The 86,174-nt window shown below is 72.9% G+C and carries 64 protein-coding genes and 4 pseudogenes; 34 read left to right on the top strand and 34 right to left on the bottom strand.

What is annotated here, in order from left to right; translation table 11 throughout:
* Nucleotides 1-217, top strand: a pseudogene (locus AB1460_RS09860) (FadR family transcriptional regulator); the annotation flags it as partial.
* Between the two features lie 99 nt (nt 218-316).
* On the opposite strand, the gene AB1460_RS09855 reads toward AB1460_RS09860, so the two are convergent.
* Nucleotides 317-1,228 (bottom strand): PaaX family transcriptional regulator C-terminal domain-containing protein, encoded by a 912-nt coding sequence (locus tag AB1460_RS09855; protein WP_368960490.1) that lies wholly within the window; start codon nt 1,226-1,228, stop codon nt 317-319.
* Nucleotides 1,229-1,433: 205 nt separating this feature from the next.
* Here AB1460_RS09855 and gltX point away from each other — a divergent pair, with 205 nt between their 5' ends.
* Together gltX and AB1460_RS09845 are read left to right on the top strand one after the other, a co-directional pair.
* Nucleotides 1,434-2,906: a glutamate--tRNA ligase gene (gltX, locus tag AB1460_RS09850; protein WP_368960489.1), complete on the top strand. Its 1,473-nt coding sequence runs from the start codon at nt 1,434-1,436 to the stop codon at nt 2,904-2,906.
* A 344-nt stretch (nt 2,907-3,250) separates the two neighbouring features.
* Nucleotides 3,251-4,456: a LacI family DNA-binding transcriptional regulator gene (locus AB1460_RS09845; RefSeq protein ID WP_368960488.1), complete on the top strand. Its 1,206-nt coding sequence runs from the start codon at nt 3,251-3,253 to the stop codon at nt 4,454-4,456.
* Between the two features lie 402 nt (nt 4,457-4,858).
* Here the strand turns inward: AB1460_RS09845 and AB1460_RS09840 are convergent.
* Nucleotides 4,859-5,173, bottom strand: a pseudogene (locus tag AB1460_RS09840) (helix-turn-helix domain-containing protein); the annotation flags it as partial.
* A 329-nt stretch (nt 5,174-5,502) separates the two neighbouring features.
* Between AB1460_RS09840 and AB1460_RS09835 the strand changes: the two are divergent.
* On the top strand, nt 5,503-8,085 hold the full coding sequence (locus AB1460_RS09835; protein ID WP_368960487.1) for an MMPL family transporter: 2,583 nt from the start codon (nt 5,503-5,505) through the stop codon (nt 8,083-8,085).
* Nucleotides 8,086-8,106: 21 nt separating this feature from the next.
* On the opposite strand, the gene AB1460_RS09830 is transcribed toward AB1460_RS09835, so the two are convergent.
* The gene (locus AB1460_RS09830; protein WP_420497231.1) at nt 8,107-10,617 is read right to left on the bottom strand and encodes a heavy metal translocating P-type ATPase; all 2,511 of its coding nucleotides are present in this window, start codon (nt 10,615-10,617) and stop codon (nt 8,107-8,109) included.
* 105 nt (nt 10,618-10,722) lie between these two features.
* Nucleotides 10,723-11,826, bottom strand: coding sequence for a hypothetical protein (locus AB1460_RS09825; protein ID WP_368960484.1), 1,104 nt, complete (start codon nt 11,824-11,826; stop codon nt 10,723-10,725).
* A 561-nt stretch (nt 11,827-12,387) separates the two neighbouring features.
* On the opposite strand from AB1460_RS09825, the gene AB1460_RS09820 reads away from it, so the two are divergent.
* From AB1460_RS09820 to AB1460_RS09810, 3 genes are all read left to right on the top strand, one after another.
* A complete protein-coding gene (locus tag AB1460_RS09820; RefSeq protein ID WP_026311493.1) occupies nt 12,388-13,110 on the top strand; it encodes a Crp/Fnr family transcriptional regulator in 723 nt (240 codons plus the stop codon).
* Nucleotides 13,111-13,273: 163 nt separating this feature from the next.
* Complete coding sequence (locus tag AB1460_RS09815; RefSeq protein ID WP_368960482.1) at nt 13,274-14,053, top strand: FadR/GntR family transcriptional regulator; 780 nt, start codon at nt 13,274-13,276, stop codon at nt 14,051-14,053.
* Between the two features lie 83 nt (nt 14,054-14,136).
* A complete protein-coding gene (locus AB1460_RS09810) occupies nt 14,137-15,078 on the top strand; it encodes an LLM class F420-dependent oxidoreductase (protein ID WP_368960481.1) in 942 nt (313 codons plus the stop codon).
* 149 nt (nt 15,079-15,227) lie between these two features.
* Here AB1460_RS09810 and AB1460_RS09805 read toward each other — a convergent pair whose 3' ends face one another.
* From AB1460_RS09805 to AB1460_RS09795, 3 genes are all read right to left on the bottom strand, one after another.
* The gene (locus AB1460_RS09805) at nt 15,228-16,202 is read right to left on the bottom strand and encodes a UDP-glucuronic acid decarboxylase family protein (RefSeq protein WP_368960480.1); all 975 of its coding nucleotides are present in this window, start codon (nt 16,200-16,202) and stop codon (nt 15,228-15,230) included.
* A 100-nt stretch (nt 16,203-16,302) separates the two neighbouring features.
* Nucleotides 16,303-17,538, bottom strand: coding sequence for a glycosyltransferase family 4 protein (locus AB1460_RS09800; protein WP_368960479.1), 1,236 nt, complete (start codon nt 17,536-17,538; stop codon nt 16,303-16,305).
* A gap of 562 nt (nt 17,539-18,100) precedes the next feature.
* On the bottom strand, nt 18,101-18,787 hold the full coding sequence (locus AB1460_RS09795) for a class I SAM-dependent methyltransferase (protein ID WP_368960477.1): 687 nt from the start codon (nt 18,785-18,787) through the stop codon (nt 18,101-18,103).
* A gap of 138 nt (nt 18,788-18,925) precedes the next feature.
* Between AB1460_RS09795 and AB1460_RS09790 the strand changes: the two genes are divergently transcribed.
* Nucleotides 18,926-19,579: a helix-turn-helix domain-containing protein gene (locus AB1460_RS09790; RefSeq protein WP_368960476.1), complete on the top strand. Its 654-nt coding sequence runs from the start codon at nt 18,926-18,928 to the stop codon at nt 19,577-19,579.
* Here AB1460_RS09790 and AB1460_RS09785 read toward each other — a convergent pair.
* Nucleotides 19,543-21,396, bottom strand: a complete 1,854-nt coding sequence (locus AB1460_RS09785; protein WP_368960475.1) for an ABC transporter ATP-binding protein — start codon at nt 21,394-21,396, stop codon at nt 19,543-19,545. The two genes, AB1460_RS09790 and AB1460_RS09785, sit on opposite strands and share 37 nt — an antisense overlap.
* A 51-nt stretch (nt 21,397-21,447) precedes the next feature.
* A complete protein-coding gene (locus tag AB1460_RS09780; protein WP_368960473.1) occupies nt 21,448-23,994 on the bottom strand; it encodes an alpha/beta fold hydrolase in 2,547 nt (848 codons plus the stop codon).
* A 295-nt stretch (nt 23,995-24,289) separates the two neighbouring features.
* On the opposite strand from AB1460_RS09780, the gene AB1460_RS09775 reads away from it, so the two are divergent.
* The 3 genes from AB1460_RS09775 to AB1460_RS09765 are packed head-to-tail and all read left to right on the top strand — an operon-like array spanning nt 24,290 to nt 27,194.
* Nucleotides 24,290-25,342 carry a 3-dehydroquinate synthase gene (locus AB1460_RS09775; RefSeq protein WP_368960472.1) on the top strand — a complete coding sequence of 351 codons (1,053 nt, stop codon included), beginning with the start codon at nt 24,290-24,292 and terminating at the stop codon, nt 25,340-25,342.
* The gene (locus tag AB1460_RS09770) at nt 25,339-26,178 is read left to right on the top strand and encodes a shikimate dehydrogenase family protein (protein WP_368960471.1); all 840 of its coding nucleotides are present in this window, start codon (nt 25,339-25,341) and stop codon (nt 26,176-26,178) included. Before AB1460_RS09775 ends, AB1460_RS09770 begins: the two co-directional genes overlap by 4 nt.
* Before the next feature lie 11 nt (nt 26,179-26,189).
* Complete coding sequence (locus AB1460_RS09765; RefSeq protein WP_368960470.1) at nt 26,190-27,194, top strand: ROK family protein; 1,005 nt, start codon at nt 26,190-26,192, stop codon at nt 27,192-27,194.
* Between the two features lie 25 nt (nt 27,195-27,219).
* Here AB1460_RS09765 and AB1460_RS09760 read toward each other — a convergent pair whose 3' ends face one another.
* From AB1460_RS09760 to AB1460_RS09750, 3 genes are read right to left on the bottom strand one after another with little or no spacing between them, the layout of a single operon-like run.
* Nucleotides 27,220-27,870, bottom strand: a complete 651-nt coding sequence (locus tag AB1460_RS09760) for an HAD-IA family hydrolase (RefSeq protein WP_368960469.1) — start codon at nt 27,868-27,870, stop codon at nt 27,220-27,222.
* Nucleotides 27,871-27,914: 44 nt separating this feature from the next.
* On the bottom strand, nt 27,915-29,090 hold the full coding sequence (locus AB1460_RS09755) for a Gfo/Idh/MocA family protein (protein WP_368960467.1): 1,176 nt from the start codon (nt 29,088-29,090) through the stop codon (nt 27,915-27,917).
* An 11-nt stretch (nt 29,091-29,101) separates the two neighbouring features.
* Entirely contained in the window at nt 29,102-30,268 is a 1,167-nt protein-coding gene (locus tag AB1460_RS09750; RefSeq protein ID WP_368960465.1) for a DegT/DnrJ/EryC1/StrS family aminotransferase, read from the bottom strand.
* Nucleotides 30,269-30,620: 352 nt separating this feature from the next.
* On the opposite strand from AB1460_RS09750, the gene AB1460_RS09745 reads away from it, so the two are divergent.
* Together AB1460_RS09745 and AB1460_RS09740 are read left to right on the top strand one after the other, a co-directional pair.
* Nucleotides 30,621-31,058, top strand: a complete 438-nt coding sequence (locus AB1460_RS09745; protein ID WP_368960464.1) for a type II 3-dehydroquinate dehydratase — start codon at nt 30,621-30,623, stop codon at nt 31,056-31,058.
* 625 nt (nt 31,059-31,683) lie between these two features.
* Nucleotides 31,684-33,594: a DUF6461 domain-containing protein gene (locus tag AB1460_RS09740; protein WP_368960462.1), complete on the top strand. Its 1,911-nt coding sequence runs from the start codon at nt 31,684-31,686 to the stop codon at nt 33,592-33,594.
* Nucleotides 33,595-33,691: 97 nt separating this feature from the next.
* On the opposite strand, the gene AB1460_RS09735 is transcribed toward AB1460_RS09740, so the two are convergent.
* Both AB1460_RS09735 and AB1460_RS09730 read right to left on the bottom strand, forming a co-directional pair.
* Nucleotides 33,692-35,545, bottom strand: a complete 1,854-nt coding sequence (locus AB1460_RS09735) for an MFS transporter (RefSeq protein ID WP_420497230.1) — start codon at nt 35,543-35,545, stop codon at nt 33,692-33,694.
* A complete protein-coding gene (locus AB1460_RS09730; RefSeq protein WP_368960459.1) occupies nt 35,545-36,039 on the bottom strand; it encodes a MarR family winged helix-turn-helix transcriptional regulator in 495 nt (164 codons plus the stop codon). Before AB1460_RS09730 ends, AB1460_RS09735 begins: the two co-directional genes overlap by 1 nt.
* 171 nt (nt 36,040-36,210) lie before the next feature.
* Here AB1460_RS09730 and AB1460_RS09725 point away from each other — a divergent pair, with 171 nt between their 5' ends.
* Nucleotides 36,211-36,885: an alpha/beta fold hydrolase gene (locus tag AB1460_RS09725; RefSeq protein WP_368960458.1), complete on the top strand. Its 675-nt coding sequence runs from the start codon at nt 36,211-36,213 to the stop codon at nt 36,883-36,885.
* A 61-nt stretch (nt 36,886-36,946) separates the two neighbouring features.
* On the opposite strand, the gene AB1460_RS09720 is transcribed toward AB1460_RS09725, so the two are convergent.
* Both AB1460_RS09720 and AB1460_RS09715 read right to left on the bottom strand, forming a co-directional pair.
* Nucleotides 36,947-38,260 (bottom strand): DUF2252 domain-containing protein, encoded by a 1,314-nt coding sequence (locus AB1460_RS09720; protein ID WP_368960495.1) that lies wholly within the window; start codon nt 38,258-38,260, stop codon nt 36,947-36,949.
* A 138-nt stretch (nt 38,261-38,398) separates the two neighbouring features.
* A pseudogene (locus AB1460_RS09715) lies at nt 38,399-39,583 on the bottom strand (helix-turn-helix transcriptional regulator); the annotation flags it as partial.
* A gap of 7 nt (nt 39,584-39,590) precedes the next feature.
* Here AB1460_RS09715 and AB1460_RS09710 point away from each other — a divergent pair.
* The 4 genes from AB1460_RS09710 (at nt 39,591) to AB1460_RS38340 (ending at nt 45,594) form a co-directional block, all read left to right on the top strand.
* Nucleotides 39,591-40,001: a VOC family protein gene (locus AB1460_RS09710; protein WP_368960494.1), complete on the top strand. Its 411-nt coding sequence runs from the start codon at nt 39,591-39,593 to the stop codon at nt 39,999-40,001.
* A gap of 420 nt (nt 40,002-40,421) precedes the next feature.
* Nucleotides 40,422-41,348, top strand: coding sequence for an alpha/beta fold hydrolase (locus AB1460_RS09705; protein ID WP_368960457.1), 927 nt, complete (start codon nt 40,422-40,424; stop codon nt 41,346-41,348).
* 119 nt (nt 41,349-41,467) lie between these two features.
* On the top strand, nt 41,468-45,208 hold the full coding sequence (metH, locus tag AB1460_RS09700) for a methionine synthase (protein WP_368960456.1): 3,741 nt from the start codon (nt 41,468-41,470) through the stop codon (nt 45,206-45,208).
* Nucleotides 45,209-45,258: 50 nt separating this feature from the next.
* On the top strand, nt 45,259-45,594 hold the full coding sequence (locus AB1460_RS38340) for a DNA polymerase ligase N-terminal domain-containing protein (protein WP_420497229.1): 336 nt from the start codon (nt 45,259-45,261) through the stop codon (nt 45,592-45,594).
* Here AB1460_RS38340 and AB1460_RS09690 read toward each other — a convergent pair.
* The 8 genes from AB1460_RS09690 to AB1460_RS09655 all read right to left on the bottom strand — a co-directional run bounded on the left by AB1460_RS09690 (nt 45,546) and on the right by AB1460_RS09655 (nt 53,068).
* Nucleotides 45,546-45,830 (bottom strand): EthD family reductase, encoded by a 285-nt coding sequence (locus tag AB1460_RS09690; RefSeq protein WP_368960455.1) that lies wholly within the window; start codon nt 45,828-45,830, stop codon nt 45,546-45,548. The genes AB1460_RS38340 and AB1460_RS09690 overlap by 49 nt on opposite strands.
* A gap of 116 nt (nt 45,831-45,946) precedes the next feature.
* Entirely contained in the window at nt 45,947-46,840 is an 894-nt protein-coding gene (locus tag AB1460_RS09685) for an adenylate cyclase (RefSeq protein ID WP_368960453.1), read from the bottom strand.
* A gap of 134 nt (nt 46,841-46,974) precedes the next feature.
* Entirely contained in the window at nt 46,975-47,169 is a 195-nt protein-coding gene (locus AB1460_RS09680; protein ID WP_026310819.1) for a ferredoxin, read from the bottom strand.
* A 131-nt stretch (nt 47,170-47,300) separates the two neighbouring features.
* Nucleotides 47,301-48,134 carry a TauD/TfdA dioxygenase family protein gene (locus AB1460_RS09675; RefSeq protein ID WP_368960451.1) on the bottom strand — a complete coding sequence of 278 codons (834 nt, stop codon included), beginning with the start codon at nt 48,132-48,134 and terminating at the stop codon, nt 47,301-47,303.
* A 7-nt stretch (nt 48,135-48,141) separates the two neighbouring features.
* The gene (locus tag AB1460_RS09670; RefSeq protein WP_368960449.1) at nt 48,142-48,714 is read right to left on the bottom strand and encodes a carboxymuconolactone decarboxylase family protein; all 573 of its coding nucleotides are present in this window, start codon (nt 48,712-48,714) and stop codon (nt 48,142-48,144) included.
* 790 nt (nt 48,715-49,504) lie between these two features.
* Nucleotides 49,505-50,803 carry an acyl-CoA dehydrogenase family protein gene (locus tag AB1460_RS09665; protein WP_368960448.1) on the bottom strand — a complete coding sequence of 433 codons (1,299 nt, stop codon included), beginning with the start codon at nt 50,801-50,803 and terminating at the stop codon, nt 49,505-49,507.
* Nucleotides 50,800-51,939 (bottom strand): acyl-CoA dehydrogenase family protein, encoded by a 1,140-nt coding sequence (locus AB1460_RS09660; protein WP_368960447.1) that lies wholly within the window; start codon nt 51,937-51,939, stop codon nt 50,800-50,802. Before AB1460_RS09660 ends, AB1460_RS09665 begins: the two co-directional genes overlap by 4 nt.
* 226 nt (nt 51,940-52,165) lie before the next feature.
* Entirely contained in the window at nt 52,166-53,068 is a 903-nt protein-coding gene (locus AB1460_RS09655) for a hypothetical protein (RefSeq protein ID WP_368960446.1), read from the bottom strand.
* 189 nt (nt 53,069-53,257) lie between these two features.
* Between AB1460_RS09655 and AB1460_RS09650 the strand changes: the two genes are divergently transcribed.
* The 3 genes from AB1460_RS09650 to AB1460_RS09640 all read left to right on the top strand — a co-directional run bounded on the left by AB1460_RS09650 (nt 53,258) and on the right by AB1460_RS09640 (nt 56,056).
* Nucleotides 53,258-53,941 (top strand): enoyl-CoA hydratase-related protein, encoded by a 684-nt coding sequence (locus AB1460_RS09650; protein ID WP_368960445.1) that lies wholly within the window; start codon nt 53,258-53,260, stop codon nt 53,939-53,941.
* Complete coding sequence (locus tag AB1460_RS09645) at nt 53,938-54,738, top strand: alpha/beta fold hydrolase (RefSeq protein ID WP_368960444.1); 801 nt, start codon at nt 53,938-53,940, stop codon at nt 54,736-54,738. The genes AB1460_RS09650 and AB1460_RS09645 overlap by 4 nt, the downstream gene beginning before the upstream one ends.
* Before the next feature lie 151 nt (nt 54,739-54,889).
* Nucleotides 54,890-56,056: an acyl-CoA dehydrogenase family protein gene (locus tag AB1460_RS09640; protein ID WP_018636026.1), complete on the top strand. Its 1,167-nt coding sequence runs from the start codon at nt 54,890-54,892 to the stop codon at nt 56,054-56,056.
* Nucleotides 56,057-56,150: 94 nt separating this feature from the next.
* On the opposite strand, the gene AB1460_RS09635 is transcribed toward AB1460_RS09640, so the two are convergent.
* The 3 genes from AB1460_RS09635 to AB1460_RS09625 form a co-directional block, all read right to left on the bottom strand.
* A complete protein-coding gene (locus tag AB1460_RS09635) occupies nt 56,151-56,990 on the bottom strand; it encodes an alpha/beta fold hydrolase (protein ID WP_368960443.1) in 840 nt (279 codons plus the stop codon).
* A 74-nt stretch (nt 56,991-57,064) separates the two neighbouring features.
* Nucleotides 57,065-57,517, bottom strand: coding sequence for a deaminase (locus AB1460_RS09630; RefSeq protein ID WP_368960442.1), 453 nt, complete (start codon nt 57,515-57,517; stop codon nt 57,065-57,067).
* A 220-nt stretch (nt 57,518-57,737) separates the two neighbouring features.
* On the bottom strand, nt 57,738-59,330 hold the full coding sequence (locus AB1460_RS09625; protein WP_368960440.1) for a WS/DGAT domain-containing protein: 1,593 nt from the start codon (nt 59,328-59,330) through the stop codon (nt 57,738-57,740).
* 1,250 nt (nt 59,331-60,580) lie between these two features.
* On the opposite strand from AB1460_RS09625, the gene AB1460_RS09620 reads away from it, so the two are divergent.
* From AB1460_RS09620 to AB1460_RS09595, 6 genes are all read left to right on the top strand, one after another.
* Complete coding sequence (locus AB1460_RS09620) at nt 60,581-61,831, top strand: thiamine pyrophosphate-dependent enzyme (protein ID WP_368960438.1); 1,251 nt, start codon at nt 60,581-60,583, stop codon at nt 61,829-61,831.
* A 203-nt stretch (nt 61,832-62,034) separates the two neighbouring features.
* A complete protein-coding gene (locus AB1460_RS09615) occupies nt 62,035-62,994 on the top strand; it encodes an alpha-ketoacid dehydrogenase subunit beta (RefSeq protein WP_368960493.1) in 960 nt (319 codons plus the stop codon).
* 4 nt (nt 62,995-62,998) lie between these two features.
* Complete coding sequence (locus AB1460_RS09610; protein WP_368960437.1) at nt 62,999-64,495, top strand: dihydrolipoamide acetyltransferase family protein; 1,497 nt, start codon at nt 62,999-63,001, stop codon at nt 64,493-64,495.
* Between the two features lie 170 nt (nt 64,496-64,665).
* Nucleotides 64,666-65,613: a prephenate dehydratase gene (gene pheA / locus AB1460_RS09605; RefSeq protein WP_368960492.1), complete on the top strand. Its 948-nt coding sequence runs from the start codon at nt 64,666-64,668 to the stop codon at nt 65,611-65,613.
* Nucleotides 65,614-65,699: 86 nt separating this feature from the next.
* On the top strand, nt 65,700-66,479 hold the full coding sequence (locus AB1460_RS09600) for a pentapeptide repeat-containing protein (RefSeq protein ID WP_368960435.1): 780 nt from the start codon (nt 65,700-65,702) through the stop codon (nt 66,477-66,479).
* Between the two features lie 199 nt (nt 66,480-66,678).
* Nucleotides 66,679-66,903, top strand: a complete 225-nt coding sequence (locus AB1460_RS09595) for a hypothetical protein (RefSeq protein ID WP_071083279.1) — start codon at nt 66,679-66,681, stop codon at nt 66,901-66,903.
* Between the two features lie 23 nt (nt 66,904-66,926).
* Here AB1460_RS09595 and AB1460_RS09590 read toward each other — a convergent pair whose 3' ends face one another.
* The 4 genes from AB1460_RS09590 to dnaK are packed head-to-tail and all read right to left on the bottom strand — an operon-like array spanning nt 66,927 to nt 70,663.
* A complete protein-coding gene (locus tag AB1460_RS09590; RefSeq protein WP_368960433.1) occupies nt 66,927-67,307 on the bottom strand; it encodes a chaperone modulator CbpM in 381 nt (126 codons plus the stop codon).
* Nucleotides 67,304-68,320: a DnaJ C-terminal domain-containing protein gene (locus tag AB1460_RS09585; RefSeq protein ID WP_368960431.1), complete on the bottom strand. Its 1,017-nt coding sequence runs from the start codon at nt 68,318-68,320 to the stop codon at nt 67,304-67,306. Before AB1460_RS09585 ends, AB1460_RS09590 begins: the two co-directional genes overlap by 4 nt.
* Nucleotides 68,317-68,811, bottom strand: a complete 495-nt coding sequence (locus AB1460_RS09580) for a nucleotide exchange factor GrpE (RefSeq protein WP_368960429.1) — start codon at nt 68,809-68,811, stop codon at nt 68,317-68,319. The genes AB1460_RS09585 and AB1460_RS09580 overlap by 4 nt, the downstream gene beginning before the upstream one ends.
* Nucleotides 68,804-70,663: a molecular chaperone DnaK gene (gene dnaK / locus AB1460_RS09575; RefSeq protein ID WP_368960428.1), complete on the bottom strand. Its 1,860-nt coding sequence runs from the start codon at nt 70,661-70,663 to the stop codon at nt 68,804-68,806. The genes AB1460_RS09580 and dnaK overlap by 8 nt, the downstream gene beginning before the upstream one ends.
* Before the next feature lie 312 nt (nt 70,664-70,975).
* Here dnaK and AB1460_RS09570 point away from each other — a divergent pair, with 312 nt between their 5' ends.
* From AB1460_RS09570 to AB1460_RS09555, 4 genes are all read left to right on the top strand, one after another.
* Nucleotides 70,976-71,488 carry an Hsp20/alpha crystallin family protein gene (locus AB1460_RS09570; protein WP_368960426.1) on the top strand — a complete coding sequence of 171 codons (513 nt, stop codon included), beginning with the start codon at nt 70,976-70,978 and terminating at the stop codon, nt 71,486-71,488.
* A 132-nt stretch (nt 71,489-71,620) separates the two neighbouring features.
* A complete protein-coding gene (locus tag AB1460_RS09565) occupies nt 71,621-72,964 on the top strand; it encodes a phosphoribosyltransferase family protein (protein ID WP_368960424.1) in 1,344 nt (447 codons plus the stop codon).
* 126 nt (nt 72,965-73,090) lie between these two features.
* Nucleotides 73,091-74,323 (top strand): DegT/DnrJ/EryC1/StrS family aminotransferase, encoded by a 1,233-nt coding sequence (locus AB1460_RS09560; RefSeq protein ID WP_368960422.1) that lies wholly within the window; start codon nt 73,091-73,093, stop codon nt 74,321-74,323.
* 110 nt (nt 74,324-74,433) lie between these two features.
* Nucleotides 74,434-75,723 (top strand): amidohydrolase family protein, encoded by a 1,290-nt coding sequence (locus tag AB1460_RS09555; protein ID WP_368960420.1) that lies wholly within the window; start codon nt 74,434-74,436, stop codon nt 75,721-75,723.
* A gap of 143 nt (nt 75,724-75,866) precedes the next feature.
* Here the strand turns inward: AB1460_RS09555 and AB1460_RS09550 are convergent, their stop codons facing one another.
* Both AB1460_RS09550 and AB1460_RS09545 read right to left on the bottom strand, forming a co-directional pair.
* Nucleotides 75,867-76,379, bottom strand: a complete 513-nt coding sequence (locus AB1460_RS09550) for a hypothetical protein (protein ID WP_368960419.1) — start codon at nt 76,377-76,379, stop codon at nt 75,867-75,869.
* 235 nt (nt 76,380-76,614) lie between these two features.
* Nucleotides 76,615-80,850: a molybdopterin-dependent oxidoreductase gene (locus AB1460_RS09545; RefSeq protein ID WP_420497228.1), complete on the bottom strand. Its 4,236-nt coding sequence runs from the start codon at nt 80,848-80,850 to the stop codon at nt 76,615-76,617.
* A gap of 480 nt (nt 80,851-81,330) precedes the next feature.
* Between AB1460_RS09545 and AB1460_RS09540 the strand changes: the two genes are divergently transcribed.
* Nucleotides 81,331-82,824 (top strand): MFS transporter, encoded by a 1,494-nt coding sequence (locus AB1460_RS09540; RefSeq protein WP_368960415.1) that lies wholly within the window; start codon nt 81,331-81,333, stop codon nt 82,822-82,824.
* On the opposite strand, the gene AB1460_RS09535 is transcribed toward AB1460_RS09540, so the two are convergent.
* On the bottom strand, nt 82,792-84,810 hold the full coding sequence (locus tag AB1460_RS09535; RefSeq protein WP_368960414.1) for a BTAD domain-containing putative transcriptional regulator: 2,019 nt from the start codon (nt 84,808-84,810) through the stop codon (nt 82,792-82,794). The two genes, AB1460_RS09540 and AB1460_RS09535, sit on opposite strands and share 33 nt — an antisense overlap.
* Before the next feature lie 104 nt (nt 84,811-84,914).
* Between AB1460_RS09535 and AB1460_RS09530 the strand changes: the two genes are divergently transcribed.
* Together AB1460_RS09530 and AB1460_RS09525 are read left to right on the top strand one after the other, a co-directional pair.
* Nucleotides 84,915-85,799: an alpha/beta fold hydrolase gene (locus tag AB1460_RS09530; protein WP_368960413.1), complete on the top strand. Its 885-nt coding sequence runs from the start codon at nt 84,915-84,917 to the stop codon at nt 85,797-85,799.
* A gap of 185 nt (nt 85,800-85,984) precedes the next feature.
* A pseudogene (locus AB1460_RS09525) lies at nt 85,985-86,174 on the top strand (hypothetical protein); the annotation flags it as partial.

Genomic DNA, 86,174 nt, shown 5'->3' with positions numbered 1-86,174 from the left:
CCACGACCACACCCACCTCCTCGACCTCATCGCCCACCACGACCCCGACGCCGCCGAAAAACACTGGCGCACCCACATCGCCACCACACCCACCCAGCCCCCGAGCGCGGTCCTGGACCTGCTCGGGCTGCCACCGGAGATCGCCGGTCGGGCAGGGCAGGGCAGGGCGGCGGTCGCCAGGTCATCGGTGCCCCTGCCACGGGGCGCGTCAGGCTGAGCGCACCGGCACCGGCACCGGCACCGAGAAGGATCTCGGCGATGCCGTCATCGGTCGGCAGACGCACCAGTCGGGGCGGACCCAGCCGGTCAGCGGCAACTAGCCGACCGTGGTGTGGAGCCGGACGAGATCGGCAAGGTCCGGCGAGACGACGGCGAGCAGGTCCCGGACCCGCGTCACCGCCGGCGCAGCCAGGCCGTCATAGATCTCGGCGAAGACGGTCCGGGCCTCCCTACGAGGCCAGCGACCGGGAAGAAGATCGATCGGCAGGTCCGGGTCGAGGCTCGGGAAACGCGCCCAGGACTCGAGCACCGCGGTCCGCGCGGCCAGCGCCTCCGCTCCCTGGACGTCCCCATGACGCACCCGTTCGAGCAACGGGGCGTAGGTACTGACGAAGTCCTCGTAGGTGTGCTGGAGCTCGCTGAGGTCCCAGGCGGCCATCGGCGGGCGCGGGTCGGTACGCCTCGCCTCGGAGGTGGTGATCAGAACCGTGGAAGCACTCACACCCAGCTCGGCGAAGACCCGCCGGGCCGCCTCCCCGACCAGCCGGGGCGTCACCCACATCCCGTCGTAGAGCGGGGCGAAGCCCAACCAGCGCAGCCGCGCCCGCACCGCGTGGCGGACGTCGCGCTGCCCCTCCGGGATGGAGAAGGCCGCCACGGTCCAGCGCCCGTCCCACGGTTCGTGCCGGAGACCGAAGCCGAAGGTGCGGTTCAGGGACTCCCGGACGGCGAGCGAGGCCTCGGCCGTCAGCCCGTAATAGGTGTTCCGGCCGATCCGGGACGGTTCCAGGAGGCCACGCCGGGACAGCCGGCTCAGTGCGGCCCGCGCACCCACGGTGCTGACGTCGAAGTCCGCGAGGAGGCTGACCAGCACGACGGAGGGGATGTGCTCGCGGCACCCGGCCCAGTAGTCACCGAGCAGGGTCGTCAGCAGATGCTGTGGCTGGGCACCGACCTGCACCCGGGGCAGGTCGACGATATCGGCGGGCGCCGGGAGCGCCGAATTCACCCCCGGAGCCCGAGGTCTCGACTCACGGACAGTGGAGCGACGGCCACGACCGGGATCACGGTCGCGACCGGCCAGCCGAGCGGGCGCTGTCACGCCATCTGATTTTACGAGCCGCTGGCGCCGTTCCACGCCACTGGTCCGGATCTCCTGTGGTCCCGGTGACGTCGGTCGGCCCGGACCCGGTCGACCTGTACGCTCGGCGACCATGAGCTCTGGACGGGTGCGGGTGCGATTCGCGCCGTCGCCGACCGGCATGTTCCATGTGGGCGGCGCACGGTCGGCGCTGTTCAACTGGCTGGTGGCCCGCGGCTCCGGCGGCGACTTCGTGCTCCGCGTCGAGGACACCGACGCGTCCCGTAACCGCCCGGAGTGGACCGCCGGCATCATCAGCGCGTTGGACTGGCTGGGTATCAGCCCAGGCGGCTACGAGGGCCCGCTGTTCCAGTCGGAGCGGGCCGAACGGCATCGCGAGGCCGCCGCCGGCCTGTTCACCGCGGGGCAGGCCTACCACTGCGACTGCACCCGTGACCTGCTCGCCGAGCGGACCGGGAACGCGCAGCGCGGCTACGACGGCTTCTGCCGGGACCGCGGGCTCGGCCCGGGCCCGGGCCGGGCGCTGCGCTTCCGCACACCCGACGAGGGCACGACCGTGGTCGTCGACGTGATCCGCGGCACGCCGGAGTTCCCGAACGACACCATCGAGGACTTCGTCATCGCCCGCGCGGACGGATCCGCGGTCTTCCTGCTCGCCAACGTGGTCGACGATCTCGACATGGGCATCACCCACGTCATCCGCGGCGAGGAGCACCTGCCCAACACGCCGAAGCAGCAGTTGCTGTGGGCAGCGCTCGGCGCCACCCCGCCGGTGTGGGCGCACGTCCCGGTCATCGTCAACGAGAAGCGGCAGAAGCTGTCGAAGCGGCGCGACAAGGTCGCGCTGGAGTCCTACCGCGCCGAGGGGTACCTCTCGGCGGCAATGAAGAACTACCTGATGCTCCTCGGCTGGGCGCCGCCCGGCGACGAGGAGATCGTGCCCTTCGCCACGATCGAGAGCACGTTCCGGCTCGAGGACGTGAAGCCCTCCCCGGCGTTCTTCGACGAGAAGAAGCTCCGGGCCTTCAACGGCGAGTACATCAGGGCAATGAGCGTCGAGGAGTTCATGGCCGCCTGCGAGCCCTGGCTGACGCCGGCGGCGGGTGTGGGCCAGGGCGGGAGCCAGGGCGGGGGCGAGCACGAGATCGCGCCGCCGCCGTGGCCGGCCGAGGGCTTCTCCCGGGAGGTCTTCGCCGCTCTCGCTCCGCTGGCGCAGACCCGGGTGTCGGTGCTGTCAGAGATCGTCCCCATGGTCGACTTCGCCTTCCTTCCCGCGGTGTCGATCGACGAGGCCTCGTGGACGAAGGCGATGAAGGGCCCGGCCCGGGAGCTGCTGCGTGACGTCGCCGCAGGCTACGAGAGCGTGGCCTGGGACGAGGACTCACTGCGCGAGGCGCTCGTGAAGATCGGCGAGGGCTACGGCCTCAAGCTCGGCAAGGCGCAGGCGCCTGTCCGGGTTGCCGTCACCGGTCGTGGTGTCGGTCTTCCGCTGTTCGAGTCGATGACCGTTCTCGGCCGGGAGAAGACCCTCGCCCGGCTGCGCCAGGCCGTCGACCGGCTCGGAACGGCCGTGAGCACGGCCTGATCGCCAGCGCCCGCGGCGGCGGACGCACGGGACCGGGCCTGTGGCCCGGGCCGTGGTTGGGACGGACCACGACCCGGGCCGGGAACCCGTCGGAGGGTGGGGGCTACCTCCGTCGGGTGGACTGGGGGCTCTCTCACTGCGGCCTTTCCACCCCATCAACACAGGCCTAAGCGATCCTTAAGAGCACGTCAAAAGTCCCTTGGAGTTCCCGGCAGTCACCCCCCGCGTTCCTTGCGGGTTAGCAGCGTGACCGACGCGACCTCCCGGGCGGGCGACATCGACCTTTAATGGAGGTGATGTCTACCGACCGCTACATCGAGCGCGTTACGTCCCGAGAAGCGGCGGTGAAGCGGCCCGCCACGATCCGCGAGGTCGCGGCACTTGCCGGCGTCAGCGTTTCCACGGTCAGCAACGCCCTGGCCGGTCGGCGGTCGGTCAGCGGCGAGTCCAGCGCCCGGGTGCGGGCCGCGGCCCACCGGCTCGGCTACCGGCCGGGCAGCGGGGCACACACGCCCCGCACACCGACCCGCCACGCGGTCGGGCTGGTAGTCCCGGACGCGCAGAACCCGTTCTTCGCCCAGATCGCCCATGGCGTCGAGACGGTGGCGCAGTCCCTGGGCTGGGCCGTCTTTCTGGCGAGCGCCAACCTGGACGACGCCCGCGAGGCCGACTACCTGGACCGCATGGCGGGCGCCGCCGACGGCGTGCTCGTCTGTTCGACCTCCGGCCACACCGACCAGGTCCAGCACATGATCGACAGTGGGATAGCGGTCGTCGCGTGTGACGAGCGGCTGGCCGTGGCCGGCGCCGGCGGGGTCTTCTCGGACGACCTCGCCGCCGGTCGGCTCGCTGCGGCGCACCTCCTCGCCCGCGGGGCACGCCGCATCGCGATGATCTGCGGCCCGGAGCACCTGACGACCGCCCGCGCCCGGCGCACCGGTTTCCGGGCCGAACTGCAGGCCGGTGGACGCTCGATGCCTCCCTGGCGGTCCCTCGCCAGCGACTACACACTCGACGGCGGGCGCTGGGCGACGGATCAGATCCTCGCCTCCGACCCGCGGGTCGACGCGATCTTCTGCACCAACGATCTCCAGGCGGTCGGTGCCGCGCAGGCGCTGCGCCAGGCCGGGCGGGAGGTGCCCGGGGGGGTGATGCTGATCGGCGTCGACGGCATCGCCTGGGGCGAGCTCACCGAGCCGTCGCTCACGTCGGTGGCGCGCCACCCGCACCGGCTGGGCGCCGAGGCAGCACGCCTGCTGATCCAGATGGTGAGCGGCGAGGCGGACGCCCGGGAGACGGTGCTACCCGTCTCGCTCGTCGAGCGGGACAGCACTCGCAGCGGCGTCCTCGCCGGCGGCACCGAAACCGGGGACGGCGCCGGGAACCGTGGCAGCGGCGGCGAGGGGGGCGGACGGAGTCCGGGAGGCAGCGGGAGTCCGGGAGACGACGCCGGGACCAGCGGCGACCGGAGCGACGTCCAGGGCTCGGGCGGCGTCGGAAGCCTGCGCGTGCCGGGGTGCGATGCCAGGGTGATGCGGGGACCGGCCTGAGCCCGCCGACGGCCGCCGGGCGCGGATGAGCCGCTGGGAGCAGTCCACGAGATGGCGGCGGAACTGCTCGTCGTCCAGCGCTGTCACCCGCGGATCGATCCCCGCGCCACGTAATCCGGTCAGCAGCATGCCGGCCGCCATCACCGACCCCACGTCAGGTGTGGGGCCGGCGAGCACGGCGACGAGGCGCTCGGCCAGGGCGGGGTACCCGGAGCGCTCCCGCAGGATCGCGGCACAGGTCGGGTCCCCGTGCATGAGCCCGTAGAGGCGCCGGTTACCGATCACCAGGTCGGCCAGGCCGCGGATCACCGCGTCGACCTGGGCGGACCGTGACCGCTTGCTCTCCGCGAGGGCAGCGACCTCGGCGAGGTGGTCGAGCGCGGGCCGGACCACGGCGAGCACGATCTCGTCCTTGCTCTTGAAGTGGTGATAAACAGCCGCCTTGGTGACACCCGCCGCGTCCGCGATCATCTGCAGTGAGGTGGCGCTCACGCCCCGCTGCGCGAACAGGTCCAGTGCCGTGGCGCTCAGCTTGAGCCTGCCGGCGCCTGTGCCCACCCGGCGGTCCACCAGTTCGACCGTCACGATCTTCTTCTCCCGTCCCGGCCCGCGAACACCCCACAGCGGCCCGAAACGGCCGTTACGGAGACCGATCCCGCACGTCACGGGCCTGTCAGATCGGGATCGGCGGGCCCATTGTGGCCCAGCACCCGCCATTTCGGGGCCACTCCGGGCGACAGCTGCCCTCGCCGGACCAGTCATGGTCCGGGCCGGGCGTTGTCCCGCTGGGACGAGTTGGCCCCACGCCGGGACGAGAGCCACCCGTGGAGGTTCCGCCAGCGACGGACAAAACATCATCTATCGGATGAAATCCGGCAACGACGCCGCAGGGTGCGCATCGTGGGCGGGCGATCGCAGAGTGGTCCCGCAAAGTCACCATCGGGCACCGCCGAACAGTCAGGGAACGGGCCGACTCCGAGGGGCTGGGCGCACGTCCGCGTGAAATCCGCGACGACGGCGGGCAACACCCCGCAAGGAGACAGCTTGTGCGCACCGTTCTGTACCGCCTCGGCCGGTCCTGCCACCGGCATGGCCGGGCCGTCCTGGGGCTGTGGCTGGCCTTCCTCGTGCTGGCCGGCACCGGTGCCGTGTGGACATCCGGGTCGGTCGACGGTGTCCTCCACCTTCGTCCCGGCCACTCCGCGGGCGCCGCGCTCACCGGGCCCGCACTGCCCGGAACGGGGTCGGCGCAGGCTGCGGATCTCATCCGCCAACGCCGGTCGGCCTCCGATGCCGTCGCCCAGGCCGGGGACGCGGCGACCGCGTCGTTCGTCCTGCGCCTGGGTGCCCGCGGCGATGACGGGGCGACTCTCGCCGACCCGCGCCACCGGGCCGCGGTAGACCGCACTCTGACCGAGTTGCGCGAGATCCCACAGGTAACGCGGGTGGGTGACCCCCTCGGTGACGCCGTCCCCGGCGACACCCGCCAGGCAGCCAGGAGCGGGCTGGCCGGCGAGAGCGGGCTGGCCGGTGACGGCCGATCCGCGTACGCGCTGGTCACGTTCAGTGTGACAAGTCCGGACCTGGCCACCGGAACGCGTGATGCGCTGATCGCGGCGGCCCGGCCGGCACGTGATGCCGGGATCACCGTCGACATCACGGGGCCGGCGGCCGAGCAGTGGTCCCAGCCGCCCAGTGCCGTGCTCACCGGACTCCTCGCCCTGGCCGTCGTTCTCGCCGTCGTTCTCGCCGTCGCGGCCGCGTCGGCAGCCACCTCCGGTTCGACGGCCGCCCTCGCCCTGCTCCCGGCCGTGGGGGCTGCCCTGCTCGCAGGCCTGGTCAGCGTCGTGGTCGGCGGCTTCGCCGCGCGGCAGGCGGTCGTCTGGGCGGGTTTCGACATCGCCGCCGTGGCACCGGCGCTGGCGGTCGGGCTCGTCACCACGCTCGGGTTCACGGTGCTCGTCACCGTCAGGTTCCGGCAGGAGGTCGCGTCCGGGCACCGGGGCGCGGAGGCGGCCGGGCACACGCTGCGGACCACCGGGGCGGATGTTGCCGTCGCCGGCCTGATCATGATGATCACGCCCGTCACGCTGGCCGTCACCCGCGTGCCGATGCTGACGGTGCTGGGCCTGGCGACAGCCGGGAGCGTCGCCCTCGCGGTCTGCGTCGCTCTCACGCTGCCGATCGCCGTGCTCGGCGCGGTCCGGGTGAACGACACAGGCGGCGAACCCGCGGCTGCCCCGAGCGGCACGCGAGGCGAACCAGAGACACCGCGACCGCAGGGGACACGAGGATCGCAGGGGACACGAGGATCGCAGAGCACGCGAGGGCCACAGGGGACGCGAAGGCCACAGGGGGCGCGGACGGTCACGTGGCGGCCGGTCCGGGCGCTGCTCCTCGGCCTGGCTGTGCTCGGCGTGGTCGCCCTGCCGGTGGCCGACCTGCGGCCGGGGCCCCTCGACCACAGCATCACCGCCGCCTCGGACGGGATCCTCCGAGGCGCTGGAGATCAGCTGAGCATGGTCTTCGGCCCCGGGTTCACCGGCCCGCTCCTCCTGGTGATCGACACCGCCGGCGCACCGGACCCTGAGCGCGCGGTCCAGCAGATCCGCGGGACGGTCGGGGGCATGCGCGACGTCGCGCTCGCGACCGAACCCCGCCTCGGGGACGATCTGGCGACTGTCACCGTGGTCCCGCTCTCCGGGCCGGGCGATCCGGCGACGGCGGAGCTGCTGCGCGACATCCGCGGCCGCGCCGCGGGCCTCGCGGCCACCACGGGGGCCCGGCTCACGGTCGGCGGCCGGACGGCGATCGACATCGACGTCGCCCAGCGGCTGACCGACACCCTGCCGCTCTGTCTCGCCCTCGCCGTCGGGCTGACGGCCGCCGCGCTCGCCCTGGCGCTGCGCGGCCTGCCGGCGGCCCTGGCGGTCACGCTCGGCTCCCTGTTCAGCCTCGTCGGGACGTCCGGCGCCGCCGTCGCGCTCCTCCAGTGGGGCTGGCTCGCCGGCCCGCTCGGGATCGGGCGGCAGGGACCGGTCGCCGCGGTCCTCCCGGTGGTGGCGGTCGGGCTCCTGGTCGGCCTCACGGCCGGACATGGTGTCTTCATGGTGTCCCGGATGCGGGAGACAGTCGCCCGGGCGGCGGACCCACGCACGGCGGTCACCATCGGCTACCGGGAGGGCGCGCCGACCGCCGCTGCCGTCACGGCGGTCGCGGTCGTCGTCCTCACCGCGCTGGCCCTGCCGGCCGATCCGCTGCTGCGTCCGGTCGGCATCCTGCTGGCGTTCGGGCTGCTGCTGGATGTCGGTGTGGTCCGCCTGGTGCTCCTGCCGGCCGCGTTGCGGCTGCTCGGGAGGTCCGCCTGGTGGCTGCCGACCACCGCCGCGATGCGGCCCCGCACCGGTCGGGCCGGTCGGGCCGGAACATCACCACCCGTCGCCGCGCAGCTTCCGCAGACCCCGCCGCTCGCGGCACCGGACGCCGCGGCACCGGACGCCGCCTCGCCCGCCAGCAGTGCGAACAGCCCCGAGCCCGCGCCGGACGAGTCCGGCGCAGCTGGCTCCGCGGCCGCATCAGGCCCGCCGGCGACGCCCGAGGACCAGCCGGGTGAGCTCGTCCACCACTGACCGGTGCCGCCATCGCGGCGGTCAGGCGTCCCGGCGTGAGGTGAAGCGGCGCAGACGCAGGCTGTTCCCCACGACGAACAGCGAGCTGGCCGCCATCGCGGCACCGGCCAGCATCGGATTCAGCAGGCCGGCGGCGGCGAGGGGAAGTGCCGCGACGTTGTAGGCGAACGCCCAGAACAGGTTGCCCTGGATGGTGCCGAGGGTCCGCCGGGCGAGCCGGATGGCGTCGACGGCGGCCAGCAGGTCGCCGCTGACCAGCGTCAGGTCGCTGGCCTCGATCGCGACGTCCGTGCCTGTGCCCATCGCGAGCCCCAGGTCGGCCTGGGCGAGCGCGGCGGCGTCGTTCACCCCGTCGCCGACCATCGCGACGACCCGGTTGGCGGCCTGCAGCTGCCGCACGACCTCGATCTTGCCTTCGGGCAGCACCTCGGCGATCACATCATCGGCGGCGATCCCGACCTCGGCGGCGACGTTCGCCGCCACGGTCGCGTTGTCGCCGGTCAGCAGGACCGGGCGCAGCCCCAGCCCACGGAGCTCGCGGATGGCGGCGGCGGACGTCGGCTTCACCGCGTCAGCAATGGTCAGCACTCCCCGGGCCCGCCCGTCCCAGGACACCGCGACGGCGGTGCGCCCGGCGGCCTCGGCGTCCCGGGCGATCTCGGCCAGTGCGGTCGGCAGCGGCTGCGAGCAGCTGCTGAGCAGCCTCGGGCGGCCGACCAGCACCGCGTGCCCGTCCACGACCCCGCGGACCCCCAGCCCCTCCCGGTTCGCGAACTGCGCGACGGTGGGCAGCTCCTCGGCGGAACGGGCGGCGGCCCCCGCGGCGGCCCGGCTGATCGCACGCGCGACCGGGTGTTCGGAGGCGCTCTCCAGCGCGCCGGCGAGCCGCAGCACCTCGTCGCGGTCCTCCCCCGGCGCGGCGGCGACGTCCTGCAGCGTCATCTCGCCGGTGGTGACCGTTCCGGTCTTGTCCAGGAGGATCGTGTCGGCCCGCAGCGTGGATTCCAGCACCTCCGGCCCGCGGATGAGCACGCCCAGCTGGGCGCCCCGCCCGGTGCCGACCATGAGCGCGGTGGGAGTCGCCAGGCCGAGCGCGCAGGGGCAGGCGATGATCAGCACCGCGACCGCGGCGGTGAACGCGAAGGTGAGCCCGTCTCCCCTGCCCAGCCAGTAGCCGAAGGCGGCGATCGCGATGGCGATCACGACCGGGACGAAGACCCCGGCGACCCGGTCCGCGAGCCGCTGCACCGGCGCCTTGCCGGTCTGCGCCTCCTCGACGAGCCGGCCGATCCGGGCGAGCTGCGTGTCGGCCCCGACCCGGGTGGCCCGGACGACGAGCCGCCCGCCGGCGTTCAGGGTGGCACCCGTCACCGCGTCCCCGGGACCGACCTCCACCGGCACGGACTCGCCGGTCAGCATCGAGGCGTCGACCGCCGAGGCACCTTCGACGACCACACCATCGGTGGCGATCTTCTCGCCGGGACGGACCACGAACAGATCGCCGACGTCGAGCTGGTCGACGTCCACCCGGATCTCCCTGCCGTCGGAGAGAACCGCGACGTCACGCGCGCCGAGGGTGAGCAGCGCACGCAGGGCCGAGCCGGCGCGCCGCTTCGCCCGCGCCTCCAGATACCGGCCGGCCAGAATGAAGGTGGTGACCCCGGCCGCCACCTCCAGGTAGATGTTGTCGCCCCCTCCCCCGCGGGTCACGGTGAGACTGAACCCGTGGGTCATTCCGGGCTCGCCCGCGTCACCGAGGAACAGCGCGTACAACGACCAGCCGAAGGCGGCGAGCGTGCCGGTCGAGACGAGCGTGTCCATGGTCGCGGCGCCGTGCCGCAGGTTCATCCAGGCCGCGCGGTGGAACGGCCAGGCGCCCCAGAGCACCACCGGCGCGGCCAGCGCGAGCGAGAGCCACTGCCAGTAGTCGAACTGCAGGGCCGGGACCATCGCCAGCAGGACGACCGGAACGGTGAGCGTGGCGACCGCCACCAGCCTGTCCCGCAGTGCTCGCACCCGGGCCGCGCCCGCGGTGTCCCCGTCGTCCGGGTCCCTGTCGTCCGGCTCGGGCACGGAAGCCGGCACCAGCTCCGGACCGGGCATCGGCCGCGGGGCCGGGGCCGGGGCCGGACCTGCTGCGGCCGGGCCGCGGCCCTCGCCGGGGCTGCCGGTCCCGCCCGACGGCTCGCGGTCGCCGTGGACGGCGCGGTCGCCCTGGACGGGGCGGTCGGCACGGTCGGCCGCGGAGCTCGCGGCACCGGGCGGCAGAACCTGCACGGCGGGTGTGGCCGGCACGGCGGGTGTGGCCGGCGGGGCCTGCGGGGCCGGGCGCACGGACGCCCGCGCGACGGCGGGCGGCGGTACGGCAGCCGTGTAGCCCGCGGCCCTGACCTGGGCGACCAGGTGCTCGGTCGGCAGCGTGACCGGGAAGCTGATCTTCGCTTTCTCGGTCGCGTAGTTGACCGTCGCAGTCACACCGTTGATCTTGTTCAGCGTCCGTTCGACGCGAGCCGCACAGGATGCACAGGTCATCCCACCGATCACCAGGTCGACCTCACGTCGTTCGGTGGCCGTTGGGCTCATCGGATCTCCCACAGGAACATGGTTGGCGGGACGGGAACGGTCAGCGGGACACGATCAGTGCGTGTGTTGCGGCGGGCGCGTCCCGACCGGGCCGGGCGTGGAGACGCCGCCACCCTCGGCCACCGTCAGGGTGAACTCGGCCGTGCGTACCTGCCCCGCATGCCTGAAGTCGAGGAACAGCCGGTAGGAACCGGCGGACGGAAAACGCGTCGCGAACGACAGAGCGGAGTCGCCGTCCTCGTCGCCATCGCCGGCGGCGGCACTGGTCGCCGCGGCCCCCGCAGGCCCCGCGCTCGCGGTGGCGGTGGCGGTGGCCGTGGCGGTGGCCGTGGCGGTGGCCGTGGCGGTGCGCGGGCGGGTCCGGGTGTGCGGGTGAGCGTGCAGGTAGGCCAGGTCTCCCTCGCGGAGCACCACCAGGTGACCGAGCGCCCCGAGATACTCCTCCAGGTCGGTGACGGGCCGTCCGTTGCGGGCCACGACGAAGGCCAGCTCGCTCCCCTCCCGCCGGTCGGCTTCCCCACTCATGGTCACGGTGTACCCGCCGGCGACGGTCGCGGTGGTCGACGGCGCGGGAAGCGCTGTGGGCGCCAGGTTGCCTCCCACGGTCACGTCGGCGCCGAGAGTCACGGACGCCGGCGCGCCGTCAGGGGTGTCGGATGCGTGGTCCCCGCCACCGGACACCGCCGGGACGAAGTCCGCGAAGACCCGGTACACCCCCGGGGCGGCCAGCCGAAGCGGGACGCTCCAGGTTCCGGCGGCGTCCCGGGTCGGGTGCAGGTGCTGGTAGCCGGTCAGGTCACGCCGGACGACGATCAGATGCAGGTCGGCTTCGTGGGCGCGGGTGTAGGCGGTGAGCGGCCGTCCGTCCGGGCCGATGATGCGGAACGTGTACGCACGGGAGCGCCCGGCGGGCCAGGTCAGCTCGTCGGGGTCGAAGGTGTAGCCGCCCTCCGAGATCGCCAGTCCGCCTGGCCTGAGGGCGTCGAGCATGCCGTCCGCCCCGCCGCCCGCCGCCCCACCGGCCGCGGCGGAGATCTCGTGGCCGTCCGTGCCGCCCGAGCGGTCCCCGTCCTGGGACGGTCCGATCGTCGTCCCGACGACATAGGAGACACCGAAGAGCACAGCCAGCGCGAGACCGAATCCACCGACTCGGGTCATAGCGTTCATCGTCCGTCCCTTCGCGCGGGCTAGCGAACAACTCGTCCGTACCGTGCGTACCCCTGGGGGGTATCAGTCCACGATACGGCACCGGCGGCGGCTCCCCTCTCCCACCTTCGGACGGCGTCACCCGGGCGTGCCTGCGCCGCGGCACTCTCCCCGCGGCGCGCTCCACCGACAGCTCCGGACAGCGGCCCTCCGACAGCTCCGGGCAGAGACAGCCCCAGGCCGAGAGCCCTCTCGAGGCCGGTCCGACACGGCGTCCGCGGGATGCCCGGACGGTGGTCCCGCGCAGGTCAGACGCAGGTCAGACACAGGCCGGAGGGAGGTCCGGAGGCAGGTCGGACGAGGAAGCGACGCAGGTCGGCGGGGATCCGCGCGCAGCCGGCGCCCCTTCGGCACACCTCCGGAGCGGGCCGTACCCGGACCCCGAACCAGGGAAAACCGGCCGGGCGGCTGTCCAACTCGGTACTAACACAGGACGGTCAGCCGGCCGCGAACCACAATAGGAACCTCGAACCTTCCGGGTACGGATGCCCGGGGTGAAAGGAGGGCATTCCTTTGGTTGAGGATTCTCGGCCCTTTCCGCCGGGCAGCCTGCCTGCTCGCCTGAACCCGGCGTTGCGCCAGCAACTGCTCTCCCTCGGGGGGATACGGCACTACCCGCACGGCGAGATGCTGATGCGGGAGGCCGAGCCGTACGGAGAGGTCATCCTGATTCTGGACGGCTTCGTGAAGATCACCGCGAACGGCGAGGAGAACAGGCTCGCCTTCCTCGTCATCCGGTCCCGGGGGGACGTGCTCGGCGAGATCAGCGCGATGGAGCAGGACACCCACACCGGGACCGCCACGGCGGCCGGGCCCGTCGTCGGCCGGGCGATGAGCGCGGCGGCCTTCCGCGGCTTCCTCGAGCAGAACCCGCCGGCCGCCTTCGCTGTCGCGGAGATGGTCGCGAACAAGCTGCGCAACTCGATCCGTCGCCGGGTCGAGCACGTCGACGGCTCGGTCCGCGGCCGGCTCGCCCGGGTCCTCATCGAGCTGGCCACGCTGTGGGGGCGCCCGGCCGCGCGCGGTGTGCAGCTGGCGGTGGGGCTGAGCCAGCCCGAGCTCGCCGCCCTGGTCGCCGCGGACGAGCGATCGGTGAACCGGGCACTGGCCGAACTGCGGAACATGCAGGTGGTTGATGTCGGATACCGGCGGGTCATCGTCCTGGACCTCGAAGGTCTGGAGCGGGTCGCATTCGGCAACCAGGACAGGCCGGACGGATCCGGCGGTCGACCCTGAGGTGAACATTTCGTGCACAGCGGCGCTGATATCTTGTGGAACCGGCTGCGGACCCGCAGCCGGTGGGGGGAAACGGACGACATGCCCGCGCGACCAGGCATCAACACACCGGCGGTGGCGGCCGCCATCGCCGTCCCCGACATGACCCGGCTCGCCGGCTGACATGACGCGTCACGCCGGTGGGCGAAACGCACGGACGTCCGAGGTTGTCGCGGAATCGATCCGCGCGCGGGTCGCCAGCGGCGAGTTGAAGGCCGGCGACCGTTTCCCGACCGAGGACGAGCTGATGGCCGTCTTCGGCATCGCCCGCGCGACCCTGCGCGAGGCCCTGCGCATCCTGGAGACCGAGGGGCTGGTCACCGTGCTGCGGGGGCGACACGGCGGGCCGCAGGTCACCAGCCCCTCCCTGGACCACCTGGCCAGGATGTTCGCCCTGCACCTGCAGATGGACGGTGTGAGCGCGCGGGACCTTCACACCGCCCGCGAGATCGTGGAACAACCGCTGGTGGCCGCCTTCACCCGAACCAGATCCGCGCCGGCGCTGGCCGAGCTCCGCACCGCCGTCGAGGCCGCCGCGGCCGCCGCCGAGGCGGGTGACGGCCCCGGGTTCGGCCGGGCGTCCGGTGCGCTGTACTCGACTGTCACCACGCAGAGCCCGAACCAGTCGCTGGGCGTCCTCGCCCGGCTCCTCCACCAGGTCGCCGCCTGCTGTCAGCAGACGGCCGGGCGGCCGCTCGACGTGCCGGAGCAGCGGCACGCCGTGGGGTACTACCGCCGTTTCCACCAGCTCACCGAGGCCGGCGACGTCGCGGGAGCATGCGCGCACTGGCAGTCGTGGATGATTCACACCGGCGGTACCTCGCCCCCCCGCGCCGCCGGCCAGGAGCTGCCCGTGACCAGGTGCGCCGCGGCCCACGGCCCGGTCGCGGCCGGGTGCCACTGATCGCCGCTGATCGCTGATCGCCGCAGGTCACCGATCGCAGCTGTCCGGTCGACCACGGAGCCGGGCTTTGCCAGGGTGGCGGTATGGATCTGCGCATCTTCGTCGAGCCCCAGCAGGGTGCGTCCTACGCGCACCAGCTCGCCGTCGCCCAGGCGGCCGAACGCCTGGGCTTCGGTGCCTTCTTCCGGTCGGACCACTACCTGCGGATCGGCTCGGGCAGTCCGCTCCCGGGCCCGACCGACGCCTGGACCACCCTCGCCGCGATCGGCCGGGAAACCACGACGATCCGGTTGGGCACGTTGGTGACGAGCGCGACGTTCCGTCTCCCCGGGCCGCTGGCGCTCACCGTGGCGCAGGCCGACGAGATGAGTGGCGGCCGGGTGGAGCTGGGAATCGGCGCCGGCTGGTACGCGCCCGAACACGAGGCCTACGGCATCCCGTTCCCGCCGGTACGCGAACGCTTCGACCGGCTGGCCGAACAGCTGGCGATCATCGAGGGGCTGTGGCGGACGCCCGTCGGCGACACCTTCACCCACCACGGCCAGCACTACACGCTGACAGACAGCCCGGGACTGCCGAAACCAGTGCAGGACCCGCATCCGCCGATCATCATCGGTGGCTCCGGACGGCGGCGGACGCCGGAGCTCGCCGCGCGCCACGCCGCCGAGTTCAACCTGCCCTTCGCCACGCCGGCGCAGGCCGCGGCCCAGTTCGAGGTGGTACGGGAGGCCGCTGCCGCCGCCGGGCGCGACCCCGCCGGCCTGATCTGCTCGGTGGCACTCACTCTCTGTTGCGGCCGGGACGAGGCGGAGGTCAGGCGGCGCGCCGATCGCGGCGGGGACATGAGCAACCTCGACACACTGCGGGATCGGGGCCTGGCCGGCTCCCCTGCCGAGGTGCTGGACCGGCTCGCCGCCTACGGACCGGACGGCGCCGGCGCCAGCCGGGTCTACCTGCAGATCCTCGACATGACGGATCTCGACCACCTGGCCCTCGTCGCCGAGGAGGTGCTTCCGCACCTGTGAGCCGGCGCCGGCCCGCTCCATGCCCCTGACCATCACAGCAGGTCAGGGGCGTAGAGCGGGCCCAGGGCACGGATTCAGGGCACACGGGACTCAGGGCCCGGGCTTCGGGCCCAGGCTTCGGGCCCAGGCTTCGGGCTCAGGCTTCGGGCTCAGGCCCCGGGTGTGGCTGTCCCGGCCCCGGCCACCGGCCTGGCGGAAAGTTCGGCCGCGAACCATTCGATGGTGCGGAGCAGCCCGTCGCGCACCTCGATCGTCGGCTCCCAGTCGAGCTGCTGCCGGGCGCGGGTGATGTCCGGCCGCCGCACCATCGGGTCGTCGCCGGGCCGCGGCACGAAGGTGATCGGCACCTCGGCACCCACCAGCTCGACCACGAGCCGCGCGGTGTCGATGATCGTCATCTCGTGCGGGTTACCGAGGTTCACCGGGCCGGGAAGCCCGCTGCGCAGCATCCGCAGGATGCCCTCGACGAGGTCGTCGACGTAGCAGACGGACCGGGTCTGCATCCCGTCGCCGGCCACGGTGACCGGCTCACCGCGCAGTGCCTGCGAGACGAAGGCGGGAATGGCGCGCCCGTCGTCGGTACGCATCCGCGGGCCGTAGGTGTTGAAGATCCGGATGATGGCGGTGTCGATGCCGTGCCGGTTCCGGTAGGCGGTCGTCAACGCCTCGGCGTAACGCTTGGCCTCGTCGTACATGCTGCGCGGGCCGATCGGGTTCACGTGCCCCCAGTACGACTCCTCCTGGGGGTGTACCAGCGGGTCGCCGTAGACCTCCGAGGTCGACGCGAGCAGGAAGCGCGCGCCCTTGCTCCGCGCAAGATCGAGGGTGTTGAGGGTGCCGTGCGCGCCGGCCTTCAACGTCTCGATGGGGTATCGCGCATAGTCGAGCGGCGATGCCGGCGACGCGAACTGGAGGATCGCATCCACCGCCCCCGGCACCGTGACCTGCTCGGATACGTCCTGCTCGATCAGATCGAATCCGGGCTGGTCGAGCAGATGCTCGACATTGCTCCTCCGCCCGGTGAGGAAGCTGTCGACACAGACGACCTCCTCGCCCTCTCCGAGCAGCCGATCACACAGATGGCTACCGAGAAAGCCCGCGCCTCCCGCGACAACGACACGCATAGCTGAAACCCCCAGCACTGTCAGCTCAACACATTCCGAATGGCGCGACCGTCTGCCACCGGCCCCCAGGTCAGGCGCGGCTAACAGGGTAACGGGTCGGCTAGCGCCGCCCCTTGCCGGCGCCGTGGATCTGATGCCGCGCGATCGCTTTGAGGTAGACCTCCTCACGGCGTGCGGCGATCAGAGCCGGGTCGAGTTCCGTGGTTCCTTCCCGGCCCCGGAGCCCCACCGTGGCCGCGTGTGCCGGATCCGTCAGAAACGGTTCCAGCGCATCGGCCATCGCGTCCGGGTTCTCCGGCGGGACCACGGCCCCGCCCTTCCACCGGTCGACCCAGGTGGCGACCCCGGTCGTCGCCGTGGCGACAACCGGCCGCGCGGCCGCCATTCCTTCCAGGCCGGCGATCGAGAAGCTTTCGAAGCGGCTCGGCACCACCACCGCCCGGGCCTCCCCGTAACGGCCGGGTAGCTCGGTCCGCGACACGTGCCCGTCGAACCGCACCGGGACCCCGAGGTCGGCGGCCCGGCGCTCCAGCCAGGTCCCGGTCTCGACGCCGTCGATCCGCCCGGACGACTGCCCGACGAAGATCAGCTTCGCGTCCACGCCTCGCGTCTGCAGTCTGGCCGCGGCGTCGATCAGCACGTCGAGGCCCTTGCGCCACTCCAGCCGGCCGACGACCACCAGATCCCGGCCTGTGTGCTCCGCCGTGGGCACATCCGCGAAGGGCCCGTTGTCGAACGGATAGGGAATCACGTCCACGTCGGTGTCCGGCCGCAGCCAGTCGAGTTCGCGCAACCTGTCGACAAGCAGCTGGGACGGCGAGGTCCGCACGTCGGCCCGCAGCGCCGAGAACCGGTCGATCCGATCGGCGAACTCACCCTTGCGAGTCAGTTCGGGATCACGCATCCGCACGTCCATCATCGTGGGAGTGTGAAGATGGATCACGAGTGCAGTACGGCGCCCGAGCGCGGTGAACAGGCCCCGCGTCTCACCGTCCTGGGTCTCGATGACATCCGGCCTGATCCCGATCCGGCGCAGCCAGAAACCGTAGGACAGGGCCAGTGACACCCGCAGGGTCAGCGAATCACGCGGATGATCCCGCCCGGTGATCAGTTTTCCCGCCGGCCCCAGGTAACGGCTGAGTGGGGCCCGAAACAGCGGACGGCGGTAAACGTGGACACCATCGAACACCTCGTCACGCACGTCTCGGCCCTGCGTGCACAGCACATGAACCTCGTGCCCGCGCCTTGCCAGCGCGTGCGCAATGTCATGGGTGTACACGCCAGCACCGTCCCAGATGACGGGTGGGTACTGCTCGCACAGGAAAGCGATCCGCATGCACAACTCCAGGCGACCGTCAGCCTTCTAACTCCGGGCGGCCCATAGTAGTACCGATGCCCGCACCACGAACCACAGACCCAGGCAATGACGCACACACGGAACCCTTACGTCAGGGCACAATTCTGCTACTCCGCTGTAGAAGCTTGTAAGACGTTCGCAAGAATCTGCGGCGCTCATTCTGCGCACCCGGGGGAACGCACCCTTAGCAACGCCCCGGACAAGCCCTGGGATCCCGCAAAACGTCCTTGACCGTCGAATGATCCGCGTCCGCGGTCGCTGACTCACCGCGGCTCCGCCCGACCCGGATCATTCCCGGGAGCGACCTCCCGACCGCGACCGGGCCCGTCCACTGTCGCCATCGCGACACCCCGGCACCACCGACACAGCGCCCCGCACCTTCGGGTCAGGCACGACCGCTCGCCGCCGACGCCGGGGGCCCGGACCGGCCGCCGCCGGGCCGCCGCAGCCAGCGACTCGGCGGCGGCAGCTCGGCGGTGACAGCTCCGCGGCGACAGCTCGGCGGCGACAGCTCGGCGGTGACATCCGCGGGTCCGCCGTCCTAGCGCCGGGAGCGGCCGGAGTAGACGGCGAAGCGCCAGACCTTGACGGCGCAGTCGACGGAGGCGAAACCGACCTCCCGCAACCAACCCAGCTGATCATCCAGCGGAGAGCACTGGTCATGGGCCATGCGCACGAGCGCCCCGGCCCACTCCTCGTCGTCCGAGCCGGCCTGCCGCGCCCACTGCTCGTGCATCCGTTCGTACCTCGCGGTCGCGTGGTCATCCGGACCGGTCACCTGCTCAAGATTCACGAACAGACCACCGGGGACGAGCGCGAGCCGGATGCGGCGGAACAGATCACGCTTGGCGCCGTCACCAAGATGGTGGATCGCCAGCGCTGACACCACGGCGTCGAACGGCCCGACCGGCAGCGGATCGGTGAGGTCGGCGACCGTGACTGATGCCACGCTCTCGCCGAGCCGCGCCACCGCACCGTCGATCATCGGCCGCGCGCCGTCCATCAGGTGCAGCCGCGCGCCGGGAACCGCGCTGCGCACGGCGGCCGACAGCAGGCCCGTTCCCGCACCCAGATCAAGGACCTCCGGGTGGGGCTCGCCGAGCTCGCCGACCAGATCAGCCACCGCCCCGTAGAGCAGATCGAAGGCGGGAACCAGCCGCCGACGCGGCGCGTCGTAGGTTTCCGGATCCCAGATCGTCTCACCATATGAGACAGCTATCTCATCCATTGGTCCAGCATAGGACGAGCAGATCGCCCGGTACAGCGGGTGCGCCCACCGGGCCCCTGATCCCGCCCGCGTCCGGCGGGCAGGCGGCCCGCGCCTCGCGGACTTGACAGCCAGTTCGGTTGGACCGGAAATGGAGGTGTGACCGATGATCGACAGGACGGGGAGGTCGACCCGGTCCTCGAGGTCGACCCGGTCCTCGCCACCGTGGGCCCACGACTGCGCGCGCTGCGGAAGGGCCGCGGCACCACGCTCCCGGAGCTGTCGCAGGCGACCGGGATCTCGGTCAGCACCCTGTCCCGGATGGAGTCCGGCCAGCGCCGCGTCACCCTCGAGATGCTGGTCAAGCTCGCGCGGGTCTACCGGCTTCCGATAGATGATCTCGTGGGGATGCCACAGCACGCGGGTCCTCGGGCCCTGCCACGCCCGATCGAACGCGCCGGGATGGCCTTCATCCCCCTTGCCCGGCGTCCGGGCGGGCTGCAGGCGTTCAAGATGATCGTTCCCGCCCGGCGGCCGGTGTGCACGGCGGAGCAGCGGTCCCACGAGGGATACGCGTGGATCTATGTGCTGTCCGGGCGCCTCCGGCTGGCGCTGGGTGAGCACGATATGACGCTGGCCGCCGGCGAGGTCGCAGAGTTCGACACCCATGTTCCGCATGCGTTCACCAACACCGGGTCGGTGCCGACGGAGGCGATCAGCATTTTCGGACCGCAGGGTGAGCGGCTCCAGGTACGCGCCCGTCCAGCGGGTGCGAGTTATCCGGTAGTGACCGGTCCATACAGCTGCGCGTAGGTACCGCCGTCGGCGAGCAGATCATTGTGGGTGCCGTTCTCGATGATCCGGCCGCGATCCATCACGTAGATCCGGTCGGCATCGATGACGGTGGAAAGCCGGTGCGCGATCACCAGGCAGGTCCGGCCGACGGAAAGGCGGTCCAGCGCAGCACGGACGACGGCTTCGGAGATGCTGTCGAGTGCCGAGGTCGCCTCGTCCAGGATGAGAACCTGCGGTGACTGGAGGAGAACGCGGGCGATCGCGAGACGCTGGCGTTCACCCCCGGACAATCGGTAGCCGCGGGCCCCGACGCGGGTCTCGAGACCTTCCGGCAGGCGGTCGAGCAGCGCGGAGAGATGGGCGGCGTCGAGCGCTTCCCGCAGCTCGTCGTCGGTGGCGTCGAGTCGGCCGTACCGAAGGTTGGCCGCAATGGTGTCGTGAAACAGATGGGGATCCTGCGGAACGACGCCGACCGCCGTATGCAGCTCGGCGGAGGCAATGTCGTCGAGGGCCAGACCGCTGAGACGAATCGTGCCGCGCTGAGGCCGGTGAACACCGCTGGCAAGGTAGGCGAGGGTCGTCTTGCCCGCACCACTCGACCCGACGACCGCGGTGGTCGTGCCCGGGGCGACGCGCAGGGTGATCCCGCGTAGGTCCCAGCTGTCGTCGCCGGTCGCCGCGCGGTCGGTCGTGCGGTCGTAGGAGAACCAGACGTCCTCGAAGACGAGGTCGAGGGCCTGGCCCGCGGGCAGACCGCCGCCCGGGGGCACGCGTTCGCGCGCCCGGGCGTACGCCTCGTCGACCGGCAGATCAAGCAGGGCGAAGACCCGGCGGAAGGACGCACCGGCGGAGGAGAGCTCGGACCTGAGCTCGACCGCGGACGCCAGCGGACCGAAGGACACCAGCAGGGCGCCACCGAGCGCGGCGACGGTCCCGAGCGTGGTGCGTTCGGTGGAGACCAGCCACGCACCGACGGTGACGACGACGATCATCGTCAGGACGACGCCGAGGTTCACCACCAGGCGCACCCGGGAGGTCAGCCCTGCCTGCTCACGGGCGGCGGCCAGCAGGCCGGCGCCGGCGGCGTCGAACCGGGTGCACTCGTGGTCCGCCCGGTCGAACAGCCGGACATGCAGGGCGCCCGACACGGAGGAGGTGTCAGCCACCTGGGCCATGAGCTGCCCGTCGAGTTCACGTTGACGCTGGGACAGTCCGGCGAGGCGCCGCCGGCCGACCTTCATGATTCCAAGGGTGATCGGGGCGAGGAGCAGCACCACGAGGCTCAGCCGCCAGTCGAGGACGAAGACGACCGTCAGACCGACGGCGATGTCCGCGACGCGGCAGATCACGGCCTGGACGATCGCCGAGATCGCGTACTGCGCCGTGATCACGTCGGTGGACATCACCGTCATGACCTCGCCCTGCTGGCTCCGTGGGAAGAAGCCGAACGGGAGCCGCTGGATGCGTGCGTTCGCGGCCTGCCGCATGCGCACGGTGATCACGGCGCCGAGCCGGGCGATGAGCGCCATCCGGGTCGACAGCACTGCCGCTTCGAACACCAGCAGGGCGCCGAGCAGCGCGACCGGAAGGACGAGATCGCGGAGCCGGCCGGTCGGGAGGGAGTCGTCGATGAGGTGGCGCAGCAGGAACGGGCCCGCGGCGACCGCCAGGGATCCGACGATCGACAGGCCGACCAGGGCGGCGACGGACCGCCCCTGGTCGGCGAAGAACTGCAGGCTACGTGCCGCCTCGTCGACCCCGGTCAGCTTCGCGACCGCCCGCGCGTGCAGGCGGGTCACCCGGGAGGACAGGACGGACCCACGCGACGAGACCACGGCGGAAGACACTATGCGGCCGGTCGGACCGCGGCGCACCGCCCCTGGGCGTCACCGGGCCATCACCTCGTCCAGCCGGGCACGCAGGTCCGCCGCGAGGGTACCGACATGCGGCTCGTTGAGCATCGAATGGTGCTCGCCGGGCACGGTGACGACGGTCGCCTCGCCGGTCAGGTGGTCGGTCCAGCCGTCCCGGGCCGGGTCGGTGTTGTCCTCGGCCAGGTAGAGCAGCGACCGGCCGGCGTAGGGGCGCACCCGATAGGACTGGGCGATGAGCCGGGACTGGTCGAAGAAGGTGTCGAACTGGGTCAGGCCCGGGTAGCGGACCAGGCCGGCCAGCGGCAGCCGTGCCGCCTTGCGCAGTTTGGTCAGGGTGGGCACCGGGAGACGTCGCTCCACCGTTCGGGCCGGGGCGCCGCCCGGCACCGGCTGTCCCGCCTGCGCGGATCGGGGCAGCTTGCTGTCGAGCAGGGTCAGCAGCGCCACCTCCTCCCCGGCGTCGACGAGCAGATGCGCCATCTCCAGGGCGACCAGACCGCCGAACGAGAACCCGGCGATGTGATACGGCCCGGTGGGCTGGATCAGGCGCAGCACCGCCAGGTGGCGGCGGGCGTGGCGCTCGACGCTCCAGTCCGGGAGTGCCCGGTTCTCCAGGCCCTGTGCCTGGAAGCCGTAGCAGGGCAGGTCGGAGCCGAGCAGGCGGGAGAGCGCGACGAAGTTGATGGCCAGTCCGCCGGCCCCCGCGACGCAGAACAGCGGCGGCCTCGTGCCGTCGGCCGCGAGGGGGACGCAGGTCGGGTGGGTCGGGATGTCACGGTGAGCTCGTGCCACCCGCGCGGCGAGCGTCGCGATGGTCGGCGCCTCCGCCAGCACCGACGTCGGCAGGCGTACGCCGAGGCGGGCGCCGATCTCGCTGAGCAGCTGCTGGGCGAGGAGCGAGTCTCCGCCGAGTTCGACGAAGTCGTCGTCGAGGTAGACCTCGTCGACCTTGAGTACCTGCGCGAACAGGTCCCGGACCACAAGCTCCCAGTGACTGCGACCCGTCGGGAGCCGGCCTGGCGCCCGCGGGGGCACCGGCGGCAGCGCGGTGCGGTCCACCTTGCCGCGCTCGTTGCGCGGGAGCTCGTCGAGCAGCACCACCGAGGCGGGAACCATGTAGGCGGGCAGTTTCGCCCGCAGCAGCGCCCGGACGGTCACGGCCGCCGAGGTGACGGCGCTCGTGCAGACGACGTAGGCGATCAGCCGCGCGGGCTGGTCCTCCGGTCGTTCCGCGACGACGACGGCCTCGACAATGTCCGGTGAGGTGAGCAGGACGGCCTCGATCTCCGCCGGCTCCACCAGATATCCGCGAATCTTGACGGCTGCGTCGGCGCGTCCGAGTAGTTCGATACATCCGTCGGGACGTCGACGGGCCAGATCACCGGCGCGGTACGTCACCCCGGTATCGGAGTTGTCTGAATTCGGGTTGCCCGCCGCCGGGAGAAAACGCAGCGCAGTCGTCTGCGGGGCGTTCCAGTACCCGCCGGAAAGATACCTGGACGTCACTGCCATCTCGCCGGTGACACCGTCAGGAACAGGATTGCCATGGTCGTCGACGATGGTGATGGTCTTGCCACGGACGGCCCACCCGGCCGGAAGCGGACCGGCGGGAAGGGCGTCGTCGGCACGCACCGGGAAGAAGGCGAGAGACGCTGTCTCGGTGGATCCCGACCAGTTGTAGAACGTGCAGGTTCTCGGGAGAATCTCCCGGAGGGCGGTCACGTCACGGCCGTAGACCGCTTCGCCGGAGCTGGTGACCGCTCGCAGGCTGATCGGGGCCTGGCCGGGCTGTGCGGCGCCGACGAGCGCCCGGATGAGGGCCGGTGTCAGATGCAGAGTGGTGATCCCGCGCTCGGCGAGCCAGCCGGGAACAACCTCGATCCCGCGTGCGCGCGGGTCGAGGACGTGCAGTGTCGCGCCGGAGAGCAGCCCCCAGAACATCACCGTGATACCGGCGGCGAAGGCGACCGGCAGGATCAGGGCCATCTGGTCGGTGGCGTTGACACCGACCTGGTCGAGGCCCGATTCGAGCTCGTGGACGACGGTCTGGTGGCGCCAGATCACGCCCTTGGGGACGCCGGTGGACCCGGAGCTGAACACCACGAAGGCAGGGTCGGCGGGCAGCGTGTGCCAGCCGGGCAGCGCGGCGTCCGGTACCCGGTCGCCGGCCACCGGGGCGTCGCCGGCCCGGCCCGCGGCATCGATGATCACAGCGTTGATCCGGGTGGAGCGCGCCGGGTCGTCGGCGGCGGCGAGCAGTTCCCGGTGCGGCTCGTCCGTCACGCAGACCGCGACGTCCGCCAGCTGCAGGATCTGGCCCAGTCGGGCGGCCGGCAGCATCGGGTCGAGCGGAACGAACGGTCGACCGGCCTTGAGCGCGCCGAGCATGGCGATGATCGCGGCGGCGCCCTGGTCCAGCAGGATGCCGACGTTTCCCTCCGCGCCGCCGTCGTCGGCGGAAGCGGCGAGAGAACGGGCCAGCGCGGAAGAGCGCCAGTCCAGTTCAGCATAGGTCAGCACCAGCATTTCATCGCGCACCGCGATACTGCTGGCACGCATGGTGACAATTCTCGAGAACTGACCCACGATCGTGCGACCGCGCTGCGCGAGATCTGTCGCCGGCAGGACCAACGGTTGCGTACCAACCATGTTTTTGACCCCAGCCCCCTCTGCTCCGTTCACGGTAATTCGGAGCCGTTGCCGATAGTACGGCCCGGATACACCCACTCCCGCCCACCCGTGCCATCCACAACCCGAGCCGTGCACCCTATTCCTGAATAGTCATCAGGGGTGCACACGGTTACCGGACACCAGGATCACCATCTATCATGAGACACACACCGGAAGGACAACAATGGCGGAGTCAGTCACGGCGCATCGGGTGTGGGTCGACCTCGGTGAGCGCGGTTACCCGGTCGACGTGGGGCCGGGTGCCCGGCACCTGCTGCCGGCGGCGGTTGCGCGGGTCGGTGCGGCACGGGTCGCGATTGTCTCGGCGCGGCCCGCGGAGGACGCGGTGCCCGACCCCGGGGTCCCGGCCGTGCGGATCACCGCCCGCGACGGCGAGCGCGACAAGACCCTGGCCAACGTCGGGAACCTGTGCGAACAGTTCGCGGCCTTCGGCCTCACCCGGTCGGACGCGGTGGTGTCCTGCGGAGGCGGGACGACGACCGATGTCGTCGGCCTCGCCGCGGCGCTCTACCACCGCGGGATCGCGGTGATCCATCTGCCGACCTCCCTGCTGGCCCAGGTGGACGCCAGCGTCGGCGGCAAGACCGCCGTGAACCTCCCGGCCGGCAAGAACCTGGTGGGCGCCTACTGGCAGCCGAGCGCGGTGCTGTGCGACACCGACTACCTGCGGACGCTGCCCGCCCGCGAGTGGACCAACGGCTACGGCGAGATCGCGCGGGCGCACTTCATCGGCGCGGGTGACCTGCGCGGTCTGCCTGTCGAGGAGCAGATAGCCCGCAGCGTCGCGCTCAAGGCGTCGGTGGTCGCCCGCGACGAGCGCGACTCCGGGCTCCGCCACATCCTGAACTACGGGCACACCCTCGGCCATGCCCTGGAGATCGCGACCGGCTTCGGGATGCGCCACGGCGAAGGTGTGGCGGTCGGGACGGTGTTCGCGGGCCGGCTCGCGGCACGGCTGGGCCTGATCGACGAGACTCGGGCCGCCGAGCACCACGAGGTGGTCGCGCACTACGGGCTGCCGACCGCGCTTCCCGCCGGCGTGGACGACGGCGAGCTCGTGTCGATCATGCGGCGGGACAAGAAGTCCACGAGCACATCGACGACCACCGGGCTGGCCTTCGTCCTGGACTCGTCGGACGGGCCCCGGCTGGTGCCGGACGTCCCGGCGGACCTGGTGGCCTCGACGCTCGCCGCGATGGACCGGAGCGCGCTGTGACGACATCCGACACCCTCGGGACGCGGCCGGCGGCGCGACCGCGGGAGATCAGCGGCACGACACGGCTGTACGTCGTCGTCGGCGACCCGGTCGACCAGGTGCAGGCGCCGCGGCTGGTCAACCCGGTCTTCGCCGAGGCGGGGCTGGACGCGGTGCTCGTCCCGGTACACGCGCGGCCGGCCGACTTCCCGGCCGTGCTGACGGGGCTGCGTTCCATCGCCAACCTGGACGGGATCCTGATCACGATCCCGCACAAGGTGGCCGCGGCCCACCTGGCCGACCTCCGCTCCCCCGCCGCTGCGATCAGTGGCAGCGCGAACGCGCTGCGGCGGGAGCCCGACGGGCGCTGGCTGGCCGACAACTTCGACGGTGCGGGCTTCGTCCGCGGCATGCTCCGCGCGGGCCATCGGATCGCCGGCAGCGAGATCCGGCTGGTCGGGGCGGGCGGTGCCGGCAGTGCCATCGCGGTGGCGCTGCTCGACGCCGGCTGCGCGCGGCTGACCGTGCACGATCCGGACCAGGCCCGGCTCGCCGACCTGCTGCGCCGGTTGGACGCCCACTGGCCCGGAAGGGCGACGCCGCGGGACGGTCAGGGCCCGGTCGACGTGGTCGTGAACGCCACCCCGCTCGGGCTGCGCCCCCAGGACCCGCTGCCGTTCGACCCGACGGACCTGCCGGACGGGTGCGTCGTCGCCGACATCATCATGAAACCGGCGCGGACGCGGCTGCTGCAGGCGGCCCAGGGGCGGGGCCTGCCTACCCATCCGGGCATCCACATGCTGGCCGAGCAGGTCGACCTGTACCGGGCGTTCTTCGGCCTGCCGGGTGCGCGGTGACGGCCCCGCGGGTGACCGGCCGACTCGGCATCGACGTGGGCGGCACCAAGGTGGCGCTGCGGCTGGAGACGACGGACCGGGAGACGACGAACCAGGAAGCAACGAGCCCGGAAGCGACGAGCCCGGAGGCGGGTGGGCCCTCGCGCGAGGCGGTGTTCCGCTGGTCGGTCGGCGCTCCGGCCGAGACCGACCTGCGTGATCTCGGCGCGGGCGTCCGGGCCCTGTGCGACGGGTGGGACGGGCAGGTGACCGCGATCGGCGTGGCGATGCCCGCGACGGTCGACTCCGACGGGCGGGTCACCACCTGGCCGAGCCGGCCGTCCTGGGCGGGCCTGCAGCTCGGGCAGGCCCTGCGGGATCTCGTGCCGGGAGCGCAGGTCGCGCTGGCCGACGACGGTGACCTGGCCGCGCTGGCCGAGGCGCACCATGCCGGTGCCGCGAACCTGGTCTACCTGGGTGTCGGCACCGGCATCGGCGGCGGGATCGTCCTCGACGGCCGGCTCTGCCCGGGGCCGGGGCGCGGCTCCTGCGAGATCGGCCATCTGGTCATCGCCCTGGACGGGCCGCTGTGCCGGTGTGGACGCCGCGGCTGCCTGCAGGCCCTCGCGTCCGGACCCGCCACCCTGCACCGGGCGACCCACCTGCGCGCGCACCCCGCGGGCGCCGCGGGCGCCGCGGATGTGGAGGTGACCTACCCGCAGCTGCAGGCCGGCTGGGAGAGCGGTGAAAGCTGGGCCCAGGAGGCCGTCGGGGCCACGGCGCAGGCGCTGGCGGGCGCCATCACCGGCCTGACCGAGCTGGTGCGGCCCGATCTGGCGGTGGTCGGCGGCGGATTCGCGGACGGGCTGGCCGGTTTCGTCGACGCCGTGGCGGCCCGGACGGAGGCGATGGCCCGGCCGGGCCATCCCGCGGTGTCCGTCCGGGCGTCGCAGGGCGGTCTGTCGTCGCTGACGGGCGCGGTGCTGCTGGCCCGCGACCTGGACGAGCCGGACGAGCCGGACGAGCCGGGCCGCTGAGCGGCGGCGGAACCCGTTTCGGCGGTCAGACCGTCAGGTACGGCTGCTCCGCGAGGAGGCCGAGGAGCTGCGTCGGGGACCAGATCACCCAGTCGGGTGCCGCTGCCAGCAGCTCGGACTCGTCGACCTGCCCCCACACGGCGGCGACGGCCCGCACGCCGGCCCCGCGGGCGCTCTGGATGTCGGTGACGGCGTCGCCGATCATCATCGCGTCCGCGGGATCCGCGCCCAGGGTTTCCAGCGCAAGCTGGATGATGTCCGGCGCCGGTTTGGGCCGGGCGACCTCGTCGGAGCCGATAACCCGTTCGAAGCAGTCGAGGATGCCCAGCTGTGCCAGCAGGTCACGGGCCCGCGGTCCGCTCTTGCCGGTCGCGACGGCGAGCCGGATCCCCCGGTCGAGGAGGCCGGTCAGCAGCTCGCGGACCCCGTCGAACAACAGGACCTGGGGAGCGAGCCGGTAGCTCTCCCGGACGAAGGGGCCTTCCATCTCCAGCGGGAGGCCCATGATCCGCATGATGTCCGGGAAGTACCGGCCGAGATGCCGGTTGTACTCCTCGAACGGAGCGGGTCCCGGGCCCACGACCTCCGCGTAGGCACGCGTGAAGGCCTCCCGCATCACGGCGTGACTGTCGACGATCACACCGTCGAGGTCGAAAACGATTGCTGTGGTGCCCATCGGCTCCCCCCATGCTTGGCGTGGCAGCGCTGCCCACCGGTGTGTCAGGACGCGGCGGGCAGCAGCGCCGACGTGGTCGTATGCGCCGGAACGGTGGACTGCGCCAGTCCGGCCGACTCGTAGATCTTTTCGATGGCGGCGATGGTCGACCTCGCCTGCCCGACCGCGGCACCGCGCCGGGCCGGATCGGCGAGCTGCGCCGGAAGCTCGTCGAGCTGGCGGCGATACTCGGCACCGATCGGTTCGGTGGGGACGTCCACGCTGGTGGTGGTGCCGTTCTTCGTCCAGGTCAGCGTCGACCACGGGTGGCGGTTGGGGCTGAAGCCGAAGGTGCAGCGCAGCTCCGCGGAGCCGGCGCTCCCCTCGACCCGCACCACCGTGCCGTCGAGCGGCTCGTGGGATGCCCAGCTGGCCCGCAGCGCCACGGACACTCCGGTGCCACTGACGAGAAACGCCCGGACCGTGTCCTCGACGTTGCCGCCGGACCGGGAGCCGGCAGCGTCGTCGGGGTGGCGCCAGGAGGCGCTCCACGCGGCGTCGGCGACGAAGTCGCCGGAGACCGTGCCCACCGCGTGGACGAATCCGTCGGTCCCCACGAGGGGGGCGGCGACGTCGAGCAGGTGCCAGCCGAGGTCGAGAAGCGCCCCCCCGCCGGCGAGGTCGCGCCGGGTGAACCAGCCGCCGGCATCGGGCACGCCACGGGCGCGCACCCAGGAGACATCGACGTGCCGGATGGTGCCGAGCTGCTCGGCGATGCCGTACAACGCGCGGACGTCGGCCCGGAAGCGGGCGGCGCTGCCGGCCAGGAGCACCGCTCCCCCCGCCAGCTCGGCGGCGGCCAGGGTCTCCGCCTCGGCGGTGCGCAGACAGACCGGCTTCTCCACGAACACCGGCACCCCCGCCGCGAGCAGGCCGGCGGCGACCGGGCTGTGCAGGTGGTTCGGGACGGCGACGACGGCGAGGTCGACCGCCGAACGGCTCAGCTCCGCGGGATGGGCGAGCACGTCGACGCCAACGCCGGCACCGGCACCGGCCGCGGGCTCGGCGGCCACCTCGGCCCGGGTTCCCGGGTCGGGGTCGACCAGGGCCACCACCTCGAACGCGGGATGGTCGCGCAGCCGGGGCAGCCAGATCGACCGCCCGGCCCACCCGAGCCCGACCACCGCGACCCGGACGGTGCCCTCCACCGCGGACGTCCCGGCCACGGACGTCCCGGCCACGGGCGTGCTGCTCACACGCCGGCCAGGGTCTCGGCCAGGATCTCGGCAATGGTGTGCATCTGCGCCTCGGTGCCGAGCAGGGTGCGGTGGTGCAGCCAGATCCCGTCCGCGCTGAGCGCCTCGACGTTCGGGCAGCGGGCGGCGAGCTGGTCGACGGTCGCGTCCGGGGCGCCGGTCTCCCAGAAGCCGTCCGACCGGTAGATGGCGCGGAACGCGGCGAAGGCCGGCAGGCCGCGTTCGATCAGGGCGTCCACGAGGGCGTTGCGCCGCTCCTCGCCGACGCCGGGCAGCCGGAACATCGCCATGTAGTGCGAGTTGCGGTCGCAGCGCGGGTCGCGGCCCTGCGGCACGACCCCGGGGATCTGCGCGAGCAGCTCGGCGAGCACCGGCCAGCGCTGCTCGCGGGTGTCGATCTGCCCGCCGAGCCGGGCGAGCTGGGCGCGCAGCACCGAGGCGGTGAACTCGTTCATCCGGAAGTTCGAGCCGGACGTCTGGTGCAGGTAACGGCGGTCGGTGCGCGGACGGCCGCAGCTGTGCCGCAGGAACGCCTGCTCGTACTGCTCCGCGTCGGGGAAGGTGACCGCGCCGCCCTCACCGGCGGTCATCAGCTTGCCGTTCTGGAAGCTGAACGCCGCGATACTGCCGTGCTCGCCAACCCGGCGGCCTGCCCAGCTGGTGCCGTGGGCGTGGGCGGCGTCCTGGATGAGCGGAACGCCGGCGTTCGCGGCGATCTTGCCGAGGGCGTCCATGTCGGAGAAGTGGCCGGCCATGTGCACCGGCATGATCGCTCTGGTCCGAGAGGTGATCGCGGCCTCGACGGCCGCCGGGTCGATGCAGTAGGTCTCCAGGTCCACGTCGACGGGCACCGCGACCGCGCCGAGCCGCTGCGCGGCCTGGGACGACGAGATGAAGGTGAAGCCGGGAACGATCACCTCGGTGCCGGGGCCGACGCCGAGCACCTGCAGCGCGAGCTCCAGGGCGTGCGTACCGTTCGTCACCGCCAGAGCGTGATCCGCTCCGTGGTACTCCGCGAACTCCCGCTCGAACGAGTCGACCTCGGTGCCCCCCATCCGCCACCACTGGCCCTGGTCGAGCGCACGGATGAGCCCGGCTCGCTCCGCGTCGTCGAACTGGGGCCAGGCCGGGAACTCGGGTGCCGTCCGCCGACTGTCACTCATACAGGTCACCTCTCAGAGATGGGTACGGAAGGCTGGGCGTGGCCAGCGAGATGCCGCCGGCCCGCCGGCCGTGCCCGGCAGGTGCAAATCACGGGCACGACAGGCAGGGAATCTATACAAGAACCACGGACAAGCGAACAGGTGCACCAGGAGACGTAATACTCCCGAGGGGGAGCATCACCGGCGCTGTCACGATGCCGACACCACGGATGGCGATCACCATCGGGGTTAGGACGGACTGCGACCAGGTGGATACGATCGGCCGGCACCGGGCCCCCCACCTGGAGAACCCGCGGGCCTTGCTATAAACACCGTGCCCAGACAACATGCCACACACTTGTAGAGGTTCACTGTGAGCAGCCTGCTTCTCCTGAACGGACCGAACCTGGGGATTCTCGGCCGGCGCCAGCCCGAGATCTACGGGACGGCGACTCTCGCCGACATCGAGGCGGCGGTCGCGAAGCGGGTCGCTGACCGGGGCTGGCAGGTCGTGGCGGTCCAGCGCGAGTCCGAGGGCGAGCTGATCCACGCCATTCAGGACAACTACGACACGGTCGGCGCGATCGTGAACCCGGGCGCGTTGATGATCGCCGGCTGGAGCCTGCGGGACGCCCTGGCGAACTACCCGCGCCCGTGGATCGAGGTCCACCTGTCGAACGTGTGGGCCCGAGAGGCGTTCCGGCACGAGTCGGTGGTCTCGCCGCTGGCCGCCGGAGTGATTGCCGGCCTCGGCCCGCTCGGGTACGAGCTGGCCGCCGAGGCCCTCGTGCGGACCGTGCCCGCTTCCTGACGGCACGGCCTCGGCCGCGGTCGCTTCCCGTCATGCCGGTCAGGCCTCCTCTGACCGGCCCGGACGTGTCGCCGGGCGCGCCCTGGGCACCGGCGGGGCGCACTACGGCGGGCGGGAGGCGTCCGGCAGCCCGCGTCCACCGTGGGCCCGGCACGGCGCTCGCCCGGGAGGACCGGCCGGTGCGTGACGGGCGGTAGGCGGCGGGAGCGAGGCGGACGGCAGGGCGGCGGAGCGGCGGAGCGGGCGGCAGGGCGGCGGAGCCAGAGCCCCACCGGCGGAGCGCAACTACCCGAGCCGCCCGGCGGATGCCGCGTGCGGGCGGGCGGCACGATGGTGACACGGCTGTGCGGGCGTCGCCTCGGGGTCACCCGCCGGGTCGGTCACCGCCCGGTACCGCGGTGGCCGGGCACAACCGGCCAGATCGTCATCTCCGCCTCCCGACGGTCCGCCGGTGAAACAGCGGCCGCCTCCCGGGATAGCATTGCCGTACCGCGACCGCCGCTGTCAGAAAATCCGGCCGCACCGGCGCGGGGGTTCCGTCCGCACGAATGTGTGTTGACGGATCGTCACGCCGCCGAAGAGCGGATCGCGACCAAATCACAGGCCCTTCAGTACAGTTTCGCAAGTGTTTCGATCGGACCTGGAAAGCCGTCAGATTTCCCTCCCTGAGCCGACCGTCGAACTGCCGGCGGGCCTCCTGGATCCGCTCGCGAACGTCGTCGCGGAGGTATTTTCACAGCTGGTGGCGCGCATTCCGCCGACCCCCGCCGCCGAGCTCGGCCGGATCAGCGCGGCGGAGCGGCCGGTGGTTCGGCCGGGCGCTCCGGTCCTCACCGCGCTGCGGTCGGTCGGCCCACGTCTGCCGGAGCGGGTCCTTGGCGCGCTCGAGCTGGTCGTCGACGAGATCCCGCTGCACGCGCCGCGTGGCCTCACCCGCAGCCTCACCGACCCGTCGGCGTCCGGGCCGGTGCGGGCGGCCGCGGGTACCTCGCGGGTCCTCGCGGCGCCCGCCGACGAGCCCGAGGCGGTCGACGCCGTCGCGCGGCTGGACCGGGTCAGCCCCGGCGCCTGCCACCTTGTCCTGGCCTACCTACGCGCGCTGGCCGACCATCCCGTCACCGGCCCGCTGCTGGTCGTGGACGACCGCGTGTTCGAGGTGGACGACAGCAGTGGCGCCGAGCCGCCGGACGCGCCTGCTGACGAGGCGACGCTGGCCGCCCGCCATGGCGCCGCCCACCTGGCTCTTGCGGTGGCGGTGACCACCGCTGTCCTGCGCGAGCTGGACCCGCCGGCGCTGGGCGCCGAGGCGCCGGTCGTCGTCGGTGTCGCGCTGGGCTCCGCCGCGCTCGTCCTGGGCGGCCGCCCGATGCCGGATGCCTACCCGGCCGCCCTGCTGCTGCGCCGCCGCGCGGACTACCGGCTGCCCCGCCACGCCGCCGGCTGCGTGCCGGTCACCGGGCACACCTTCGCCCTCGTCGAGGACACCGGCGGGCCTGACAGCTCCCACTCCGCCGGGACCGGGGCGGGAGCGGGAGCCGGGGCGCCCGACTTCGCCCGCAACGGGCTGGTGGACGTCGCCGCCGGCGGTGTGTGCGTCCGGACCGGCGTCGGGACCGGCCGGGTGGCGGTGTCCCTGAAGGTGCTCGCGGCGCCGCCCGGCCCGCCGCCGCCCGCCGAGGCAGCGGCCTGGGACGAGATCGTCGACGTCAGCTGGACCGCCGCCGCCGGCGCCGCCTCCGTGATCGGCGGCGCGACCAGGCGGGAGGACGCGCCGCCCGACGCCCGTTCCCTTTACCACCAGACACCCCCGTGGCCCGGGGACTACCGGCTGCGGGTGTGTGCCCGCGGCCGCGACGGCGCCGGCGAGGACGAGACCTACGAGCTGGTGGTCTGGGGCGCCGGGCCGGAACCGGAGACAGTCCACCGGCGCAGCGACCAGCTGGGACACCGGCTGCGCGGAGAGGCGCCGCCGCCGGTCGCCTCCCAGCCGGAGGCCCGCTACCGCTGGGTGCGCCGGCGCAGCGAGTTCCGCGAGGCCGCGACGTTCACCGTCGTGGTCGGGGCGGCACCCGCCGACGTCGTGCGGTGCTTCGACGCCGACCCGGACGTCCCCTGCTCACTCGCGCGGTTGCGGGCCGACGGCCGCACCGACCCCTGCCTTCTCGTTCTCCCCCTTGCCGGTGACGACCGGGCGGTCCTCGCGGTGGAGGCCGGCGGCAGCCAGGGATCGCGGCACGCCGTGCTCTCGTCGTTGTCCCGGCATGGGCTGGCCGCCAGCATGTTCTGGAACCTGAACGCCCTCACCCGGCTCTCGCTGGCCCAGCACGGCGACGTCCTCGCCGCGTTCGAGCCGGGCCCGGACCCCGTCCCCGACGTGGTTCTCCCGCTCCTGCGCGACCTGGACCTGACCGGCGCGACGGACCGGGTGGCGAAGGGCCTGGTGGTCGTCGAACGGTTCACCGGTCACACCGTGCTGCCCGAGCACCTCGAGCAGATGGTCGCCAACGACGTCGTCTACCTGATCAACGAACCCTGAGAGACCGGCGCGCGCGCCCACGCCCACCACACACGCTGCGCCCGCCCCGCGTCCCGGCCCTCAGCCGCAGCGGGGCGGCCGCAGTCAGCATCAGCGGTCACGGCAGGCTGGCCGGCGGGGAGCCGCCGTCGGGCGTGGTGGGCTGATCGGCCGGCGGGATGCTGGCCCGCGGGATGCCGGCCGGCGGGATGTCGGCCGGCGGGATGTCGGCCGGCGAGAGGCCGGCGGCGACGGCCCGGGCGGGGTGCGGCTGGTGCGCGCCGCGCAGCGCGGAGGCCGCCGCGGCGATCACGGCCAGTGCCGCGGCAACACCGAACACGACGATCAGACCGGTGTGGAACGGCTCGGAGATCAGGTGCGGGAAGAACTCGCGTCCGGTGATCGCCGCACGGTGCTCGGGAGCGAGGGCGTCCAGTGAGCCGGCGGCGGAGAGCAGGTGCTCCACCGGGTTGAGGCCGAGCACCGCGGCGAACAGCGAAGCCACCGGTGGGATGGCGCCGACCTGGTCGGCGACGGTGCCGGGAACGCCCTCGGCGGCGAGCCCCGTCGCGAAGGCGCCTGGCAGGCTGCCCGCCAGACCGGCGATCATGAGTGAGAAGAAGACCCCGATCGACAGCGCACTGCCGGCGTTCTGGAACGTCGCCCGCATGCCCGAGCCGACCCCGCGCACGGACGCCGGGACACTGCTCATGATGGACGCCGAGTTCGGCGCCGCGAACATCCCGGCGCCGATGCCGTTGACCGCGATCAGCAGGCCGAAGGCCCAGTAGGAGAAGTCGACCGGGAGCAGCATGAGCCCGACGAAGCTGGCCGCGAACACCAGCGATCCGTAGGTGGACAGCCCCCGGGCGCCGAACCGGTCGGAGAGGAAGCCCGAGAGCGGGCCGGCGACGAGCACACCGGCGGTCAGGGGGAGCAGGTAGATCCCGGCCCAGAACGGGGTGTCCTCGAAGTCGTAGCCGTGCAGGGGCAGCCAGATGCCCTGCAGCCAGATGATCAGAACGAACTGCAGCCCGCCGCGGGCGATCGAGACGGCCAGCCCGGCGATGTTCCCGGCGGTGAACGCCCGGATCCGGAACAGGGCGAGCTCGAACATCGGCGACTCGGCCCGTCTCTCGGCGGCGACGAACGCGACGAGCAGCACGGTGCCGCCGGTGAGCAGGGCGATCACCGTGGGGTTGGTCCAGCCCATGGTGTGCCCACGGTAGGGCTGCAGCCCCTCGGTCACGGCGACCAGCACAGCCCCGAGCCCGCCGGCGAAGGTGATGTTGCCCCACCAGTCGAAGCGCCCCCGTTTCGGCCGCTCGCGGCGCGGCGGCTCGCGCAGCCGGCGGTAGGCCCAGATGGTGCCGAACACGCCGACCGGGACGTTCACCCAGAACACGGCCCGCCAGTCCCAGACGGCCAGCACGCCGCCGGCTACCAGGCCGATGAACTGCCCGGCGAGCGCGGCGACCTGGTTGATGCCGAGTGCGAGGCCGCGCTGGTCGGCGGGGAAGACGTCGGTCAGGATCGCGGCGGAGTTGGCCGCGAGCATGGAGCCGCCGAGGGCCTGCAGCACCCGCCAGCCGATCAGCCACATCGCCGCGGAGCCGCCGCGGAACGGATCGAAGGACAGCAGGATCGAGGCGACAGTGAAGACCACGAAGCCGGCGTTGTAGATCCGGACCCGGCCGAAGATGTCCCCCAGCCGCCCCAGCGGGACGACGAGGACCGCCTGCACCAGGCGGTATCCCATGATCATCCAGAGCAGGTAGCTGACGTTGCCGGGTGCGAGCGGATCCAGGTCGATACCGAGGAAGATCGGCGGCAGCGCGATCAGGACGATCGACCCGTCGAGCGCGGACATGAACACCGCGGCGGTCGTGTTCGCCAGGACGACCCACTTGTACCTGCCGCCGACGGCCGCGACCGGGGTACCCACAGGACCGCTGCCTGGTGGCCGCGCCATCAGATGCTGTGCGCCAGTCGTTCGAGCAGGGGCGCCGCCGCTTTCAGACAGGCCCGCTCGGCATCGCTGAAACTCTCGGCGAGTGCCCGCGCCAACTGCTCGCTGCGGGCGTTGCGCCGCTCCCGCAGCGCCTCCCGGCCGGCCGCCGCCACCGACAGGATGACCCGGCGCCCGTCATCCGGGTCAGGCCGGCGCTCGATGAGACCTCGCTCCTCCAGCCCGCTCAGGGTGGCCCCCATCGACTGCGGGCTGATCGCATCCTGTTTCGCGAGCGCCGCGGCCGTCGCCGGCCCGCCGCGCTCGAGCCGGATGAGAGCCGCGGTCTCGCCCACCGTCAGTTCACCGGCCGGCTGGACCAGACGCAGCTTGCGCAACAGCAGGCTGAGACTCAGCCGCAGCTCCGCGGCGATCTCGAGCGTCTCGCCGGCGTCACCCGGCGCCGAGAGGCCGCCGGCCCGATCGGCGGGCGAGCCCGCGCCGTCGGCCTCCGCCATCCGCCCCTCCACCACATCGCCAACCTAACCTTATAAGTCCAGGCTGGCCAGCACGGGCTTCCGGGATCGACCCAGCGGACGCGGCCGTCACAGGAACACCGCGGACACGAGGGCGCGGCGGCGCGGCGCAAACAGCGCGCGAGTCGTCAGTCCGGGCTTACGGTTCGACGTATGGCTGACACTCCCCCGGTGGTCCTGGTCCACGGCCTCGCCTCGTCGAGCGAGCACGGCTGGCGCTCGTCCGGCTGGGTCGATCTGCTGCAGGAGGCCGGCCGTGAGGTGATCCTCATCGACCTGCCCGGTCACGGCGGCTCCCGCCGCGACACCGACCCGGCGGCCTACCCGGACGTCGCGGCGGAGGTCGCCGAGGCGTTCGCGGGCCGTGGCCCCGTCGACGCGGTCGGTTTCTCCGCCGGCGCCCACCTGCTGCTGGAGTGCGCGGTGCGCGGGCTGGCGCCCTTCCAGCGGCTGGCCCTGCTCGGCATCGGCCCGCGCCTGCTCGACTACCGCCCGGCGGAGCGGCCGACCTTCACCCCGGGTGCGGACGACGGCACCAACGTCCTGGTCCGCATGATCCACGGGCTGGCCCGGCGGGCCGGCAACGACATCGACGCCGTGCTGGCGTTCGCCCGGCGGCCGATCCGTCAGCTCACCGCCGCCGACATGGCCGCGGTGACCTGCGAGGTCCTGCTCGTCACCGGTGAGCGCGACGAGGCCGGCTCCCCCGAGGAGCTCGCCGCGCTGCTCCCCAAGGCGACCGGGCGGGCAATCGAGGGCGCCGACCACTACTCCGTCCAGGCGAACACCCGGGCGATGAACGCCGTCCTCGACTTCCTCGGCATCTGACCTCAGCCGGGACGCCCGCCGGACGCGTCATCCACCGGCGCCCTCGCGGCCGGCCCCGCCGTCAGTCGACGTCGATGATCTGCCCGTTGCGGAACATGTCGACGAACAGGGCGTGGTCGTGGTGCACCTGGGCGCCGTAGCTGTGGGCGAACTCGACGAGGGATGCGGTGAAACCCTTCGGGTCCGCCGAGATCACCTCGTGGATGGCGGCCTCGGTGGAGAAGCTGACGAGGTCGTGTTCGCTCTCGTCGTCGGCGACGGCGTGCATCCGCGCGGTCGAGCGGCCCAGGTCGGCGACCAGCTCCAGCATCTGGTCCCGCTCGTTCACCTCGGACCAGTCCAGGTCCTGGGCGTACGGCGACACCTCGGCGACGAGCTGGCCGACCCCGTCGATCTCGGTGTACCCGAGCCAGGTGTCACTGTCCGCCTGCAGCGCGCGCTGGGACAGCGCCGTGCGGTGCCCCTGGTGGCGGAAGTAGCCGGCGATCCGCTCGTCGCCGACGAACCGGCTGACCGCCGGGACCTGGCCCTGCTTCATGTACAGCACGACGTCGTTGTCCAGCGCCTCCGTCTGCCCCTCGACGAGCAGGCTGTAGGACGGCAGCCCCGCGCTGCCGATGCCGACGCCGCGCCGCAGCACGACGTCCTTGACGGTCAGTGACACCGGCCGGGTACGCCGCCCCGGCGGAACCGTCGCCAGGTAGCGGTCGAAGGCGGCCAGGACCTTCCCGCGGGTCTCGTCGTCGACCGCGCTGGCCCCGCCGCCCCGGGTGAACCGTCGGTCGTAGTCCTCGACCACGGTGAGCTCGTCGAGCAGTCCGACCCGGGTGGCGCGCCGCGCCTGCTGCAGGAAGGCGTGCACCACCCCCGAGGTGGACGTCCGCGTCAGCAGGTCGGCGGACGAGCCGCCCTCGGCGAGGTCGCGGATCTTCTCCCGGTAGGCGCCGACGCAGGCCTCGACCAGGTCGGTGATGACGGCGTCGCTGAGCGCCTTCGCCCGGCCGAGCAGGGCGAGGCTCGCGACGAGCCGGCGCAGGTCCCAGGTGAACGGCCCGACGTAGGCCTCGTCGAAGTCGTTGACGTTGAAGACGAGCACACCGTTGCTGCTCATGTAGGTGCCGAAGTTCTCCGCGTGCAGGTCGCCGTGGATCCAGACCCGGCTCGTCCGCTCGTCGAGGAACGGGTCGTCGAGCGCGTGGACGTCCGCGTAGAACAGCGCCGCGGACCCGCGGTAGAAGGCGAACGGCGACGCCGCCATCTTCCGGAACTTGCGCCGGAACGCGCCCGCCTCCGCGGCCATCAGATCGCCGAAGGCGCTCTCGAAGACCTCCCCGATCACGCGGGTGCGGTCCGGGTCGGGTGCGGACGTCGTCATGTCGCTGCGCTCCTTCTCGTACGGCCGGTCCAGCATGCCAGCGCCCCGCCGCCCACGCGATGTCCCGGTTGTGACCACCTGCCCCGGTACCCCGCGGTGGTCGGGTGGGCGGTCGTAGAGCGCCGTCAGGTCCGCCGCGGCCTCGGTCATCGCCGCGCGCAGCTCCGGCGGATCGAGCACCTCGACGTCAGCGCCGAGGACCAGCAGGTCGCCGCGGGCGTGCCCGACGGACTCGATCGGCAGCCGGGCGCGCACCCAGCCGTCGGCGTCCGGCTCGCCCGCCGTGCGCTGGACGGACCTCGCCACCGCGGGTGCGAGCCGGAAGGGCACGAGCCGCAGCCCCGCCGGCGACAGCCGCACCGTCGCCGAGGACCGGTAGACCTCGGCCTCGTACCGCGCCGTCCAGCCGGCCCAGTACCCGGCCAGGTCGAACCCGTCAGGGCGGGTGAAGGTCCCCGGCAGGACATCCAGCGCGCGGATCTGTCCGACCCGGTAGACCCGGACGCCGCTGCCGGCACCCGCCTCCACGCCCGCGGCACGTGCCCCCGCCTCCCCCGTCCGCGCCGCCTTCGGTGCCTGCGGTGCCTGCGCAGTGGCTGCGACCAGGTACCAGGTGCCGCTCTTGAGGACGATGCCGAGCGGCTCCACCTCACGGACCACCTCGCGGGGAGCGCGCCAGCGCAGGTAGGTGATCCGGATCGGGCGACGCCCCCAGACCGCGCCGGCGGCGTCCGCCAGGAAGGGTACGGGTTCGGCGTCCCGGAACCAGCCGGGCGCGTCAAGGTGGAACAGCTCGCGGGCCCGTGCCGCCCGTTCCCGGTTCCCCGGGGGCAGCGCGGCGAGCAGTTTGCGCTCGACGGCCGCGGCGTCCAGGCCGAAACCGAGCGCGGCGGCGGCGTCCGGGAGGCCGGCCAGCGGCAGCGAGTCCGACTCGCCCGCGGTCAGGCCGGTCAGGCTCGTCCGGTAGCCGGCCACCAGCCGGTACCCACCCGCGGACCCCCGCTCGGCGAGGACGGGCACGCCCGCCGCGGCGAGCGAGTCCAGATCCCGGTAGACGGTGCGGACCGACACACCCAGCTCGGCGGCGATCTCGCCGGCGGTCAGCCGGCCGCGGACCTGCAGCAGCAGAAGGACGGACAACAGGCGGCTGGCGCGCACCGCCGCATTCTCCGCCGCGATACCTGACAGGAGAAGCCAGGTATCGCGGTGAGGATGGCCACGGGGACGAACGCGCGGGAAGGAGCAGCGGTACCGCGCGGGAGATGCGCACGGCGCAACGGTCCGCACGTCGACCGCCCCGCACCCGAGCTGGAGGAGTGACATGGAGACGATGGAGACGGCGGAGACGGCGGGGCCGACCGCGGGGGTGAGCTGGGCCGGGCTGATGGTCGACTGCCCGGACGCGAAGGCACTGGCGGAGTTCTACGGCGAGCTGACGGGATGGGGCGTCGGTGGTGCTGACGAGAATGGTGCCTGGGCCTACCTGACACCCCCCGGAACCGAGATCATGATCGGGTTCCAGCGGGTGGACGGCTACCAGCCGCCGCGGTGGCCGGACCAGGACGGGCCGCAGCAGTTCCATCTGGACTTCCGCGTTCCGGATCTGGCCGCGACCCTGGAGCTGGCCGACCGGCTCGGCGCGACCCAGCCCGAGTTCCAGCCGGGTGGCGACCGCTGGCGGGTTCTCCTCGACCCCGCCGGCCACCCGTTCTGCCTCTGCCCCGCCGCGGCGTGGTCGTAGACGGCGCGGCGGAGTCGTAGACGGACAGTGGCGCAGCCACGGCACCACCGCTGGATGTCGTGGCTGCGGTGCTCCGGCCTGTCAGACGTCGCCGGGGCCTCGAGGCGACGTCCGGTTCCCCGTGTGGTCTCCCCCTGCCCGCCAGACCCACCACCACCCGGACCCGCCTATCATCGAACATACGTTCGGAGTCATGGTCGATGTCCCATCCCTGCCCCGGAGACGAGGTTCCCCATGCCTCCCACCGACGCGACCAGCTCCCGACGCTGGGCGGACGGGCGACTGCCCCGTTGCTCGGGTGTGACGCCCGGCGCCTGCCCGACACCGGGAGAACCACGATGGGATCGTCAACGGAGGACAGGACGGTCTTCGCGGCAGCGCGGGGGACCGCGACAGCACAGGGACGGGGTGTCGGTGTCGGTGTCGGCAACAGGGACGGGGCAGCTCCGGGCAGTACCGAAGAAGGTTCGGACGGTCACGGTCGGCGGGCCCGGTGCGTCGAACGAGGTGCTCGTGGTCGGGGAGGGAGAGCCCGTCATCCTCGCCGCGCACGCCTGGGGCGCGTCAGCGCGGGTGATGCTGCCCACTGTCCTGAACCTGCCGGGCACGAAGGCCGTGGTGAACTTCCGCGGCTACGGCGGTTCGTCGCCGCGGCCCGACGGCTGGACGTATCCCGAGCTCGCCGCGGAGCTGGCCGCGGTCGCCGACGCGGTCGGGGCGACCTCCGCCGTCGGGCAGAGCATGGGGGCCGGCGCGCTGATGGCGCTCGTCGACCAGGAGCCGGGCCGGTTCGAGGCCCTGGCGCTGCTGCTGCCGCCGGCGCTGGACGAGCCGATCCCGCCGGACGTCGAGGATCTGTTCCGCCGGATCCACCTGGCCCGGCAGGGGGGCGACCCGGACGAGCTGCGCACCGAGATCGCGGCGTGCATGTCCCCGGAGCTGCTGTCGGTCCGCGGCGCGGACGCGTACCTGCGGGCCTACGCGCTGATGTTGGCGGCCTGCACACCGCCGACGCAGCGCCCGGGGAACGCCCCGGTCGCCGACCGCGGGCGGCTGGCACGGGTGGCGTCGCGGGTGCTGGTCGTCGGGCAGGACGGCGACTTCATCCACCGCACCCTGATGGTGGACGAGGTTGCCGCCGCCCTCCCCCGCGCGCGGACGCACATCTTTCCCGCCACGGCTCCGATGTGGAGCGACCGGCGCTCGCTGCGGGCGATGCTGCGCGAGCTGCTCGTCGGCGGCCCGGAGATCGTCGCGCAGGCCGGGCCGGAACCCAGGTGGGAACCCCGGCGGGACGTCGGGCCGGGGGTCCGGCTGGACGTCGGTGCCTCGCGGGGCACCGTGTAATGTCGGCGATTAAGTCGAGGGGCGCTGCAACGGACCCTGGTTCTGTAACGGGCTCAGGTCCGCCACGCTCGGCCGGCACCACTCCGTAAGGGCGCCTCCCTCACAGGGAGGTGTATGTCATGGCGGAATCCGGGGTCCTCGGTAGCGCGGTTGTCAGCGGTCCCGATGCCCAGGTGGCCGGTGGGCAGGTGCTGCGGGAGCTGCTGGCGCAGCGCGTGGTCGTGCTGGACGGCGCGTGGGGCACGATGCTGCAGAACGCCGGCCTCACCCCCGCCGACTACCGCACCGAGCGGTTCGCGGACCACCCCAAGGACATCACCGGCGACCCCGACCTGCTGAACCTGACCCGGCCGGACGTCATCCTCGACGTGCACCGGCAGTACCTGGCCGCGGGCGCCGACATCACCACGACGAACACCTTCACCGCCACCAGCATCGCCCAGGCCGACTACGGCCTGGAGTCGCTGGTGCGGGAGATGAACGTGCAGGGCGCACGGCTGGCCAGGCAGGCCGCCGACGAGGCCGCCGAGCGGACGGGGGCGCCCCGGTTCGTCGCCGGGTCGGTCGGGCCACTGAACGTGGCCCTGTCGTTGTCTCCGCGGGTGGAGGACCCGGCGTACCGGGCGGCGACCTTCGACCAGGTCCGGGACTCCTACGCCGAGCAGATCGCGGCGCTGGCCGAAGGCGGTGTCGATCTCCTCCTCATCGAGACGATCTTCGACACGCTGAACGCGAAGGCCGCGATCGCCGCGGCCCGCGAGGTCGCCCCGCAGCTTCCGCTGTGGATCTCGGTGACGATCGTCGACATGAGCGGGCGGACGCTGTCGGGGCAGACGGTGGAGGCCTTCTGGAGCTCCATCGCCCACGCGGAGCCGCTGGTCGTCGGGGTGAACTGCTCGCTGGGTGCCGAGGAGATGCGCCCGCACGTGATGGACCTGGCCCGGCTCGCCGGCACGTACACGGCCTGCCATCCCAACGCGGGCCTGCCGAACGCGTTCGGCGGCTACGACCAGACTCCGGAGGAGGCCGGCCGGCTCATCGGCGGGTTCGCGGCCGAGGGTTTGGTCAACGTGGTCGGCGGGTGCTGCGGGACGACCCCGGCGCACATCGCGCGGATCGCCGACGCGGTGAAGGGCGCCGCACCGCGCCCGATCCCCGAGCCGCCCGACCGGACCCGGTTCAGCGGCCTGGAGCCGTTCGAGATCGGTCCGGACACCGGCTTCGTCATGATCGGCGAGCGCACGAACGTGACCGGCTCGGCCCGCTTCCGCCGGCTGATCGAGGCGGACGACTACCAGGCCGCGATCGACGTCGCCCTCGAGCAGGTCCGTGGCGGGGCGAACCTGCTGGACGTCAACATGGACGCCGACCTGCTCGACAGCGAGCGGGCGATGACCACGTTCCTGAACCTGCTGGCGACCGAGCCGGAGGCCGCCCGACTGCCCATCATGATCGACAGCTCGCGCTGGAGCGTGCTGGAGGCGGGCCTGCGCTGCGTGCAGGGCAAGGGCGTCGTGAACTCGATCAGCCTCAAGGAGGGCGAAGGCCCCTTCCTGGAGCAGGCCCGGCGCATCCGCGACTTCGGTGCCGGCGTGGTCGTGATGGCCTTCGACGAGAAGGGCCAGGCGGAGACCACCGAGCGCAAGGTGGCGATCTGCGGGCGCGCCTACGACCTGCTCACCCAGCAGGTCGGCTTCCCGGCGACCGACATCGTGTTCGACCCGAACGTGCTCGCGGTGGCCACCGGCATCGCCGAGCACAACGGCTACGCCAAGGCCTTCATCGACGCGCTGCCGCTGATCAAGGAGCGCTGCCCGGGGGTGCGCCTCTCCGGCGGCATCTCGAACCTGTCGTTCTCCTTCCGCGGCAACAACGTCGTCCGCGAGGCGATGCACTCGGCGTTCCTGCTGTACGCGGTACGCGCCGGGCTCGACATGGGCATTGTCAACGCCGGCCAGCTCGCGGTGTACGCGGACATCCCCGCCGATCTGCTCGAACTGGTCGAGGACGTGCTCTTCGACCGGCGGGACGACGCCACCGACCGGCTCGTCGCGTTCGCCGAGACGGTCAGCGGCAGCGGCACGAAGCGCGTGGTGGACCTGTCCTGGCGGGAGGCCCCGGTCCGGGAGCGCCTCGCGCACGCGCTCGTGCACGGCATCGTCGACTTCATCGAGGCCGACACGGAGGAGGCGCGCGCCGAGGCGGCCCGCCCCCTCGACGTGATCGAGGGCCCGTTGATGGACGGGATGAAGATCGTCGGTGACCTGTTCGGCGCGGGCAAGATGTTCCTGCCGCAGGTGGTCAAGAGCGCCCGGGTGATGAAGCGCTCCGTCGCCTACCTGGAGCCCTACATGGAGGCGGAGAAGCAGGCACTGCTCGCCGCCGGCGGCTCCACCGACGCCGACCAGGGCCGCCGCGGCAACGGCCGGGTGGTGATGGCGACCGTCAAGGGCGATGTCCACGACATCGGAAAGAACATCGTCGGCGTGGTCCTGGGCTGCAACAACTACGAGGTCATCGACCTGGGGGTGATGGTCCCCGCGAAGGTCATCCTCGACACGGCCGTGGCCGAGGGCGCGGACGCGGTCGGCCTCTCCGGGCTGATCACGCCGTCCCTCGACGAGATGGTCTCGGTGGCCGCCGAGATGCAGCGCCGCGGGCTGAAGCTGCCCCTGCTGATCGGTGGTGCGACCACCTCCCGCCAGCACACCGCCGTGCGCATCGCGCCCGCCTACGACGCCACGACCGTCCATGTGCTGGACGCCTCCCGGGTCGTCGGCGTGGTCTCCGACCTGCTCGACGACGACCGGGCGGTCGAACTCGCCGCGCGCACCCGCCAGGAGCAGCAGGAGCTGCGGGAACAGCACGAGAAGCGCCAGCAGCAGCCGCTGCTCACCTTCGCCCGGGCCCGGGCGAACCGGGAGCAGGTCCCGTTCGACGACCTGCCCGTCCCCGCCTTCACCGGGCTGCGTGTCGTCACGCCGGCGCTCGCCGAGCTGCGCGCCATGATCGACTGGCAGTTCTTCTTCCTCGCCTGGGAGCTGAAGGGCAAGTTCCCGGCGATCCTGGAGCAGCCGGTCGCCCGCGAGCTGTACGACGACGCGAACGCCCTGCTCGACCAGATCATCGCCGACGGCGGCCTGCGGGCCGAGGGTGCGTACGGCTTCTGGCCCGCCGTCGCCGACGGTGAGGACATCGTGATCGACGTGGCCGCGGTGGACGCCGCCGCGCCGGGTGCGACCAGCTCCCTGGCCGAGGGCGGCCAGCTGCGGCTGCCGATGCTGCGCCAGCAGACGGCAAAGCCCACCGGGCGCCCGAACCGCAGCCTCGCCGACTACGTGGCGCCGGCGGGCGACCATCTCGGCGCGTTCGCGGTGGCCGTGCACGGTGCCGATCGGCTCGCCGCCGACTTCGAGGCCCACCAGGACGACTACCGGGCGATCATGGTGAAGGCGCTGGCCGACCGGCTGGCCGAGGCCTTCGCCGAGTACGTCCACCTGCAGGCGCGCCGGGCCTGGTTCGAGCCGGACGCACAGCCGGCGCTGGCGGACCTGCACGCCGAGCGGTTCCGCGGCATCCGGCCCGCGTTCGGCTATCCGGCGAGCCCGGACCACAGCGAGAAGCAGGCGCTGTTCGCCCTCCTCGAGGCCGACCGGGTCGGCATGGCGCTGACCGAGTCGTTCGCGATGACGCCCGCGTCCGCGGTGAGCGGGATCATCTTCGCCCACCCGTCGTCGCGGTACTTCACCGTCGGGCGGATCGGCCGCGACCAGGTCGAGGACTACGCCCGGCGGCGGCGCATGAGCATCGGCGAGGTCGAGAAGTGGCTGCGCCCGAACCTCGCCTACGACCCGGAGTAGTCACCGAGCGTTACGCTGCCCGCAGCGGGGTGCAGGACCCCTCGGGAGGCGTGACGTGGCCAGGTCATCCGGGGGCCGTGCACGTCGAGGACCATCCGCTCGAGTATCTCGACTTCGAGGGTGTGATCCCGGCCGGGCAGTACGGTGCCGGGGATGTGATCGTCTGGGACATCGGGACGTGGACACCGCACGGCACGGACGACCCCGGCGCCGCGGTCGCCGCGGGTGAGCTGCATGCCGACGTGGTCGGCCAGCGGCTGCGGGGGCGGCTGGTCCTGGTGCGCCGGTGTCCGCCCCGATCGACTGGGACGAGCTGGCGGGCAGCCACTGCCACCGGTCAGCCGGTGAACTCGCTGATCTGCATCACCGGGGTGATCGTGGTGTAGTTCACCAGGTCGGAACTGATCTCCGAGGCGTCGGCGCTCATCGCCTTCTTCAGATCCTCCATCGAGGCGAAGCGGAAGTGCGCCGCCGCCACGTACGGCCCGCGGATGCCCCGGTCGACCTCGACCTCGGTCAGCCCCCACATCCGGCAGGCCATCGGGATGTGCTTGGTGATGTAGTACTCGTGGTCGAAGGTCGCGCCCTCGCTCCTCGGGTACAGCACGCTGAGCCGGATCACGGTATTGGCCTCCTCGGTCCCGGTATCCGCCCGTCAGGACACCATCCGTACAGCTTCTCCCAGGTCACCGGTTCGGCGCATCCGTCCCGGACGGCCTCGGACCGCCCCGCTGCGCGTCAGCGCGGGCGCTGGGCCGCCGCGGCGCCGGCGAAGTAGTCCAGCGTGGCCCGGGTCTTGGTCGGATGCGGGCCGGTCAGCTCGACGCCGTGGGCCCGCAGGACGTCCGCGGTGCGGGCACCGACCCGCAGGGCCTCGGTGGGCAGGCAGCGGGTCGACAGCTCGAGGATGCGGGAGCCGTCGGGGTAGGTCCACCGCTCGACGAGCAGGCGGCGGTCCAGGCCCGCCACCCGGATCTTGGTCCGGCCGGCGTCGACCGGGCCGAACATCACCAGGTCCTCCGGCCGGACACCGGCGGGCAGGCGGGACGACAGCAGCCGCAGCTGCCGCCGGGTGAACAGGCGGTGCGCCGCGCGGCGCTGGGCGATGACGCGGGCGACGTCGTCCGCGCCGAGCCGGGCCCGCAGCGCCCCGGAACACACGTAGTAGCCGGGCATCCCGTCGACCTCGACGACGAAGTCCTGGGCCCGCCGCAGCCGCCGCGGGATGTCGGCGGGGACGACCGGGCGCAGCTTGACGACGGCGTCGTCGGGCCCACCGACGATGCTCCGGATCCGGGCCACGACCCCGTTGCGGTGCAGCGCGTGGTCCGGGGTGTCGAGGTAGCACACGCGGAGCCTGCGGGCCCGGGTGAAGTCGACCCCGAGGGCCTCACAGGTGCTCCCGTGCGCGTGGGCCGGCACGATCAGCTTGAGCTCGACCCGGTCCACCTCGCTGGCGACGGCCAGCAGGCGGTCGAGTTCGGGCTCGGGAAGCTGCCAGAACTGCTGCGCCGCCCGCCGGCGGCCCGCCGCCCGGGCCCCGACCGGTGCGGCCGCCGCGGCAGACACCCGACCGCGGGACACCCGCCGCAGGCGTGACACGCGCGCGGCGACGGGAGGCAGACGGCTCATCCTGCACAATCCTAGGTGCGCAGAGCGCGTATCACCTGACAAAAAGTGTTTCTCTCCCCCGCGGGAGCCGCGGGCGTCGTGTGCACGGGCGGGGGCCCGCCCGTGCCCGTGCCCGGGGCTCCCAGGGCCGAGGCTCAGTCCTCGGCGATGGCGATGGCCTGCTTGGGGCAGGCCGAGACCGCGGCCTTGAGGTCCTTACGCAGATCCTCGTCCGGCTCCTCGTCGAGGATGACCAGATAGTCGTTGTCGTCGAGCTCGAACACCGACGGGGCGATGCCCACGCACAGCGCGTTGCTCTCACACAGTTTGAAATCCACGACCACTCGCATGCTGACCCTCCGTCAGACCGACACACTCCAGACCGGGATCACGTCCGCCGCGCCGCTAAGTCCGGCCTGGCGGACCTGGCCGGCTGTCCGATGGGCGTCATCCTGCCGCGCATCTGCTCGGTGCGCGGAGGTCAGGCTACGACTTCTTCGCCCCGCAGGGTCGTTCGGTGCATCAGCCGGTGCGACGTCGCCGTGTACGGGATCGCCCGGTGCAGCATGCCGGTGTTGTCCCAGATCACCAGGTCACCTGGGCGCCAGTGGTGGCGCAGGACGAAACGCGGCTGCGTCGACCAGGCAAGAAGACGGTCGAGCAGGGCCCGGCTGTCCTCTTCCGGCCAGCCGACGACGTGGCTCGCGGTGGCCCCGACCAGCAGCGACCGGCGACCGCTGCGCCGCGTCCAGACCAGCGGGTGCTCCCGGGCGGGTACCCGCTCCCAGCTCGCCCGGGCCTTCGGCGAGGCGTCCGGCTCGGCGAGGGCCTGGGAGGCCGCGAAGCTGTGCACGACCCGCAGGCGCGCGAACTGCTCCTTCTCCTCGGCCGAGAGGGCGTTGTAGGCGGCGTAGGTGTTGGCGAACTCGGTGTCGCCACCCTCGTCGGAGACCTGGCGCGCGGTCAGCAGGGTCGCCTTCTGCGGCAGCTCGTCGTTGGCGCCGTCGAGGTGCCAGAAGAAGGTGCCCCGGCGGTAGGCCGCCAGCACGCTCTCGGCCGGGTCCAGCGTGATCTTCGAAACCTCGGGCAGCCCGTCCATCCCGCCCATCGGCGCGACGACCACGGTGCCGAGCATGCGGCTGAACGCGACCAGATCCGCGTCGTCGACGTGGACCTCCCGGTAGATGACGACGCCGTGCTTCTCCAGAAGCGCCTGGCACTCCGCGGCGACCGCCGGGGCGACGAGCTGGGGCCCGGTGAGGCCGGCCACCTCGACGCCGACGTCCGGGCTGACAGCGGAAACGGTGACAGCCACGCTGGCCTCAGCTTTCGTGGAGGTCGTCGTCGAGCGGCAGCTCGAACGAGCGCATCATCATGGAGAGGGTCTCGTAGGTGCCCACGGTGAAGATGATGTCGAGCAGCTGCTGGACGTCGAGCTTGGCGCTGAGCACCTCCCAGGTCGTCAGCGCGATCTCACCGTCGGTGATCAGCTCGTCGACCGCGCGGATCAGCGCGGCGTCGAGCGGGTCCAGGAACGGGGCGTCCGGGCCCCAGGCGACGCGCGCGATCTCCGCGTCGGTGATGCCCACATCCCGGGCCATGATCACGTGCTGGGCCCACTCGTAGGTGTTCTTGCGCACCGCGGAGACCCGCAGGACGAGCAGCTCACGCTGCCGCAGCGTGAGCGTGGTGCCGCGCAGGATGTGCCCGTTGTAGGTGAAGAACGCGTGGGCCAGCTCTGGATGGTGGGCGAGGGTGCCGAGCGTGTTGAGGGCCTTGGAGCGCCCCTCGGTGGGCAGCGGGGGGTGCCGCGGCACCTCGGGCGTCATCGCCGCCAGGGCCGCGCGCATCTCCTTCGGCCACTGCCGCAGGGGACGCGGTTCGATCCGTGCCATGTCTTCAGAGCCCTCCGCCCGTGAAGCAGTGAACGCCCGGCGGATGATCAGGCCCGGCGACCAGCCGGACACGGCATCATGCAAACCGAACGAATCCTAAAAAATTGCTATCATCTGCCGTTCGGTCGGTCAAGAGCCACAGATTGGGTCACTGTCCCACCATCGGACAACCCGACACAGGACCGCGGCGAGTCGCAGCACCGGACATTCCTGGTCATCTCGCCGCCATCCGAAGGAAGCCTATAGGGCGCATCCGAGAATGCGTGTGATAAGCGCGTTCCGGCAACGCCGAACCCGGCGCGACAGCCGCCGGCGGCCCCGCCGGCGGCCAGACCAGCGCCACCACCAGCGGCCAGCGGCTGACAGCGGCGGCGGAACGGCCTCACCCGGCACCGCGCCGAGCTTCCGCCAGCGACCGGCCCGTCACCGTGGCGTGCTGCACGAACGCCGCCGCCGCGGTGCGCCCGCGACTTCGGGGAGACAGATGCGGTAACGCTACTCTTTCTGGCGAGAGCATGTTTATCACGGCATCAACAAAAACCACGGCAGGTTTCTCGGATATCGATCCCGGCCGTCGCGAGAACCGCACGCGGGGGCGATCCCGAGCGCGCCACATCGCACCTCAGAAAGGTTGAACAGTCAAACGTTTCCAGGTGGGAGATCCGCAGCCCTTTCCGGACCGCGGCCCACCCGGTATCCGCCTGCGGTGGCCGGCGGTGGCCGGCGTCGTCGGGTGCGACGCCGCCGGCCACCGCGGGCAGGTCCAGGCCCGCCAGCTGGCGGGCCGCGGTCAGCGGCGACTCGAACCGCCCCGTGGGACGTCCCGGAACGCCACCCCGCGGTCGAGCGCCACCTCTCGCGGCATGCCCAGCACGCGCTCGCTGATGACGTTGCGGGCCATCTCGGTGGTCCCGCCGCCGATGCAGCTCACCTGGCGCAGCAGGTAGTCGTTGCCGCACTCGGCGGTGGCGCCGTCGTCGTCCGCCCAGGCCGCCCCGGCACCGCCGGCGAGCTCGAAGGACAGGGTGGACGTCCGGGCTGCCACCACACCGGTGAACAGCCGCCCGACCGCCGCGGACTGGTCGGGGATCCGGCCGGAGCGCAGGCCCTGGGAGAGCCGCTCCTGCAGGGCGTGGGTGACGATGTCGAGCATCCGGCCCTCGCCGATCAGGTCGCGGGCCAGCGGGTCGTCGAGCCGGCCGGCGTCCCGCGCGATCTCCACCAGGTGGGTGGCGCGGATGCTGCCGCGTGCGCCGCCCTTGGGGATGGTCACCAGCGGCGAGTTGTGCAGCATCCGCTCGTGGAACATCCACCGGGTGCCGACCGTCCAGCCGTCGTCGACCTCGCCGACGCGGTCGGAGTCCGGCACCCGCACGTCGGTGATGAACTCCTGGCAGAACTCCTTGTTGCCGTTCAGCATCTCGATGCGGTGCACCTCGATGCCGGGCTGGTGGATCGGCATGATGAACACGGTCAGCCCGCGGTGCTTCGGGACGTCCCAGTTCGTCCGGGCGAGCACCAGGCCCCAGTCCGACCACCAGGCGCCGGTCGTCCAGATCTTGGAGCCGTTGAGGATCCAGTCGTCACCGTCACGGACGGCGGTGGTCATGGCGGCGGCGACGTCCGACCCGGCGCTGGGCTCGGAGAGGAACTGCATCCACAGCTCCTCGCCCCGCAGGATCGCGGGGATGTGCTGGCGCTTCTGCTCCTCGGTACCGAAGTCCAGCAGCACCGCCGCGCACGGGGAGAAGGTCGGCGCCTGGATCTCGGACGGGTACTCGTAGCCGGTGATCTCCTCGCTGAAGACCCGCTGGTGCTCGGGGGTCAGTCCCTGCCCGCCGTACTCCTTCGGGAAGCAGATGCCGGCGAAGCCCGCGTCGAAGAACATCCGCTGGATCTCGCGCTGGCGGGCGACGCCGGCGAGCTCCTCCTCATCGCTGTGGCCCGCCCGCATCACGCCGACCCCGGCGTTCGGCGGCAGCGGCGCGAGGTTGGCGCGGATCCAGCTCCGCGCCCGCTGGCGGAAGCTCTCGACATCCTCGATGTCGCCCGACGGGGTCGTCCCGCCGCTCGTGGCGCCCGTGCTCATGCCCGCTCCTTCAGGTGCTCGACGACGCCGGCGATCCGCTGCCGGTGCTCGGACGGTGTTCCGTACAGCGCCCGGTCGAGCACGACCCGGCGGAGGAAGAGGTGGAGGTCGTGCTCGAAGGTCACGCCGATGCCACCGTGCATCTGGACGCAGTCCTGCAGCAGCTCGGAGCCGTAGTCGCCGTTGAAGGCCTTGGCGACGCTGACCAGCTCGGGCGCGTCCGGGGTCTCCGCGTCGACGGCTTTGGCCGCCTTGTCACTGATCGCGTGCGCCGCCTCCAGCCACGACTTCATGTCGGCGAAGCGGTGCTTGAGCTCCTGGTAGGAGGCCAGCGGCCGACCGAAGGAGTAGCGCTCGAAGGACCACTGCACCGTCAGGTCGAAGGCTGCCTGCATCGCGCCGACGCTCTCCGCGCACTGGATCACCAGCGCCTGCTGCAGCTGGCGCTCCACCTGGTCCGCGGCGGCGCCGAGCTCGCCGACGACAGCGCTGCGCGGGACGCGGACACCGTCGAACCGGACGGTGAAGAACCGCCGGGTCAGGTCCACCGTCTTCAGCGGGGTGATCGTCACCCCGGGCGTGCCGGCCGGCACCAGCACCTGGCTGAGGCCCTCCGCCGTCCGCCCGGTGACCAGCAGGTACCCGGCCTGTTCGGCCGACTCGACCGGGCGCTTCACCCCGTCCAGGACGATCTCGTCGCCCTCGACGCGGCAGGTGAGCGCCACCGTGCCCAGCCGGTCGTGCGGCGCGGGCTCGGCGTGCGCCCAGGACGCGACTGTCGTGCCGGCCAGCAGGTTCTCCAGCGCCTCGGTGTGCGCCTCGCCGCCGGCGGCGCTCAGCGCGGCCGCGACGACGTTCGTCGGCACCAGCGGCCCCGGCGCCGCGCGCAGCCCGAACTCGTGGGCGGCGATGGTCAGGTCGACCAGGCCCGCCCCGCTGATCGAGCCACCGCCGTGTTCCTCCGAGACCAGCAGGGACGTCCAGCCGAGCTCCGCGCCGGCCCGCCAGTAGTCGGCGTCGAAACCGGCGGGGCTGGCGCGGAGCGTGCGGATCCGGTCGACCGGCACCTGGTCGGTCAGGTACCGGGCGGTCGCCTCCCGCAGCACCTCTTGATCGGCGTCCAACTCCAGCAGCACAGTCCTACCTCCACGTCGCTTGAGCCCCCGCGCGACACCCAGCACCGCAGGAGGTGAGAAAAATCTATAGGCGAATTTGACCGGTGTTCAACAGGTAACCCGACAGCGGCCCCGGGAACAAGTCCTGGCCCCGGCATCTACTGGCCTGGGACCGCCAGAACGGCTCCCGGCCGGGCCGCCCGGGACGAGCAACTGGGACCGCGGTCAGCTCGCGGGCAGCGCGCGGTCAGCGCACCGCCCCGCCCGCCGGACCCCCGTCGACACCGGCGAGGGGGCCTGCGCCGGCATCGTCCTCGCCCATGTCGAAGTCGTACTGGAGCGGCAGGATCAGCCGGTACGGCAGGAAGGCCAGCTCCTCGTACGCGCCGCGGTGCGCCGGGAAGCGGCCGACCGCCTGCCAGGACCGGCGGGCCCGCGCGATGCGTCCGATGACCACCGCCGGGTCGTCCTCGCACAGCAGCAGGTGCAGAACCAGGCCGGTCTGCTCCGCCAGCCCCGACTCCGCCACCCGCACGGCCGGCCCGGCGGACGAGGCGGGCAGGGCTTCGCCGCCACCCTCGTCGCCGCCCTCGTCGTCGGCCCGGGTCAGCCGGACGGCGGCGAGCACTCCGGGCACCGCGGCCAGGTCGGGCAGGTGTACGCCCTCCCACCAGGCCACCGCCTCGTCCACCCGGTCCGGCGAGGGCGCCCGCCCCAACGCCATGATCACTCCCCGGTGCGCCAGGTAGGGCACGGCGACGGGACGCACCAGGCAGCCCGGGCGGGTCCACGCCGAGGAGACCCGCCACCGCGAGTTGTGCCGCACCTGCCCGGGGCGCCAGAACCTGCCGGCCCGCAGGATCGTCCGGTCCAGCGCGAGCCAGCCCTCCCGGGCCTGCGGGCTGGTCATGTCGAGCGGGCCACCGAACCAGTAGGTGGTCAGGTAGGACGGATGCCCGCCGATCAGCTCGGACCGGACAGCCCCCGGCACCGCCCGCAGGTCCCGCGGCGCGGCGTAGCGCCGGCCGGCCAGCACGTCCGGCTTGGCAAGGTGCTCGGGCATGTGGTCCAGGTCGTACCAGCGGTTGTAGTCGACCGTGTGCTCCGCCGCGACGTCCAGCAGCGCCAGCATCATTCCGGTGATCTCCACACCAATCCCTCCCTCGGCCCCGACCCACCCTGCCATCGGGTGTTCGGCGGGCGCGCGTGAGCGCCGCGCGTGTGGATCTGTTGACCCTCGGTGTGAAGGTGTGGGTCAATGCGACATCGACGTCGCTGTCCCTGGGGGACCGTCGACCGCGGTTTGCTTCCGTCCGCCTGCGACCGGCGAGGGAGACCGATGCGTCCCGAACATGTCGAGTACGACGTCGTCGACCAGCACATCGGCGTCATCACGTTCCAGTTCCGCCTTCCCCGCGCCGCCGACGCACCCGCGGCCGGCGACCCGGTCGACGCGCACGGTGCCCAGCTCATGCGCGAGCTCGACGACGCCTGGCAGACCGCCGGCGCGGACAGCCGCGTCCGGGTGATCGTGCTCCGCGGGACCGGCCTGCACTTCTTCGACCCGCCGGCCGCCGGCCCGCCGGTGCAGGGCGGGCGGGCCTGGCAGCTGCGCTACGCCCGGGCGTGGAAGGCCGTGCCCAAACCCGCCGTCGCGGCCGTCCAGGGCCGGTGCGCGGCCGGCGGTGCCCTGTTGTGCTGGCCGTGCGACCACGTCATCGCCGCCGACGACGCCGAGTTCTGCGCCTCCGAGGTCCGCCTGGCCGTGGGCGGCACCGACCCGGGGCCCGCCCCCGGAGGTGGGGGCACCGGAACACTGACCGCAACCGAGGCGCAGGGGCTCGGCCTGGTCACCGCGGTGGTGCCGCTGGCGGCGCTGCACAGCGCCACGTTCGCCCTCGCCCGCAGTCTCGGCGGGGCGGTCGGCCACGACGACGAGGTCCCGGCCGTCCCGGCGGTCTCGGCCGTTGCGCCCATCCCGATCAGGCGGGTGGGAACCCTGGAAGGAGATCCGGGCCGGTGACAGCTTCCGAGAGCGCGGTGACCGGCGTGAGCATCTTCGTCCAGCACGGCCCGGTCCGGCTGCACGTCCTCGGCAACGACCGGGCCGCGCCGTCCGGCCGGCTCGATCAGGTTGACCAGTCCGACCAGCCCGACCTGTCACCGGCACCGGTGGTGGTGGTGCCCGGCATGGGCGAGTACGCCGGCGAGTACGGGTGGCTGCTCGAGCGGCTCGGCGACCGCCAGGCCGTCGCCGTCGACCTGCGTGGGCGGGGCGGCAGCGACGCGCCGCCCGCCGACGCCGCCGGGTACTCCTGGGAGGACCACATCGCGGACCTGCGGGCTGTCGTGGAAGCGCTCGGCCTGCGCCGGCCCGTGCTGGTCGCGTTCTCCCGCGGCTCGTCCTACGCGCTGGGGTACGCGCTCCGGTACCCGGGCGAGGTCGGCGGCCTCGTCGTCGGCGACTACTGGGCCCGGCACGCGCGTCCGCCCGACGCCGCGGTGGAGCGACAGCTGACAACCCGGATCCGGGGCGTCGCCGTCGCCGACCGGATGCCGGGCCACGCGGCGCGGGCCGTCTTCGCCCAGGCCCGGGACGTGCCGCTGTGGGACCGGCTCGGCGAGCTGCGCTGCGGTGTCCTGGTGATCCGCGGCGGGCGGCGCGGGGCGGTGGTGACCGACGAGGTCGCCGCGCAGTGGCGGGAGGCGCTCCCGACCGTCGAGCTGGCGACCGTCGACGACGCCGGGCACGATCTGTGGAGCCGTGACCAGAACGCCTACCTGGCCGCCCTGCTCCCCTTCCTCTCCCGCACCGGCTGACCCCCGACGGGCGATCCTGGCAACCTGAAAACTACGGAGTGTAATACTCGTCTGCGGCGAATCAGATGCGTGGTCCCGTCTTACGCGGGATCGTGTGGGGGCGGCCGCTTCGCCGCCGCCCCGCCCACCTCGTCCAGCGGAAGGTCGACTGATGCACTTCGAACTCACTCCGGATCAGGAGCAGCTCCGGGCCGGGGCGCGCGAACTCGCCCGCAGCTTCGGGGACGACTACTGGGCGGAGAAGGACCAGAAGGTCGAGTTCCCCTGGGAGTTCTACAACGCGTTCGCCGAGGGCGGGTGGCTCGGCATCGCGATCCCCACCGAGTTCGGCGGCGGCGGGCTGGGCATCACCGAGGCGGCGCTGCTGCTGGAGGAGATCGCGGCGTCCGGCGCCGGCATGAACGGGTGCAGCACGATGCACCTGACGATCTTCGGCCTGAACACGATCGTCAAGCACGGCAGCGCGGACCTGCAGAAGGAGATCCTGCCGAGCGCGGCGGACGGGTCGCTGCACGTGTGCTTCGGCGTCACCGAGCCGAACGCCGGCACCGACACCACCAGCATCACGACCTTCGCCGAGAAGGTCGACGGCGGCTATGTGATCAACGGCCGGAAGGTCTGGATCACCAAGGCCGGCGACTCGCAGAAGATGATCCTCATCACCCGCACGACGAAGCGTGAGGACGTCACCCGCTCCACCGACGGGATGACCCTGTTCCTCATCGACATCGACCGCGAGAAGATCGACCTGCGCGCCATCCCGAAGATGGGCCGCAACGCGGTCTCCTCCTACGAGGTCTTCATCGACAACCTGTTCGTTCCCGAGTCGGCGCGGATCGGCGAGGAGGGCAAGGGCTTCAAGTACCTGCTGGACGGGCTCAACCCGGAGCGCATCCTGCTCGCCCACGAGGCGCTCGGCATCGGGCGGGCGGCGCTGGAGAAGGCGACCCGCTACGCCAAGGAGCGGGTGGTGTTCGGCCGCCCGATCGGCAAGAACCAGGGCGTCGCCTTCCCGCTGGCCGAGGCCCAGATCCGGCTGGACGCCGCCGAGCTGATGGCCCGCCAGGCCGCCTGGCGCTACGACCAGGGCCTGCCCTGCGGCCAGCAGGCGAACTCGGCGAAGTGGCTGTGCGCCGAGGCTGGTTTCCAGGCCGCCGACCAGGCCATCCAGACCCACGGCGGCATGGGCTACGCCCGTGAGTACCACGTGGAGCGCTACTTCCGCGAGTCGCGGATCATGCGGCTGGCCCCGGTCAGCCAGGAAATGGTCCTGAACTACGTCTCGCAGCACGTACTCGGCCTGCCGAAGTCGTACTAGACGACGTCGCGGCGGCGGACGGCTGCGAGCCGGCCGCCGCGTCGGCCGCCTCCCGGCCGGTGCTGTCTGTGCCGCCGGTGCTCCTGGCGGCGGGTCACGCCCGCCGGGGGCCGGTGGTGAGGAAGTCCAGCAGGTCCTGGTTCAGCCGGTCGCGGTGCGTGGCGAGAAGCCCGTGCGGCGCGCCCTCGTAGACCTTGAGCGTGGCGTCCTTGACGAGGTCGGCGGTGCGCTTCCCGCCGACCTCGAACGGGACGATCTGGTCGTCGTCCCCGTGCACGACGAGCGTCGGCCGGTCGAAGGCGGCGAGATCCGGCCGGAAGTCGGTGGCCGAGAACGCCTCGATGCACTCGACCGTGCTGCGCAGACTCGACTGGACGCCCTGCGCCCAGAACGAGTCGCGCACGCCCTGGGAGACCTCGCTGCCCGCGCGGTTGGCACCGAAGAACGGGCTGTCGGCCAGATCGCGGTAGGTCTGCGACCGGTCGGCGAGAATGCTCGCCCGCAGGCCTTCGAAGACCTCGGGTGGAACACCGTCCGGGTTGTCGTCCGTCCTGAGCATGAACGGCGGCACCGCGGAGACCAGCGCCAGCTGGGCGAGCCGGAACGTCCCGTGCCGGCCGACGTACCGGGCCACCTCGCCGCCGCCCATCGAGAAGCCGACCAGCGTGACGTCGTGCAGGTCCAGATGGTCGATCAGGGTGGCGAGGTCGTCGGCGAACGTGTCCATGTCGTTGCCGGTCCAGGGCTGCGAGGAACGCCCGTGGCCGCGGCGGTCGTGCGCGATGACGCGGTAGCCGTGCGCGGCGAGGAAGAACGCCTGCGCCTCCCAGCTGTCGGCATTGAGCGGCCAGCCGTGGCTGAGGACCACGGGACGCCCCTCGCCCCAGTCCCTGACGTAGATCTCGGTGCCGTCCTTCGTCGTCACTGTCGCCACGATCGTCCCCCTCGGAAGTCAGGTGCCGGGCCCGTCCCCTCCTGACGCTAGGTTCCCCGGATGCGGCCGACGACTCAGACGGAGAGGTGGGCGTTGACGGCGCGGGCCTGCTCGGCGAGGTCGGGGAGCTCCACGACGGTGACCCCGGCGGCACTGAGCAGCTCGACGCCCTGGCAGTCGGCGACGAACAGGCTGGGCTCGCGCCAGGCGATCACCACCCGCGGTATCCCCGCCGCCAGGATCAGCTGGGTGCAGGTGCGCGGCCGGGACTTCCGCTGGGAGCAGGGCTCCAGCGTGCTGTAGATCGTCGCCGTGGCGAGCCGGGAATCGTCGGGGGTGATCTTCGCCAGCGCCGACTCCTCCGCGTGCACCGCGTCGTCCACCTCCCGGGAGTACCCGGAGGCGATCTCCTCGCCGTCCGCCCCGACGATGACGGCGCCCACCGAGTAGGCGCCGGTCGCGGGCGGGCAGCGGCGGGCGAGGTCGATCGCCCGCACCATCCACAGATGATCATCGAACTGGGGCATGCGGGCAGTCCCTCCTCAGGCGGACACGGCGCGGGCGGCGCCTCCCCCAGCGAACCAGTCCGCGACCGCCGGTGCCCGGGCGCCGCGAGAACCAGCTGCCCGGGCACCGGCGGGGACCGCCCAGCCGCCGCCCCGGCCGACGTCACACACCGGACGTCGGCCGGGGGCGACCGTCAGCGGTGAAACCGTCAGACGGTGGAGCCGTCAGACGGTGGAGCCGTCAGACGGTGGAGCCGGCCGGCGCCGGCGTGCGGCGGCGCCAGGGCCGGAGCCGACCACCGACCTCGTTCGTCACGACGCCGGTCACCGCCCCGGTCACGGTGCCGGTCATCATCGCCGTCACGGCGGCGGCCGCCGCGGGCAGCCGCTGGGCCGGAACGGTGACCCGCTGCCGGGGGGCGCAGGCGCGCAGGGCGTCGAGCTCGTCCAGCCAGAGCTGGGCGAGCCGCTCGTGGCCCGGCACGCTCTCGCTGGCGACGAACATGACGCCGACCTGGTCGTCGATGCCGAACATGGCAACGGCCAGGTGCTGGCGCCCGACCAGCAGCGGCCCGGTGCCGATCAGCCCCGTCATCCGGCGGCCGGCGACGGACAGCGGGCCGCGGATCGACCGGGCGTTGGTCGCCACCAGCGCCATCTTGCTGATCTGCGCCGGGTAGCTCCCGACGCCGGCGAGCATGCGCTGGGAGGCGAACCGGGCCATCGCCGGGAAGTGGCGCCGTTCCACCAGGCCCAGGCCGCCCTGCTTCATCCGGGTGGTGGCCGCGGCGATGCGGGCCAGCCGCCGGGCCGGGTCGGGTTCACCGCAGTGCAGCGGCACCCGCCCGCCCGTGTTGTAGTTCGACAGGACGTCCTGCTCGGCCGCGGAGCGGATGCTCACCGGCATCAGCGCGTGGACGGGACGGGTGCCGCGCCTCCAGTCCGCCGGTGACCAGGCCCGCAGCGCACCGGCGAGCGCGGCGAGATAGATGTCGTTCACGGTGACGCCGTGCTGGCGGGCGATCGAGCGCAGGGTGCCCAGCTCGACGGTGACCCAGTTGTGCCGGGCCGGCCCGGTGGGCGGCCCGGCCCACCCGCGAAGCCGCCGGGTCGGCAGCAGGCAGTTGATCCCGCGGCCGACGAACTTGGCGTACTCGGCCGGCCGGGGGCGGCGAATCGTCGCCGGCAGGCCGAGATCGACCGTGTCGCCCTCCCCGAACAGCAGGTGCATGGCCCTGTACATGGCCATCCCGTCCTGCTGGACGTGGCTGGAGCGGTACACCAGCGCCGTGCCCGTCGCGCCCGGGCTGGGGTCACGCAGGAGGTACAGCATCCACGGCGGCCGGGTCAGGTCGATCGGCCGGCTGGCGATGCTGTCGACGGCGGCCCGCAGGCGGGCGTCGTCGACACCCCCGTGGGCGCCGATGCCCGCCCCGGCACCGGCGCCTTCCCCACCGGCCACCGGACCGTCCGCGGTCAGGTCTCCGGCCGGGGGCAGGTCGATCGCGACGACATGGTCGGTGAGGTCGATGTTCGGGTCGGAGACCCAGCGGGTCTCGCGCGCCGACGCCCCCCGCTCAGGCGACCAGATCGTCACGGTGTCGAGTCGGTCGGTGAGCGTCCGCGCCTCCGGGGCGCGCAGCCGCTCGGCGACGTGCGCGCGCAGCTCGGCGAGGTCGAGCTGCGGGCCGTCGAAGAACAGCAGCGCGCCGATGTCCTGGTGCTCACCGGGGTTGCGCTGGACGAAGGCGAGATAGGCCCGGTCTCCCGGGGTCAGCGGGCGCACGTGCGCCGGCGTGTAGTCGGTCTTTCTGATCGCGCCGAGCAGAGCCATCAGACGCTCCCCCCGCCCGTCCGCGGGCAGTGGGTACAGGTCTGGACCGTCCGGTCGTCAGCCCTGGCAAATCGGCGCATCTGTGCGCAAAAGGAACCTATACCCATGCATCAATTACTGCCCGTTGCTGACACGACATCCGGGGTTGTGGCGGAGGTCTCGTGTCCGGCATCTGGGACGCACAGCAAGAGGTTGATCACCGGCAGCAGTCAGAACCAACAGCCTGCGGATACAGCGCGTTTTCTCATGACAACCGTACAACTGGGCCACCGGCACCAAGGTGCGCTCCCGCGAGGGACCATCGACCCGGTGGTCCGATGACCTCGCGGCCCGACGACCCGGCGGCCCAACGACCCGCGCCCGACGCCCGGGATACGGGCACCCGGAATGCTGTACCCGCGATTCCGTACCCGAGCTCCGGGCGTGCGGGAAACGCCCCGCACCATGACAACGGTAAATCGCGGACGGGCCCGAGGCGGGGCCTTCGCAAAGGGTCCGACCCGACCTGGACGGCTAGCCGACAGCACCCGAAGGCACCTTCGGCGGGCACCCCGGAGACCCTTGTCACAGCCACGGAGAACGTCCTTTCGAGTACCACCACCCGGATTTCCCGGCGCCCACTCCGCCCACCGTCAGACCGCGGCGACCGACAACGATCCCCGGCGGCACCAGTACACCGTTCTGCGCCTTTCCGGCCCTGCCCCGACCGACAGAATCTTCACGATCATGCCTCTGACCAGCAGCGACAGCGCCGGCGATCCGACGCTTCGGCCTCGCCACACAGACCGGGGCGACATTCCCGGGAACGCATACCCGGCACGACCCGGTAACACCATCGGCACGTCGACAAGACTTTCTTCCCCTTTCTCACGCACCGGCCGGCGGGGGCGGGTAACCCCCGGACGAGTCCCCGGGGTGATTCTGAACACGATCCAGCCACTCACCCGAGGCGGAAAATCGGTGAGCAGCGGCCGGCTAGTGCCGTGACCGACAGGGTTCGGGTTACGGGACGCCGCGGAGGTCCAGCCGGTGCCGAGAAGCTGAGCGGAGAAGGATCGTGATCACGGAGATCGCCCGGGCAGGGCGTGCCGGCGAGCCGAAACAGGCCGGGCCCGGCCACCGCTCACCGCAGCTCGTTTCCTGAACGGCGGACGTCGCGCGGGCAGCACGCCCGACCGCGCCGGGCGCGGCCCCGTCGCCAGCCCCGGCACCGCAGACCGCACTCCGCCACCAACCGCCGAAGGTGGACTATGACGATCCTCGACGCCAGCGCCGCGCCCGGCCAGACGGGCCCGCCGAGCTCCCACGGCCCGCGGCGCGACCCCGCGCCGCTGCTCCCCGACCCCGAGCCGGTGCGGGTTCTCGGCACGGACGCTGCCGGCGAGGTCGACCCGGGTCTGCTTCGCGAGCTGTACCGCCGCCTGGTCCTCGGCCGCCGCTTCAACCAGCAGGCCACGACCCTGGCCCGCCAGGGCAGCCTCGCGGTCTACCCGGCGTCCACCGGCCAGGAGGCCTGCCAGATCGCCGCGGCGATGGTGCTGCGGGAGACGGACTGGCTGTTCCCCAGCTACCGCGACACCCTGGCCGTGACGGCGCGCGGCGTGCCACCGATGGACGTCCTCGCACTGATGCGCGGTCACACGCACTGCGGCTACGACTCACGCCTGACCCGGACGGCGCCGCTGTCGACCCCGCTCGCCACGCAGGCCTGCCATGCCGTCGGTCTGGCCCACGCCGCCCGGCTGCGCGCGGCCGCCGATCCGGCGGCGGACCGGGAGGTGGTCGCTCTCGCGCTGGTCGGCGACGGCGGCACCAGCGAGGGTGACTTCCACGAGGCCCTGACGTTCGCCGGGGTGCTGCGGGCGCCGGTGGTGTTCCTGGTGCAGAACAACGGCTACGCGATCTCGGTGCCGCTGTCGCGGCAGACCGCGGCGCCGACCCTGGCGCACAAGGCGGTCGGCTACGGCGTCACCGGACGTCTTGTCGACGGCAACGACGCGCCCGCGGTCCACGCCGTGCTCAGCGAGGCGGTCGAGCACGCCCGGGCCGGCCACGGCCCGGTGCTCGTCGAGGCGATCACCTACCGGCTGGACGCGCACACCAGCGCCGACGACGCGACCCGCTACCGGTCCCAGGGGGAGGTCGACGCCTGGCGGGCGCACGACCCGGTCACCCGCCTGGAACAGCACCTGCGCGAGACCGGGCAGCTGGACGACACCGGCGTCGCGACGGTCACCCGGGCCGCCGAGGAGTTCGCCGCCCGGATGCGCGCCCAGGTCGCCCAGGCCGCGCAGGCACCCGCTCCCGACCCGCGCACGCTGTTCGCCCACGTCTACGCCGAGCCGACCAGCCAGCTCCGCGAGCAGGCGGCCGAGCTCGCCGCCCGCCTCGACGCCGACCTCGACGCCGACCTCGACGCCGACCTCGACGGCGACCTCGACGGCGATCTCGACGCCGCGGAGCCCGCGGCGGGCCCCCGCACCCGGAGTGACCTGTCATGAGCAACGCGACCAGCATCCCCCCCACGATCGGCACGACCGCGAGTGTCCCGGCGGTCGCCACCACCACCACCACCACGGAGGCCGCCGGGGCCGGGCCCGGCGCGGCCACCAGGCCCGCGGTGCCCGCCGGGGCGCTCGGCCGGCCCGGCGGGCGCTCCCGCGGCAGCGCCAGCACCAGCACCAGCACCAGCACCAGCACGACCATGGTGCGGGCGCTCAACACCGCGCTGCGCGACGCACTGCGCGAGGACCCGGACGTCCACGTCCTCGGTGAGGACGTCGGGACGCTCGGCGGCGTCTTCCGGGTCACCGACGGGCTCGCCGCCGAGTTCGGGGCGCACCGCTGCCTGGACACCCCGCTGGCGGAGGCCGGCATCCTCGGCACCGCCGTCGGCATGGCCATGTACGGGCTGCGGCCCGTCGTGGAGATGCAGTTCGACGCCTTCGCCTATCCGGCCTTCGAGCAGCTCGCGTCGCACGTGGCGAAGATGCGCAACCGCACGGCCGGCCGGGTCCCGCTCCCGATCACCATCCGGGTCCCCTACGGCGGCGGGATCGGCGGGGTCGAGCACCACAGCGACTCCAGCGAGGCGTACTACGCCCACACGCCAGGTCTGCACGTGGTCACCCCGGCGACGGTCGCCGACTGCTACGGGCTGCTGCGCGCCGCGATCGCCTCGGACGACCCGGTGGTCTTCCTCGAGCCGAAGCGCCTGTACTGGTCCAGCGAGGAGTTCACCCCGAGCGCGGTGCCGCCCATCGGCCGCGCCGTGACGCGCCGGCACGGCACCGCGGCCACGCTGATCACCTACGGCCCCTCGCTGCCGGTCTGCCTGCAGGCCGCCGACGCCGCCGCGGCCGAGGGCTGGGACCTGGCCGTCGTCGACCTGCGCTCACTCGTGCCGTTCGACGACGAGACGGTGTGCGCGGCGGTACGGGCCACCGGACGGGCCGTGGTCGTCCACGAGGCGGCCGGGTTCGGCGGCGTCGGCGCGGAGATCGCCGCCCGGGTCACCGAGCGGTGCTTCCACCACCTCGCCGCGCCGGTGCTGCGGGTGACGGGCTTCGACATCCCGTATCCGCCGCCGCTGCTCGAGCACCACTACCTGCCCAGCGTCGACCGGATCCTCGATGCCGTCGCCCGACTCCAGTGGGAGCAGTGAACCCGTGGCCGCGGTACACGTATTCGCCCTGCCCGACCTCGGCGAGGGGCTGACCTCGGCCGAGATCGTCCACTGGCTGGTCGAGGTCGGGGACGTCATCGAGGTCGACCAGCCGGTGGCGGAGGTCGAGACCGCCAAGGCGGTCGTCGAGGTTCCCTGCCCGCATGCCGGCGTCGTCACCTCCCTGGCCGGCCCGGCCGGCACCGAGCTACAGGTCGGCAGGCCGCTGATCACCGTCGCGGTCGGGTCCGCGGGTGAGCCGTCCGACAGGCTGGCCGGCGGGCCCGCGCGCGGGTCGCAGGACGGGGCGGGCGGGTCCGGCAGCGTTCTCGTCGGCTACGGCACCCGCGAGCAGCCCGCCCGCACCGGCCGGCGGGCCCGGACCGGCCTCGCCCCGCAGCCAGCGCCAGCCCCCGGGCCGGCACCGGCTCCACGGCCGGCACCGGCTCCACGGTCGGCACCAGTCCCGCACCCGGCACCAGCCGCGCAGCCGGTGACCGAACCGGCGACCAGGCGGGTGGACGGGATCGTCAGGGTGGTCTCACCGCTGGTCCGCCGCCTGGCCCGGGACAACGGCGTCGACCTGCGTTCGCTCGCCGGCAGCGGGCCGGACGGCCTGATCCGCCGCCGCGACGTCGAGGCCGCGGTCATCACCGCCCGCGCCGCGGCATCGGCGCCGCCCGTGCTGGCCGGGCCGGCCGCGCCGTCCGGCGTCCCGCTCCCCAGCCCGGTCGGCCCGGCCAGCACGGCCAGCGCGGATGACCATGACGTGGTGCCGCTCAGCCCACTGGGCCGGCACGCGGCGGAGGCGTTCACCCGCAGCCGGCGCGAGGTGGCCGACTCCACCTGCTGGGTCGACGCGGACGCCACCGCGCTGCTCGCGACCCGGGCGACCCTGAACCAGAGCACACCCGCCGCCGGCGCACCCGGTGCGGACAGCGCGGACGGCGGTGGTTCCATCGGGCTGCTGGCGATCGTCGCCCGTGTCTGCGTGGCGGCGCTGCTGCGCTTCCCCGACCTCAACTCGCAGGTCGTCACCGACCCCGACGGCCGGGCCACCGCGGTGCGCCGGCACCGGGCCGTGCACCTCGGCTTCGCCGCGCAGACGCCGAGGGGCCTGGTCGTCCCCGTGGTCCGGGACGCGCAGGCGCTGACCACCGCCACGCTCGCCGGCGAGATCACCCGGCTGACCACCTCGGCGCGGGCGGGAAGCCTCACCCCCGCGGAGCTCTCCGGCGGCACCTTCACGCTGAACAACTACGGGGTGTTCGGCGTCGACGGGGCCACGCCGATCATCCACCACCCTGAGACGTCGATGATCGGTATCGGCCGGATCATCCCGCGGCCCTGGGCGGTCAACGGGACGCTGGCGGTCCGCAGCGTCGCGCAGCTGTCCTTCACCTTCGACCACCGGGTCTGCGACGGGGCGACCGCCGGCGCGTTCCTGCGTTTCGTCGCCGACGCCGTCGAGAACCCCACCCGGCTGCTCCGGTACCTGTGACGACCCGCCCGGTGGCTCCGCCAGCCCCGTCCCCGACCTCGCGCCCGGCCTCGCCCACCGTCCCGCCCGGCACGGCGCCGGTGGTGGCGACCCCCCGGCCCGCGCCCGCGATCTCCGTGCCGCACCAGACCGGCGAGGCCCGTGCCCTGGCCGGTCCCGGAAGGGATGTCTTGCCTGCCCACCCGCAGCGATGCACCTACCTCGGCCCCGAGGGGACCTTCACCGAAGCCGCGCTGGGCACCCTTCCCGAGGCGGTCACGCACGAGGTGTTCCCGTCCGACTCGGTGGCGGGCGCGCTCGACGCGGTGCGGGGCGGGGAGGCCGCCGCCGCGCTGGTGCCGATCGAGAACTCGGTGGAGGGAGCGGTCACCGCCACTCTCGACGAGCTCGCGACCGGGCGGCCGCTGACGATCCGCCGCGAGGTGCTGCTGCCGATCAGCTTCGCGCTGCTCGTCCGGCCGGGCACGACGCTGGACGACGTCAAGAGCGTCACCGGTCACCCGGTGACCCAGGCGCAGGTGCGGCGCTGGCTGGCCCGGCACCTGCCGCACGCCGAGTGGGAGTCCGCCGCGTCCAACGGCGAGGGTGCCCGCCTGGTGCGCGACGGCCGCTTCGACTGCGCCTTCGCCGGGGAGTTCGCCGCGCGCCGCTACGGGCTGGAGGCGCTGGTCACCGAGATCAACGACGCTCCCGACGCGATGACACGCTTCGTGCTGCTGGGGCGTCCCGGTCGCATCGCCGCGCCGACCGGCCTGGACAAGACGTCCATCGTGGTCTGGCCGGCCGCCGACGAGCCGGGGGCGCTGCTGGCGCTGCTGGCGGAGTGGGCCGTGCGCGGGGTGAACCTGCTGCGGATCGAGTCGCGGCCGACCGGCGAGGGACTCGGCCGGTACTCCTTCTCGATCGACGCCGAGGGGCACATCACCGACCGCCCGGTCCGGGAGGCGCTGATGGGGCTGCACCGGATCAGCAGCAGAATCCGCTTCCTCGGCTCCTATGCCCGCGCGGACCGGACCGCCCCCGCGACCGACCCGCGCCTCGCGAACCACGAGTTCGCCAGGTCAGCCGCCTGGGTCGCCCGCTGCATCGACGGCATCGGTGAGCTTCCCGAGCTGTGACCGCCGCGTCCGCTCCCGGTGACGGGTCGGCCGAAGGTGACGCAATCGTTCCCCTGAAGCCGGTGGTGTGGCTAATCTCACCTGTCATGACGCACGACGATCGCACCGGCCGGGGCCGCTCAGGCGGCACCGGGGTGGTCGCGGACCGGTTATCCGGAGCCGCCTCGGCCCGCCGTGGCCTCTCGACCCGCCGTGGCCTGTGGCCCGGCCGGCGGGGCGCCGCGGCCGAGCTTGCCGGCGCCGACCTGGCCGGCCGGGTCTTCAGCGGCCGCGGGCTGCGCGGGGCCGACCTGCGCGGGGCCTATCTGAGCGGCGCGGACCTGCGCGGCACCGACCTGCGAGGTGCCCTGCTGCGCGGCGCCGACCTGCGGGACGCCGATCTGAGCAGCGCGGTGCTGACCGAGGCGGACCTCAGCGGGACCATGCTCGTCGGCACCTACCTCACCGGCGCCGACCTGCGCGGCGCCGACCTGCGCGGGGCGTACCTGCGCGACGTCGACCTGCGCGGGGCGTTCCTCGGCCGTGCCGACCTGCGTGACGCCGACGCCAGCGCGGCCATCCTGCGCGGTGCCGTCCTGCAGGGGGCGGACGCGACGGACGCGATCCTCGACACGGCCGACCTGCGCGCGGCTGACCTGCGCGGCCTGCGGCTGGCCGGGGCCCGGCTGCACCGGGTGGACCTGCGCGGCGCCGACGCCCGGGGCACCGAACTCGGTGAGGCGACGCTGTGCGCGGCCCGGCTCGACCGGCTCCGATGGTCCGCGGCGACCACCTGGCCGCGGAACGAGTGGGCGTACCGGGTCCGCTCGACCTCCCGCGAGACAGCACCGGGTGTCTTCGAGGTCGAGGGCAGCCGGCACGGCTGACACATGCCGTACAGGCCTTACCGGTCGAGTCCGGGCCGGCTTCGGCCTACCATCGCGAAATGAACCTGCGGTGTTTGACCACGCTGCCCGTCCCGGGGCCCCGGGACGGCGACCTGGCGGCCGGCACCAGCCGACCCGCCACCGGAGAGGTCACCGGTCGTCCACCCTCGGCAGGTGGGTCGACGTCGAGGTCGATCTGATGGGGCTTTTCCGCCGTCGTTCCGACGCCTCCCGCGAGTCCGATCCCGCGCCCACGTTCGGCGGGCGGACGTTCAGCCGTCTGTTCGGGGTGTCCTGTGCCGAGTGCCGGCTCGGGCCCGCCTCCTTCACCCGGGTCGCCGCCGAGGCCTACGCCTGGGCGGACACCCACGACCAGCTCCACCATCCCGCCAGGTCGTCGGCGAAGGTGGTCAGCAACCGGTAGGCCGGGCAGCGGGCCCGGCACGGTCAGCTGACGGGCGGCCGGTGCGCCTCGCCGCACGCCGGCCGGGCCCGCAGCAGGCGCTCCAGCTCGTCGATGCGGTCGAGCAGGTCGAGGACGACCCCGGTCGCCGTGTAGGTGATCCCCAGGTCGCGGCGAAGCCGCTCGATGCGCCCGGCGCGCGCCACCGCCCGCGCGGCGAGGACATACCGCCCGGACGCGTCGGGCTCGGCGTCGAGCAGGCCGAGCGCGACGAGGCGGCGGACCAGGTCGGGGTGCAGCCCGGAGGCGAGGCCGAACGCCTCCAGGTCGAGCCCCGGCCCCCGGCTGTCGCGCCCGGCACCGGGGCCGGCCTCGGCCCCGGTGCCGGTGCCAGGCGGGCGGATACGGACCAGCAGCGTCGTCATGACGGCCCCCTGGGGTTGAAGGACGAGTCCCGGGCCAGCTGGCGGAACAGCTCGTTCTCCCGCTCGGTCGGCTTGGTCGGCACCATGATCCGGGCATGTGCGTACAGGTCACCGGCGTCCGCCCCCGGGCCGGAGGCCGGCAGGCCCCGTCCGCGCAGGCGCAGCGCACGGCCGCTGGGCGTCCCCGCCGGCACGGCGAGGCTCACCCGCTGCCCGTCCGGGGTGTCCAGCGCGACCGTTGTGCCGAGCGCGGCCTCCCAGGGAGTGAGCAGCAGATCGGTGTGGATGTCCCGGCCCTCCGCCCGGAACCGCGGGTCGGCCAGCAGGCGCACCACCAGGTACAGGTCGCCTGCCGGGCCGCCGCCACGCCCCCGGCCGCCCTGCCCGGCGAGCCGCAGCCGCTGGCCGTCGCGGATCCCGGCCGGGATCGTCACCTCGATCTCACGAGGGCCGTCGGCACCCGGCAGGACCACCCGGCGCCGCCCACCCCGGTACGCCTCACCGAGCGTCGCCTGGACCTCGGACTCCTGGTCGGCACCGGGCACCGGCCCGGCCCGGCCGCGGTGGGCGAACCCCTGCGCGCCCGCGCCGAACAGGTCAGCGAAGTCGAACCCCCCGAACCCGAATCCACCCCCGCCGCCGCGCGGACCCGCGCCGAAGCCGCCGCCGCCCCGGTCGGCCCCGAAGCCGGAACCAGCACCGCTGCCGGCGGCTGCGCCGGGGCCGCCGCCCGCACGACCAGCCCAGGTCTCGGCGCCCTCGGGCACCCGGCGGAAGTCGGGGCCGAAGCGGTCGTAGCGGGCCCGCGTCCGCGGATCGGACAGCACGTTGTACGCCTCGGACACGTCCTTGAACCGTTCCTCCGCCGACGGGTCGGAGTTGATGTCCGGGTGGTACTTCCGCGCGAGCCGGCGGTAGGCCCGCTGGATGGCGTCCGCATCCGCGTCCCGTGCCACTCCCAGGACCTGGTAGAAGTCCTGGCTGGTCGCTGGCCCGGTGCGCCCGCCGCTCATGACGGCGCGTCCACCTGCGGCGCGTCCTCCTGCGGCCCGGCGCTCACGGCGACGGTCACAGGGCGCAGCAGCCGCCCGTCCGCGGCGAACCCGGGGCGCAGGACCTCGACGACGGTGCCGGCGGGCGGCGGCTCCGCCATGGTCGAGGCGTCGATCACCGCTCCGACCTCGTGCCGCTTCGGGTCGAACGGGCCGGCTTCGTCGTCCAGGCGGCTGACGCCGCTGACCCGCAGTGCGTCCAGCGCGAGCTGACGCACGCCGCGGACGCCGTCGACCAGCGCGCCGGGGCCGGCGGCGGCGTGCTCCAGAGCCAGGTCGAGATGGTCGAGGACCGGAATCCAGGCGAGAACGACTCTGTCCCGTTCGGCCGACCGGGCCGTCTCGAGCTCCCGCCCGGCCCGGCGGCGGTAGTTGTCGAAGTCGGCGAGGGTGCGCAGGTGCCTGGCCTGGCATTCCTCCAGCTCGGTAGCCAGGCCGGACGGCTCAGTCATCGTCCCGGGTGGTGAAGTCGGCGTCGATCACGTCGTCGGCGGCCGACGCCGTCTGCCGAGCGCTGGCGGTCGGGAGGGCGAACAGGATCTGCTGCAGATCGTTCACCAGCGGGCGGACGCGGGCGACGTCGGCGTTCTCGTCGAGCGCGCGGCGCGCGTCGGTCACCAGCTGTTCGGCACGGGCCTTCTCGTGCACGGGCACCTGGTCACCGAGCTCGGAGATCCGCCGCTCGACCTGGTAGACGATCGAGTCGAGCTGGTTGCGGGCGTCGGCGTTCTCCCGCCGGGCGCTGTCCTGCGCCCGGTTACGCTCCGCGTCGGCCACCATCCGCTCGATCTCGTCCGACGGGAGGTTGGTGTTGTCGGAGATGGTGATCCGCTGCTCCGCGCCGGTGTCCTTGTCCTTGGCGGTGACGTTGAGGATGCCGTTCGCGTCGATGTCGTAGGTGACGTCGACCTCGGCCTGGCCGCGCGGCGCGGGGCGGACGCCCTCCAGGCGGAACCGGCCGAGGGTCCGGTTGTCCGCGGCCATCTCGCGCTCACCCTGCAGCACCACGATGTCGACCGCGGACTGGTTGTCCTCCGCGGTGGAGAACGTCTCGGTGCGGCGCGCCGGAATCGTCGTGTTCCGTTCGATCACCGTGGTGCTGACCCCGCCGAGTGTCTCCACGCCGAGGGAGAGCGGGTTGACGTCCAGCAGCAGGACGTCGGAGACCTCGCCCCTGAGCACCGCGGCCTGTACCGCCGCCCCGACCGCGACGACCTCGTCCGGGTTCACGGTCATGTTCGGGTCCCTGCCACCCGCGAAACGGCGGACGGCGGCCTGGACCGCCGGCATCCGGGTGGCGCCACCGACCAGGATGACCTCGTCGAGGTCCCCCTGTGCGGTCTTGGCGTCCTTCATCGCCTGCCGCAGCGCGGGCATGCACCGCTCGAGCAGGTCGGACGTGCTCGCCTCGAACTGCGCCCGGGTGAGGGTGGTGTTGAGATGCTTCGGGCCGTTCGCGTCGGCGGTGATGAACGGCAGGTTGATCTGTGCCTGCGTCACCGAGGAGAGTTCGGTCTTGGCCTTCTCCGCCGCTTCGAAGAGCCGTTGCAGCGCCTGCGGATCCATCCGCAGGTCGATGCCGGACGTCTTCTGGAAATCGTCGGCGAGAAGGTCGACCAGGCGCCGGTCCCAGTCGTTTCCGCCCAGATGGGTGTCACCCGCGGTGGCCCGTACCTCGACGATGCCGTCACCGACGTCGAGAACGGACACGTCGAACGTGCCGCCGCCCAGGTCGAAGACCAGCACGGTCTCGTGCGACCGTTTGTCCAGCCCGTAGGCGAGGGCCGCCGCGGTCGGCTCGTTGATGATCCGCAGTACCTCCAGGCCCGCGATCCGGCCGGCGTCCTTCGTGGCCTGCCGCTGCGCGTCGTTGAAGTAGGCCGGCACGGTGATCACCGCCTCGGTGACCCGCTCCCCCAGGAACCGCCCGGCGTCGTCCGCCAGTTTCCGCAGCACCATCGCCGAGATCTCCTCGGGCGCGTACTGCTGCCCGCGCACGGTGATCCGGACGGCGTCGTCCCTGCCCGGCTCGAGGTCGAAGGTGACGGTTCTGCGCTCGCTGGAGACCTCGCTGTAACGGCGGCCGATGAACCGCTTGACCGAGGTGATCGTGCCCTTCGGGTTCAGAATCGACTGCCGGCGGGCCAGCTCCCCCACGAGGCGTTCGCCGCTCTCCGTGAACGCCACCACGGACGGTGTCGTGCGGGAGCCTTCCGCGTTGGGAACGACGGTGGGCTGACCGCCCTCGACAACCGCTATGACCGAGTTCGTCGTACCGAGGTCTATTCCCACGGCCTTTCCCACGATTTCCTCCTGATGAGAGCCTTCCGGTGTGAGGCGCTTTCCTCTCTCCGACACATGCCCGCACATGCGCGTGTGCAGGGAATCGCGGCAACCGCCGCCTGACAGACCGGTACCACCTCCCGCCGGCCCGAAAACGGAAACGGCGGACCGGCGGCGCACGGCGAACCAGCCGGCGTCGGCTCGTACCGGCGCACACAGGGCGGACCGTCACCCGCCGGACGGGCGTCCGCTTGCCGGCCAGGCAGGCCCGACCGACGATTGGTGCGTAGCCAGACAAGAGCACTGCGTCACAGTCAGGGAGGTACGCGCATCATGACTCAGCCTGTGCGCGCCGGGGCCAGCCGCCCGCTGTCCACCGTCCGCTTCGACCCGTTCCGCGAGATCGAGGACGCCTGGAGCCGGATGGGCAGCCTGCTCGGCGACGTCGTCGGCGGTGAGCACCGGTCCTACGGGGCCCTGGGCAGCCGAACGGCCGCGGTGGACGTCGAGGAGACCGACGAGGCGTTCATCGTCGAGCTCGAGACGCCCGGTGTCCGGGCCGACGACCTTTCGATCGACCTGCGGGACAACGAGCTGTCCATCAGCGGCGAGATCAGGGCGCGGGAACGCGAGGGGACGCTGCGGCGGCAGGGCCGCCGGACAGGTCGGTTCGAACAGCGGATCACGCTCCCCGGCGAGGTCAACCCGGACGCGGTGACCGCGGCTCTGGACTGCGGCGTGCTGACCGTCCGACTCCCGAAGGCCCGCCGCAGCGAGCCCCACCACATCAGGATCTCCGGACCCACCGCGGCGGCCGAGCCGGGATCGACGCAGCGGCGGGGCTGACCCACGACCGGGGCCGCGCAGGACGGCACCGATGTTCGGACGGCTGACAGCGGGGCAGGAGGAAACACGGGGTTCAGGGACGTACGGGCCGCCGGGCGCACAGACCGCCAGGAGGCGGAAGGGAGCGACGAGATGCTCTTCCGTGATCGCGGACATGCGGGTCGCGAGCTCGGCAGGCGGCTGGCATACCTGCGCGGACCGGACGTGGTGGTCGTCGGCCTCCCCCGCGGCGGGGTGTCGGTCGCCTACCACGTCGCGCGGGTGCTGGACGCGCCGCTGGACGTCATCGTGGTCCGCAAGCTGGGTGTCCCCTTCCAGCCAGAACTGGCGATGGGTGCCATCGCCGAGGGCGACGTGCGGGTCATCAACAACGAGACCCGGCTCCTGGCCGTGAGCCCGGCGGACCTCGCCGCCGTCGAAGCCCGCGAGCGGGTGGAGCTGGACCGGCGGATCCGCCGCTTTCGCGGGTCCCGCCCGCGGGTTCCGCTGGCCGGCCGCACGGTGGTCGTGGTGGACGATGGCATCGCCACCGGTGCGACAGCCTCCGCCGCCTGCCGGGCGGTCCGCGCCGCCGGCGCCGCCCGCGTGGTGCTGGCCGCGCCGGTCGCCCCGCCGGACCGGATCGCCTGGTTGCGGCAGGACGCCGACGAGGTGGTCTGCCTGGCCACCCCGGAGGAGTTCTTCGCCATCGGCTCGTTCTACGCCGACTTCACCCAGACCCCTGACGAGGAGGTGACGGACCTGTTGCGGCAGGCCGCGCTCGCCGCCCCGCCGGAGCCCGCCAGGATGCCCAACCCTGGCGCAGGAGGATCCACGGGCACCGGCCAGCGGATCGAGGTCACCGTCCCGGCTGGCGCGGCACGGCTCACCGGGCAGCTCACGGTGCCGGACCATCCGCGCGGGCTGGTCGTGTTCGCCCACGGCAGCGGCAGCAGCCGGCACAGTCCGCGCAACCGCCACGTGGCCCAGGCCCTCAATTCCGCCCGCCTGGCCACGCTGCTGTTCGACCTGCTCACCCCGGACGAGGAAGCCGACCGCACGAACGTGTTCGACATCGGCACGCTCGCGCGACGGCTCGTCGAGGTCACCCGGTGGCTGGACGAGCAGCCGGCCACCGCCCGTCTCCCCACCGGTTTCTTCGGCGCCAGCACCGGTTCCGCGGCCGCGTTGTGGGCTGCCGCCGAACTCGGCCCACGCATCAGCGCCGTCGTCTCCCGCGGCGGGCGCCCCGACCTGGCTGCCCCGAAGCTGGCTCTGGTCGCCGCCCCGACCCTGCTCGTCGTCGGCGGGCGGGACGACGTCGTGCTCGACCTGAACCGGCGTGCCCAGGCTCAGCTGCGGTGCGAGAACCAGCTCACGGTGGTGCCGGGAGCCACCCACCTGTTCACCGAGCCCGGTGCGCTGGAGGCGGTGGCCGCCCTGGCCAGGGACTGGTTCCTCCACCACTCGGCCCTGGTCGGGACCATCCGCGCCTGAGCCCCGTAGAGACGCGGAGACGCGGAGACACGGAGACACCGGAACCTGCCGTCGCGGGTCGTAGGCGTGGCGGCCGCGGCACACCCGGCCTGATATGCAGCGGTCTGGGCTGATATGCAGCAATCTGTGGCTCTCTTCGTCAGGCACCGCATCGACGCGACCATCGCCGACGGCGTCTTCGCCCTGTTCGCGCTGGCGGCCGGGGGCTGGCCCGGGGCGGCCGGGTGGCCGGCGCCGCACGGCGCGGGTTCCCTGCTCCCGGCCGGGACCAGGGCCGACCCCGCGGGCAGCCGGACCGAGGACGGCCTGTTGTGCCTGTCCGTGCGGTCCGCCTTCCATCTGCTGCTGAGCGCGGCGGAGCTTCCGGCGGGAAGCGAGGTCGTCATCTCCGCGGTGACCCACCCGGACATGGTGCGGATCATCGAGCTGCACGGTCTGCGCGCCGTCCCGGTGGACATCGACCCCGGCACCCTCGCCGTCGACGAGGCGGCGCTGGACTCGGCGGTCACCGATCTGACCCGCGCCCTCGTCGTCACCCACCTTTTCGGTGCGCGGTCGCCGCTGGACGCCGTCGCGCGGACGGCGCACGACCGCGGGCTGCTTCTCATCGAGGACTGTGCCCAGTCCCTCCAGGGCCCCGACGACCGGGGCGATCCGCGGGCCGATGTGTCCCTGTTCAGCTTCGGGCTGCTCAAGACCGCGACCGCGATGGGTGGAGCGGTCACGTGGGTGCGCCGGCCCGCGCTCGCCGCCGCCATGCGTGCCCGGCACGCGGGCTGGCCCGTACAGTCCCGGCGGGCCTACGCGGTGAAGGTGCTCACCTGCATGGTGGCGCTGGTTGCGTCCCGCCCGGTGCTGTACGGCCTCCTTTTCGGCGACAGGTGCAGGCGCGACCCGACCGCGCTGGTCCGTTCCCGGGTCCCCGGGGACGGGCCCGGCTTCACCCGGTGGCTGCGGCGCAGGCCCTGCGACGCGCTTGCCCGGACCGTGGCCCGGCGGCTGGCCCACTTCCCCGCGCACCGGCTGGCCAGCCGCGCCGAGGCCGGGGAGGCCTTCGCGGCCGTGCTCCCGCCAGGGGTGTTCCGGCCCGGCGCCACCGCGGCGCGGCACACCCACTGGGTCTTCCCCGTCGTCGTCGACGACCCGGACCGGGCCGTCCGCGGGCTGCGGGCCGCCGGCGTCGACGCGACCCCCGCCACCAGCCAGATCGCCGCGGTCGAACCCGCTCCGCCGGGCGCCGCCCGGATGCTCACCGGCCTGGTCTTCGTACCGGCCTACCCCGGGCTGCCCGCCGCCCGGCGAGACCTGGCCGCAGCCGTCGTCGCGGCCTGCTCGCCGGAAGGCGCCGCGACCCCCTGACGTGACCCACGCAACAGGGGAGAGTAGGTGCCACGGGACAGCGGGCCCGGATGTCGCGAAAGGACGACCGCCGGCCCGCCGGTCCACACCGCACCCGCGAAAGGACTCCCATGCGCCATGACGACATGATTCTTGTCAGCGTTGACGACCACATCGTCGAACCGCCCGACATGTTCGCAAACCACCTCCCCGAGCGGTACAAGGCCGACGCGCCGCACGTCATCAGCCTGCCGGGTGGCGCCGACGCCTGGAAGTTCCGGGACACCATCGTCCCCAACGTCGCCCTGAACGCGGTGGCAGGGCGGCCGAAGGAGGAGTACGGCTTAGAACCACAGGCCCTGGACGAGATCCGCCCCGGCTGCTACCAGGTCGACGAGCGGGTCAAGGACATGAACGCCGGCGGCATTCTCGCCTCGATGAACTTCCCGTCGTTCCCGGGTTTCGCGGCGCGGCTGTTCGCCACCGAGGACCCGGACTTCTCCCTGGCCCTGGTGCAGGCGTACAACGACTGGCACATCGACGAGTGGTGTGGGGCGCACCCGGGGCGCTTCATCCCGATGGCCCTGCCCGTCATCTGGGACGCCGAGCTCTGCGCCCTCGAGGTGCGCCGGGCGGCGGCGAAGGGATGCCACTCGCTGACCTTCACCGAGAACCCGGCGGCGCTCGGCTACCCCAGCTTCCACGACGCGTACTGGAACCCGCTGTGGCGCGCGGTGTGCGACACGAACACCGTGCTGTCGATCCACATCGGCTCGTCCGGCAAGCTGACGATCCCGGCGCCCGACTCACCGCCGGACGTCCTGATCACCCTGCAGCCGATGAACATCGTCTCGGCCGCGGCCGACCTGCTGTGGTCGCCGGTCATCAAGAACTTCCCGGACATCAGGATCGCCCTGTCCGAAGGCGGGACGGGCTGGATCCCCTACTTCCTGGAGCGCGTCGACCGCACCTTCGACATGCACTCCACCTGGACGATGCAGGACTTCGGCGGCCGGCTCCCGTCCGAGGTGTTCCGCGAGCATTTCCTGACCTGTTTCATCAGTGACCCGCTCGGGGTCGAGCTGCGCCACCACATCGGCATCGACAACATCGCCTGGGAATGCGACTACCCGCACAGCGACTCGATGTGGCCGGGCGCGCCGGAGGAGCTGGGCGCGGTGATGGACAAGTTCGCCGTCCCCGACCCGGACATCAACCGGATGACCTACGAGAACGCCCTGCGCTGGTACTCCTTCGACCCGTTCTCCCACATCCCACGCGAACAGGCGACGGTCGGCGCGCTGCGGGCCCGGGCCGAGGGCCACGACGTCACGATCCGCGCGCTGAGCCACCGCACCTACGAGCGCGGCGAGAAGCTCGCCGCCTACCAGGCCCTGGCCTCCTCCGCGCCCCAGCGGTAGCACCGAAACGGCAGGTCCCGACCGGCCGGCTCCGGGCACGGGCAGGGGCAGGGGCAGGGCGCGCGGTGCTCACGCCGCGCGCCCCTCCACCCGGAGCCAGCCGACCGTGGCAGATGGTCCGCGGGTGGTCAGGCCGCGGGTGGTCAGGCCGCGCGGCCCGGCACCGTGGCCAGCTGGCCGATGCGCACCTTCTCCAGCATCGTGGCGACGGAACGGGTGATCTCGGGCAGCGAGTCCCGCAGCCCGGCGACGGCCTGCTGATAGAGGTCGAGGTCGGGGACGCCCGCCCCGGCGAGCAGCCCCATCGGGTCGGCGAGGCGGGCCTCCAGCCACCCGACCGGGTCGTCGGTGAGCCACGGGTCGAAGACCCGGTCGCTCGGCTCGTTGTCCCGCATCGTGGGATGGTGATGGACGCGGTCGCGGCTGCCCGGCCCGCCCGCGACCGACTCGAGCAGGTCCACCCGGAACACCGCGTCGTCGACGACGACCCGCTGCGAGGCGTAGACGGAGCCCCGCCACGGCTGGCGTTCGACGAGCCTCAGCTCCACCCGCACGCCCCGCTCCGGGCCCTCCTGGCCAGGTGTCGGTTCCGGGTCGACGAAGTAGAGGTCCTCGACAACCACGGCAAGTCCGTCGAAGCAGAACATCGTCAGCATGTGCCCGCCCTTCGGTCCACGTCGCGCTCTGGTCGGTGTCGTACTTCGTGATGGGATGCTGGCACGCCGCGCGGGCGACCGTCCGGCGCACGCGTTGCTCTTCATCAGCCCGAAACCATCGGGTCCGCGGGCCCGGGCCGCAGGATCCCCATCCGAGGATCCGATGCCCCCCGGAAACCTCACAGGTCCGGTCGCTGATCGCCAGCCGGGGCACCGGGCGCCACCAACCGTCACGTCAGTACACGTCGCGGACGTAGCGCCGGTCGGCGGCGAGCTGGCGGACGTAGGCAGCCGCGCCGTCGGGGCCCAGTCCGCCGCAGGTGGCGACGACATCGCGCAGCGCCCGGTCCACGTCCCGCGCCATCCGGACGGCGTCGCCGCACACGTAGACGTGGGCGCCCTCGGCCAGCCAGGTCCACACCTGCGCGCCGTGTTCACGCATCCGGTCCTGGACGTAGACCTTGGCGCGCTGGTCGCGGGAGAAGGCGAGATCCAGCCGGGTGAGGGCCCCGGACGCGGCGAACGCGGCCAGCTCGTCGGCGTAGTAGAAGTCGGTGGCCCGCCGTTGTTCGCCGAAGAACAGCCAGTTCGGGCCGGGCGCGCCGCGGGCGTGGCGGTCCTGCAGGAACCCGATGTACGGCGCGATACCGGTCCCGGCGCCGATCATGATGGCTGGCGTGGCATCGTCGGATGGCAGGCGGAAGTGCGGGGCCCGCTTCACGAAGACCCGCACCGGGTGCCCCGGCTCCGCATCCGCGAGATACGTCGAGCACACACCGCCACGAGCGCGGTCGCCAGCGCCCGCGAAGCGGACGACCGACACGGTGAGGCTCACCGTCCGCGGCTCCACGAGCGGCGAGGACGAGATCGAGTACAGCCGCGGCCGCAGCGGCCGCAGCACCGTCATCCACTCCGTGGCATCGGCCCGCACCGGGTGTTCGGCCAGGACGTCGACGGCCTGGCGTCCCCACGTCCACTTCGCGAGCTCAAGCTGGTTGTCGGGACGCAGCAGCGTGCGCAGGCGGCTGTCACCGGCCCGTTCGGCGACGAAGCGCAGCAGCTCCGGCCGGACGGTGGTGATGTCCAGGCGGTGCCGCAACGCCTCGGCGAGCGGCGCCCGCCCACCGTCGCCCGTCTCGACCTCGGTATCCGGGGCGAGGCCGGTCACGGCGAGCCACTCGTCGACCAGGGACGGGTTGTTCGTGGGCCAGACGCCCAGCGCGTCACCGGCGGCGTACTCCAGCCCGCTGCCAGCCAGGTCGATGGTGACCCGGCGGACCTCCTTGGCCGAGCCCGCCAGGCTCAGCAGCCGGTTGTCGATCAGCGGTGCCGCCCAGGGATCACGGTCCGCCGCCCGCGGCGGTGTGGCGGGCCGGGCGGCAGGCACAGCGGCGACGGGCACAGCGGCGACGGGCACGGCAGCTGCGGGCACGGCGGTAACGAGCGGTCCGGCTTCCGGTCCGGCTTCCGGCGGCGGGCCGAGGACGGCCCGCGGGTCCGCGGACGGGGCGAGGGCGGCCAGGACCTGTTCCAGCCAGCCGTCCAGGGCGTCCCGGTAGTGGGGCTCGCAGTCGACGCGGCCGACGAGCCGGGTCGCGCCGAGTTCGGCCAGGCGCTCGTCGAGGCGACGCCCGTGGCCGCAGAAGTCCGCGTAACTGGAGTCGCCGAGCGCGAGCACGGCGTAGCGGCGGCCCTCCAGGCGAGGGGCGTCCGCGCCACGCAACGCGTCCCAGAAGACCGTGCCGTTGTCGGGAGCGTCACCGTCACCGAAAGTACTGGTCACCACCAGCAGGTCACCCGGTGCCACGAGGAGCTCGCCGACCGGCGCCGCCATGGCGTCGACGCGGACCTGCCAGCCCGCGTCCCGCAGCCGGTCCCGGATCACGCCAGCGGCGTCCTCGGCGTTGCCGGTCTGTGAAGCCCACAGCACGCTCACCGCGCATGCCCCGGCGTTGACGGCGTTGACGGCCGCGGCGACGTCACGCCGCGTCTGGATCGGAATCAGCGGGGTGGTGGGGAGAGCAACGCCGTAGCCGCCGGCGAGGAAACCGTCCGCCCACTGCCGGCGTCCCGCGTCGAAGGGCGCGTCCGCGGGCAGGCGCGGCGGGGCGCCCGGGGCCGGCGGCGCGGCGGCCAGCGCCGCGAGGAACCCGGCGAGGTACCGCCGCTGGGGTTCCGTGAGATCCGGTGGGGTCAGATCGATGCCGAGTGCCTCACCCAGCGCATGGGCGGTGCCACGATCCGCAGGCTCCCGGTCCGGGGGCTCCCGGTCCGAGGGCTCCCGGTCCGGGGGCTCCCGGTCCGAGGGCTCCCGGTCCGAGGGCTCCCGGACCGCAGGCGGGACATCCAGCGGCGGACCGGCGACCCTGGTCAGCGCGACCGCGCAGGCCTTCAGCTCGGGCTGGAACGAGATCGGGTCGACCGCGTCGCTGGTGACCGCGTTGACGCTGAGCTGGTCGCCGAACAGGTCGTTCCAGTGGAACGGGGCGAAGCAGCCCCCCGGCAGCACCCGGTCGGTGACGACCGCCGGCAGCACGGCGCGGCCACGGCGGGAGGCGAGCTCGACCCGGTCACCGGCAGCGATGCCCAACGCCTCGGCATCGGACGGGTTGATCTCGACGAACGGCCCGGGGTTCAGCCTGTTCAGCCTGGCGATCTTGCCGGTCCGGGTGAGGGTGTGCCACTGGTGCGCCAGCCGTCCGGTGTTGAGCAGGAAGGGGTAGTCGTCGTCGGGGAGCTCGGCGGGCGGCAGGTGCGGCCGGGCGTGGAAGGCTGCGCGGCCGGACGGCGTCGGGAAGCGCAGCCGCGGGCGGGTGCCGTCGGTCCGCTCCAGCAGCGGCTGGCTGACGCCGTCGTTGCGGTAGCGGATCGGGTTGCGGTCGGCGGCACCCGGCGGGGCCGGCCACTGCACCGGGCCGGTGCGCAGCCGCTCGTAGTCGACGCCCCGCAGGTCGTAGCCGGTCTCCGGGTTGGCGAACTCGCGGATCTCGGCGAAGACCTCCTCGGCGGAGGCGTAGGTGAAGGAGTCCGCGAACCCCAGCGCGGCGGCGACCCGGGCAACGATCTGCCAGTCGGGCAGCGCCTCCCCCGGCGGGTCGACGACCCGCCGGGCCAGGGTCAGGTTCCGCTCGGAGTTGACCATGATGCCGTCGGTCTCGCCCCAGGTCGCCGCCGGTAGCAGCACGTCGGCATGGGCGTTCGTCTCGGTGTCGCCGAAGGCGTCCTGGACGACGACCAGCTCGGCCGCCGCGAGACCGGCGAGGACGGTGGCCCGATTGCCGACCGATGCCACCGGGTTGGTGCAGATGATCCAGCAGGCCCTGATCCGTCCCGCGGCCATCTGCTCGAACATGTCGATCGTGCCCCGGCCGACGTCCGGGCGCAGCGTGCCGGGCGGCAGGCCCCACTGCCGCTCGACGAAGGCGCGGTCGGCGTCGACCAGGACCGAGCGCTGGCCGGGCAGGCCGGGTCCCATGTACCCCATCTCCCGGCCGCCCATCGCGTTGGGCTGGCCGGTGAGCGAGAACGGCCCGGCGCCGGGCCGGCAGATCGCCCCCGTCGCCAGATGCAGGTTGACCAGTGCGTTGGTGTTCCAGGTGCCGTGGGTGCTCTGGTTGAGGCCCATCGTCCAGCAGCTCATCCAGGTGTTCCCGGCCGCGGCGATCCAGGCGGCGGCCTGGCGCAGGTCGTCCTCGGCCAGGCCGGTGAGCTCGGCGACCGTGGCCGGCGGGTAGTCGGCCAGGAACGCGGGCAGCTCCTCCCATCCGCTGGTGTGCTCGGCGATGAACGCCGCGTCCAGGTGGCCGCCCTCGGCCAGCAGGTGGAGCAGGCCGTTGAGCAGGGCAAGGTCCGTGCCCGGACGGATCTGGAGGAACAGGTCGGCCTTCTCGGCGGTGGCGGTGCGCCGCGGGTCGACGACGATCAGCCGGGCACCGGCCCGGACCCGTTCCATCAGCCGCAGGAACAGGATGGGATGGCACTCGGCCATGTTCGATCCGATGACCAGGAACACGTCGGCGTGGTCGAGGTCGTCGTAGGAGCCGGGCGGGCCGTCGGCGCCGAGCGACAGCTTGTAGCCGCTGCCCGCGCTGGCCATGCACAGCCGCGAGTTCGACTCGATCTGGTTGGTGCGCAGGAAGCCCTTCGCCAGCTTGTTGGCCAGGTACTGCGCCTCCAGCGTCAGCTGGCCCGAGACGTACAGCGCGACGGCGTCCGGGCCGTGCTCGTCGATGATCGACCGCATCCGGCTGGCGACAGTGCCGATCGCCTCGTCCAACGGGAGGTCGGTCAGCTTCCCGCCGCGCTCGTGGCGTATCCGTGCCGTCGCCAGCCGGCCGGGCGCCGCCAGCAGGTCGGCGCTGGTCGCGCCCTTCGTGCACAGCCGGCCGCGGTTCGCGGGGTGCTCCCTGTCCCCGCTCGCCCGGATGACCCGGCGGCTGCCGTCCGGCTCCGCGGCGAGGTCGAGGACCATGCCACAACCGACCCCGCAGTACGAGCACACGGTCCTCGTCCGGGCTGCGGACACCGGTCCTCTCCCCTTCCTGACGAAGGCCGCCGTCGTCGGCGGCTGGCGCTGTCGACGAATACGGCTGGCGCTGTCGGATGCGGCTGGCGCGTCGCGTTCCGACCGTAGGAGAGGCGCGTTTCACCGGTGTCACACCCGGGCCGGCCGTCGGTGACGACCACCGCACCACCACCGGCGGGGCCTGGTGAGCCCCGGCGGGGAGGCGATACCCGGGCGGCGCCGCATCGCTCGGGGCCTGGTTCGCCGGGTGCCCGCACCAGCCTCCCGCCTGCCCGCCGAAGGGTGCTCACCGCTGCCGGCCGGCTGGTGAGAGAACTGTTTTCCCGCCGTGTAATGGCTGGCCGGGTGCCGCGAAACAGCCGCTTCCTAGCGTGCCGTCGCGACACGTCCTGCCCGATGTTTCGCGCCCCGGCCCGAGGAGCCCCCATGAGCACAGCCCCCGCTGACAGGAAGCGCCCGGGCCGGCGGACCGGTCGGTCCGGCCGGTCCGGGCGCTGGATCGACGACTGGCATCCGGAAGATCCCGTGTTCTGGGAGAGGACCGGCCGGCGGATCGCCCGCCGCAATCTCGCGCTCTCCGTCCTCGCCGAGCACTTCGGGTTCTCCGTCTGGGTGATGTGGAGCATTCTGGTCATCAAGATGGGTGCGGACGCCGACGGCGGGCCGGGTCCCGCCGGCTTCGCGCTGAGCATCGACCAGCAGCTCTGGCTTGTCGCCGTCCCCTCCGGGGTCGGGGCCTTCCTCCGCCTGCCCTACACCTTCGCGGTGCCGGTCTTCGGCGGCCGCAACTGGACGGTCTTCTCCGCACTGCTGCTGGTCGTGCCCTGTGTGCTGATGATGTGGGCGGTGCGCCACCCCGAGCTGTCGTTCGGCACGCTGCTGGCGGTCGCCGCCGTGGCCGGGGTCGGCGGCGGGAACTTCGCCTCGTCCATGACGAACATCTCCTTCTTCTACCCGGAGAAGGAGAAGGGGTGGGCGCTCGGGCTCAACGCTGCCGGTGGCAATCTCGGGGTTGCCGTGATCCAGAAGCTCGGCGCGGTCGTCATCGCCGCCGGAACCGGCACCGCCCTGGCCCGGATCGGTCTCATCTACATTCCGCTGGCGATCGTCGCGGCGGTCGGGGCACTGCTGTTCATGGACAATCTTTCCGAGGCGAAGGCCGATTTCAGCTCGACCGCGTCGGCGGCCAGCCGCGGCCAGACCTGGATCATGTCCTTTCTCTACATCGGCACCTTCGGTTCCTTCATCGGCTATTCGTCGGCGTTTCCCGCGCTGCTGAAGAACCCCGCGCTGTTCGACCGGCCGGACGTCGCGCTGAGCTACGGCTTCCTCGGCGCGCTGGTCGGCTCGGTCGCCCGCCCGCTCGGCGGGAAGCTCGGCGACCGGATCGGCGGCGCGAAGGTGACCGTCGCCGCCTTCGGCGTCATGACGCTGGGCGGTCTCGGCGCGGTCGCCTCGATCGGCTCTCGGGGCGGCATCCTCGACCGGCCCAGTTTCGGGCTCTTCTTCGCCTCGTTCATGCTGCTGTTCCTCGCCAGCGGCATCGGGAACGGGTCGACGTACCGCATGATCCCGGCGATCTTCGCCGCCCGCGGAGCCCGCAACGGCGGAACCCCGGACGCCATGCTCCGGGCCCGCCGGGAGGCTGCCGGTGCCATCGGTATCTGCTCGGCGGTCGGTGCCTTCGGCGGCTTCCTGGTACCGATCGTGTACGCCGAGTCGAACAAGGCCTACGGGACGATCGCCCCGGCCCTGTGGGTCTACGTCGGCCTGTTCGTCGTGATGGCCGCCGTCACCTGGCTGTGCTACCTGCGCCGCGGCGCCGCCGGCTCCCAGCCCACCCAGCCCGCACAGCCCGCACAGCCGACCTCGGCACCGGAACCGGCATCAGCGCAGGCACTGGCAACGACCACGAGCTGATCCGCCAGAGCCGCACCGGCACACGCGAGCGGTGGCTTCCGCCTCGGCGCGGTAGCGCTCCACCGGGCCAAGGGTGATCATGCCGCTGGCGGCGCCGGCGTGCTCGGTGCGGGCGGGCCACAGCGCCCGGGCGGCCCGCGCGGCGATCGCGGGCTCGCCGAGCTGCATGGCGGCGCGGGCGGTGAGGCACCAGAGCGCCTCCTGGAGGTGGTCGCGCGGCGGTTCGGGCGCTGTGGTGAGGGCGGCCCGGGCCTGTTCACGGTCGTCCCGTTCCCGGTCGTCCCGCGCGAGAAGCACGAGCGGCGCCGCCCAGGGCGCGTACGGGCCCCAGTCGAGCCGCGGGTCGGTGGGAGCGGGGCGGTCGTGCATCAGGCGCAGCCCGAGCAGGGCAAGCGGCAGCAGACCGCGGTGCAGGCCCGGCATCCCGGCATGTTCGAGGGCGGCGTCGGCGGCGCGGTAGGCGGCCGCGGCCTGTGCGGCGGACGGCCCACCCGGCACGGTGCTGCGGGCCGCGGTGACGAGGGCCCGGAACCACTGGGTCAGCACCGGCACGAGTGGTGACTCGTGCTCCGCAGCGAGTTCCTCGGCCGCGAGGGCATGGTGGGAGCCAGCGTCGAGATCGCCGCGGGCCGAGGCTGACTGCAGGCGGGCGAGATGGCCGAGGATCGCGAAGGCGGGCAGCCCGTGCCGGGTGGACAGGGCGATGATCTCCACCCCGACGGCGTCCCGCCGCGGCGCGAGCCCCGGCCGGGAGAAGGACTGGAGAAAGACGCCGTTGAGCGCGAAGGCGAGCAGGGCGGGATCGCCGAGGGCCCGCGCCAACGCCTCCGCCTTCCGCGCCGGCCCGGCGGCGTCCCCGGCGCGGCTCTCCACGGCGACCGTGGCGTACAGCCGGGCACGCAGGTCGGCGGGAGCGGCCGGCCCGAGCGCGGCGAGGGTGCGTTCGGCCGCGGCCACGACGGCGCGGCTCTGCTCCGGGTCATCGGCGCGGTTCCAGATCGCGGGCACGTCGTAGGCGCCGATCACCCGGGCGGTCAGCGCGACGTCGCCCGTCCGCTCCGCGGCGAGCGCGGCGGCGAGCCGGTCACGCCGTGACGAGACAAGCGCGTCTCCGCCGGCGAGTGCGAGGGCACGGGCGACATCCACCGTCGTGCGCGGGCCGAGGCGGGCGGTGGTGAGACGGGCGGTGGTGATCGGCCACGGGGAGCTCCGTGGTTCGAGGGCGGGCGACTGGGTGAGCAGATCCGTCTCGAGCTGCCGCAGGGCGCGGCTCGGGTCGAGCCCGAGCTGGTCGACGAGCATCGCGCGGGCCCGCCGGAGCGTGGCGAGCGCGTCGGCCTGACGGCCGGCGCAGTAGAGGGCGCGGGCGAGCAACCCCCACGCCGGCTCGCGCCACGGGTGCTCGGTGACATGGGCGTCGAGGTCGGCGACGAGGTCGGCCCCGTGGCCGCGATCGAGCAGGACGGCGGCCCGCAGCTCCACACCCTGCAGCCGCAGCTCCCCGAGCCGGACCCGCTCGCCGCGCACCCATCCGACGTCGGGCAGGTCGGCGTAGGCCGGCCCGCGCCAGGCGGCGAGAGCCTCGCCGAGCGACGCGAACGCCTCGGACGAACCGGGCGAGCCGGGCGAGCCGGGCGAGCCGCGGGCGGCGGCGAGCGCGTCCTCGAAGCGGTGGGCGTCGACGGCCACCCGCGGCAGCCGCAGCGCGTAACCGGGGCCCTCGGTCACCAGCACGCGAGGTGGCGTGCGGGGCGGGCGTTCCGGCTCGAGGGCGCGGCGCAGGGCGGCGACGAACGTGCGGAGGGCGCCGACGGCGCCGGCCGGCGGGTCGGGCCACAGGTCGGCGACGAGGGTGTCCGTGGCGACCATCCGTCCGTCGGCGGCGACGAGGCGGGCGAGGACCTCACGGTGCCGGGGCCCGCGCAGGTCGATGTCGCTGCCGTCCTCGCGCCACGCTCTCGTCGCGCCCAGCACCTCGATCCGCATGTCCCCATCCTCACGCCCGCGCCGCGCCCGCGGTCTCGCGTGCTGATTCGCCGCTGATCGGCGCCCCGCAGCCTGGGCTCACCCGCTACGGAAGGAAGCCCGCCATGCGCCCCACCCTCACCATTCCCGGATTCGACCACGTCCGTCTGCCGGGCGCGGACGGCGTCACGCTCTCGGCCGCGGTCGGCGGCACGGGCAGCCCGGTCGTGCTGCTGCACGGCTTCCCCCAGACGCACCTCATGTGGCGGCAGGTCGCCGAGCGCCTCGCTGCCCGGCAGACGGTCATCTGCCCCGACCTGCGCGGCTACGGGGCAAGCGACAGACCACGGGCCACCAGCCCCGACGTGTACGCGAAGCGGACCATGGCAGCGGACATCGTGGCCCTCGCCGCCGCGCTCGGCCACGAGCGCTTCGCGCTGGTCGGCCACGACCGGGGCGCCCTCGTCGCCTTCCGGGCGGGCCTCGACCACCCCGAGACGATCACGCACCTCGGCATCCTCGACGTGCTGCCGACCCTCGACATGTGGACGGTGCTGCACGGAGTAGCCGGCGCGGTCGGCTTCCACCTCTCTCTCATGGCGCAGCCGGAGGGCCTGCCGGAAACGATGATCGCCAACAGCGCGGACGCCTTCTTCGGCTTCTTCCTCGACGCCTGGGCGAACGATCCCGGGGCGATACCGGCGGACGTCCGCGCCGAGTACCTGCGCGCCAGCGCTGCCGCGGTGCCGTCGATCGTCGCCGACTACCGCGCGTCCGCGGGCATCGACGTGACCCACGACCAGGCCGACCTCGACGCGGGCTCACAGCTCGCGATGCCCGTCTCCGTCGTGCAGCAGGACTGGGGCGCCCAGCTCGGCTTCGACGCCGCCGCCCTCTGGCGGGCCTGGGCACCCGACCTCGACCACCGCCTCACCCGCACAGGCCACTTCATGGCCGAGGAGGCCCCCGACGAGATCACCGAGGTGATCCGTGGCCTCCTCACACGATGACACGCGCCGCCTGCACTGTGGCCTTTCAGGAGCCTCGTCGCATGAACGAAAGTACACCGTGACCTACAGCACATCCGGGTGTCGACCGCCGAACTGGCTGCTGCGCCGCAAATGCACTGTGCCTGCTGCTCAGGGTTACGATCAGCCCACGTTCAACCATCCCAAGGGTGATCACGGGGGCAGGGATGACACAGCGGCGCACCGCCACCATCGGCGGGACGATCACCTTCGTCATGGCCGGTGCAGCAGGAGCGGCCGGCGGGCAACTCGCCGAGAACACCCCGTGGGCGTGGATCTGCCTGGTCGTCGCTCTCCTCGTCGGCGGCGCGGCAACCGCCTGGTGGACCTGGCGCACCACCCCCGACGACCCCATCC

The sequence above is a fragment of the Parafrankia sp. FMc2 genome (genome assembly GCF_041008525.1).
GTDB lineage: Bacteria > Actinomycetota > Actinomycetes > Frankiales > Frankiaceae > Parafrankia.
This window is presented reverse-complemented; position numbering and strand designations above follow the sequence as displayed.

Coding starts and splice junctions, on each gene's coding strand:
- gltX (WP_368960489.1), top strand. CDS start 1,434: ATGAGCTCTGGACGGGTGCGGGTGCGATTCGCGCCGTCGCCGACCGGC.
- AB1460_RS09830 (WP_420497231.1), bottom strand. CDS start 10,617: ATGACCTGTGCATCCTGTGCGGCTCGCGTCGAACGGACGCTGAACAAG.
- AB1460_RS09825 (WP_368960484.1), bottom strand. CDS start 11,826: ATGACCCGAGTCGGTGGATTCGGTCTCGCGCTGGCTGTGCTCTTCGGT.
- AB1460_RS09815 (WP_368960482.1), top strand. CDS start 13,274: ATGACGCGTCACGCCGGTGGGCGAAACGCACGGACGTCCGAGGTTGTC.
- AB1460_RS09810 (WP_368960481.1), top strand. CDS start 14,137: ATGGATCTGCGCATCTTCGTCGAGCCCCAGCAGGGTGCGTCCTACGCG.
- AB1460_RS09805 (WP_368960480.1), bottom strand. CDS start 16,202: ATGCGTGTCGTTGTCGCGGGAGGCGCGGGCTTTCTCGGTAGCCATCTG.
- AB1460_RS09800 (WP_368960479.1), bottom strand. CDS start 17,538: ATGCGGATCGCTTTCCTGTGCGAGCAGTACCCACCCGTCATCTGGGAC.
- AB1460_RS09795 (WP_368960477.1), bottom strand. CDS start 18,787: ATGGATGAGATAGCTGTCTCATATGGTGAGACGATCTGGGATCCGGAA.
- AB1460_RS09780 (WP_368960473.1), bottom strand. CDS start 23,994: ATGCGTGCCAGCAGTATCGCGGTGCGCGATGAAATGCTGGTGCTGACC.
- AB1460_RS09775 (WP_368960472.1), top strand. CDS start 24,290: ATGGCGGAGTCAGTCACGGCGCATCGGGTGTGGGTCGACCTCGGTGAG.
- AB1460_RS09760 (WP_368960469.1), bottom strand. CDS start 27,870: ATGGGCACCACAGCAATCGTTTTCGACCTCGACGGTGTGATCGTCGAC.
- AB1460_RS09750 (WP_368960465.1), bottom strand. CDS start 30,268: ATGAGTGACAGTCGGCGGACGGCACCCGAGTTCCCGGCCTGGCCCCAG.
- AB1460_RS09735 (WP_420497230.1), bottom strand. CDS start 35,545: ATGGCGCGGCCACCAGGCAGCGGTCCTGTGGGTACCCCGGTCGCGGCC.
- AB1460_RS09730 (WP_368960459.1), bottom strand. CDS start 36,039: ATGGCGGAGGCCGACGGCGCGGGCTCGCCCGCCGATCGGGCCGGCGGC.
- AB1460_RS09725 (WP_368960458.1), top strand. CDS start 36,211: ATGGCTGACACTCCCCCGGTGGTCCTGGTCCACGGCCTCGCCTCGTCG.
- AB1460_RS09720 (WP_368960495.1), bottom strand. CDS start 38,260: ATGACGACGTCCGCACCCGACCCGGACCGCACCCGCGTGATCGGGGAG.
- AB1460_RS09710 (WP_368960494.1), top strand. CDS start 39,591: ATGGAGACGGCGGAGACGGCGGGGCCGACCGCGGGGGTGAGCTGGGCC.
- metH (WP_368960456.1), top strand. CDS start 41,468: ATGGCGGAATCCGGGGTCCTCGGTAGCGCGGTTGTCAGCGGTCCCGAT.
- AB1460_RS09685 (WP_368960453.1), bottom strand. CDS start 46,840: ATGAGCCGTCTGCCTCCCGTCGCCGCGCGCGTGTCACGCCTGCGGCGG.
- AB1460_RS09680 (WP_026310819.1), bottom strand. CDS start 47,169: ATGCGAGTGGTCGTGGATTTCAAACTGTGTGAGAGCAACGCGCTGTGC.
- AB1460_RS09670 (WP_368960449.1), bottom strand. CDS start 48,714: ATGGCACGGATCGAACCGCGTCCCCTGCGGCAGTGGCCGAAGGAGATG.
- AB1460_RS09665 (WP_368960448.1), bottom strand. CDS start 50,803: ATGAGCACGGGCGCCACGAGCGGCGGGACGACCCCGTCGGGCGACATC.
- AB1460_RS09650 (WP_368960445.1), top strand. CDS start 53,258: ATGCGTCCCGAACATGTCGAGTACGACGTCGTCGACCAGCACATCGGC.
- AB1460_RS09640 (WP_018636026.1), top strand. CDS start 54,890: ATGCACTTCGAACTCACTCCGGATCAGGAGCAGCTCCGGGCCGGGGCG.
- AB1460_RS09630 (WP_368960442.1), bottom strand. CDS start 57,517: ATGCCCCAGTTCGATGATCATCTGTGGATGGTGCGGGCGATCGACCTC.
- AB1460_RS09625 (WP_368960440.1), bottom strand. CDS start 59,330: ATGGCTCTGCTCGGCGCGATCAGAAAGACCGACTACACGCCGGCGCAC.
- AB1460_RS09620 (WP_368960438.1), top strand. CDS start 60,581: ATGACGATCCTCGACGCCAGCGCCGCGCCCGGCCAGACGGGCCCGCCG.
- AB1460_RS09615 (WP_368960493.1), top strand. CDS start 62,035: ATGGTGCGGGCGCTCAACACCGCGCTGCGCGACGCACTGCGCGAGGAC.
- AB1460_RS09600 (WP_368960435.1), top strand. CDS start 65,700: ATGACGCACGACGATCGCACCGGCCGGGGCCGCTCAGGCGGCACCGGG.
- AB1460_RS09595 (WP_071083279.1), top strand. CDS start 66,679: ATGGGGCTTTTCCGCCGTCGTTCCGACGCCTCCCGCGAGTCCGATCCC.
- AB1460_RS09590 (WP_368960433.1), bottom strand. CDS start 67,307: ATGACGACGCTGCTGGTCCGTATCCGCCCGCCTGGCACCGGCACCGGG.
- AB1460_RS09585 (WP_368960431.1), bottom strand. CDS start 68,320: ATGAGCGGCGGGCGCACCGGGCCAGCGACCAGCCAGGACTTCTACCAG.
- AB1460_RS09580 (WP_368960429.1), bottom strand. CDS start 68,811: ATGACTGAGCCGTCCGGCCTGGCTACCGAGCTGGAGGAATGCCAGGCC.
- AB1460_RS09570 (WP_368960426.1), top strand. CDS start 70,976: ATGACTCAGCCTGTGCGCGCCGGGGCCAGCCGCCCGCTGTCCACCGTC.
- AB1460_RS09565 (WP_368960424.1), top strand. CDS start 71,621: ATGCTCTTCCGTGATCGCGGACATGCGGGTCGCGAGCTCGGCAGGCGG.
- AB1460_RS09555 (WP_368960420.1), top strand. CDS start 74,434: ATGCGCCATGACGACATGATTCTTGTCAGCGTTGACGACCACATCGTC.
- AB1460_RS09550 (WP_368960419.1), bottom strand. CDS start 76,379: ATGCTGACGATGTTCTGCTTCGACGGACTTGCCGTGGTTGTCGAGGAC.
- AB1460_RS09545 (WP_420497228.1), bottom strand. CDS start 80,850: ATGGTCCTCGACCTCGCCGCGGAGCCGGACGGCAGCCGCCGGGTCATC.
- AB1460_RS09540 (WP_368960415.1), top strand. CDS start 81,331: ATGAGCACAGCCCCCGCTGACAGGAAGCGCCCGGGCCGGCGGACCGGT.
- AB1460_RS09535 (WP_368960414.1), bottom strand. CDS start 84,810: ATGCGGATCGAGGTGCTGGGCGCGACGAGAGCGTGGCGCGAGGACGGC.
- AB1460_RS09530 (WP_368960413.1), top strand. CDS start 84,915: ATGCGCCCCACCCTCACCATTCCCGGATTCGACCACGTCCGTCTGCCG.